This window comes from Bradyrhizobium cedriense (assembly GCF_054602315.1).
Genome location: NZ_JBTSWB010000003.1, coordinates 1 through 115,343 on the forward strand (window position 1 = coordinate 1; position 115,343 = coordinate 115,343).

Annotated in this window: 97 protein-coding genes and 2 tRNA genes (1 of these 99 running past the window's edge); 38 read left to right on the forward strand and 61 right to left on the reverse strand. The window is 64.4% G+C overall.

All coding sequences use genetic code 11. The annotated features are described in order from the left end of the window. The 4 genes from ACYCVF_RS11610 to ACYCVF_RS11625 all read left to right on the forward strand — a co-directional run. On the forward strand, positions 1-808 hold an 808-nt coding region (locus ACYCVF_RS11610; RefSeq protein ID WP_459612930.1), incomplete at its 5' end, for an HlyD family efflux transporter periplasmic adaptor subunit. A gap of 328 nt (positions 809-1,136) precedes the next feature. Continuing rightward, positions 1,137-1,433: a hypothetical protein gene (locus ACYCVF_RS11615; protein WP_459595659.1), complete on the forward strand. Its 297-nt coding sequence runs from the start codon at positions 1,137-1,139 to the stop codon at positions 1,431-1,433. 1,584 nt (positions 1,434-3,017) lie between these two features. After that, positions 3,018-5,051 (forward strand): VTT domain-containing protein, encoded by a 2,034-nt coding sequence (locus ACYCVF_RS11620; RefSeq protein ID WP_459595660.1) that lies wholly within the window; start codon positions 3,018-3,020, stop codon positions 5,049-5,051. Continuing rightward, positions 5,051-5,725: an endonuclease/exonuclease/phosphatase family protein gene (locus ACYCVF_RS11625; RefSeq protein ID WP_459595661.1), complete on the forward strand. Its 675-nt coding sequence runs from the start codon at positions 5,051-5,053 to the stop codon at positions 5,723-5,725. Before ACYCVF_RS11620 ends, ACYCVF_RS11625 begins: the two co-directional genes overlap by 1 nt. 207 nt (positions 5,726-5,932) lie before the next feature. Here ACYCVF_RS11625 and ACYCVF_RS11630 read toward each other — a convergent pair whose 3' ends face one another. Beyond that, positions 5,933-6,541 carry a sll1863 family stress response protein gene (locus tag ACYCVF_RS11630; protein WP_459595662.1) on the reverse strand — a complete coding sequence of 203 codons (609 nt, stop codon included), beginning with the start codon at positions 6,539-6,541 and terminating at the stop codon, positions 5,933-5,935. A gap of 336 nt (positions 6,542-6,877) precedes the next feature. Here ACYCVF_RS11630 and ACYCVF_RS11635 point away from each other — a divergent pair, with 336 nt between their 5' ends. Further along, a complete protein-coding gene (locus tag ACYCVF_RS11635; protein ID WP_459595663.1) occupies positions 6,878-7,069 on the forward strand; it encodes a hypothetical protein in 192 nt (63 codons plus the stop codon). Positions 7,070-7,123: 54 nt separating this feature from the next. On the opposite strand, the gene ACYCVF_RS11640 is transcribed toward ACYCVF_RS11635, so the two are convergent. Then, the gene (locus ACYCVF_RS11640; protein ID WP_459595664.1) at positions 7,124-7,348 is read right to left on the reverse strand and encodes a hypothetical protein; all 225 of its coding nucleotides are present in this window, start codon (positions 7,346-7,348) and stop codon (positions 7,124-7,126) included. 252 nt (positions 7,349-7,600) lie between these two features. Here ACYCVF_RS11640 and ACYCVF_RS11645 point away from each other — a divergent pair, with 252 nt between their 5' ends. Then, positions 7,601-7,921, forward strand: coding sequence for a DUF1476 domain-containing protein (locus tag ACYCVF_RS11645; RefSeq protein WP_459595665.1), 321 nt, complete (start codon positions 7,601-7,603; stop codon positions 7,919-7,921). 43 nt (positions 7,922-7,964) lie between these two features. Beyond that, positions 7,965-8,255: a hypothetical protein gene (locus ACYCVF_RS11650; RefSeq protein ID WP_459595666.1), complete on the forward strand. Its 291-nt coding sequence runs from the start codon at positions 7,965-7,967 to the stop codon at positions 8,253-8,255. Positions 8,256-8,288: 33 nt separating this feature from the next. Here ACYCVF_RS11650 and ACYCVF_RS11655 read toward each other — a convergent pair whose 3' ends face one another. Continuing rightward, positions 8,289-8,417, reverse strand: a complete 129-nt coding sequence (locus tag ACYCVF_RS11655) for a hypothetical protein (protein WP_459595667.1) — start codon at positions 8,415-8,417, stop codon at positions 8,289-8,291. A gap of 789 nt (positions 8,418-9,206) precedes the next feature. On the opposite strand from ACYCVF_RS11655, the gene ACYCVF_RS11660 reads away from it, so the two are divergent. Next, on the forward strand, positions 9,207-10,133 hold the full coding sequence (locus ACYCVF_RS11660; RefSeq protein ID WP_459595668.1) for a septal ring lytic transglycosylase RlpA family protein: 927 nt from the start codon (positions 9,207-9,209) through the stop codon (positions 10,131-10,133). Here ACYCVF_RS11660 and ACYCVF_RS11665 read toward each other — a convergent pair. Next, positions 10,127-11,083: an alpha/beta fold hydrolase gene (locus ACYCVF_RS11665; protein WP_459595669.1), complete on the reverse strand. Its 957-nt coding sequence runs from the start codon at positions 11,081-11,083 to the stop codon at positions 10,127-10,129. The genes ACYCVF_RS11660 and ACYCVF_RS11665 overlap by 7 nt on opposite strands. Before the next feature lie 153 nt (positions 11,084-11,236). On the opposite strand from ACYCVF_RS11665, the gene ACYCVF_RS11670 reads away from it, so the two are divergent. From ACYCVF_RS11670 to ACYCVF_RS11710, 9 genes are all read left to right on the forward strand, one after another. Beyond that, entirely contained in the window at positions 11,237-12,499 is a 1,263-nt protein-coding gene (locus ACYCVF_RS11670; protein WP_459595670.1) for a D-alanyl-D-alanine carboxypeptidase family protein, read from the forward strand. Between the two features lie 2 nt (positions 12,500-12,501). Beyond that, positions 12,502-13,188 carry a dTMP kinase gene (tmk, locus tag ACYCVF_RS11675; protein WP_459595671.1) on the forward strand — a complete coding sequence of 229 codons (687 nt, stop codon included), beginning with the start codon at positions 12,502-12,504 and terminating at the stop codon, positions 13,186-13,188. Continuing rightward, on the forward strand, positions 13,185-14,231 hold the full coding sequence (locus ACYCVF_RS11680; protein ID WP_459595672.1) for a DNA polymerase III subunit delta': 1,047 nt from the start codon (positions 13,185-13,187) through the stop codon (positions 14,229-14,231). The genes tmk and ACYCVF_RS11680 overlap by 4 nt, the downstream gene beginning before the upstream one ends. A gap of 47 nt (positions 14,232-14,278) precedes the next feature. Further along, on the forward strand, positions 14,279-16,255 hold the full coding sequence (gene metG / locus ACYCVF_RS11685; protein ID WP_459595673.1) for a methionine--tRNA ligase: 1,977 nt from the start codon (positions 14,279-14,281) through the stop codon (positions 16,253-16,255). A gap of 13 nt (positions 16,256-16,268) precedes the next feature. Further along, positions 16,269-17,045 carry a TatD family hydrolase gene (locus ACYCVF_RS11690; protein ID WP_459595674.1) on the forward strand — a complete coding sequence of 259 codons (777 nt, stop codon included), beginning with the start codon at positions 16,269-16,271 and terminating at the stop codon, positions 17,043-17,045. Between the two features lie 12 nt (positions 17,046-17,057). Then, positions 17,058-17,855: an MBL fold metallo-hydrolase gene (locus ACYCVF_RS11695; protein WP_459595675.1), complete on the forward strand. Its 798-nt coding sequence runs from the start codon at positions 17,058-17,060 to the stop codon at positions 17,853-17,855. 145 nt (positions 17,856-18,000) lie between these two features. Then, on the forward strand, positions 18,001-18,594 hold the full coding sequence (locus tag ACYCVF_RS11700; RefSeq protein WP_459595676.1) for a TRAP transporter small permease: 594 nt from the start codon (positions 18,001-18,003) through the stop codon (positions 18,592-18,594). A gap of 2 nt (positions 18,595-18,596) precedes the next feature. Then, positions 18,597-19,910 (forward strand): TRAP transporter large permease, encoded by a 1,314-nt coding sequence (locus ACYCVF_RS11705; protein ID WP_459595677.1) that lies wholly within the window; start codon positions 18,597-18,599, stop codon positions 19,908-19,910. Between the two features lie 38 nt (positions 19,911-19,948). Beyond that, on the forward strand, positions 19,949-20,926 hold the full coding sequence (locus tag ACYCVF_RS11710; RefSeq protein ID WP_459595678.1) for a TRAP transporter substrate-binding protein: 978 nt from the start codon (positions 19,949-19,951) through the stop codon (positions 20,924-20,926). Positions 20,927-20,983: 57 nt separating this feature from the next. On the opposite strand, the gene ACYCVF_RS11715 is transcribed toward ACYCVF_RS11710, so the two are convergent. From ACYCVF_RS11715 to ACYCVF_RS11750, 8 genes are all read right to left on the reverse strand, one after another. Further along, positions 20,984-22,633 carry an acyl-CoA synthetase gene (locus ACYCVF_RS11715; RefSeq protein WP_459595679.1) on the reverse strand — a complete coding sequence of 550 codons (1,650 nt, stop codon included), beginning with the start codon at positions 22,631-22,633 and terminating at the stop codon, positions 20,984-20,986. Between the two features lie 22 nt (positions 22,634-22,655). Further along, positions 22,656-24,545 (reverse strand): TRAP transporter large permease, encoded by a 1,890-nt coding sequence (locus ACYCVF_RS11720; RefSeq protein WP_459595680.1) that lies wholly within the window; start codon positions 24,543-24,545, stop codon positions 22,656-22,658. 15 nt (positions 24,546-24,560) lie between these two features. Beyond that, entirely contained in the window at positions 24,561-25,592 is a 1,032-nt protein-coding gene (locus ACYCVF_RS11725; protein WP_459595681.1) for a TRAP transporter substrate-binding protein, read from the reverse strand. A 561-nt stretch (positions 25,593-26,153) separates the two neighbouring features. Next, positions 26,154-26,981 carry a hypothetical protein gene (locus ACYCVF_RS11730; protein ID WP_459595682.1) on the reverse strand — a complete coding sequence of 276 codons (828 nt, stop codon included), beginning with the start codon at positions 26,979-26,981 and terminating at the stop codon, positions 26,154-26,156. 87 nt (positions 26,982-27,068) lie between these two features. Further along, positions 27,069-28,361 carry a siderophore utilization protein FsrB gene (fsrB, locus tag ACYCVF_RS11735; RefSeq protein WP_459606428.1) on the reverse strand — a complete coding sequence of 431 codons (1,293 nt, stop codon included), beginning with the start codon at positions 28,359-28,361 and terminating at the stop codon, positions 27,069-27,071. Between the two features lie 59 nt (positions 28,362-28,420). Next, the gene (locus tag ACYCVF_RS11740; RefSeq protein ID WP_459596451.1) at positions 28,421-30,406 is read right to left on the reverse strand and encodes a TonB-dependent siderophore receptor; all 1,986 of its coding nucleotides are present in this window, start codon (positions 30,404-30,406) and stop codon (positions 28,421-28,423) included. Positions 30,407-30,996: 590 nt separating this feature from the next. Beyond that, a complete protein-coding gene (locus ACYCVF_RS11745) occupies positions 30,997-32,994 on the reverse strand; it encodes a primary-amine oxidase (RefSeq protein WP_459595684.1) in 1,998 nt (665 codons plus the stop codon). 15 nt (positions 32,995-33,009) lie between these two features. Then, entirely contained in the window at positions 33,010-34,206 is a 1,197-nt protein-coding gene (locus ACYCVF_RS11750) for a serine hydrolase domain-containing protein (protein ID WP_459595685.1), read from the reverse strand. Positions 34,207-34,386: 180 nt separating this feature from the next. Between ACYCVF_RS11750 and ACYCVF_RS11755 the strand changes: the two genes are divergently transcribed. Beyond that, positions 34,387-35,376 carry a helix-turn-helix domain-containing protein gene (locus tag ACYCVF_RS11755; protein WP_459595686.1) on the forward strand — a complete coding sequence of 330 codons (990 nt, stop codon included), beginning with the start codon at positions 34,387-34,389 and terminating at the stop codon, positions 35,374-35,376. 6 nt (positions 35,377-35,382) lie between these two features. Here the strand turns inward: ACYCVF_RS11755 and ACYCVF_RS11760 are convergent, their stop codons facing one another. From ACYCVF_RS11760 to ACYCVF_RS11770, 3 genes are all read right to left on the reverse strand, one after another. Beyond that, positions 35,383-36,048, reverse strand: a complete 666-nt coding sequence (locus ACYCVF_RS11760) for a methionine ABC transporter permease (RefSeq protein WP_459595687.1) — start codon at positions 36,046-36,048, stop codon at positions 35,383-35,385. Further along, on the reverse strand, positions 36,038-37,189 hold the full coding sequence (locus ACYCVF_RS11765; protein ID WP_459606427.1) for a methionine ABC transporter ATP-binding protein: 1,152 nt from the start codon (positions 37,187-37,189) through the stop codon (positions 36,038-36,040). Before ACYCVF_RS11765 ends, ACYCVF_RS11760 begins: the two co-directional genes overlap by 11 nt. 224 nt (positions 37,190-37,413) lie before the next feature. Further along, positions 37,414-38,220, reverse strand: coding sequence for an enoyl-CoA hydratase/isomerase family protein (locus ACYCVF_RS11770; protein ID WP_459595689.1), 807 nt, complete (start codon positions 38,218-38,220; stop codon positions 37,414-37,416). 119 nt (positions 38,221-38,339) lie between these two features. On the opposite strand from ACYCVF_RS11770, the gene nthA reads away from it, so the two are divergent. The 6 genes from nthA (at position 38,340) to ACYCVF_RS11800 (ending at position 41,986) form a co-directional block, all read left to right on the forward strand. Then, positions 38,340-38,963 carry a nitrile hydratase subunit alpha gene (gene nthA / locus ACYCVF_RS11775; protein WP_459595690.1) on the forward strand — a complete coding sequence of 208 codons (624 nt, stop codon included), beginning with the start codon at positions 38,340-38,342 and terminating at the stop codon, positions 38,961-38,963. Beyond that, a complete protein-coding gene (nthB, locus tag ACYCVF_RS11780) occupies positions 38,960-39,619 on the forward strand; it encodes a nitrile hydratase subunit beta (RefSeq protein ID WP_459595691.1) in 660 nt (219 codons plus the stop codon). Before nthA ends, nthB begins: the two co-directional genes overlap by 4 nt. Then, positions 39,619-39,996: a nitrile hydratase accessory protein gene (locus tag ACYCVF_RS11785; protein WP_459595692.1), complete on the forward strand. Its 378-nt coding sequence runs from the start codon at positions 39,619-39,621 to the stop codon at positions 39,994-39,996. Before nthB ends, ACYCVF_RS11785 begins: the two co-directional genes overlap by 1 nt. Before the next feature lie 257 nt (positions 39,997-40,253). Continuing rightward, positions 40,254-40,745 (forward strand): hypothetical protein, encoded by a 492-nt coding sequence (locus tag ACYCVF_RS11790; protein WP_459595693.1) that lies wholly within the window; start codon positions 40,254-40,256, stop codon positions 40,743-40,745. A gap of 3 nt (positions 40,746-40,748) precedes the next feature. Beyond that, positions 40,749-41,339, forward strand: coding sequence for a hypothetical protein (locus tag ACYCVF_RS11795; RefSeq protein ID WP_459595694.1), 591 nt, complete (start codon positions 40,749-40,751; stop codon positions 41,337-41,339). Further along, a complete protein-coding gene (locus ACYCVF_RS11800) occupies positions 41,336-41,986 on the forward strand; it encodes a hypothetical protein (RefSeq protein ID WP_459595695.1) in 651 nt (216 codons plus the stop codon). The genes ACYCVF_RS11795 and ACYCVF_RS11800 overlap by 4 nt, the downstream gene beginning before the upstream one ends. Positions 41,987-41,988: 2 nt before the next feature. Here ACYCVF_RS11800 and ACYCVF_RS11805 read toward each other — a convergent pair whose 3' ends face one another. From ACYCVF_RS11805 to ACYCVF_RS11820, 4 genes are all read right to left on the reverse strand, one after another. Next, entirely contained in the window at positions 41,989-42,768 is a 780-nt protein-coding gene (locus ACYCVF_RS11805) for an ABC transporter ATP-binding protein (protein WP_459595696.1), read from the reverse strand. Next, positions 42,765-43,751 carry a FecCD family ABC transporter permease gene (locus ACYCVF_RS11810; protein ID WP_459595697.1) on the reverse strand — a complete coding sequence of 329 codons (987 nt, stop codon included), beginning with the start codon at positions 43,749-43,751 and terminating at the stop codon, positions 42,765-42,767. The genes ACYCVF_RS11805 and ACYCVF_RS11810 overlap by 4 nt, the downstream gene beginning before the upstream one ends. Before the next feature lie 71 nt (positions 43,752-43,822). After that, positions 43,823-44,920 (reverse strand): ABC transporter substrate-binding protein, encoded by a 1,098-nt coding sequence (locus tag ACYCVF_RS11815; protein ID WP_459595698.1) that lies wholly within the window; start codon positions 44,918-44,920, stop codon positions 43,823-43,825. A gap of 146 nt (positions 44,921-45,066) precedes the next feature. Further along, positions 45,067-45,570: a hypothetical protein gene (locus ACYCVF_RS11820; RefSeq protein ID WP_459595699.1), complete on the reverse strand. Its 504-nt coding sequence runs from the start codon at positions 45,568-45,570 to the stop codon at positions 45,067-45,069. Here ACYCVF_RS11820 and ACYCVF_RS11825 point away from each other — a divergent pair. Then, complete coding sequence (locus ACYCVF_RS11825) at positions 45,569-47,620, forward strand: TonB-dependent receptor (protein ID WP_459595700.1); 2,052 nt, start codon at positions 45,569-45,571, stop codon at positions 47,618-47,620. The genes ACYCVF_RS11820 and ACYCVF_RS11825 overlap by 2 nt on opposite strands. 6 nt (positions 47,621-47,626) lie before the next feature. On the opposite strand, the gene queC is transcribed toward ACYCVF_RS11825, so the two are convergent. Beyond that, positions 47,627-48,340 carry a 7-cyano-7-deazaguanine synthase QueC gene (gene queC / locus ACYCVF_RS11830; protein ID WP_459595701.1) on the reverse strand — a complete coding sequence of 238 codons (714 nt, stop codon included), beginning with the start codon at positions 48,338-48,340 and terminating at the stop codon, positions 47,627-47,629. Between the two features lie 126 nt (positions 48,341-48,466). On the opposite strand from queC, the gene mazG reads away from it, so the two are divergent. Next, positions 48,467-49,297 carry a nucleoside triphosphate pyrophosphohydrolase gene (mazG, locus tag ACYCVF_RS11835; RefSeq protein ID WP_459595702.1) on the forward strand — a complete coding sequence of 277 codons (831 nt, stop codon included), beginning with the start codon at positions 48,467-48,469 and terminating at the stop codon, positions 49,295-49,297. 172 nt (positions 49,298-49,469) lie between these two features. On the opposite strand, the gene hflX is transcribed toward mazG, so the two are convergent. The 4 genes from hflX to ACYCVF_RS11855 all read right to left on the reverse strand — a co-directional run bounded on the left by hflX (position 49,470) and on the right by ACYCVF_RS11855 (position 55,154). Continuing rightward, the gene (gene hflX / locus ACYCVF_RS11840; protein ID WP_459595703.1) at positions 49,470-50,849 is read right to left on the reverse strand and encodes a GTPase HflX; all 1,380 of its coding nucleotides are present in this window, start codon (positions 50,847-50,849) and stop codon (positions 49,470-49,472) included. Between the two features lie 11 nt (positions 50,850-50,860). After that, positions 50,861-51,109, reverse strand: a complete 249-nt coding sequence (gene hfq, locus ACYCVF_RS11845; RefSeq protein ID WP_007591126.1) for an RNA chaperone Hfq — start codon at positions 51,107-51,109, stop codon at positions 50,861-50,863. Between the two features lie 248 nt (positions 51,110-51,357). Continuing rightward, positions 51,358-52,728, reverse strand: a complete 1,371-nt coding sequence (ntrX, locus tag ACYCVF_RS11850) for a nitrogen assimilation response regulator NtrX (RefSeq protein WP_459595704.1) — start codon at positions 52,726-52,728, stop codon at positions 51,358-51,360. A 17-nt stretch (positions 52,729-52,745) separates the two neighbouring features. Continuing rightward, positions 52,746-55,154 carry a sensor histidine kinase NtrY-like gene (locus ACYCVF_RS11855; RefSeq protein WP_459595705.1) on the reverse strand — a complete coding sequence of 803 codons (2,409 nt, stop codon included), beginning with the start codon at positions 55,152-55,154 and terminating at the stop codon, positions 52,746-52,748. A gap of 177 nt (positions 55,155-55,331) precedes the next feature. Here ACYCVF_RS11855 and ACYCVF_RS11860 point away from each other — a divergent pair, with 177 nt between their 5' ends. After that, complete coding sequence (locus tag ACYCVF_RS11860; protein ID WP_459595706.1) at positions 55,332-55,478, forward strand: hypothetical protein; 147 nt, start codon at positions 55,332-55,334, stop codon at positions 55,476-55,478. A gap of 167 nt (positions 55,479-55,645) precedes the next feature. On the opposite strand, the gene ntrC is transcribed toward ACYCVF_RS11860, so the two are convergent. Genes ntrC through dusB form a run of 3 tightly spaced genes read right to left on the reverse strand, consistent with a single transcriptional unit; the run spans position 55,646 to position 59,265 of the window. Beyond that, entirely contained in the window at positions 55,646-57,088 is a 1,443-nt protein-coding gene (gene ntrC / locus ACYCVF_RS11865) for a nitrogen regulation protein NR(I) (protein ID WP_061024399.1), read from the reverse strand. A gap of 9 nt (positions 57,089-57,097) precedes the next feature. Beyond that, entirely contained in the window at positions 57,098-58,267 is a 1,170-nt protein-coding gene (locus tag ACYCVF_RS11870; RefSeq protein ID WP_459595707.1) for a two-component system sensor histidine kinase NtrB, read from the reverse strand. After that, positions 58,264-59,265: a tRNA dihydrouridine synthase DusB gene (gene dusB, locus ACYCVF_RS11875; RefSeq protein WP_459596452.1), complete on the reverse strand. Its 1,002-nt coding sequence runs from the start codon at positions 59,263-59,265 to the stop codon at positions 58,264-58,266. The genes ACYCVF_RS11870 and dusB overlap by 4 nt, the downstream gene beginning before the upstream one ends. A 274-nt stretch (positions 59,266-59,539) precedes the next feature. Between dusB and ACYCVF_RS11880 the strand changes: the two genes are divergently transcribed. Then, positions 59,540-60,721 (forward strand): bifunctional 2-C-methyl-D-erythritol 4-phosphate cytidylyltransferase/2-C-methyl-D-erythritol 2,4-cyclodiphosphate synthase, encoded by a 1,182-nt coding sequence (locus tag ACYCVF_RS11880; protein ID WP_459595708.1) that lies wholly within the window; start codon positions 59,540-59,542, stop codon positions 60,719-60,721. 4 nt (positions 60,722-60,725) lie between these two features. Next, positions 60,726-61,331, forward strand: coding sequence for a CinA family protein (locus tag ACYCVF_RS11885; protein WP_459595709.1), 606 nt, complete (start codon positions 60,726-60,728; stop codon positions 61,329-61,331). An 89-nt stretch (positions 61,332-61,420) separates the two neighbouring features. Here the strand turns inward: ACYCVF_RS11885 and ACYCVF_RS11890 are convergent, their stop codons facing one another. Further along, the gene (locus ACYCVF_RS11890; protein WP_459595710.1) at positions 61,421-62,197 is read right to left on the reverse strand and encodes a mechanosensitive ion channel family protein; all 777 of its coding nucleotides are present in this window, start codon (positions 62,195-62,197) and stop codon (positions 61,421-61,423) included. A 974-nt stretch (positions 62,198-63,171) separates the two neighbouring features. Here ACYCVF_RS11890 and ACYCVF_RS11895 point away from each other — a divergent pair. The 6 genes from ACYCVF_RS11895 to ACYCVF_RS11920 are packed head-to-tail and all read left to right on the forward strand — an operon-like array spanning position 63,172 to position 68,327. Then, on the forward strand, positions 63,172-63,879 hold the full coding sequence (locus tag ACYCVF_RS11895; RefSeq protein WP_459595711.1) for a c-type cytochrome: 708 nt from the start codon (positions 63,172-63,174) through the stop codon (positions 63,877-63,879). Between the two features lie 8 nt (positions 63,880-63,887). Then, positions 63,888-65,156: a c-type cytochrome gene (locus ACYCVF_RS11900; protein WP_459595712.1), complete on the forward strand. Its 1,269-nt coding sequence runs from the start codon at positions 63,888-63,890 to the stop codon at positions 65,154-65,156. A gap of 7 nt (positions 65,157-65,163) precedes the next feature. Then, positions 65,164-65,340, forward strand: a complete 177-nt coding sequence (locus ACYCVF_RS11905) for a hypothetical protein (protein WP_459595713.1) — start codon at positions 65,164-65,166, stop codon at positions 65,338-65,340. Continuing rightward, positions 65,337-65,903 (forward strand): cytochrome C oxidase subunit II, encoded by a 567-nt coding sequence (locus tag ACYCVF_RS11910; RefSeq protein WP_459595714.1) that lies wholly within the window; start codon positions 65,337-65,339, stop codon positions 65,901-65,903. Before ACYCVF_RS11905 ends, ACYCVF_RS11910 begins: the two co-directional genes overlap by 4 nt. Then, positions 65,890-67,512, forward strand: a complete 1,623-nt coding sequence (locus ACYCVF_RS11915; RefSeq protein ID WP_459595715.1) for a b(o/a)3-type cytochrome-c oxidase subunit 1 — start codon at positions 65,890-65,892, stop codon at positions 67,510-67,512. The genes ACYCVF_RS11910 and ACYCVF_RS11915 overlap by 14 nt, the downstream gene beginning before the upstream one ends. Next, positions 67,512-68,327: a c-type cytochrome gene (locus tag ACYCVF_RS11920; RefSeq protein ID WP_459595716.1), complete on the forward strand. Its 816-nt coding sequence runs from the start codon at positions 67,512-67,514 to the stop codon at positions 68,325-68,327. Before ACYCVF_RS11915 ends, ACYCVF_RS11920 begins: the two co-directional genes overlap by 1 nt. On the opposite strand, the gene ACYCVF_RS11925 is transcribed toward ACYCVF_RS11920, so the two are convergent. Then, positions 68,328-68,798: a type II toxin-antitoxin system RatA family toxin gene (locus ACYCVF_RS11925; RefSeq protein WP_459595717.1), complete on the reverse strand. Its 471-nt coding sequence runs from the start codon at positions 68,796-68,798 to the stop codon at positions 68,328-68,330. Between the two features lie 6 nt (positions 68,799-68,804). Then, positions 68,805-69,761: a lipoyl synthase gene (gene lipA / locus ACYCVF_RS11930; protein ID WP_459595718.1), complete on the reverse strand. Its 957-nt coding sequence runs from the start codon at positions 69,759-69,761 to the stop codon at positions 68,805-68,807. Between the two features lie 130 nt (positions 69,762-69,891). On the opposite strand from lipA, the gene ACYCVF_RS11935 reads away from it, so the two are divergent. After that, on the forward strand, positions 69,892-70,494 hold the full coding sequence (locus ACYCVF_RS11935) for a DNA-3-methyladenine glycosylase (protein WP_459595719.1): 603 nt from the start codon (positions 69,892-69,894) through the stop codon (positions 70,492-70,494). A 112-nt stretch (positions 70,495-70,606) separates the two neighbouring features. On the opposite strand, the gene ACYCVF_RS11940 is transcribed toward ACYCVF_RS11935, so the two are convergent. The 16 genes from ACYCVF_RS11940 to ACYCVF_RS12015 all read right to left on the reverse strand — a co-directional run bounded on the left by ACYCVF_RS11940 (position 70,607) and on the right by ACYCVF_RS12015 (position 90,340). Continuing rightward, entirely contained in the window at positions 70,607-73,483 is a 2,877-nt protein-coding gene (locus tag ACYCVF_RS11940; RefSeq protein ID WP_459595720.1) for a valine--tRNA ligase, read from the reverse strand. Positions 73,484-73,622: 139 nt separating this feature from the next. After that, positions 73,623-74,399 carry a PopZ family protein gene (locus ACYCVF_RS11945; RefSeq protein ID WP_459595721.1) on the reverse strand — a complete coding sequence of 259 codons (777 nt, stop codon included), beginning with the start codon at positions 74,397-74,399 and terminating at the stop codon, positions 73,623-73,625. 304 nt (positions 74,400-74,703) lie between these two features. Beyond that, positions 74,704-76,089, reverse strand: a complete 1,386-nt coding sequence (locus tag ACYCVF_RS11950; protein ID WP_459596453.1) for a TolC family outer membrane protein — start codon at positions 76,087-76,089, stop codon at positions 74,704-74,706. Between the two features lie 203 nt (positions 76,090-76,292). Then, the gene (locus ACYCVF_RS11955) at positions 76,293-76,955 is read right to left on the reverse strand and encodes a protein-L-isoaspartate O-methyltransferase family protein (protein WP_459595722.1); all 663 of its coding nucleotides are present in this window, start codon (positions 76,953-76,955) and stop codon (positions 76,293-76,295) included. A 135-nt stretch (positions 76,956-77,090) separates the two neighbouring features. Next, a complete protein-coding gene (locus ACYCVF_RS11960) occupies positions 77,091-77,270 on the reverse strand; it encodes a hypothetical protein (protein WP_459595723.1) in 180 nt (59 codons plus the stop codon). 190 nt (positions 77,271-77,460) lie between these two features. Continuing rightward, positions 77,461-77,535, reverse strand: a tRNA-Asn gene (locus ACYCVF_RS11965). Between the two features lie 139 nt (positions 77,536-77,674). Further along, on the reverse strand, positions 77,675-78,043 hold the full coding sequence (locus tag ACYCVF_RS11970) for a hypothetical protein (protein WP_459595724.1): 369 nt from the start codon (positions 78,041-78,043) through the stop codon (positions 77,675-77,677). A 206-nt stretch (positions 78,044-78,249) separates the two neighbouring features. Then, on the reverse strand, positions 78,250-79,950 hold the full coding sequence (locus tag ACYCVF_RS11975; protein WP_459595725.1) for a flotillin family protein: 1,701 nt from the start codon (positions 79,948-79,950) through the stop codon (positions 78,250-78,252). A 23-nt stretch (positions 79,951-79,973) separates the two neighbouring features. Continuing rightward, positions 79,974-80,633: an OB-fold-containig protein gene (locus tag ACYCVF_RS11980; protein WP_459595726.1), complete on the reverse strand. Its 660-nt coding sequence runs from the start codon at positions 80,631-80,633 to the stop codon at positions 79,974-79,976. A gap of 10 nt (positions 80,634-80,643) precedes the next feature. Continuing rightward, positions 80,644-81,807 (reverse strand): PspA/IM30 family protein, encoded by a 1,164-nt coding sequence (locus tag ACYCVF_RS11985; RefSeq protein ID WP_459595727.1) that lies wholly within the window; start codon positions 81,805-81,807, stop codon positions 80,644-80,646. A 966-nt stretch (positions 81,808-82,773) separates the two neighbouring features. Next, positions 82,774-83,157, reverse strand: a complete 384-nt coding sequence (locus ACYCVF_RS11990) for a RidA family protein (protein ID WP_459595728.1) — start codon at positions 83,155-83,157, stop codon at positions 82,774-82,776. Between the two features lie 13 nt (positions 83,158-83,170). Further along, positions 83,171-85,501, reverse strand: coding sequence for an acetamidase/formamidase family protein (locus ACYCVF_RS11995; RefSeq protein ID WP_459595729.1), 2,331 nt, complete (start codon positions 85,499-85,501; stop codon positions 83,171-83,173). Positions 85,502-85,661: 160 nt separating this feature from the next. Further along, positions 85,662-86,903, reverse strand: coding sequence for an acetamidase/formamidase family protein (locus ACYCVF_RS12000; protein ID WP_459595730.1), 1,242 nt, complete (start codon positions 86,901-86,903; stop codon positions 85,662-85,664). A gap of 43 nt (positions 86,904-86,946) precedes the next feature. After that, the gene (locus ACYCVF_RS12005; protein ID WP_459595731.1) at positions 86,947-88,569 is read right to left on the reverse strand and encodes an amino acid ABC transporter permease/ATP-binding protein; all 1,623 of its coding nucleotides are present in this window, start codon (positions 88,567-88,569) and stop codon (positions 86,947-86,949) included. 199 nt (positions 88,570-88,768) lie between these two features. Continuing rightward, the gene (locus tag ACYCVF_RS12010) at positions 88,769-89,689 is read right to left on the reverse strand and encodes an ABC transporter substrate-binding protein (RefSeq protein ID WP_459595732.1); all 921 of its coding nucleotides are present in this window, start codon (positions 89,687-89,689) and stop codon (positions 88,769-88,771) included. A gap of 390 nt (positions 89,690-90,079) precedes the next feature. Continuing rightward, a complete protein-coding gene (locus tag ACYCVF_RS12015) occupies positions 90,080-90,340 on the reverse strand; it encodes a hypothetical protein (protein WP_459595733.1) in 261 nt (86 codons plus the stop codon). Between the two features lie 254 nt (positions 90,341-90,594). Between ACYCVF_RS12015 and ACYCVF_RS12020 the strand changes: the two genes are divergently transcribed. Next, complete coding sequence (locus tag ACYCVF_RS12020; protein WP_459595734.1) at positions 90,595-90,801, forward strand: hypothetical protein; 207 nt, start codon at positions 90,595-90,597, stop codon at positions 90,799-90,801. Between the two features lie 68 nt (positions 90,802-90,869). Here ACYCVF_RS12020 and ACYCVF_RS12025 read toward each other — a convergent pair whose 3' ends face one another. The 7 genes from ACYCVF_RS12025 to ACYCVF_RS12055 form a co-directional block, all read right to left on the reverse strand. Then, positions 90,870-91,016 carry a hypothetical protein gene (locus ACYCVF_RS12025; RefSeq protein WP_459595735.1) on the reverse strand — a complete coding sequence of 49 codons (147 nt, stop codon included), beginning with the start codon at positions 91,014-91,016 and terminating at the stop codon, positions 90,870-90,872. A 190-nt stretch (positions 91,017-91,206) separates the two neighbouring features. Next, positions 91,207-91,280: transfer RNA gene (locus tag ACYCVF_RS12030), tRNA-Cys, on the reverse strand. A 243-nt stretch (positions 91,281-91,523) separates the two neighbouring features. Then, positions 91,524-92,255 carry a tRNA-uridine aminocarboxypropyltransferase gene (locus tag ACYCVF_RS12035; protein WP_459595736.1) on the reverse strand — a complete coding sequence of 244 codons (732 nt, stop codon included), beginning with the start codon at positions 92,253-92,255 and terminating at the stop codon, positions 91,524-91,526. Between the two features lie 36 nt (positions 92,256-92,291). After that, positions 92,292-95,396 (reverse strand): efflux RND transporter permease subunit, encoded by a 3,105-nt coding sequence (locus ACYCVF_RS12040; protein ID WP_459595737.1) that lies wholly within the window; start codon positions 95,394-95,396, stop codon positions 92,292-92,294. After that, positions 95,396-98,545, reverse strand: coding sequence for an efflux RND transporter permease subunit (locus ACYCVF_RS12045; RefSeq protein WP_459595738.1), 3,150 nt, complete (start codon positions 98,543-98,545; stop codon positions 95,396-95,398). Before ACYCVF_RS12045 ends, ACYCVF_RS12040 begins: the two co-directional genes overlap by 1 nt. A gap of 35 nt (positions 98,546-98,580) precedes the next feature. Then, positions 98,581-99,972: an efflux RND transporter periplasmic adaptor subunit gene (locus ACYCVF_RS12050; RefSeq protein ID WP_459595739.1), complete on the reverse strand. Its 1,392-nt coding sequence runs from the start codon at positions 99,970-99,972 to the stop codon at positions 98,581-98,583. Continuing rightward, positions 99,962-101,419, reverse strand: coding sequence for an efflux transporter outer membrane subunit (locus tag ACYCVF_RS12055; RefSeq protein WP_459596454.1), 1,458 nt, complete (start codon positions 101,417-101,419; stop codon positions 99,962-99,964). The genes ACYCVF_RS12050 and ACYCVF_RS12055 overlap by 11 nt, the downstream gene beginning before the upstream one ends. Before the next feature lie 750 nt (positions 101,420-102,169). Here ACYCVF_RS12055 and ACYCVF_RS12060 point away from each other — a divergent pair. Continuing rightward, the gene (locus ACYCVF_RS12060; RefSeq protein ID WP_459595740.1) at positions 102,170-103,204 is read left to right on the forward strand and encodes a cysteine synthase A; all 1,035 of its coding nucleotides are present in this window, start codon (positions 102,170-102,172) and stop codon (positions 103,202-103,204) included. 104 nt (positions 103,205-103,308) lie between these two features. On the opposite strand, the gene ACYCVF_RS12065 is transcribed toward ACYCVF_RS12060, so the two are convergent. The 8 genes from ACYCVF_RS12065 to ACYCVF_RS12100 all read right to left on the reverse strand — a co-directional run. Continuing rightward, entirely contained in the window at positions 103,309-103,737 is a 429-nt protein-coding gene (locus ACYCVF_RS12065) for a DUF805 domain-containing protein (RefSeq protein WP_459595741.1), read from the reverse strand. A gap of 136 nt (positions 103,738-103,873) precedes the next feature. Continuing rightward, entirely contained in the window at positions 103,874-106,117 is a 2,244-nt protein-coding gene (locus tag ACYCVF_RS12070) for an O-linked N-acetylglucosamine transferase, SPINDLY family protein (RefSeq protein WP_459595742.1), read from the reverse strand. A 106-nt stretch (positions 106,118-106,223) separates the two neighbouring features. Continuing rightward, a complete protein-coding gene (locus tag ACYCVF_RS12075) occupies positions 106,224-108,467 on the reverse strand; it encodes an O-linked N-acetylglucosamine transferase, SPINDLY family protein (RefSeq protein WP_459595743.1) in 2,244 nt (747 codons plus the stop codon). 118 nt (positions 108,468-108,585) lie between these two features. Then, a complete protein-coding gene (locus tag ACYCVF_RS12080) occupies positions 108,586-110,820 on the reverse strand; it encodes an O-linked N-acetylglucosamine transferase family protein (protein WP_459595744.1) in 2,235 nt (744 codons plus the stop codon). Positions 110,821-110,920: 100 nt separating this feature from the next. Further along, on the reverse strand, positions 110,921-111,658 hold the full coding sequence (locus ACYCVF_RS12085) for an amino acid ABC transporter ATP-binding protein (RefSeq protein ID WP_459595745.1): 738 nt from the start codon (positions 111,656-111,658) through the stop codon (positions 110,921-110,923). 11 nt (positions 111,659-111,669) lie between these two features. Then, positions 111,670-113,190, reverse strand: a complete 1,521-nt coding sequence (locus ACYCVF_RS12090) for an amino acid ABC transporter permease (RefSeq protein ID WP_459595746.1) — start codon at positions 113,188-113,190, stop codon at positions 111,670-111,672. Further along, entirely contained in the window at positions 113,187-114,392 is a 1,206-nt protein-coding gene (locus ACYCVF_RS12095; protein ID WP_459595747.1) for an amino acid ABC transporter permease, read from the reverse strand. Before ACYCVF_RS12095 ends, ACYCVF_RS12090 begins: the two co-directional genes overlap by 4 nt. A gap of 25 nt (positions 114,393-114,417) precedes the next feature. Next, a protein-coding gene (locus tag ACYCVF_RS12100) for an amino acid ABC transporter substrate-binding protein (protein WP_061027306.1) crosses the window boundary here: on the reverse strand, positions 114,418-115,343 show its 3' portion. The gene runs 91 nt beyond the window's last position; the window shows 926 of its 1,017 coding nt (coding positions 92-1,017); its start codon lies off the right edge, out of view — the gene reads right to left on this strand; the stop codon is at positions 114,418-114,420.

A 115,343-nucleotide genomic window follows, 5' to 3' on the forward strand; every position in this document is an offset into this window, starting at 1 on the left:
TGGTCAAGCCGTGAACGAAACAGATCCTGATCGCCGCTCTCCCGACGCTCCCGTGGCCGCATCGAATCCTCCGCTCGTCACCGCCTGCAGCAGGGAATCACAGCTCGAGATTCGAGGGAATCACAAATATCATTTTGCAAGAAAACCGCCTCCCAAGCACCGCTTGCTGGCAAATCCAATCCCGGAAATTCCGGCATTTTCCTTTACCGCTCAATTGCTTCAGGATTCTTCACGGACGACCGATCAAAACGCCAGCACGGAGGCGCAACGCGACCTGCGGACCGTAGACGCCCGCATCTCCGAGCTAAGCGAACGTAAGTTGGCGATCGAGGATCGTCTGTCGCGCACCGAGATCCGGTCTCCGGTCTCGGGATACGTCAATGAGCTTTTTGTTCATACGGTCGGCGGCGTTATCACGCCAGCCGCGAAGATCGCGACAATCGTCCCCCAGAATGCAGAACTCAAATTCGAGATCAGGATATCACCGGCCGACATTGACCAGGTGAGGGAAGGGCAGTCCGCCCGCATTCGCCTCAGTGCGTTCAACCGCAACACAACGCCGGAGATGAAGGGATCTGTCGTGATGCTTTCTCCCGCCTCGGCGCGCGATCCCACAAATGGGCAGGAATACTACATTGCATTCGTCAATCTGCTCCCCACCGAGGATGCGATTGCCAAACTTCATGGTCTTAAGCTGGTTCCAGGCATGCCGGCAGAGGTGTTTGTTTCGACCCAGGAAAGGACGGCGGCCTCCTATTTGGTGAAGCCCTTCACTGATCAGATGAACCGCGCCTTCCGCGAACGTTGATGTTTGGGCCGGAACAGGAAGCCGCTCGACGGAGCGAACCGCATCCGGAACGCCGTCGAAGCTGAAGGATTGACCCGGCGGGACCTTCACACCGGGCAATTGCATGTTCTTCCTTTTCTCGAACCGCCTGGGGTGCTTCGGCTCGCTGCTGGTCTCCGGGGCGATCACGGTCGCGCTGCTCTTCCTGCTCGGGATAATCCGGTTTTGAAGCCGAGCGCGTGATGCAAACCGATCGCTTCGCCCTTGGATTTGGTTCGCGAAAGCCTTCCAGGAACTTGGCCCTCGCTGGCCTGTTATTCGCACTCTCGTCCACCTAAGGAGTGCGCCCTTGGAAAGCACGATCATCGGACAATTCGACACGCGCCGCGGCGCCGAGCTTGCAGTTGAACACGTCGTGCAGGAATGCGGCGTTCCGCGAAGCGACGTCTTCGTCCAGCCCGCCGGCGGCGCGAACACGGTCGGAACACATACGGCTGGTGCCGATGCCAAGGCTGCGCCCGCGCCGGAGGGACGGCAGAAGCTGGAAGGCCTGATCGAGGTCTCCGTGGATTTCCACGGCGATTCTCCGGAGAAGATTGCCGAGGCTCTGAAAGGCGCGGGTGCAACGACCGTCCGAACCAAATGACGGCGGCGTGGGACTGCGCGGCGTGAGTAGCCACGACGACCGACGAAGCGTTCATGACTCCGCTGTTCGACGGCTGGATTTCCGCCGACATCGAATGGATGCTCGCTAGGCGCGAGATATCGGGCCGCAAGGCTATCGCGAGACGGACAACGTGATTTTTGGCGGGAAGGCGATCGAGCCGGCGGAAGCCGGTCGTTGCTTCGTCTCAACTTTGATTCCGCTGTGAGCGGGAGACAAGGCAACGTGGGGTAGGGCGTGGGTTGAATCGTCGAACATCAAAATTTGCTCGAAGAATCGGCAACCTTTGGCTGATACCCCTCCTGCCCAAAAGAACGGCCATATCAACTGCTTGAGCTGAATGTCTCCGGCCGGAGCACGGCAACGTGTTCAATCGCTTCGGCGCGGCCATGACGGCGGTCGATATTGTCGATGGCTTGGTCGGTGGTGGTGCTTGCAACCTCCTGAATGGCCGACAATCAAGGCCACAAACGAGCAGAACACGAATCTCGAGACGCGCAAGATACCGTTCATCGAGTATTCAGCGCCTCGATCGTACGTTGTGCAGAGGAGACGATTATGATCACTGGCATTGCCGCCGCTGCGCTCGCCATTCACATCGGGACCGTAGCGGTAAAGGACACTCCGCCCCAGGTTCAGGCTGTCCAATACCGTGTCCCGGTCAAACCGCCTCCGTGCGGCCACGGTTGGGATGTGAGTGCCCGTGACGGCATGTGCTATCCAAACGGGTATCTTCTCAGGAACAGGCTGCGCGGCAGTACTATTATCGCGGTGGCGGAGGCTACGGCCGACATCCAGTCCCCTGCGGCCATGGCGCTGACCTCGATATTCGAGACGGTCAATGCTACCCGACCGGTACGGTACCGCCACAGTTTCAGCAGGGCCGACAGGGGTACTACGGCTACGACGAATATGAACGCCGCCCAAGACGCGGTTATTATTGATCAGCCCTCCAGTATGGAATTGGCGGGCCTCAGAGTAGTCCTCACTCCAGCTCTTGAATTGTCGTGACGTCTCCTTCGCCTTCCGCAGGCGATTAGGGCCGAGCGACTTCAGCTCTTGGGATCGGCGCGCTTCAGCGTCCCAGGCGGCCCGGTTGGCTTGATCGAAATCCTTCCGGGATTCGGTCAGCGCGGCGCTCAGGTCCGACCAGGATTCACTGCCGGCCTCGTATGACCGATCGCAAAGACCTTTGGTCGGAAGCGCTGGCGAACGGCGGTGACGCGCCTTATTCCGCCACCCAGGAGGGAAAGCTTGTCGGGAACGCTATCCAATCTGAGAGACTAGCCGGATCGGAAGCTTCACGGCGGCGATGCGTGTTCTTCTCGAACCGAGCTTGGAGCTGCGGATCTGCGGCCTGATCACCACGGCGCTGGTCTTGCTGTTCGGGGATACCGCGGTTTTGATCTTCACGCCGGTACTCTCAGCTCCGAACAGCGATCGTGGGAACCCCTTGAGCACTCAAGGCGTTTAGAAGCAAATGCGAATTGCGAGGTCCACCTGCTTCAGAGCTCATCGACCCTGGTCCCCGGCGACACCGTCTGGCGGCGGTGCGAAGCCCGGCGCGTGGCGGTTCTCAACGATGCCGCCGATTATTTCGCGGCTCTGCGGGAAGCGCTGCTGGAGGCGCAGGAGCTCGTCTACATCATCGGATGGGATATCCATAGCGAGACCCGGCTGGTCGGAGCTTCCGGGCGCGCGGATGACGGCTTGCCTGAACAACTCGGCCCATTTCTGCGCGCGCTGGTCCAACGTCGACCGGCCTTGCGGATCAACATTCTCGTCTGGGACTTCGTCTCGTTCTATGCCTCAGAAAGGGAGTGGAATTCCTCGGCGAAGTTCACGGCCGACACGGATGGCCGCGTCCGATTTCAGCTTGATTCTACCCTTCCGTTTGGCTCGGCCCAACACCAGAAGATCGTCTGTGTCGACGGTTCATTGGCGTTCGTCGGCGGGCTCGATCTGACCATCAGGCGCTGGGACACGAGCGACCATTGTGCCGATCTCGGCTTGCGCCGCGACCCCCAGGGTAAGCCATACCCGCCGTTTCATGATGTTCAATGCCTGGTCGACGGCGATGCCGCGGCACAGCTGTTCGAACTCGTGGAGCAGCGCTGGCGTGCGGCAGGCCAACAGGTCGATGATCGACGCGCGCTGAAGAGCATCCCTTGGCCGGCGAATGTGCCTGTCGAGGCTGAGCACCTGCCGGTGGGGATCGCCAGGACCGAGGTGGTTTGTCCTGCAGGCTCGACAATCAGGGAAGTCGAACGCTCGTTTATCGCAGCGATCCGCTCCGCGACGAGCTTCGTGTATATCGAAAACCAGTTCACCAGCGCGACCAAGATGGCGCGCGAATTGGCGGAGCAGATGCTTCGCGTGCCTTCGCTTCGGGTTCTGATCGTCGCGCCAAAACTGCATTCGTCGTGGTTGGAATCCCAGGCCATGCAGAACGGCCGAGGTGCCTTCATCGACTGCTTCAGCGCGGCGGGGGTCGCCGATCGTATCCGCTTCGTCTACCCGGTCTCACGCTGCGGGGATATCGAAGCTGCCGTCATGGTGCACAGCAAGCTCATGATCGTCGATGACCAGATCTTGAGGATTGGCTCGGCCAACCTGAACAATCGGTCGATGGGCGCCGACAGCGAATGTGACCTGATTTTTGAAGCTGGATCCGAGGAGCATCGGAATTTCATTGCGTCGGTTCGGCGTCGCCTGATAGCCCATTTCTGCGGTCTCGAAGAACGGACGCTCGCGCGAAATGAGGATCGTCTTTTTGCTCTCCTCGACGAGGTCTCGACAGGTGAGGGGATGATGACGCTGCGGAAAGTGGAATCTTCGGGTTTGACCAGTACACTGGCAACAATGGTTCAGCCGGTGGCGGACCCGGAGGGGCCTCTTCATTTGGAGCGGGCGGCATCGCGAATGTGGAGCACGAAGACGATAATCGGGATCGTATCGATCGCCGTGGCGCTTCTTGGGCTGGCGCTGGCCTGGTCGTACTCATCCTTGAGCGGTTTCGCCGACTCAGGTCGCATTTCGACGCTCCTGTCTGTCTATTCGCAATCCGTCTGGGGGCCATTCTTCGCGATCGCAGCTTTCGTCGTCGGCGGGCTGGTCGTGTTTCCGATTCTGGTACTCATTGCCGCAACCGCTGCTGCACTCGGGCCATGGCTGGGCTTCTTCACTTCAATGGCTGGCGCCTTGCTCAGCGCCCTCATCCTTTTTTCAATCGGACGGGTACTCGGTCGGGAACGCCTCCAGCATCTGCTTGGACGACGTGCAGCGCGCATCCAGGAGCGCATTGTGGGCAAAGGCATTCTGGCTGTCGTCGTCATCAGGATGATTCCCGTCGCGCCGTATTCGGTGGTGAATGTCGTGGCCGGTGCAAGCACGCTGCCGCTTCGTGACTTCCTAGTTGGAACGCTGCTGGGTATCACGCCCGGTATTCTCGCCATGGCCGTTCTGGGAGCTCAGATCGCAGATCTGGCCAGGAATGCGTCCTGGAGCAGCTTGGTGCTCCTGGCGCTTGCGTTTCTGGGCTGGCTCGGGATCTGCGCGGGCGCACAATTCCTGGCGACGTGGCTCGCCGGGAGGCGCTGATGGCGTCCATGCGCTTCATGACGTGGAATGTGCATGGCACCTTCAATCTCAATCCGACGTTCGATCTGGAGGGGGTTTGCTCCATCATTCGCAAGTGGACCCCGGACGTCGTCGCGCTTCAGGAGGTGGATTCGCGATCGCGCTCGGACGATCCATTTGCGAAGCTGGCGAGTGTCGTCGGCGATCACCGCGTTCACGCCAAGTCGATTGTCACGAGGGACGGCGACTACGGCCAGATGCTGATGAGCCGTTTTCCGTTCTGCAGCGTGCCCGAGATCGTCGACGTGTCGTATCGGGAGCGGGAGCCGCGCAGGGCGATTGCCACGGGACTGCTGACACCGGCCGGCGACGTTCGCGTGGTGGCCACGCATCTCGGCCTCAGTATCCATGAGCGCTACGCGCAAGCACAAACCCTGGTTAGCCTGGTGAGGCCTGCAAGGACCGTCGTCCTCGGCGATTTCAACGATTGGTTCTGGGTGAAATCGGTGCGACGCGTGCTCGCGCAGGCCTGTCCGAACCGGACGCGTCTGCGGACTTTCCCGGCGCGGCTGCCGATTCTGCGGCTGGATCGGATCTATGCGACGGCCGATAGCCGGATCGGGACAGTATGGACCGACGCGGAGGCGAGGGCTTATTCAGACCATTTGCCCGTGATTGCGGACATCGAGGTTTAGCTGTTCTCCGCCGATGGAGAACGATCCCGGCTCTCTCGACTTGGCCTCGCGAAGCCGCAGCGATCGTGACAACCGCCGGAACGGGACAAGCGCCTTTGTCATGAGCCGGGACACGACCCCTGCGTATATCGAGCCGAGGCACGGAGACGTCTCCACGCGGCGCGCCACATTGGTCTCTTTGGGCTGGAGGCGCCAAATGCAGCGACGTCAGCTCTTGGTATCAGTGCCCTTCAGGGCGTCCCACGCGGCCTTGTTGGCTTGATCGAACGCCTTCCGGGATTCGGCGAGCGCGGCGCTCAGGACCGACCAGGATTCGCTGCCGGCCTGCTTCAGCTTCTGCAGCCGTGCTTCCGCTTCGGACGCATCGGATTTCATCTGCTTGAGCGCGGCATCCACGTCGGCGGTGCGGGCCGTGGCGACTTTGCCGGCGGCTTCGCGGAATTTGTCCGCTGCTTCGCCCCAAGCATTGGCCTGGGCCGCCGCAATGTCCTTGAACGTCGCCTGCTGCTGCTCGAACTCCCGGCCGGCGCTTTCGAAGAAGGTCTTCACCTGGGCTTCGAATCCGGCCCATTGCCTTTCCAGGTCCGTCTTGGCGCTGGCCCAAGCAGTCTCGCCCGCGTCCGCCTTGGTCTTGAGCATGGCCTGAAACTCGTCGCGCCGCTTCTTCAGGTCGGACAGGAATTGATCCGTCTTGACCTTGGACTCAGCCTTGGCCTGGCCGGCCTTGGACTCGAACGAGGCTAGTGCGGCATCCATCTCGTCGATCCGCTCCTTGGCCCAATTGAGATAAAAATGCATGCTGCTCTGCTGTGACATGGCCGCCTCCTTTGACTTGCGGGATTGAAGATCCCAGAGCCTGGGCCTGCTCATATTGACCTGTCTCAATCGTCCTGTGGTCTCATCGATCCCAACGCGTCAAAGCGCTTTCATGATTTCGAAAAGACGTTGTGCCGGCGGAACTTAGCTACTGTGCATGGGGTTGTTTCGCGAGGCTGGCGCGGGCGCCTTCTGATGGCCCGATCAGCGTGCTGGGGCCCTGGCTGGCCGAGCTTTTGCAGGTAAGGACCTGAAGTCGTGGACGTTTCGGTTCGGCTCAGCCACGCGCCGGGTCCGGCCGACGGAACTCTTTGGCCCGCGCCGCGTTGTCTCGCCATGACTGAAGACCTTTCCTTCCGACGCAAACCCTTGACCCCTGAACAGCGCCACGCGCGCGATGCCGCACGCCGGATCGAGGCTGAAAAGGCCATCCGCGATCATGAGGCGGCGCAGAAGGCGTTTTACGCCAACAAGGAACGGCTGAGGGCCGAACGGCTGGCGCGCGAAGCGGCAGCGGAAAAGGGCTGACCCGTTCGCCGGCCGATCTCTGAATCGCTTCCGCTTGGAGGAGTCCGGCCGGCCCTAGTGCCGCCTGGACGTCCTTTTCGCGCCCAAAGCCAGCTTGAGCGCCTGGACCGCCTCTACGAATGCGCCACGGGGCGATTGTGATTCGATCGCTTCGGCCGCCATGCGGCAATCGTCGGCGACCTTCAGCAGCCCGCTTCGGGCGAGGTCCATGGTGGAGAGGGCGGCCTGCTCCAGGCAGACCCGTTCAAGTCTTCGAAACTCCCGCAGCTCTCTGTTCATGCGTCAGCTCTCGATGTCCCCGCGCCATGCGACGCTGAGTCTGCTTAATAAATGGTAAACGCTCCCGACTTAGCCGGAGTGACTGGTGCGGGGCTGGTGCGTCGCGTGCGTCCGCCTTGGGCGCATCGGCAGGCTTGACGGCGTTCGGCTTCCGGGAGGAAGCTTCAACATCATCCTGAACCGACCTGACCCGCGGAGACGTTCACCTCCAGCACATCCCGTCCTCATCAGCGAGCCAGAATGGAGCTGACCATGACCACGTTCGACAAGCGCGAGCAGGGCTTTGAGGCCAAATTCGCCCACGACGAGGAGTTCATGTTCAAGGCCACTGCGCGGTCCAACAAGCTGCTTGGGCTGTGGGCCGCAGGCCAGCTCGGGCTCAGCGGCAATGCCGCGGCAAGCTACGCAACCGCGCTGGTGACGGACCATCTGGAGGGCCGGAGGATCGAGGACGTCGTCAGCAAGGTGTCGGGCGATCTCGCGGATAAAGGCATCGGGGGCGAGCAGGTCGCGCAGAAGCTTCAGGAGTGCCTGCACCAGGCGCTGGCGCAGCTCGAAGCGGACAAGCAATGAGGCCGTCCGCCGTCGCGCGACGGCCGGAAGCAGGAGGTCGGGAGTGTCCGCGAGCGGCTTTGGCAGATGGTCCGGCGCAATGGTATGCGCGGGCACCATCCTGGTTTGTGCGGGCAGCGCCGAGGTCTCGGCAACGTCACTGACGCCTTTTCGCTACGAGGCGCAGGCGCAGCGCTATTGCCCGCGCGACCGGGTCGTCTGGCTGGATTTCAGGAAGGGCATCTACTACGGCAAAGGTCAAAAGCAGTATGGCCAGGGATTCGATGGCAGCTTCGTCTGCCTGCGCGAGGCTCGCGACAGCTTCTATCGCCGTTCTCTGTTGGGTCTGCGCTGAGCGGCACGTGACCCGGGCTTGCGGACGCGCCGGCTATTTCCGCACCGGCGGGTTGATCGGCACGTGCGGAGAGGTGCTGATGACCCGGGGGCTTCCGTCCGGATAGGTGCGGTCGCCGCGGATCAGGGATTCCAAGACCAGGAAGAATTTCTCGGCAAGCATTTGCTTCACCCTCATTGGTGATGGCCTCTCGCAATTGGTCGAGGCGCCGAACGCAGAAATTCAATCAACTGAATGGGAGTGGCACAGCTTCGCCTGCTGCGGCGCGGTGGAGCCGTGTTGGAAAAGAAGGACGTGGCGCTCAGGCAAACGCCAGGGCGACGAGGCTCGAGCAGAGCAATACCAAGCCGCCAGCGGTCAATGCCAGGAAGCCATCGGATACGAGGTCATGGTTACGCATGGGACACCTGCCGCTCTCATCTTCGATGCTCGACCAGATCAATTAAGATCGTCCGAACGCGCTGCCTTGAAAGAGGTGATGCTTGCCGTCCGCGCGAGTGCCTCAGGCCCTCGTGCGGTAACCTTCAAACGCATGGGCCAGGAAGATCCCCGCGCTTACCAGACCCATCAGTGCCGAAACCGTCTCGATCATCGTTAAATTCCAATTCCCGCCCTTGCATCCGAGAGAACGCGTGCAGCCTTGCACAGTCAAAAGAATTTCCGGGAGTGGGGCGACAATGGGGGTGGGGTGAGGATTTGGCGCAACAGAATGTCCAGCCTTGGCACAGAGCAGGGCGCCCGGCCTCCGTGGGTCGCCGGGAAAAGCGAACCTCCCGTTTACCATCCCGGCTTGATGGCTGCGGGCTCCCCATTTCCGCCGTGTTCGGGTTGCGTTATCGTTACCACGTCCGGCGCGGTGGTGGGCCGCCTCGGAATCAGAAGGACCGGACAGCGCTCTCCCGCAGCCAAAGCGGGTTGGGTACGCCTCCGGCGAAGTGGTATTTGGGGCGCATGGAGATCCGACGGTCAGATTCGGTTTTGCGGGCCGCGCGCGGTGTTGCGGCGGTGGCGACTTGCCTCGCGCTCGCCAATTGCGCCTCCTCGAACAAGTTCGCCAGCCGAGTCGATCCGAAATACGGGGTGTCCTCGAGTCCCCGGGTCGTGGCCTTTGGCGATCCGGTCCCGAAGGGCGGCGGCACCTACCGCATCGGCAAGCCCTATGTCGTGGCGGGCAAAACCTACGTGCCTGAGGAGGACGTCAACTACCGCGCCGACGGCATGGCGTCCTGGTACGGCGATGATTTCCACGGCCGCCTGACCGCCAACGGCGAAGTGTTCGACATGACCTCGCTGACCGCGGCGCATCCGACCCTGCCGATGCCGTCCTATGCGCGGGTGACCAATATCTCGAACGGCAAGTCGCTGATCGTCCGTGTCAATGACCGCGGGCCCTATCACGGCAACCGCCTCATCGACGTTTCGAACAAGGCCGCCGAACTCCTTGAATTCAAAGGACATGGTGTTGCCAAGGTGCGCGTCGAATATGTCGGCCGGGCGCCGCTTGAAGGCTCCGACGACCGCCAGCTCCTGGCGACCCTGCGCACCGGCGTTCCGGCACCATCCCCATCGATGGTCCGAGTTGCCTCGGCAAAGCCGTTCGTGCCGGAATTGCCATCCTCGACCCGCGGCGCCATTCGCGGCGAGGTCCCGATGCCGGAAGGGCGTCCCTACAATCTCGGCAGCACCTCGGCCGACGTCGCATCGCTGAACGCAACCTCGGAAATGTCGGCGTCGAGCCGCAGCCGAGGCCGGGCACTCCAGAACGCCCGCGCCGTGTCCTATGACGAGGACGGCCGCTACGCCGCTGAGAGCGCTTCCGCGTCGGCCGATGGCGCCTCCGAGGCTCGTAACATCCTGAGCGGCCGCGGGCTCTACTGAGCCGCGCTCGCCGTCAGGAATTTTACCAGCGCCGCGTTCACCTCGTCGGGCCGCTCCTGCTGCACCCAATGGCCGGCGCCGTCGAGGATCAACTTGCCCTTGAGATTGGGCAGCACCCGCTCCAGTTCGTTGACGCGCTTGGCCCCGATCAGGCCGGTGATCACCGCGTCCTTTGAGCCCGCGATGAAGAGGGAAGCCTGATGAATCTGCGCGTCCTGCCAAGGCGCCGTCAGCTCCCAATTGCGATCGATGTTGCGGTACCAGTTCAGTCCGCCGCGAAAGCCGGACTTGCGGAATCTTTCGATGAAATAGGCCAGATCAGCCTCGCTGAGCCAGGCCGGTAGCGGCTCGTCGGCGGTCGCATGGCTGAGAAAGCCCTTGCCCTCCTGCACGAACATGGCGGCGCTGGGATCGGCCAGGCCGCGTCCTCCAAGCACGACGCGCATGGTGCGGGCGACGTCGCGCTCGAGCTCAGCCTCGGCGACGCCGGGCGTCTGGAAATACTGCCAATAGAAGTTGGTAATGCCGCTCTGGCGCAACAAGTCGAGCGGCCTGCCGCGGCTGCGGAACGGCGGCGGCACGCTCAGGCCTGCGACCGCCGTGAAGATATCGGGGCGGAACAGCGCCGCGTGCCAGGCGACCGGTGCACCCCAATCATGGCCGACCACCATCGCCCTGGTCTCGCCGAGCGCCTGGACGAGGCCGACCACATCTCCGACGGTGTCGAAGATCGAGTAAGCTGCAACCTCGGGCGGCGCTGCGCTTTGGCCATAGCCGCGCATGTCGGGGACGACGACGTGAAACCCGGCGGCGGCGAGCGCCGGAATCTGGTGACGCCAGGAGTACGAGAGTTCCGGCCAGCCATGGCACAGCACCACCAGAGGCCCCTGGCCGGCTTCGCGGACGAAGAGATCAATCCCGTTGGCCTTGATCACGCGGCTTGAGGACATTCGCTTTTCCGCCTTGTTTCAGGGGTTTGTTCGAGAAATATGAGGTGCCACGATAGGGGCGCGACGAGAATCGTGCAATCTCAGGACAAGCGCCCAACCTCTTATTGTTCGCACCGGTTCCAGCTGTTAGAACGCCGCTCTCAGGGCTAGGCCATGGCATTTCGTCTTTCTTTGCATCGTCGCAAGCGGTCCATTGCCGGGGCGCTGGTGCACGGGCTGATTGCTGCGGTTCTGGTCGCGGGCATCGGCTGGGGCGGAATGCTCCACGCTGCCAACCAGAGCATCCAGGGCGCCAAGAAGGCGGAAGATGTAGGCTTCGATGGCGATGCCCCGACCGCAATTTTGATCGAAGCCTCCAGCGGCAGCGTGCTGTTCGAGAAGAACGCCGACGAGCTGCGTGCGCCCTCCAGCATGATGAAGCTCATGACTGCGGAGGTCGTCTTCAATGCGGTCAAGAAGGGCGACATCAAGCTGACCGACGAGTACCGGATCAGCGAGAACGCCTGGCGCCGGGGCGGCGCACCCTCAGGCGGCTCGACCATGTTCGCCGCCATCAACAGCAAGGTCTCGGTCGACGATCTCCTCCACGGGGCGATCATCCAGAGCGGCAACGACGCCTGTATTGCGCTTGCCGAAGCCATGGCGGGCAATGAGCGGATCTTTGCGGCCGATTTCATGACCAAGCGCGCGCGTGAGCTCGGCCTCACCCGATCGACCTTCGCCAATTCGAGCGGCTTGCCCGACCCCGGCAACAAGATGACGGTGCGCGAGCTCGGCATCCTCGCCCGCCACATCATCCTGGACTTCCCCGAGTTCTACAAACTGTTCGGGGAGAAGGAGTTCACCTGGAACAAGATCCGCCAGCCCAACCGCAATCCGCTGCTCAATTCGATGGAAGGCGCTGACGGTCTCAAGACCGGCTACACCAAGGAGGGCGGCTACGGCATGGTGGGCTCGGCCGTGCAGAACGGCACGCGGCTGATCGTCGTCGTCAATGGACTCGATGACCCCGACGATCGGGCCACCGAAGCCAAGAAGATGCTGGAATGGGGGTTTCGCAATTTCGAAACCCGCACCCTGTTCGCGGCCGAGCAGCCGGTCGGCTACGCCAAGGTGTTCGGCGGCGAGAGCCGCTCGGTCAAGCTCGTCGCCAAGACGCCGGTGAAGGTGATGGTGCACAGGAACGGCAGCGACAAGCTGATTGCGCGCATCGTCTATAGCGGCCCGGTGCGCGCGCCGGTCGAGGCCGGCCAGCGGGTCGGCGTCGTCAGGGTCTGGCGCAGCGGCAACATCGCCGTCGAGACGCCGGTCTATGCAGCCGAAGCGATCGGCACCGGCTCAACCATGCGCCGCGCGATCGATGGCGCGAGCGAGCTCGTCATCGGCATGTTCCGCGCAGGCGCCGAGAAGCTCTGATCATGACTGAGAGCGCGGTCCAGCGGACGTCCGGACGCGGACGCTTCATCACCTTTGAAGGCGGGGAGGGCACGGGCAAGTCCACCCAGATCAAGAAGCTCGCTGACCGCCTCAAGGCCGCAAAGCTGCGCATTCGGGTCACTCGCGAGCCGGGCGGCTCGCCGGGCGCCGAGATCATGCGCCATCTGGTGCTGTCCGGCATGGGCAAGCTGCTCGGCCCCGAGGCGGAGACGCTGCTGTTTGCCGCCGCGCGCGATGACCATGTCCGCACCGTGATCCAACCTGCGCTCAACCAGGGCACCTGGGTGCTGTGCGACCGCTTCGCCGACTCGACGCGGGCCTATCAAGGCAGCCTCGGCCGCGTTCCCGAGGGCCTGATCAACGCGATGCAGCGGGTCACGATCGGCAATCTCAAGCCGGACCTCACCATCATCCTCGACCTGCCGGTCGAGATTGGCCTGCAACGTGCCGCCGCGCGTCGCGGCAGCGGCACGCCTGACAGGTTCGAGGCCGAGAAGCTCAGCTTCCACCAGGGCCTGCGCGAAGCCTATCGCAAGATCGCGGCGGAAGATCCGGCGCGGTGCGTGCTGATCGACGCCAACTCCGACCCGGACACGGTCGCCGGGCGCGTTTGGACCGCGCTGCGCGAGCGTCTGCTCCCGACGCCGGCATCGGTGATCTCGGCATGAGCGCGCGTCAGACCGAGCGTGAAAACACGATCCTGCATCCGCGCGAGACATCGCGGCTGTTCGGCCATCGTGAGGCCGAGGCCGCGCTGCTGGCGGCCTATCGCAGCGGGCGCATTCCGCATGCCTGGCTGATCGGCGGGCCGCAAGGGATCGGCAAGGCAACGCTGGCCTATCGCATGGCGCGTTTCGTGCTCGCTCATTCGCAGCCGCTCGCGCCCGCCGTGCAGCGCGCCGAGAACCTTGCGATCGATTCTGACGATGCCGTGGCGCGGCAGGTGGCGGCCGGCTCCCATGGCGGCCTGCTGACGCTGGAGCGCACCGCCAACGACCGCGGCGTGATGCGCACGGTGATCACCGTGGACGAGACGCGCGAGACGATCGCGTTCTTCGGCTCGACCGCGGCGGCCGAAGGCTGGCGGGTCTGCATCGTCGACACCGTCGACGAGCTCAATCCCAATGCGGCCAACGCGCTGCTGAAAATCCTCGAAGAGCCGCCCCAGCAATCGCTGTTCCTTCTGGTGAGCCACGCGCCCGCACGCGTGCTCGCCACGATCCAGTCGCGCTGCCGCAAGCTGCGCCTGCGCCCGCTCGCCACGGATGATGTGATCGCGGCCGCAGCTTCGGCGGCCGGGCTTGATCCGAACGATCCCGCGCTGCGCGAGGCGGCCGAGGCCTCCGAGGGAAGCGTTGCACGGGCCCTGACGCTGCTTGGCGGCGATGCCCTGAAACTTCAGCAGCGCACGGCGGCGCTGCTTGCGCGCCTGCCGCAGGTCGATCCGCGCGAATTGCACACACTCGGCGATTCCCTCGGCACCAGCGACCGCGTCGCGCTTGCCGCCTTCATCGACGGCATCGACCGCTGGATCGCGGAGCGCCTGCATGCCGATGAGGCCAATGCCAACCAGAACCTGCCGCGCCTTGCGCGCCTAGCTGAGGTATGGGAAAAGATCGTCCGCGCCGCGCGCGACACCGAAACCTATAATCTGGAGCGCAAGCCCTTGGTCTTCTCGGTGTTCGGCTGGCTGGCGGACGCAACGCGCTAGGCGCAGAGCCGTTTCCAAATTTCGAGAAGCCGGTAAAGGAATTCGTGGTGGCAACGCGAGCTAAGAAGACCGTTAAGGGCAAGAGCAGCAAGAAGAAGGCTGCCAAGAAGGCCGTGAAGAAAGCCGCCAGGAAGGCTGCAAAGACGCGCGCGACCAAAGCCGTCAAGAAGACCAAGAAGTCTGCCCCCAGGAAGGGCGTGACGAAGAGCGCTGCGAAGACGACAAAGAAGGCCGGCAAGAAGGCTGCGAAGGGGCGCGTCGTCGCCAGGAAGGCTTCGAAGAAGTCGGCTCCCAAGAAGCCGGCCAAGGCTCCGGCGAAGAAGGTGGCCAAAAGGGCGGCTGCGCCTGCCATGACCGCCGCGTCGGCTCCCGTGGCCTCGCCTCCCAAGCCCGCCAAGCCCAAAGTGGCGCAATCCAGGACCACGCCTGCGCCGAAGCCCGTCGCGGCTTCCGAAGCCGCCGCGCCGACGATCGCGCCCGCGCGCGACAACGTCTTCTACGTCACAACCGCGATCGCCTATCCCAACGGCAGCCCGCATATCGGTCACGCCTATGAGGCGATCGCGACCGATGCGCTGGCGCGCTTTGCGCGGCTCGACGGCAAGGACGTGTTCTTCCTGACCGGCACGGACGAGCACGGTCAGAAGATGGTTCAGACCGCGGCCGGTGAAGGCATGTCCGCGGCCGCGCTCGCGACCCGCAACGCCGGCCGCTTCAAGGAAATGGACGAGCGACTGAACGTGTCGTTCGACCGCTTCATCCGTACCACCGAGGAGCAGCATCACCGCTCCAGCCAGGAGATCTGGCGGCGCATGGAGGCGAACGGCGACATCTATGCCGACACCTATTCGGGCTGGTACTCGGTCCGTGACGAGGCCTATTACGCCGAGGACGAGACGCGCGTGAACGACGACGGCGTGCGGCTCGGGCCGCAGGGCACGCCGGTCGAATGGGTGGAGGAGAAGAGCTATTTCTTCCGCCTGTCGGCATACCAGGACAGGCTGCTCAGGCTCTACGCGGATCATCCTGATTTCATCGGTCCGGACTCGCGCAAGAACGAGGTCGTGAGCTTCGTCCGAGGCGGCCTGCGCGATCTCTCGATCTCGCGTACCACGTTCGATTGGGGCGTGAAGGTGCCCGGCGACGAAGAACACGTGATGTATGTCTGGGTCGACGCACTGACCAACTACATCACCGGCGTCGGCTTCCCCGATGAGAGTGACAGGAACTGGCGCTACTGGCCGGCCGACGTGCACGTCATCGGCAAGGACATCATCCGCTTCCATGCGGTGTATTGGCCGGCCTTTCTCCTCTCGGCCGGAATCCCGCTGCCGAAGCGGGTCTATGCCCACGGCTTCCTGTTCAACAGGGGCGAGAAGATGTCGAAGTCGGTCGGCAACGTCGTCGATCCCTTCAACCTTGCTGACCAGTATGGCGTCGACCAGATGCGCTATTTCTTCCTGCGCGAGGTGCCGTTCGGCCAGGACGGCAACTACAATCACGAGGCCATCGTCGCACGCATCAATGCCGATCTCGCCAACGATCTCGGCAATCTCGCGCAGCGCTCGCTCTCGATGATCGCCAAGCAATTCGGCGGCGTGCTGCCCGAGCCCGGCAACTTCAGCGACAACGACAACGCGATGCTGGCGATGGCCGACGGCATGATCGCTGCGTCACGCGAGGCCATGGCGGCGCAGCAGATCCATCAATGGCTCAACTCCGTCTGGGCCGTGGTCGCGGAGGCCAACCGCTATTTCGCGGGCGAGGCGCCGTGGGCGCTCGCGAAGACGGATCCTGCCCGGCAGAAGACGGTGCTCTACGTCACCGCCGAAGTCGTGCGCCAGATCGCAATCCTTGCTCAGCCCGTGATGCCGTCTGCATCAGGCAAGCTGCTCGACGGCCTCGGTATCCCCGAAGCCGAGCGCAACTTCGCCATGCTCGGTGGCGCCAAGCGCATCGCACCCGGCTCGACCTTGCCGGCACCGACGCCGGCGTTCCCGCGCTACGTCGAGCCGGCGGCCTGAAGGCGTTGGCGCGATGCTGGTCGACAGCCACTGCCACCTGGATTTTCCGGACTTCGCGGCAGATCTCGACGGGATCGTGTCGCGGGCGCGAGCGGCCGGCATCGCGCGCATGGTCACGATCTCGACGCGGGTGCGGCGGCTGAAGGACCTGCTCGCGATTGCCGAACGCTATGACGACGTCTATTGCTCGGTCGGCACCCATCCGCACAATGCGGACGAGGAGGACGGCATCGCGCCGGACGAGCTTGTTGCGTTGACGGGGCATCCCAAGGTCGTCGCGCTTGGGGAGGCCGGGCTCGACTATTTCTACGACAACGGCTCGCCGGAGGCACAGGCGAGGGGCTTTCGCGCCCACATCGCCGCCGCCCGCATCAGCGGCCTGCCGTTGGTGATCCACACCCGCGAGGCCGACGAGGACTGCGCGCGCATTCTGGAAGACGAGGCGGCAAAAGGATCGTTTCGCGCCGTGCTGCATTGTTACACGGGCGGGCGCGAGCTGGCGCTGAAGGCCGTGTCGCTCGGTCACTATATCGGCTTCACGGGAATCCTGACCTTCAAGAAATCGGAAGCCCTGCGCGCGCTCGCGGCAGAACTGCCATCCGATCGTATCCTGGTTGAAACGGACTCGCCCTATCTTGCGCCGGGCAAGTTCCGGGGCAAGCGCAACGAGCCCGCCTATGTGGTCGAGGTCGCAAAGGTGCTTGCCGAGACGCGCGGCGTGTCATTTGACGAGATCTCGCGCCAGACCACCGAAAACTTCTTCCGCCTGTTCTCCAAGGTGAAAGCTTAGGACTGAAGCCGCATGACGCTGACGCTGACGATCCTGGGTTGCGGTTCCTCCGCCGGCGTGCCGCGCCCGGCGCTCGGGTGGGGCGCCTGCGATCCCAACAATCCCAAGAACCGCCGGCGCCGCTGCTCGCTACTGGTCGAACGGACCTCGGAGCACGGCACGACACGCATCGTGATCGACACCTCGCCGGATCTGCGCGAGCAATTGCTCTCGACCAATGTCGATCACATCGACGCAGTGTTCCTGACGCATGAGCACGCCGATCAGACCCATGGCATGGATGATCTGCGTTCGGTCGTCATGCACATGCGACGCCGTATCCCGACCTACTTCAACCAGTCGACCGCCAAGGACATCCTGTCGCGCTTCTCCTATTGCTTCATCTCGCCGGAGGGCAGCGACTATCCGCCGATCCTCACCCGACATTCGATCGAGGCGGGAGAAAGCCAGACCGTTCTGGGGAAGGGCGGCGCCGTGACGCTGACGGCCTTTCTGGTGCAGCACGGCAACATTCCTGCTCTCGGCTACCGCATCGGGGATGCCGCCTACACGCCCGACCTCAACGACATCCCGCGCGAGAGCTGGGGCGCGCTGGAACATCTGGATCTCTGGATCGTCGACGGTTTGCGCTACACGAGCCATGTCAGCCATTTCAGCATCAACGATGCGCTGTCCTGGATCGAGCGCTTCAAGCCGAAGCGCGCGGTGATCACCAATATGACCGCCGACGTCGATTACGAGGTCATCCGCCAGTCGCTGCCCGCGGGCGTGGTGCCGGCCTATGACGGGCTGCGGCTGGAGACACACTGAACCTGGGGTAGAAATTCCGGCTCCAGCCGGCATACTCCTTGCTTGCACCGGCCGCATCATGTTGATCTAACGTCTGAAAGACAGGCGTCGGACAGGGCGATATTCAGGCACGACCCACGGGCCGATTGAATCGCCTTGTGTGAGGATGGGGATTGCGTTGGCAGGGGACGATGTAGCGGCTCGGGGACCAGCGCGACGTGCTCTGGACCTCCTTTATCTCGGCGCAGGCTACGCCGCTGGCGTCTTCCTGGTTGCGATCTTCGCAATCATGATGGTCATGTCGGTCGGGCGCCAGTTTGCGATCAACATTCCCGCCGGCGATGATTTTGCGTCCTGGTGCATGGCCGCGATGGCTTTCCTCGGCCTCGCTCATACCTTCAAGCGCGGAGAGATGATCCGCGTTGGTCTGCTGCTGGAGCATCTGCACGGGCGGACCAAGCAGATCGCGGAGATCGTGGCGCTCGGTATTGCGACCGCCTTCATCCTCTATTTCACTCGTTATGCCGTGCAGATGACCTACGACTCCTGGCGGTTCAACGATGTAGCGCAGGGTGTCGTCGCGCTTCCGCTCTGGATTCCGCAACTCGGCTTTGCCGGCGGGCTTGCGATCCTCTCGATCGCGCTCATCGATGAAATGGTCAGTGTCGTCATCGGCAATCGGCCAAGCTACGAGAAGGGCTCGCCGGATGAGACGCCGGACGAATTCATCGAGCGCATCTCGCAGGGCGGCGGAGGTTGACCATGACCAATCTTGGCATGATCGAGCTGTCGTTCATTCTCCTCGGCGTCATGATCCTGCTGCTGGGAAGCGGCGTCTGGATCGCGGTCTCGCTCGGGCTGGTCGGCTTCGTGGCAATGTCGCTGACCACGAGCCTTCCACTCGGGGCCGTGCTCGCCACCACGACCTGGAGCGCCAGCTCCTCGTGGACGCTGGCGGCGCTGCCGCTGTTCATATGGATGGGCGAGATTCTCTTCCGCACCAAATTGTCGGAAGAAATGTTCCGGGGGCTGTCGCCCTGGGTTCAGTGGCTCCCCGGGCGCCTCACTCATGTCAACGTGATCGGCTGCGGCATCTTCGCGGCAGTGTCGGGCTCTTCGGCAGCGACGTGCGCGACGATCGGCAAGATCGCGCTGCCTGAGCTGGACAAGCGCGGCTATGACAAGAGCCTGAGTCTCGGATCGCTCGCAGGCGCGGGCACGCTGGGCCTCCTGATTCCACCATCGATCCCGATGGTGGTCTACGCGGTCACGGCGAACGTCTCCGTGCTGCAGGTGTTCCTCGGCGGATTCCTGCCGGGCGTGCTCGTGATGGTGCTCTATTCGGGCTACATCATCATTTGGTCGCTGCTCAATCCCAAGAAGGTTCCGCCGCGCGATCCGCCGATGCCGTTCCGGCAGAAGCTGCGCGAGTCGGCGAAGCTCGCACCCTGCCTGCTCCTGATCCTGGCCGTGTTTCTTTCGCTCGTGCTGGGCTTTGCGACCGCCACCGAATGCGCGGCATGGGGCGTCACGGGCGCGCTGCTGCTGGCGTGGTGGAGCGGCACGCTCACGCGCAAGAATTTCCTCGAGAGCATCATGAGCGCGACGCGCCTGACCTGCATGATCATGCTGATCCTGGCAGGTGCGGCCTACACCACGGCTGCGATGGCCTATACGGGCATACCGGCCGCGCTCGCCACCTGGGTTCAGGGGCAGGAGCTTACACCCGGCATGCTCGCGCTCTATCTGAGCATCATGTACATCATCCTGGGATGCCTGATCGACGGCATCTCGATGATCGTCCTGACCGCCGTCATCGTGCTGCCGATGGTCAGGCAGGCCGGGCTCGACCTGGTCTGGTTCGGCGTCTATCTCATCATTCATGTGGAAATGGCGCAGATTACGCCGCCGGTTGGATTCAATCTGTTCGTGCTCCAGAACATGAGCGGCCGTGATACGTTCACCGTTGCTCGGGCAGCGTTCCCGTTCTTCGTCCTGCTGCTCGCTTCCGTGTTCATCATCACGGAGTATCCGCAGATCGTGATGTTTCTGCCCAAGCTCGCTTTCCCAGACTGACCGCATCCGGTTTCAAGTTTACTGTGAGGAGAAGTCCAATGTTGTCCCGTTTAATCCGCGCATCCTTGATCGCCGGTGCCGTGCTGGCCGCGACGCCCGCTCTGGCCCAGACCAAATGGAATCTGCCGGCGGCATATCCAGCCGACAATCCGCACTCCGAAAACCTGGTCGCGTTCGCCAAGGATGTCGAAGCCGCCACCTCCGGCAAGCTCCAGATCACGGTTCACCCGGGCGCCTCGCTGTTCAAGGCACCCGACATCAAGCGCGCAGTGGTGACCGGGCAGGCGCAGATGGGTGAGGTGCTGCTGTCGATTCACGAGAACGAGGACCCGCTCTTCGGCATCGACGTCGTGCCGTTCCTGGCGACCAGCTTTCCGGATGCGATGAAGCTGTATCAGGCCTCCAAGCCCGCGATCGTCAAGAAGCTCGACGCTCAGGGTCTCAAACTCCTGTTCGCGGTGCCCTGGGCGCCGCAGGGCGTCTATGTCAACAAGCCGCTCGCGACGATCGAGGACATGAAGGGCCTGAAATGGCGCGCCTACAATGTCGGGACCGCGCGGATCGGCGAGCTGGTCGGCGCCCAGTCGGTCACGATCCAGGCGGCGGAATTGCCGCAGGCGCTGGCGACGGGCGTCGTGAACTCCTTCATGTCGTCTGGCGGCACCGGTTATGATTCGAAGGCCTGGGAGTCGCTCAAGTACTTCTATGACGTGCAGGCCTGGATTCCGAAGGACTACACTTTCGTCAACAAGGCCGCGTTCGAGGCGCTCGACAAGCCGACCCAGGAGGCCATCCTCAAGGCCGCCGCGACGGCGGAAACCCGCGGCTGGAAGGCCTGGCAGGACAAGAGCACCTGGTACATCGATCAGCTCAAGGCGAAAGGCATGACCGTCGAGCCGCCGAGCCCGGCGCTCAAGGCCGGCTTCCAGAAGATCGGCGAGCAGCTCACGGCCGACTGGCTCAAAAAGGCAGGGGCCGACGGTCAGGCGCTGGTTGACGCTTACAAGAAGATGTGAGGACGGAGAGAGCTTCCGCTCGCCATGCGCGCGGGCGGAAGGCTCTCTGTACGCTATTTAGGCCGAGATCGCCTTCACCGATCCGACCTCGTTGCGCAGCAGGAATTTCTGGATCTTGCCGGTCGAGGTCTTCGGAATGGGGCCGAACACGACCGCCTTCGGCGTCTTGAAGCCGCTCATATGCGAACGGCAGAAAGCGATGATGTCGGCTTCGCTGGCGCTGGCGCCGTCCTTCAGTTCGACGAAGGCGCAGGGCACTTCACCCCATTTCGGATCGGGCTTGGCGACCACGGCTGCGAACAGCACGGCCGGATGCTTGTAGAGGATGTCCTCGACCTCGACGGAGGAGATGTTCTCGCCGCCGGAAATGATGATGTCCTTGGAGCGGTCCTTGATGATGACGTAGCCGTGCTCGTCGAGCACGCCCAGATCACCGGTGTGAAACCAGCCGCCTTCGAAGGCTTCCTTGGTTGCCTTCTCGTTCTTGAGATAGCCCTTCATCACGATGTTGCCGCGGAACATGACCTCGCCGATGGTCTCGGCGTCGCGCGGCACCTCCTGCATCGTCTGCGGATTGATCACGGTGACGGCTTCCTCGAGCGGGTAGGGCACACCCTGCCGGCGTTTCATCCGAGCCCGCTCGGCCGCCGGGAGTTCGTCCCAGCCCGGCTGCTCGGCGCAGACGGAGGCGGGGCCGTAGACCTCGGTCAGGCCATACACATGCGTGAGCTTGATGCCGATGCTTTCGGCGCCTTCGAGCACCGCGACCGGCGGTGCGGCACCGGCGATCAGGCCGACGATGCGGCGGGCGGCATTGCCCTTGGGCGCATCGGGTGCATTGATCAGCGTATTGTACACGATCGGCGCGCCGCACATGTGAGTGACGCCGTGCTGCTTGATCAGCTCGAAAATCCTGGTCGGCTCGACCTTGCGCAGGCAGACATTGATGCCGGCCGAGGCCGCAATGGTCCAGGGGAAGCACCAGCCGTTGCAGTGGAACATCGGCAGCGTCCAGAGATAGACCGGATGCTGGCCGAGATTGCCGGCGAGGATGTTGCTGACGGCGTTCAGGTACGCGCCGCGATGATGGGTGACGACGCCCTTGGGATTTCCCGTCGTGCCCGAGGTGTAGCTCAGCGCGATGGCATCCCACTCGTCCTGCGGCAGGACGGCGGTGAATGCGGGGTCGCCTTGCGCGACCGCCGCCTCATATTCGATCTCGCCGATGCGCTTGCCGCCGTTGAACGCGGCGTCGTCGACGTCGATCACCAGCGGCTTGGGACCCGTCATCCGTGCGAGCGCGTCGCTGATGACGCCGGAGAATTCGGGATCGACCAGGATGATTCTGGCGCCGCCATGGTCGAGCTGAAACGCGATCGAGGGAGCATCGAGGCGGATGTTGAGTGCGTTGAGCACGGCGCCGGTCATGGGCACGGCGAAATGCGCCTCGTTCATCGCCGGGATGTTCGGCAGCATCGCCGCGACGGTGTCGCCCACGCCGATGCCTTTGCCCGCGAGATAAGAGGCAAAGCGGCGGCAGCGTTCATAGGTCTGCGCCCAGGTGAAGCTGCGGCCCTCATAAACGGTGCTGCGGTGATCGGGATAGACCGCGGCACTGCGTGCGAGGAAGCTCAACGGGCTCAGGGGCACGTAGTTGGCCGGGGTCTTGTCTAGTCCGATATTGTATGGGTTCTGCCGCTCGCTCATCGACACCCTCCTCAAATGCGTCTCAAAGGAATCCGATCGAGATCCAGGGGAAGATCGCGACGATGATCAATCCCACCAGCAGTGCCAAGAGATAGCCCCAGATCGGCCTGATGCCCTCCGCCGGATCGACGCGTCCGATGGCGCAGGCGGCATAATAGCCGACGCCGAACGGCGGGGCGAATAGCCCGATACCCATGGCAAGAATGATCACCATGGCATAGTGCACCTCGTGGACGCCGACGGCGCGGGCGATCGGGAACAGCAGCGGCCCGAACAGCACGATGGCCGGAATGCCCTCGAGCACGCTGCCGAGAATGGTGAAGGCCAGGATCGAGACGGCGATGAAGGTCGCGGCTCCCCCGGGCAATCCCGTCATGGCAGCGGCCAGCGAGCGCGAGAAGCCTGATTGGGTCAGGCCCCAGGCCATACCGGTTGCGGTGCCGATGATCAGCAGGATCGCGCCCGACAAGGCAGCGGTCTCGACCAGCATCGGAAACAGCCGCCGCCAGTCGAAGCGGCGGTAGACCAGCAGGCCGACCAGGGCGCCATAGACGATGCCGATGGTGGAGACCTCGGTGGCGGTGGCGATGCCCTCGACCACGGCATAACGGATCACGAATGGCAGTGCGAGCGCGGGCAGGGCGACGATGAAGGTCTTGCCGATCTCGAAACCCGTGGCGCGGCGGACATGGCTCATGTCCTCGTGGCGGTAGCGCCACCACACCAGCATGCACAGCGTGATCGCGAGCACGACGCCGGGCAAGAGGCCGCCTGTGAACAGCGCTGCGATTGAGACGCCGGTGACCGAGCCGATCGTGATCAGCACGAGGCTCGGCGGAATGGTTTCAGTCTGGGCACCGGTCGCCGCAAGCAGCGCGACGAGATCGCCGGGCTTGGCGCCGCGCGCCTTCATCTCGGGAAACAGCACGGGTGCAACTGCGGCCATGTCGGCGGCCTTGGCGCCGGAAATGCCGGAGACCAGGTACATCGCGCCGACAAGCACGTAATGCAGGCCGCCCCTGACATGGCCGAGCAGGCTTGCGAGGAACGCCACCATGGCCCGCGCCATGCCGGTCATCTCGATCAGGAGCCCCAGGAACACGAACAGCGGCACCGAGAGCAGGATGAGATGGCTCATGCCCTCGTCCATCCGCCCGACCAGCACCATGACCGGCGTGCGCGTGGCCAGCGCCAGATAGCCGAAGATCGCCAGGCCAAAGCCGAACGCAATGGGAACGCCGGCGAAGACGCAGAAGCCGGCGACGCCGACGAAGAAGATGACGAGATTGATATTGCCGAGCGGCCGCAGGAGCGGCTCAGCCAGCCAGAACAGACCGATTACGGCAGCCACGGTGACGAAGGCAGTTGCGACCATCCGGTAATCGGCCGCGCGCAGCAGGCGCAGCAAGGCAAAGGCCGCCATCAGGCCGATGCCGGCCGGCAACGCGGCAGCGCGCCACATATTGGAAATCTGCAGCGCCGGGGTGGTGATGTAGCTCTCTTCATAGGCATAGTCGCAGGACGGCCAGACGATCAGCGCCAGAAACGCCAGCGCCGCGCAGGTCGCGACCAGATCGAGATAGGCCCGCATCGCAGGCCTGGCGCTTGCGACCACGGCGGTCATGCGCATGTGCTCGGAGCGGCGGAATGCGACGGCGGCGCCGAGCATGGCGAGCCACAGGAACAGGATCGAAGCGAGCTCGTCCGACCAGATCAACGGCCGGTGCAGGCCGTAGCGGGCGACCACGCCGGCAAACAGGATCACGATCTCGGCGACGACGAGAATCGCCGCCGGCACCTCGACGAGGAGACCGAGCACGCGTTCCGTCGAGCCCAGCAACGAAGGTCGGCGAGGGGACTGCACAGCCACCTCGCCCGTTACTTCGGTCACCTCAACCTCGATGTGAGCCATGATGGCCCCGACGCGTCACGACAGCTTGCCCACGGCCTTCTCCAGGAGGTCCCAGGCCTGATCGCCGTATTTGCCTTTCCACTCGGCATAGAATCCGGCGGCGCGCAGCTTGTCCCGGAATGGCGCAACGGTCGGCTGGTTGAAGGTCAGGCCCTTGCCCGCGAGCTCCTGCTGGAGGTTGGCGTTGAGCTTGGCGGTGTCCTCGCGCTCCTTCACAGCCGCGGCGTTGATGTTCTTGGCGACGATGGCGCGCACGTCCTGCGGCAGCTTTTCCCAAGCCCTGCGGTTGGCCAGGAACCAGAAGCCGTCCCACATGTGGTTGGTCAACGAGCAGTATTTCTGCACCTCGTAGAGTTTCGCCGTCGAGATGATCGCGAGCGGGTTTTCCTGGCCCTCGACGATCTTGGTCTGGAGCGCCGAATAGACCTCGCTGAAATTGATCGAGGCGGGCGCCGCATCGAACGCCTTGAACATCGAGGTCCACAGCGGCGACACCGGCACGCGGATCTTGAAGCCCTTGAGGTCGTCCGGCCCGGTGATCGGCCTGGTTGACGAGGTGGTCTGGCGGAAGCCGTTGTCCCAGATCTTGTCCATGACCTCGAGGCCGGCCTTCTTGATCTCGCCGCGGACATGGGCGCCGAGATCGCCGTCCATGGCCTTCCAGACCGTGTCATAGTCCGGGAACGCGAAGCCGATGCCGTTGATGGACGCGGCCGGCACCAGGGTCGACAGGATCAGGCCGGACAGCGTGAAGAACTCGACGCCGCCGGAGCGGATCTGGCTCAGCATGTCGGTGTCGGACCCGAGCTGGTTGTTCGGGAAGATCTGGAGGTCGAACTTGCCGTTGGTCTCGGTCTTGATCGCCGCCGCCATCTCCTTGGCGCGGACGTTCATGGGATGGGTATCAGGCAGGTTATTGGCGTATTTGTAGGTGAACTCGGCGCTCTGGGCACGGGCCACATGGGGCGCACCGATGCCGCCCAGGACCGCGGTCGCGGCGGAGGCCTTGAGAAGCGTGCGGCGGGAAAAGCGCGTCGAAAAGACCATGGGTCTGCTTCCTCGGAAGGTTTGTTGTTGTTCTGAGATGCAAACCTATACGAACGGTCGGTCTCAAGGTCATCTGCGATCTCGCGAGGCCTCGCTTATTGCAGCCGGACAACGTCACGGCAATATCGGCGTGAGGGACATGGGCCGGACAAAAAGTGCGAAAACAACCCCATGCACAGTAGCCGTCAAGAGTTGGGACGACGTTCGAGTCCCGGGCCGAAAACCGCGCTCGACGCGAAGCAGGATATCAGGAGCTTCGTCTAAATATCTGATCTGACTGTATATAAAGATATTCCATAATATACCTTATGCGAATCACGGGCATGGGTGCGGCCCTGCTGGTCTGCTTCGGTATCGAAGGAACCGGCGGCCACTGCTCCTGGCAGAGCCTTGTGCTATCGCAGCGCGTCCGCCGCGGGCGCATTGTCGACGGCGTTCAGCCTCATGCAGGAAGACGAGATTCGATCGCTGCTGCCGCGCGTCGACATCGAGCGCGTGCATCTGATCGACGAGGCCGGCGAGTCGGTCGAGTTGGTCGCCTAGTCTGCCCTGCTCCCGTATCTAGCGCAGCGGCAACCGATCCAGTTGGCTCTGCGCCTTCGAGACGGCCGCCGCGAACCAGCTCTGGCTTGGCGCTTCCTTGGCAAAGCACGTCGTGTAGGCGGTCATCGCATTGTCCTCGCGGGTCATGTCGCCGCGCGGGTCGTTCTTGACGACCGGCTTGGCCATCATCTGCTTCCAGACCTTCTCGCAAGCCGGGATTTCAGCCGTCTTCACGGCGTCCGATGTGGCGATGAAGAAGACCTTGTCATTCTTAATGGCGACGACGTCGATCTCGTCCGGCGGGCCCTTGAGATCACCATTGCCGCGGAGGCCGAGCACGGCGACCGCTGCGCTGGCGGATGCGGGCTTTGTGACCGGCAGCTCGACATATTTGGCGAAGGCGGCGTCCTGGATCGCATGATAGTAAAAGCGGTCCGCCTTGATCGCCGCGCCGGTCTCCTGCGGCATGCCGTCGTCGCGGTGCTCGCGCAGCCAATGCTTGAGCAAGGCCGTGGTCGTCACCACGGCCCGCGTCTTGCCGCCTTCGGACCCGAAAGCGAGCCCGTCGAGATGGCCGAAGCCGATGTCGTCCTTGAAGAGCGTGTCGACATTCGACCTGCCCTCGGCCGGCAGCCCCTTGATCGTGACGGGTCCGACCACGGCTCGCAGCACGCCTGCCAGCTCCTTCAGGGCGGCATCGTGCTGTTTATTGACTTCGTCGCTCTCCTTGGCCTTGGAGAACTTCGCGATGTAGCGGTCCCGCAGATCGAGATAGTTCTGCTCCGGCGCGGCCGCCTGGGCGGGCGCAGCCAGGACGAGCAGGCAGAGCAAGGTGAGCGATCTCATTGCGATGTCCGGAAGGCTGGGAGCGATCTCCAGTCTTTGTGCCGGGGTCGGGTACGAAGGTTCATCCGTGAAGTGCCCCCGCACACCCTACTCCGCCGGCGTGAGTTGCTGCCCATTCAAGCGCATCGCGGCCGTCTCGCGCACGCGGACGCGGGCGCGGCGCTTGCGCCACCAGATCACCACGCCGGTGACCGATAGCGCTGCCACCACCAATCCCATGATCGAGATCAGGATGCGGCCGAACAGCCCGACGATCCGGCCCGAATGCAACGGAAACTGCGCCTGCACGAAGATATCGGCGGCGGTGCCGACCCAGGGCAGCCGCTCGCCAATGGGGCGGCCGTCCTCGCTGTCGTAGTAGAGTTGCGCCGGGCCGACGCCGCCGGCTCCGTGGTCGTCGCCGGGATGGAAGAACGCGGCGGCATAGACGCCATGAGCCGGGCCGTAGCTGATGGCGCCGACCGGCGTCGTCCACCCGCGCGCCTTGCCGTCGGCCGCCGCGCGGGCCGCGATAACGGCGAAGCTGACCTTGGGCTCGATGGGATCGTCGAGACCGCGATAGGGCCGCTGTTCATAGGGCGTCGGCGTGTAGTTCGACACCATCTTCATCAACGGCGAGAACACCTCGAAATACAGGTTCAGCGAGAACGCCGTGAACGCGATGGTGAACAGCACGCCCCAGGTCCACAGGCTGAAGGCGCGGTGGATGTCGAAATTGATCCGGTAGGCGCTGCCCGAGGTCTTGATCGTCCAGGCCGGCGCCCAGCGCGCCCAGAAGCCGCGCTCGAGCTGGCGCGCGACTTCAGGCGCCCGCGCCGCCCTGGCGCGCCGCCGTGAAGGCAGCGTCAGGTAGAATCCGACGAAGCAATCGATGGTCCAGATGATGGCGATCACGCCGAGCACGCGCATGCCCCAGCGGTCGCTGCCCCAGAACTCCGGGATGTGCATCGTATAGTGCAGCTTGTAGAGGAACGAGACGAAGTTCTCTCGCGTCACCGGCCAGACCGCACCCCAATAACGCCGGCCGAGCTCCGCGCCGGTGTTGGGATCGAGGAACACCTGATTGTAGTCGAGCGGGTAGCGCTTGCCGGTCGCCGGGTCGATCCGCGGCATCACGAAGAACCACAGCGAGTGGCCCTCCTCCGGCGTCATGAAGAGATAGACGACGCGCGCGCGGGGATCGCGCTGCTCGATCATCTTGGCGAGATCGATCGAGGGTATGGCCGGGCCCTTGCTGCTGACGTCGAACAGGTGGCTGTTCAGGACGTCGTCGAGCTCGTGATCCCATGAGATGATCGCGCCGGTGATGCCGGAGAAGAAAAGGAACCCGGCCGTGAGCAGTCCCGCCCAGCGATGCAGCCTGCCGAATATCGCCCTCATCGTCTTCCACTCTCATCCAGCGGGTCCGGCCGCAGAGCCGGACCGTCTCCCGTTCGAATTCACCAGCGGTAGGTCAGCTTGCCGATGGCCTTGCGCCCTTCCGCGTAGAAGCAGCCCGACAGACTGTAACACGCAGCGACATAGCGCGTGTCGGCCAGGTTGGTGACGTTCAGCGACAGGCGCCAATTGTCCTTGGTGTAAGCGAGCAGCGCATCCAGCACGGTCGAGGCTCCCACCTTGAACGTGTTGGCATCGTCGCCCCAGGTCGCGCCGACGTAGCGGATGCCGCCGCCGAACTGAAGGCCGGCGAGCCGCCCGCTCTGGAGCGTGTAGTCGCTCCACAGCGAGGCGCGGTTGAGCGGCACGGTCGTCGGTGCCTTGCCGAGATTGACCGGATCCCGCGAGAGCTCGGCATCGACATAGGCATAGGCGGCGCGCAGGTTCCAGCCGTCGGCGAGCGACATGGTGCCTTCGATCTCGATGCCGCGCGATTTCACCTGGCCGATCTGCTCGGCAGTGTATGTCGGCGGCGGATAGATGACGACGTTGTCGCGCGTCAGGTCGAACGCGGCGAAGGTGAACAGCGCATTCCAGCCGAGCGGCTGGTACTTGACGCCGACCTCGTACTGGACGCCCGTCTCCGGATTGAGCAACTGGCCGGAAGCCGTCGCGAGCACCGGCAGGAAGGATTCCGAGTAGCTGAAATAGGGCGCGATGCCGTTGTCGAAATTGTACATCACGGCGGCGCGGCCGGTGAAGGCCGACGCGTCCTTCGAGACCGAGGTATTGGCGAGCCCACTATCGACCTGCGTCGTCACGAAATCCTGGCGGCCGCCGAGCTGGAACGAGAGCCGGCCGAGCTTGATCTGGTCCTGCGCATAGAGGCCGACCTGCGACTGCTTGACGCCGGTATTGTCGCTGATGGCGCCGATGGTCCAGTCGTAGCTGTAGACCGGGTCGAAGACGTTGATCTCGGGGGCTGACGTCGTGACGCCATACGCGGTGTCGCGGAACGTGGTGTTGCGGTAGTCGATCCCGACCAGGGTGGTGTGGCTGAGGAAGCCCGTGGTGAACTTGCCCTGGAGCTGATTGTCCACCGCGAAGGAGTTGATGTAGGAGTTGCTGTAGCTTCCAAAGCGCGCGAGCTGCCCAGCGGCCTCATTCGTATAGCCGCCGCCGTAGAACACCTTCTCCTCGTTGTGCTGATAGGCGTAGCGCAGATTCTGCCGGAACGTGACGTTGTCGGTGAAGTTGTGCGCCAGCTGGTAGCCGACGGTCGCGATCTCGGTGTTGAATGCATCGAAGCCCGGCACGCCCGCGAAGAACGAGACCGGAATGGTGCGGCCATTGTTCGGCCAGACCGTACCGGAGGCCGGCAGGAACTGGAGGCCCCACCCTGCCCGGTCCTTCTGGTAGTTGGCGAGCAAGGTGATGGTGGTGTCGTCGTTCGGCTTGAAGGTGACGGCAGGCGCGATGAAGACGCGGTTGTCCTTGCTGAAGTCGACCTGGGTCTCGCCATCGCGAACCACGCCGGTCAGGCGCCACAGCACGGTGCCTTCCTTGTTGGCCGGGCCGCCCATGTCGAACTGCCCCTGGTAGCGGTTGAAGCTGCCGCCTGAGATCGAGGCCTCGCCGAACTGCTGCGCGGTCGGCAGCTTGGTCACATAATTGAGGATGCCGCCGGTGCCGCTGCCGCCATACATCGCGGAGGACGGTCCCTTCAGCACCTCGATGCGCTGGGCCCCATAGGGATCGAGGCCGTTGAAATGCACGTAGTTGCTGGACGGAATCCGCAAGCCGTCTATGTAGAGGCCCGGCATGGTCATGTCGAAGCCGCGGATCTGGAGGCCGCCGAATCGGGTGTCCGAGCCGCCATTGACGTCGCCGCTCACGCCGGCAGTGTAGCGCAGGGCCTCGCCGATCGAGACTGCGCCCTGGTTCCGGATCTGGTCGGTGGTGATGACGGACACCGACTGCGGCGTCTCGATCAGCGGCGTATCGGTCTTGGTGGCGGTGCCGCTGCGCGTCGCTACGAAACCGCGCACCGGACCATTGGCGCGTTCGCCCGTGGCGCCGTTCGATGATGCCGACTGCGTTGGGGTGGCCTGCTGCGCCGGAGCACGACGATTGGCGCGTGCGATGCGCGTTGCCGCTGCCCTTCGCGACGAAGCAGTCGCCGCGGGACGGCCGCGCTGCGCCGGCGCTTCCACGGTTACAGCGGGAATCTGCGTCTGCGCCTCCACGGAACCGAGGGGAACCACAAGGGAGAATGTGCTGACCATCCCGAGGAAAAGCAGCTGCATCTGTCGACGACGCGTGTCGTCACGCGAAGAAAGTTGGAGGTCGGTCACGTCTTCGAGGCCCCACGCACTGCCGGCTTTGCCGGTATCGTTCTTGATGCCTCGCCTAGCTCAGGCGATCTTGGAGTGCGAGAGATACGAAGTTAGAATTTATCGAGACTGGGGAATAAGCCGTGCGGCAATGGGTCCATGCGCGAGTCAATGTGCACTACTCGACAGAGCCGTCGTGGACTGATCCGTCGGCTACATTCGGAAACCAGTCGTCCTCTCGCAGTCGCGAAATTCTCCGCGACCGGCAATTGCGAGCCGATGTTGTACGGGCCGCCTGTCGAACGCTACGCGTTGTTCCCGTGGCAGCATGAGCGGCTGGCACCCTGCTCGTCGCCCGCGAGCACGCTGCGGCTGTTGCGGTCCGGTGGGATGTCGCCCGCCGCATTCGCCGAAAAGAATCCGGTCGGCTTCAGCACGAAGCCCGCATATTCGACCGGCATGATCGGAAAATCCTCGGGCTTGCAAATATGGGTGTGGCCGAAGGAGTGCCAGACGACGATGTCGGCGTTCTCGATGTTGCGGTGCTGCGCTGCGTAGCGCGGCAGGCCGTCGCCACCGGCATGGACGTTGGGATAGTCGCCGCTGGCGTATTTCTCGGCCGGATCGAACGCCGTGACCCAGACGTGCTTGGTCGCAAAGCCGCCGCGCCTGCGGACGTAGCTGCCCTCTTGCGCGAGCATCAATGGGCTCGGATTGACGACGAGCTTGTAGGCCGGCGCGTTGCCGACCGAGTTGCTCTCGTTGGGATTGCTGATCTTCCAGAACCGGCCGGTCTCGCCGTTGGCGATCGCCGCCGCATCGCGCTCGCGCGATAGCACGCGCGTCGTGGTGTCGAAGGCATTGCCATGGGGATTGTCGTGGCCCCAGGGCCGCGGCACGAAGTCGTGCTCGGTGACGGTGTTGCCGCCGCCGTCGAGATCCATGTGCATGCGCACATTGAAGAAGTGCTGGTGCGTCGGCCCGCCGAGATTGTCGTCGACCATGCCGCCCCATTTGTATTTTTCGCCGGATGGGACGGCGGCGGTCTGGATGATGCCGGTCAGCTTGGCCTCGAGCTGGATCGTGCCGTCCTGGTAGAGGTACCAGTAGAAGCCGTAGTCGTAGTTGCCGACGGTGGCGAAGAACGAAATGACGAGGCGGCGCGAGCGGCGGACCTCGAACAGTCCATTGCGGAATTCGTAGTGTTTCCAGGCAATTCCGTAGTCTTCTTCATGCATGCAGATAGCGTTCTGCATGACGAAGGGCTCGCCCTTGTTGTCGGCCGCCGGCACGTCGAAATAATGGATGTTGCCGAGGCAGTCGCAGCCAAGCTCGAGCGCATTGGCGAGCATGCCGAGACCGTATTCGCCGGCGTCGAACGCCGACTTCCAGAAATGGTTGTCGGTCGGGTCCGCATAGGGCACCACCATCTCAGTGACGCTGGCGCGATGGATCAGAGAGCGCTTGCGCGCGCCGTCCTGATAGCTGAGCTGATGCAGCACCAGGCCTTCGCGCGGCGTGAAGCCGACGCGAAAACTCCATTTCTGCCAGTCGACCTTCCAGCCGTCGACCTTGAAACTCGTGCCTTCGGGCTGCTCGATATGCAGCGGCTTGATGTCAGTGCGCGGGTTGGTGACCTCGTGCGCGCCGTAATTACGCTTCTTGCGCGGGATCGGCACGATCGGATCTGCGTCCGTGAGGTGAATGACCTTGCCGGCGATCAGGTCGACGACGGCGACAACGCCCTCGATCGGGTGCGCATAGCCGTTGTCCTGGAGATGCTCGCGGAAAAAGCTGACGGCGCGGACGATGCGCGCGCCGCGCTCGAACTCCATGTCGAAGAAGCCCGAGGAGAACGGATCGACCTGGACCAGCTCGATGTCCTTCTCGGTGAGCCCGCGCCGAACCATCGCCGCGCGCCAGCCGGGATCGGCCTTGACCACGGCTTCGCACTTGAAAAACTCTTCCAGCATCACCGGCGGCTGCCCGTAGGGCGCTTCGCGGTTCGGAATGACCTTGCGCGTGACGATCTCGTTGCGGCCGAGGTCAACGACATGCTCGACTGCCTCGCCCGTCGTCACGTCGAGCGTGAGCGCGAAAGCACGGCGCCCCACCCCACCCGCCGCCAGCTCCTGCTTGGTCGGCTCCTCAAGCCGCACCGTCGGGAAGCGGCAATGTTCCGGTGAGGTCGCCGCTGCACGTACCAGCGTGCATGCCGCGGCGATTTCCTCGGCAGTCAGGGGATCGAGTGGGTGTGGTGTCGCGGCCTGCGCCTGCGCTGTGTCTTTGACGGTGTCGAGCATGATGATGTCCAGAGGTCAGCGCGGGGCGAGATGCGCGGTGATGGCGCGGAAGGCGGCGAGCCAGCGATGGTCGAGCGGAATGTCCATCGCCTTGGGCTGGGTCGCGAACTTGACGATGACGGTGTCCGTGGCCGCGTCGACATAGAGCCACTGGCCGTGGATGCCGATTGCTGCGAGATCGTTGCGTGCGGGATCGATCGTGTACCACTTGCTGCGGTAGCGGGCGCCCGGGAAGATATCGGCGAGGTCGCCGTCGGTCCAGGCCTGGTGATCGCCGTTCTCGTGGATGTCGTCGATCCACCAGCCCGGCACGACCTGCCGTCCCTCGACCAAGCCGCGATTGCGGATCATCTCGCCGAAGCGCAACAGATCGCGCGCGGTGACCGAGAGACCGCCGGCGATGCGGCCCATGCCGTGGCTGTCGAGCGACATGGAGCCGTCTTCCTCAGCGCCCATCGGCTGCCACAGATATTCGGACAGGATGCGCGCATAGGGTAGTCCGCAGGCCCGCTCGTAGACCCAGCCGAGCACCTCGGTGTTGGTCGAGACGTAGTGAAACACCTTGCCGTGCGGCTTGCCGGTGCCACGCAGTGTGGTGAGATAGGTGCGCTGGTTTCCGGGCTCGATGCCCGGCGGCGGCACATCCCAGCCCGATGAGAAGCGGTAGCGCGCGACGTCGCCGGCGGGGTCCTCGTAGTCCTCCTCGAACTGGATCGCGACGGTCATGTCGAGGACGTTGCGGACGGTGCAACTGCCGTAGACCGAGCTCTCCAGCTCCGGCACGTAGCGGACCACCCTCGCCTCGGGATCGAGCACCCCGCGCGCGGCGAGCACGCCGCCGAGCGTTCCGGCAATCGACTTGCTGATCGAGCAGATCAGATGCGGCGTGATCGCGTTCATGCCGTCGCCGTACCATTCGTGGACCAGCGTGCCCCGATGCATGACCAGCAGCGCATCGCCAAAGGTCTCGCGCAGCGTGGCCTCGATCGTGGTCGGCTTGCCGTCGGGCGCAGTGAAGCCGACCTTTTGAAGTTCGTGCGGCGCGCTTTGTATCGGCGTCGGGTGCGCTGAGCGGCGGACCTCCGCCGTCGGCAGCACCTCGCGGGTGTGGGTAAAGCCCCAGCGGATCGCGGGAAAGCTGCGCCAGTTGGCGCGGGTCACCTGGGCCTCCGGCGCGGGCGGGCTGCCGCGCATGATCTCGGTCGGTCGCATTTCGATCCTCCGCAAAGGCCATCCCGACTCCGGTGTCGGGACGGCCGGGGAGGAAGACTGCACCCGAGCGCTCCCGAGCGTTATCGAGATCCAGCAATATTTTGCTGGACAGGGGCCGTGGCCATGCCAGTCTGGCGTAGTTCTTGCTAGCTGCTGGCTGGTGAATTTCAACGTGCTGTCATGGCCTTAAGCGCAACTCTTCCGATTCAAGACTCGGCTGCCGGCCTGTTTCAGGCCAGCAGCACGGATGTCGACGAGCATTGCGCCGGGCTCGGCCGCTGGCGACTCAGCTACGACCAGATCAGCGCCGGCGCGTTCAGGGGCAGCTTCACGCAGCTTTCGTTGCCTCGGGTCGAGGTGTTCCGCGAGATCACCAGCCAGCAGGTGCGCCAGTATGGCCAGCTCGGCGCCGACAGCTTTGCGATCGGCCTGCCCTGGCACGACGATGCCGAGGTTAGTTGCAATGGGACCAGTGCCAGGGGCGCCCGCGTGCTCGCCAGCATCGATGCCGAGATCGACATGTGCACGCCGAAGGCCTTCGAACTGCGTGGTGTCGTCGCCAGCACGATGCTGATCGCTGAGCTTGCGGCCCGGCTCGACGTCGAATTGCCGCGCGCCGTCTGGCACCAACTGCGGGTGATCGAGACGGCGGAGGCGCCGGTCGCTCGGCTGCGCGCCCATCTTGCCGCCATCCACGACACCGTCACGACCGCCCCTGAACAGTTCAACGATCCGGTCGCCCGGCAGGCGCTGGAAGACGCCCTCCTCGTCGAGATCATGGACATGCTGCCGTCGGCGCGTCCCAGCGATCCCGGCCGCAGCGCGACGGCCCGTCGGCGCACCGTCGATCGCGCCCGCGAGCTGATGCACGACAGCGGCGACCGTGCCCTCTCCCTGCTGGCGGTCTGCAAGAGGGTCGGTGCAAGCCCGCGCAAGCTTGGCTACTGCTTCCAGGAGGTCGTGGGCACCAGCCCGATGCACTATTGGCGCGCGATGCGGCTGAATCGCGTACGACGCGACCTCAAGCGTGCCGGCGGCGCCGCGACCTCCGTCTACGACGTCGCCGTGCAGCACGGCTTCTGGCACTTCAGCCAGTTCTCGCTCGATTACAAGCGCCACTTCTCCGAGCTGCCCTCGGAGACCCTGCGACGCGCCAGGCTGGCTGCCTGACTTGGGTCAGCGATGGCGCAGCCGGCGATTGACCCGGCGCGCCAGATGGTCGCCGGCGCTCTGGACGAGCTGCACGAGCGCGATCAGTACGACGACGACGGCGAGCATCATCTCCGGCATGAAGCGCTGATAGCCGTAGCGGATGCCGAGATCGCCAAGCCCTCCGCCGCCGACCGCGCCCACCATCGCGGAGTAGCCGAGCAGGCTGACCACGGCGAGCGTGAGCGCCAGCAGCAGGCCCGGCAGCGCCTCTGGGATCAGCACCTTGAACACGATCTGAAGCGGCGAAGCGCCGAACGAGGATGCGGTCTCGATCAGGCCGCCGTCGACCTCGCGGATCGCAGCCTCGACCAGGCGCGCGATGAAGGGCGTGGCGGCAATCGTCAGCGGCACGGTCGCGGCGGTCGATCCGATCGAGGTGCCGGCAATGAGGCGGGTGAACGGGATGATGGCGACGACGAGGATGATGAACGGGGTGGACCGCGCTGCGTTGACGACGATTCCGAGCACGCGATTGACGATGGGGGCCGCGAACAACTCGCCCTTGCGGCTGGTCGCGAGGAAGACGCCGAGCGGCAGGCCGAAGGCGGTGCCGAGCAGCGCGGCGATTCCGACCATGTAGAGGCTCTCGCCGGTCGCCTGGATGATGAGCTTGATGAGTTCAGGCGACATAGCCGAGATGCTCCGCCGAGAATTGATGTTGAGACAGGAAGGCCAGCGTCCGGGTCACCGCGTCACCGCCGTCGGAAACACCGAGGGGAATGCCGAGAACGAGCGTGCCCACATGCTGGCCGCCGATCTCGTCGAGGCGCGCCGACAGCAGCGACACGTCGAGGCCGCGCTCGCGTGCGAGCCTTGCGACCAGCGTGTCGCCGGCCCCTGCCCCGCCCACCTGGATTCGGATGACGGCCTGCCCACTGGCAGGCGGCTCCGCCACGATCCGGTTCGCCAGCGACAGCGGCAGGCTGTCGCCGATCACTTCGGCCAGGAAGGACTGCGTGATGGCATGTTTTGGATGGGCGAAGATATCGGCGACATGGCCGCTCTCGACGACCTGGCCGGCGTCGAGCACGACGACCTCCTTGGCGAGTTGGCGCACCACCGACATTTCATGGGTGATCAGCACGATGGTTACGCCGAGTTCGCGGTTGATGTTCGCGAGCAGGTCGAGGATCGCGCGCGTGGTCTGCGGATCGAGCGCCGAGGTCGCCTCGTCCGACAGCAGCACGCTCGGCCGCGTCGCCAGCGCTCGCGCGATTCCGACCCGCTGCTTCTGGCCGCCGGAGAGCTCTGACGGATAGCGATCGTGCTTGTCGGCAATGCCGACCAGCGCCAGCAGCTCGGCGACACGGGCCTTGATGTCGATCCTGGCCCAGCCGGCGATCTCCAGCGGCAGCGCGATGTTGTCCGCGGCCGTGCGCGAGGACAGCAGGTTGAAGTGCTGGAAGATCATGCCGATCGAGCGCTGCGCCAGGCGCAGCTCGCGGCCAGCCAGTGCCGAGATGTTGCGTCCGTCGACGACCACGCGGCCACTGGTCGGCTTCTCCAGCCCATTGATGAGCCGCACCAGGCTTGACTTGCCGGCGCCGGAGCGGCCGATCACGCCGGTGATAGACCCGCGCGGAATTGCGAAGTCGATGTTCTCCAGCGCAATGACGCCGGGCTTGCCGCGATGGGCGGGATATGTCTTCGAGATGCCTTCGAAACGGACCATCGGATCCGGTCCGGTCACGGCAGGTGAAATCGCTTCAAGCTTTTCGATCGGCTGTCCGATCGCGAGCGATTGGTGGGCGTTCATGGAGACGGCCTTCATTCACAATAGTTCGCTTGCCCGCGCCGCTCACGGGAATCAGGTCGCATGGAGCGACGGGGGTGAATCGCGATGCCGGCCGGGTGAAGCGCGCTGCACCGCAGCACGCACCATCGCCGTTTCCAGTCTTCCTTGCAATGTCAGATATTTGCGAAGAATTGGACGAAGTTTTCCTGATCCGTCACGCGCGAAGGAAATTCATCTTCCGACGGGATCATCTTCCTGATCTACCGCCCCCTGAAGCGCGGCTTGCGGCGGGCGAGGAATGCTTCCACGCCCTCCTTGTGATCCTCGCTCAGGCTGGCGAGAGCGAACTGATCGACATCCATGTGGCTCGCGAGATCGTCCAGCGCATGCGCGAGCCGGTTGACGGTCAGCTTGGTCATGGCGACCGAAAGCGGCGGCTGCGCAGCGACCTTCCGGGCCAGCTCCATGGCCGCATCGAACGCATGGCCGGGGTCGGTCACCTGCTCCACCAGGCCCCATTCATAGGCCTCGTCAGCGCTGATGCGCTGGTCGGCCAATATGACCGCCTGCTTGGTGCGGGCGGGTCCCATCAGATGCAGCATGCGCGGGATGCTCTGCCAGCTCATGTTCATGCCGAGCCCGATCTCGGGCACGCGCAAATGCGCGTTGCGGCCCATGATGCGGAAGTCGAGCGCGACGGCGAGGGCCACCCCACCGCCGACGCAAAAACCCTCGATCGCCGCGATCGTGATCTGCTCCATCTCCTGCCAGGCGTGCGTCAGGCGCGGCCCGAGCTTGAGATGCCGCCGCAACGTGCCGAGATCCATCTCCTTGCGCGAACGTCCCTCCGCGTCCTTGAGGTCGAAACCGGCGCTGAACGCGCCCGAGCTGCCGGTCAAGACGACGACCGATGTCGCGGCGTCATCCTCGAAGCTGCGCGCCGCCGCCGTGAGCTGGCGCAGCGCCTCCGGGGAGAGTGCATTGATGCCGTCGCCGCGGTCGAAACGCACCACCGCAATCCGGCCCTCGGGCCCAAGGCCCTTCTCGATCTTCACGTAGTCCGTCACCATCATCTCCAGGCTGTTTTCGGCGATTCTACCGCACAAATGTCGTCACGCATACGTGCCCGGATCGAGCCGCAACGAACCCTCGACAGGCCTGGGCCATTGCGCCTATCTTTGGCGCCATGAGCCACGATCACGACCATCACCACGACCATTCCGAGCTGTCGGAGACCGAGCTGCGCGTGCGCGCGCTCGAGACGATCCTGACCGAAAAAGGCTATGTCGAGCCGGCCGCGCTCGATGCCATCATCCAGGCCTACGAAACCAAGATCGGACCGCATAACGGCGCGCGCGTCGTCGCCAAGGCCTGGACCGATCCGGCGTTCAAGAAGGCGCTGCTGGAGGATGGCTCCAAGGCGATCGGAACGCTCGGACATGTCAGCCGCGTCGGCGACCATCTGGTGGTGGTCGAGAACACGCCGCAGCGCCACAACATGGTCGTGTGCACGCTGTGCTCCTGCTACCCCTGGGAGATGCTGGGGCTGCCGCCGGTCTGGTACAAGGCGGCACCTTACCGTTCGCGCGCGGTGAAGGATCCGCGCGGCGTGCTCGCTGATTTCGCCGTCACGCTGCCGAAGGACATGGAGATCCGGGTCTGGGACTCGACTGCCGAGACGCGCTTCCTGGTGCTCCCGATGCGCCCGGAAGGCACGGAGGGCTGGAACGAGGAGCAGCTCGCCGGGCTCGTCACCCGCGACTCCATGATCGGCACCGGCTTTCCGCGCAAGCCCGGAGCACCGTCGTGAACGGCGTGCACGACATGGGCGGCATGGACGGGTTCGGCAAGGTCGAGCCCGAGCCGAACGAGCCGATGTTTCACGCGGACTGGGAAGCGCGTGTCCTCGCCATGGTGCGCGCGATGGGTGCCGCCGGCGCCTTCAACATCGACACCTCGCGCTTCTACCGCGAGACGCTACCGCCGCACGTCTACCTTTCCAGCTCGTACTATCAGAAGTGGTTCCTCGGGCTCGAGGAAATGCTGATCGAGAAGGGCTATCTCACCCGGGAGGAAGTCGCTGCCGGCCATGCGATGCAGCCCGCAAAAGCGCTCAAGCACGGCAAGTTCGACCTCGCCAATGTCGAGCGCGTGATGGTGCGCGGCAAGTTTGACCGCCCTGCCCCGGCTCCGGCGAAATTCAAGATCGGCGATCGTGTCCGCGCCAAGAATATCCATCCGACCACGCACACGAGGCTGCCGCGTTACGTGCGTGGCCATGTCGGCGTGGTCGAGCTGAACCATGGCTGTCACGTATTTCCGGATTCCGCGGCGATGGAGCGCGGCGAGAACCCGCAATGGCTCTACACCGTGGTCTTCGAGGGCGGCGACCTCTGGGGCCCCGACGCTGATCCGACCACGAAGGTCTCGATCGATGCATTCGAGCCCTATCTGGACCCGGCGTGATGAGCACGACGCTTGCTGCGGCCGCCACGGCGGCCATACCGAGCATTCCCCGCGATGACGACGGCCCGGTCTTCCGCGCACCCTGGGAGGCGCATGCCTTCGCAATGGCGCTGACCTTGCACGAGCGCGGCGTGTTCACCTGGCCCGAATGGGCCGCCGCACTCGCCGACGAGATCAAGCGCGCGCAAGCAGCGGGCGACCCTGACACCGGCGAAACCTACTACCTGCACTGGCTGGCGACGCTGGAAGGCCTCGTGGCGCGCAAGGGCGTCGCATCGGTCGAGACCCTGCACCGCTATCGGGCCGCCTGGGACCACGCCGCCGATCGCACGCCGCACGGCAGGCCGATCGAGCTGCGGCCGGAGGATTTTGGCTAGCTAGCCGTGCTCTCCGGTCGAACTCCTCATTGCCCAATCCATTCGGCGCGATCCTTCGAGCAGCGAGATGCACGACCTCTCTTCCCGTATCCACACGCGCGGACGAGCCTTGCCGCCTGATCATGCTTTGAACTGATCTAAGTTTGGCTTGTTGACCTCGGGCGAAAGCGCGGGATAACGGATGCGAGCCAACATCTGCCTCGTCATGTGAGAACTCTGTGAATACGCCAGCAGGAAAAGAATCTGCGATCACCATCATGGCCGAGGAGGAGCCGGTCGAGGTTGGTTTCCCGATGGTGGCCGCCTACCACGGCCAATCCGCGCTTGCCATGGCCGCGATCGTATTCCAGGCACAGCGGGCTGCGTTCGCCGTGCTGTCGCCTGAGAAAATTCCGGCGCGCCGCGACGTCAGCATCGTGAGCGGACACCCGGGGCCGGGTGTGCGGGACGCGTTCGAATTCGTCACCCGCGCCGTGACCCGCGGCGCCTATACCGTAGACCGCGCGCTGCCCGAAGCGAGATTGGTCCCCGGGCACGACATTTCCTACAGCTTTCGAATTACGCTCGGGGAACGAACCGTCGAGATGGCGCTGCTGCCTGGGGTCTTGCCCCAGCGGTTCTTCGAGCTCGTCTTCGCCAAGGATCGCACCGCAGCACAGGAGCGCGAGCTGAGTGCGTTGAAGCGGTCCATCGCCGAGGACGTTCTGGCGAAGGAACCAGGCGCTCTCTTCACCATGCGTGAGAGTTGATGGATGAAGCCGGGACTTGCGCTCAGCTTCGGTTATGACGACGGGTCGCTGCGCGCCCTGGCGGACGTCAAAGCCGAGCTGCGGGACATTTATTCGCTGCCCGAGATCGATCTGAGCGATTTCAGTGTCCTGTTCGTGAGCATGCACAGCGACCAGCGTTTCCTGGCGGATCGCGCTGACCAGATCGAGCAGTACCTCGTTCGCGGCGGCGTCGTCGTGGCAAACGGTCACCACGCCTACTCCTATCTCCCGCGCATGGAAGGTTTCCACGCCATCGACAATTACAAGCTGAGCGACATCACGGTCTTGCGCCTCGCCGAGCATCCCATCTGGCATGGCATTGAACCGCACGATCTGACCTTCCGCCGCGGCGTCTCCGGTTTCTACGGACGGGTCTGGCACGATGCGCCGCCGGATGCGCTGGTTGTTCACGCCCTCGGCCAGCCGAACCTGCCGCTCGACTTCATCTATCCTGTCGGTCGAGGTCACGTTCTCTTCCACGGCGGAAATGACCTCTGGACGTTCGGTAGCGAGGACCGACAGCTGGCGCCCCGGATCATGCAATGGGTCGCGGAAGGACGAAACGTTCAATGAGCCTGGCGATTCTCGACGGCGGCACGTTTTATCACCACGCGGCCATTCACGGCCGGCGCTATCGAGAGCTGTTCGACAAGATCATCTACGCTCCTGAACTCACAACGGATGCCCTGGCCGGCGTCACTTTCCTGATCGTGCCGGATCGCATCAATCCGAACATTCTTCGCGCCCACCGCGATGTCCTGATCCATTTTGCGAGAGCCGGGCACACGCTGGTTGTGTTCGGCGAGAATCGCGCCGACACGTGGCTGCCGGGCGTGACGTGGGCGGCGCGGCCGACGAACTTCTGGTGGTGGCTCGACAAGACAGCGCATCCACCGAACCGCCTGCTGGCGTCCGACCATGAGCTGTTCCAGGCCGTGCCGTTCGAAAGCACGATATGGCACTTCCACGGCGTATTGACCCCGCCTGCAGGGGCTCGGGCGCTGATCGACGTGCCGGCCGATCCTGAGGGCCGCGACAGCGGCGGAGCGCTGCTTTACGAAGATCGTGTCACGCTGCCCGGCCGGTTGCTCGTCTCGACACTGGATCCATTCTATCATCATGGCAGCAATTTCATGCCCGCCACCACGAAATTCCTCGACGGCTTTCTGCCCTGGGCGAAGCGAAAGGCTGCGCTCGACACCGATCCCGGCGGCCGCTGATCTCAGGGAGCGAGAGGCTGATCCGGAGCTTTGCTCCGCAAGCCGTGCAACGGCACGATCGCGGAGGCCGTCTCCTCGTCCGCGTGAACGTCCACGCGGCGCACCGGCACCCCATACATCCGAGCGAGATTGCTTTCCGTCAGCACCTTCTCGGTCGGACCGGAGACGTGAGTGCCATCCCGCAGCATCAGCAAGGTCGTGTCGGCGATACCGATTGCATGGTCCGGGTGATGGGTCGTGAACAGCACGGTTAGACCAAAGGAGCTTGCGAGGCGCAGGAGCAGTCGAAGAACAATGCCCTGATTGGCCATGTCGAGTGCCGACGCTGGCTCATCCAGCACGAGGACCTTGCAGTCGCTGGCCAGTGCGCGGGCCAGCAGGACGAGCTGCCGCTGTCCGCCGCTCAGTCGGTCGTAACGCTGCTCCGCGAGGGCCACCAGGCCGACTTCCTCGAGAGACTCATATGCACGTTCCCTGTCCTTGCGTCCCGGCGAGCTGAACCTGCCAAGATAACGGCTTCGTCCCATCAGGACCATGTCGACGGCACTGTAGGACTGATCGGCCGTCAATGCCTGCGGAACGAAGCCCACATGGCCGTCGATGTCGATGTTTCCTTCCTTGAGCGTCAATGTTCGGCTGATCGCGCGCAGCAAGGTCGTCTTGCCGCAACCATTGGGCCCGAGGATCGCTGCGATCCGGGCCGAAGGAAAGGTTACCGACAGCTCACGAAAAAGCCAGTGCTGGGATCCGTAGTTGTGGCCTGCATTCTCGATGCGGATCATGCTGCGCCGCTCTTCGTGGTGCGCCGGAGGAGAAGCGCGAAGATCGGAGTGCCGATGAGCGCCGTGATGATCCCGACCGGAATCTCGGCCGGCGTGAGCGACCGCGCAAGCGTGTCCGCGGCAACCAGGAAGATAGCGCCGAGGAATGTCGATACCGGCAGCAGCTGGCGGTTGTCCGCCCCGACGATCATGCGCGCAAGGTTGGGAATGATGAGACCGACCCAGCCGATCGTTCCGCTGACCGCAACCTGGGACGAGATCGCAAGACAGGCCGCGGCCAGCAGGATCAAGCGATCGCGCCCCGGATTGACGCCGAGAGTTCGAGCCTCTTCATCTCCGAGCGAAAGAACGTTGACCCGCCACCTCATCCCGATGAGCACGGCGGCTGCAACCGCGGTGCAGACTGCAATCAGGCCGCAGTGTAGCCAAGTCGATGGCGCAAAGCTGCCCAGCAGCCAGAACACGATGACCTGCAATGTCGTCTCGGGATCGGCCAGATAGGTCACAAGTCCGACCAGCGCGCTGCAGAACGCGCTGACGACCACGCCCGCGAGCACGAGCGTGAGGATCGGCGAGAGATTGTCGCTGCGATGGAGCGCGAGCACGGCGACGAGCGCCAAGGCGGCTCCTCCAAAAGCACCGATCTGGACGAGCGGCCCGAACCCGACCAGGAAGATGACGATGACGCCGCCGAGGGCAGCTCCGGAGGAAGCTCCGATTGTCTGGGGGCCAACCAGCGGATTGCGGAAGATCGCTTGCAGCACTGCGCCGCACAGAGACAGACTCGCGCCTGCGATGGCGGCAGTGAGCACGCGCGGCAGCCTCACCGTTTCGACGACGACCGCTTCCGTGGTCGTCCATGTCGCCTTGACTGCGACCAGGTGCGACAAGATGATCGACAGCACCGTGCCGAACGGGACCTGATACCGTCCCGACGCTATCGACCACAGCAGCACGAGGATCAGGCCCGCGGCGAGCGCCACGTAAAGCAGGACGAAGGATCTCTCATCCCGCGAGGGGAGACTCGTAGCCGATCGGGAGATAGCGCTTCCCATCAATGAGCCCGATAAGCTTCATAGCCGGCAGAGCCGACGTTATCCTTGAGAAACAGGATGCCGTCTATCTCCTCCTCGGTGGGATCGTAATTGTAGAGAAAGCCGAACCAGCTCTTCACCGAGGTACGAATGCTCTCCTGAACACGTTCTGGATGCAGCAGACCGGCCAGCCAGAGCCAACCAAGGGCCGACTCGTGGCTCGGCGGATCCCAGCGATAGCCCCCGAGAGGGACGCGGTACACGCGGCGGGCCTGAACGGCCTCGACGCCCTGCCAGCGCGGATCACGATACAGATCGGACGGCATCGCCGAGTCGAAATTTCCAAGCAGGATGACTTGCGGATTCCACGCGAGGATCTGTTCAATGGTCACGGTGCTGATCGAAGCGGTGTCGCCGACCGCGTTCTGTCCGCCGGCCAGCTGAATGGCGAAATCCTGCGCCGTTCCTTTGCCGCTGACGCGCAGCGTGTTTGTGGCGCGATTGAAGTAGAGCACGCGCGGTCGCTGCATCGACGATAGATCTGCGAACCGCGACGTCAGCGACTGACGAGTCTCTTGCTGCCTTCGGAGCAATTCGCTGGCGCGGTCTTCCCTGCCCGCGATCTTCCCCATCAACTTCACGTACTCGACATAGTTCTCGAACGAGCCCACACGCATGCCGACGACCGGAATCCCGGTCCGGTCCAATGGCCCAATGATCTCGTTGTTGTTGGCCCATTGGAAGATCGCATCGGGCCGCAATGCGAGGATTGCCTCCACGTTCGGGGCGAAGTTCGATGCATCTCCGCCGGTCGTTATCGCCGTCTGGATCTGCCTGAAGCCCGGAAACAGCTTTCCGAAAATGCCCTCCTGCATTGCGCGTGCGGCGTGTTCGTTCATGCCGACGATCTTCCTGTCGCCGCCGTCGATCGCCATGAAAGTCGATGGTGCCGGAATCGGAATGACGACCAGGCGTTCTGGCAGCTGGCTGAATGAGAGCTTGCGGTTGCGCTGGTCGGTCAGATCGATCGCGTTCGCAGAACTGAGCTCCCCGAACACAATCACAAGGATCGTCGCCAAACCCAGTGATGGTCTTACCCATTGCAACAGCGGCAGCATGAAATGCGAGAACCTCGTCGGCGCGGGGAATTATCTACCCGGCGCTGCTGACACGGCTACATAGTCCAATCAAAGGAAGATGCAAAAGCAAAATACTCGTCGTGCGCCGGAGATGCGGCTGTCAGAAATTAGAATTGCTCGAAAGACTAAACGTCATTCGATCGCGACAACGAGTGGCCGAATTTCCGTGCATCTAACGCTTGATCGATAAGCAGAGCATCCAGGAAAATTTGAATCTCTCGAAACTGGACTTCGGAAGATGGCACAAGAGATTGTGGCACGATAAGACGCCCGAGGCTGGCTGAATGCTGAGGGATATCGTCGATGCTTTCGAGAACGATCGTTTTTGACTTTGGGAGGAGTTCACTTTTTTCGTCGACCTGGAGATGGAGTGTAGGGCTTGCTTGTGTGGCGGCCACGGCATCGAGCGTGATCGCGGAAGCCCAGACGGCGAGTAGTTCGTCACAACAATCCGTGCTGCCGGCGGTGACCGTCGAGGCCGGAAAGCCGTCGAAGCCTCGCCGCACGGCACGGCAGAATGCAGCGCGCGCAGCGCGACAATCCCCGTCGCAAGCTGTCCAGCCGGCACGAGGCCCGCAAACCGCGCAAACGGCTCCTGAAGGCACGAACAGCGATTCCCTGAAGCCCATGGGCGGCAGGCTGCCGCAACCTGGAATTCCTCATCTTGCGGAGCAGAGCATCACGGTTGTTGACCGCGCCCAGATCGAGGCAACCTCGCCGACCGGCCTTCTCGATATTCTCGCTTCGGTCCCGGGCGTCTCGATCGCCCGCTCCGGCGGCATCGGTGGTCAGATCTACCTGCGAGGCTTCTCCTCGAACAGCTTCCGCTCGCCGATGTTCATCGACGGCGATCGCTTCCGTGGCCGCAATACGCTGCAGCTCAACTATCTCGCACCTGACGAAGTCGAGCGCGTCGAAGTGATCCGCGGTCCAGGCTCCGTCGTCTATGGCAGCGAGGCGCTGACCGGACTGGTCAACGTCGTGACCCGATCGTACACCGGCGACACGTCGGGACCATTCCGGTTTACGGGCGGCGGCTGGTCGACTGGCTACGGAAGCGTCGCCAATTCGGTCTCCACCTACGACTGGGTCAAGGGCGCCGGACAGGGCTTTGATTTCATCGGCGGCTTCGCCGGACGCTGGGGCGGCGACTATCGAACGCCGCTCGGAACGGTACCGAATAGCGACTATCAGAGCATCGGTGGCAATATCAAGCTGGGCTATACGCCCGATATCGGACACAGGCTGGAGCTCTCCTTGCGCTCCTACAGCGAGGTCGATGGGCGAGCCGGCGGTGTCGGCGGGGCACCAGGTGCGCCGTATCTCCAGGTCCGGCAGGACCCCAATCAGGTGCATTCGGCGCGCATCGCCTATTCGGGCGAACTCGACGGCCTGGTGAAGCACGTCGAGAGCTCCTTCTACGTCAACTATTTCGACACGAGGCTCTCGACCATCAACAACACGATCAACGCCGCTGGCATTACCACCAGAACCGTCAAATCCACCAGCCACGTCATCGGCCCGTTGGTCATCGGGGGACGCTCGCTCGCCGAAATTCCCTGGCTCAGTCCTTGGGGAGCGACCAAGACGACGCTCGGCCTTGACGGTTTCCGGGAAGCACGGCCCGGCAGTGAGGTGACCTCCGAAACCATCACCCGCAACGGGACGACGGGGGCCGTGATAAGCGACGTGTTCTCTCCGTACACCAAGCAAGGTCCGGACACGACGCAGTCCAACATCGGTGCCTTCGCCCTGCACGAATGGAAGCCGATCCAGCCGCTGACGCTTTCGGCGGGCGGCCGTTTCGACTGGTTCAACACGACCACTGAGACCTCACCGCTCGCGTCGAGCATTCCGGCAAACGTCCGGGCAGTCTATGCGAGCAACACCAACGTCGTTCAGACGGCTCCGACGGGGAGTCTTGGCTTTGTCTATGCCATCCTGCCCACGGTCGATCTGCTCGGCAACGTGGCGACCTCGTTCCGCCAGCCGACGAACTCCGAGCTGTTCGCCGTGACGGCCACCCAGCTTCCCAATCCGAGCCTGAAGCCCGAGAGCGGCGTGACTTATGAAGGGGGAGCACGCTTTCACACGGGCAACGCGGAGCTCAAGGTTACGGCGTTCGATACGCACTACGAGAACTTTCTTCAAACGGTCGCAGTGACGCTCAACGGCGTCGGCGGCTATACCCAGTCGCAGAACGTCGGCAAGGCCGAGGTCACCGGCGTGGAGTTGGAGGCACGCTGGCAGATCACGCCGGCCGTCAACGTGTTCACGAATTTGGCCCAGCTGCGGGGCACAAACACGGTGACAGACAAGCCGCTGCCGTTTCTCGCACCCTATCGCGGGCGGATTGGGATTCAGTACGCTGACCCGAATGGCAGCTACTCGATTCTAGGTGTGGTGGATTGGGCCGCCAGCAAAACCCGGATCGACACGGCGCAGGAGTACACGACCTCGGGCTATGCCATTCCCAAGCTTTATGCGACGCTTCAACTCGGGAAACTGGTATCTCCGCAACTCGGCGATACCAAGCTGATCCTCGGCCTGGAAAACATCTTCAACACGGCCTATGTCGACGCCTCGACCTTCGTGAATCGCTCGTATCCACGGAGCTTCACGAACCCTCTGGTGGAGACGGGCCGAAACGTCTCGGTGAAGCTGCAGCACACTTTCTAGCGGTCGCTAGGTTTGCGCCACATACTCCGTCCAGCCCTTCGCCCGCAGGCTGCACGCCGGGCATTCGCCGCAGCCATGGCCCCAATCATGCTGCGCCCCGCGTTCGCCGAGATAGCAGGTGTGCGAGTGCTCGCGGATGAGATCGACGAGCTCCTCGCCGCCGAGTTCATGCGCGAGCTTCCAGGTCGTGGCCTTGTCGATCCACATCAAGGGCGTGTGCAGCTCGAACTTTCTGGCCATGCCGAGCGAGAGCGCGGCCTGCATGGCGCGGATGGTCTCGTCCCGGCAATCGGGATAGCCGGAATAGTCGGTCTCGCACATGCCGCCGACGATGTGGCTGATCCCGCGTCGATAGGCCAGCGCTGCGGCGAAGGTCAGGAAGACGAGGTTGCGACCGGGCACGAACGTATTGGGCAGGCCATCGGCCCCCATCGCGATCGCGACGTCGCGCGTCAGAGCCGTCTCGGACACGGCCGCCAGCGTCGGGATCGATAGCGTGTGGCTCTCGCCGAGCCTTGCGGCCCAATCCGCACGCAGGTTCTTGATGCCGTCGAACAACCGCTCGCGGCAGGCGAGCTCGATGGCGTGGCGCTGGCCGTAGTCGAACCCCAGCGTCTCCACGCGCGCAAAGCGGCTGAGCGCCCAAGCGAGGCAGGTGGTTGAATCCTGGCCGCCGGAGAACAGCACCAATGCGGTCTCGGAGGAAAATGCGTCACTCATGGTGGGCGCTTTAGCATTGCGCGACCTGCTCGCCAATCGGTGGAAATCGGCCTGTTCCGCCGCACCAGGCTGGGAACGCCGGCCCGGTTTTGGCATAAGGTTGCCGACCCAGGAGACTGCCCGGCAATGACCCCTTCCCGCGACATTTTCCGCCTGATCGAGATCATGGCGGCGCTTCGCACGCCGGTCACCGGCTGCCCCTGGGACCTCGAGCAGGATTTTGCGACCATCGCGCCCTACACGATCGAGGAGGCCTACGAGGTCGTGGATGCCATCACCCGCGGCGATCTCGACGATCTCAGAGAGGAGCTCGGCGATCTCCTGCTCCAGGTCGTGTACCACGCCCAGATGGCCTCGGAGCAGAGCGCGTTCGACTTTGGTGACGTCGTCGAAGGCATCACCCGCAAGATGATCCGCCGCCATCCCCATGTCTTCGCCGACAAGGACGGCAATCTCGCCTCCTCCCATGTCAAGGAGGTCTGGGATCGCATCAAGGCCGAGGAAAAGGCCGAGCGCGCCGCGCGCCGGCCGCCGGAGGACACGCCATCGCACAAATCGCTGCTGTCGGGTGTGAAGGCCGGCCAGCCCGCTTTGACCCGCGCCATGGAGCTCCAGCGCAAGGCTTCCACCGTCGGCTTCGACTGGAACGACCCGCGCGCGGTGCTGGCAAAAATCCGCGAGGAAGCCGACGAGATCGAGGCCGCGCTCGACCGCAACGACAAGCGGGAGCTGGCCGAAGAAACCGGCGACCTGATGTTCGCCCTCGTCAACCTCGCCCGCCACGTCGATGCCGATCCGGAAGCCGCACTGCGCGCGACCAACGCGAAGTTCGAGCGTCGCTTCGCCTATATCGAGCGAGCCCTGCAGGCTCAGGGCCGCACGCTGGAGGATGCGTCGCTGGCTGAGATGGATGCGTTGTGGAACGCGGCGAAGGGTGGGGAGACGCCGGCGTCATAGAGAGGCAACGACATGCGCCGCTAACTCCGCTGTCGTCCCGGCTCAACACCGGGCCCCATCGTAACAGGAAGCAATTTGGCGAAGGCGTGGGGTCATATGTGATCGGTACGGATACCGCACAAGCTCGATAGATCACGCGGTATGGTTCCGGCGTTCGCCGGGACGACACCGGTTATGTGGCGTGATGCGGCACCGCGTCGAACCTGTTCACCACGATATCCCGCTTGGTCTCATCCACCCGCACGGTCATGTCGAAGCGGCCGTCATGCAGCTCCTTCGACAGGACCTCGGCGTTGCGGTGAAGCCAGCTGATGCCGGCACCGTCCGAGGCGTCGATGGAGAGATCGAGCGTGGTGCGCTTGGCGGCGAGGCGTTCCTCGATCGCGGCAAGCAGTGCGTCGATGCCCTCCCCTGATGCGGCCGAGACCAGCATCGCCGGATGATCCGCCGGCCTGCGCGCGGCGATATTGAGCAGCTCTTCACGCTGCTCGGCGTCGAAGCGGTCGATCTTGTTCCAGACTTCGATGATGCGGCCGCTATCGTCGGGGTTGATGCCGAGCTGGCGCAGCACCGCGTCGACGTCGCTCTGCTGCGCTTCTGCATCTTCATGGGAGATGTCGCGCACGTGCAGAATGACGTCGGCTTCCAGCACCTCCTCCAGCGTCGCACGGAAGGCGGCGACGAGTTGGGTGGGCAGATTCGAGATGAAGCCGACGGTGTCGGACAGCATCGCCTTGCCGCCATGCGGCAGAGTGAGCGCGCGCAGGGTCGGGTCAAGCGTCGCAAACAGCATGTCGGCGGCCTGCACGTCGGCCCGCGTCAGGCGGTTGAACAGCGTGGACTTGCCGGCATTGGTGTAGCCGACCAATGCGACCACGCGATACGGCACGCGCTGACGACCGGCGCGATGCAGCCGGCGCGTGGCCTGCACTTTCCTCAGCTCACTCTCGAGCTTGGAGATGCGCTCCTGGATGAGCCGGCGGTCCGCTTCGATCTGGGTCTCGCCCGGACCGCCCATGAAGCCGAAGCCGCCGCGCTGGCGCTCCAGATGGGTCCACGAACGCACCAGGCGCGAGCGCTGGTAGTTGAGATGCGCGAGCTCGACCTGGAGCGATCCTTCCCGCGTCTTGGCGCGGCGGCCGAAGATTTCCAGGATCAGCCCGGTGCGGTCGAGCACCTTGGCGTGCAGCTCCTTCTCGAGGTTGCGCTGCTGGATCGGCGCCAGGGCGCAGTCCATCACCACGAGCTCGATGTCGAGGCTTTTGACCAGCGCCGCCATCTCCTCGACCTTGCCCTTGCCGATATAGGTGGCCGGCCTGATCTGGCTGATCGGCGTGATGATGGCGTCCGCAATCACGAGGTCGATCGCGCGCGCGAGGCCGGCGGCTTCGTCGAGCCGGGCCTCGGCGTCGCGCTGGATATGACTCTCCGATTGCGCGTCGGCACCGCCGGCGCGCACCCGCAAATAGGGGCCGATGACCAGCACCCGCCCCGTATGAGCCCCTGCCGACCGCGGACGGTCGGCATCCCCGCCGAAGTTCCGGGGTTCCAATCAGATCACTCTCAAGCCGGCTGATCCTCGCCGCCTTCGAACAGCTGAATCGGAGCGCCCGGCATGATGGTCGAGATCGCATGCTTGTAGACAAGCTGCGAGTGACCGTCGCGCCGAAGCAGCAAACAGAAATTGTCGAACCAGGTCACGATGCCCTGGAGCTTCACTCCGTTGACCAGAAAGATCGTCAGTGGCGTCTTGGTTTTGCGAACGTGATTAAGGAAGGTGTCCTGCAGGTTTTGTGCGCGGTCTGCCGCCATTGTTTTTTTCTCGCTTTGAGTTTCTTTTTATTGCGCCGGTTGCGGCCCTCTTTGTGAATATCGGGGCCTCTCCCGGTTGCCGTCCCTCATGAGATCCCCCTCGGAGGGAACAGCAGTGCAATTAGAGGACAGGTGGACCTTTTAGGCAAGCCGCTTCACGCGGCAGCCCCCGCCGATGGTCCCGAAAAACTACGGAAATCGATGATTCTGCAGGCTGATTCCTGATGTCCGACCGCGCGCGGCCATGTCTAGCCAACGCCAAGCGCCTTCAGCTTCCGATGCAGAGCCGAACGTTCCATGCCAACAAACTCGGCCGTGCGAGAAATATTTCCTGAGAAACGGCTGATCTGCGCAATCAAATAGTCGCGCTCGAAGACCTCGCGTGCTTCGCGCAGCGGCAGGCCCATGATGTGCTCACCGTTGTTGCTGGTCGGCATCGCCGGCACCATGGAGCCGACGTCCTGCGGCAACATGTCGGCCGTGATGATGACCTCGGGCCCGCCGGCCGCCAGAATCATGACCCTCTCGACGTTGTTGCGGAGCTGGCGCACGTTGCCCGGCCAGACATGGGATTGCAGCACGGCCATCGCGTCCTGGCCGATCTGGCGCTTGGGCAGGCCGCTGCCGGTCGAGATCTGCTCCATGAAGTAGTCGATCAGTTCCGGAATGTCTTCGCGACGCTCCGACAGCGCGGGCACCCGGATCGGCACCACCGAGAGCCGGTGATAGAGGTCCTCGCGGAATCGGCCGGCCGCGATTTCCTCTTCGAGATTGCGCGCGGTCGAGGAGATGATGCGCACGTCGACCTGCACCTTGGCGGTGCCGCCGACGCGCTGGAACGACTGCTCGACCAGCACCCGCAGAATCTTGTTCTGGGTTTCGCGCGGCATGTCCGCGATCTCGTCGATGAAGAGCGTGCCGCCATGGGCCTCCTCGAGCGCGCCGGGCTTGCGCGGCTGCTCGCCGTTGGACTGCTCGATACCGAACAGCTCATGCTCCATCCGCTCGGGCGTGATCGCGGCGGCATTGATCACCACGAAGGGACCGTCGGCGCGGCCCGAGGCCGTATGCAGGGTGCGCGCGGTCAATTCCTTGCCGGCGCCGGCGGGGCCGACGATCAGGATGCGGCTGTTGGCCTTGGCCGCGCGCTCGATGGTCTGGCGCAGCTGGTTCATGCTGGGCGAGCGGCCGACGAGCTGACTGGCGCTCGGGGCGAGCTGCTTCAGCTCCTTCACCTCGCGCTTGAGCCGCGAGTTCTCCAGGGCGCGATTCGCAACCAGGATCAGGCGATCGGCCTTGAACGGCTTCTCGATGAAGTCGTAGGCGCCGCGCTTGATCGCCGCGACCGCGGTCTCGATGTTGCCGTGGCCGGAGATCATCACGACCGGCAGATCGGCATTGTCCTTCTTGACCTGCTCCAGCAGCTGCAAGCCGTCGAGCTTGGAGCCCTGCAGCCAGATGTCGAGAAACACCAGATGCGGCCGACGATTGGCGATCTCGGCGAGTGCCGTATCGCTGTCGCGTGCGGTCCGGGTCACGAACCCCTCGTCTTCGAGAATGCCCGCAACGAGATCCCGAATATCGGCCTCATCATCGACGATCAGAATTTCACTTGCCATGGATCGCGCCTGCCTTGTCAGCTGCCTGTTGAGGCTTCGATTTTCGTTGAATCATTAGTCTTTTCAGCCGGCTCTTTGGTTCCGGCGGCCGGCTCTTTTGTTTCCTGGTTCTTGACGGATTCCGCAGCCGTTCGATCGGTTTCGGGCTTGGTTGTTGTCGCGGTCGCCTGCTTGGCCGCCGCCGCCTGCTCGGCCGCCTCAGACTTCGCGGGTTGCCCTGAGACGGCAAAGCGCATCCGCATCCAGGCGCCGCGCTGGCCTTCGCGGAAGTCGGAGGCGTCCTTCAGCTCGATCCGCCCGCCATGGTCTTCCAGCACGCGGCCGACGATGGCCAGCCCCAGCCCGGTGCCCTTGGCGCGCGTGGTGACGTAGGGCTCGAGCAAGCGCGAACGCGCGACCTTGGGCAGTCCGATGCCGTTGTCGACCACGTCGATCAGCACGTCGTCGCCCTCGCGCGACACCACCACGTCGATACGGCCTTTGCCGAGCTCCTCGGGCGGGACCTGCTCGATCGCTTCGGTGGCGTTCTTGACGATGTTGGTGACCGCCTGGGAGATCAGCCGCCGGTCGAACTGCGCGCGGAGCGGATCGTCCTTGAACTCGGCCTCGATGTCGATCTCGGGATGGGCGACCTTCATCAGGAAGACGGCCTGCCGCACCGTGTCCGCGACGTCCTCGCCTTCCATCACCGGCTTCGGCATCCGCGCGAATCGCGAGAACTCGTCGACCATGCGCCTGATGTCGTCGACCTGGCGCACGATGGTATCGGTGCACTGGTCGAAGATCTGCTTGTCCTTGGCCTCGGTGATGGCCTTGCCGAACTTGCGGCGGATGCGCTCGGCGGAAAGCTGAATCGGCGTCAGCGGGTTCTTGATCTCGTGCGCGATTCGGCGGGCCACGTCTCCCCAGGCCGAGGTGCGCTGGGCCGAGACCAGCTCGGTGATGTCGTCGAGCGTGATGATGTAGCTGTCGTGCGGCTGGTTCTTCTCGGCGCTGACCCGGACCGACAGATTGCGCTCGGCGCCGTCCCGGGTGATCGTGATCTGGCCCTGCACCAGACGCTGGGTCCCTTCCCGCGCCGTCTTCATCATCTCGTCGAGCTCGGGCAGCACGTCGGAGAGCGGATGGCCGAGCGTCTCCGCCTCGGAGTGGCCGATCAGCTTCTCGGCGGAGCGGTTGAGGATGCCGACGCTGCCGGACGCGTCGACGCCGATGATGCCGGCGCTCGCCGAGGACAGCACGGCCTCGATGAAGCGGCGGCGGCTATCGATGAGATCGCTGGCGTTGACGAGCTCGTCGCGCTGGCTGCGCAATTCCTGCGTCATCTTGTTGAAGGTCTCACCCAGTTGGGCGAGATCGCCTTCCGACTGGTGCACCGGCACCTGGACATGGAGATCGCCGGTCGAGACCGTCTGCGCCGCGTTCATCAGCCGCCGGATCGGCGAGACCAGCGAATTGGCGAAGTTGAGGCCGATCAGCACCGAGGCCATCAAAATGGTCAGCGCGATCACCGCGAACATCAGCGCGAAGGCGACCTGGATGCCGAGCCGGCGCGACTCGATCTGTGCGTATTCGGCGACGCTGACCTCGGTCTGCTTGAGCTGATTGACGACGTTCGGATCGAGAGGACGGGCGACATAGAGGAAGGTGTCGTTGAAGGCGCGCAGACGGATCACCGCGGCGACGAAGCTCGCATCCGGCAGGACCGCGATCTCGGGCTCGTTCTCGTTGACGTTGCTGAGAAAGTCCGGCGCGGGCGGCGAATAAGCCAGCCGCATCCCGGTGTCGGCGGATTCCAGGATGTTGGTGTTCTTGTCGATGATCATCGCGCCCGGCAAATTGCGGGAGGCGGCGCTCGCCGTCAGCATCTCGCGAAACGAGCGGCGGTCCTGGTCGTAGAGCGGCCGGGCGTGGGCGATGTCGTTGGCCATGCCGATGATGTCGCCACGGATCAGCTGTGCGTGGTCCTGCATATAGGCCCGCGCGATCGTCAGCGAATTCTGGACGACCTCCTTGGTCGTGCCGGAGAACAACCGGTCGAGGCCACGCTCGATGGTGACATTGGCGACGATGGCGACCAGCACCGCCGGCAGCACCGCGACGATCGAGAACAGGCTGACGATCTGGACGTGGAGGCGTGCCGCCGCCCTGCCCCGCCGCCGGGCCAGGATCAGCTGCCAGAGCTCGCGGATGATGATCCCGACCAGGAGCAGGATGGTGCCCGCGTTGATCAGGTAGAACGAGCGGACGACCTCCGGTGTCGGCTCGATCGCGGTGAGGCCGGTCAGGACCAGGAAGGTCAGCAGAGCCGAAAGCAGCGCCAGAGCCACGGCAACAGGCGCCAGCCAGCGCCGCAGCGACCAGCGCTTGGGCTCTTCGGCTAGGGTCGTGTCAAAGTGTGCGGCCGAGGTGTCTGCGCTGGTCATTCCGGCAATCGCGGTGCTGAAAACGGGCCCGCGACGGGCGGGTACTGATGTATTCGTACCACATTGTTGCCGAATTGCGACAATTCCGCGGCGCTTCGGACGCGACTCGCGAACACCATCCACAACCACATGCCTGCTGGACGGGAACGGATTCCCGTCACCCCGGCTTGACCCGGCATGGATAGAGTCTTTCTCGCAACGATGGTCTCGGCCGTCCTTCTGCTGATCGTTGCCGCCGACCTCCTGGTCAACGGCCTTGGTCTGCAGGACCCGCCGGCGAATGTCGCCAGCGTCATGCCGGCACCCGGCCGATTCGTCAGATAGAATCGATGCCGCGTGTTGGGGCCGAATGACCGATTTGATTGTGCGAGTGGAACCTTTCGATCCCATTGGGACTTCTGCTCACCGCGCCAGCCATAACGGCCAGCGCGATCCGGACAGGCTCAGCTCTGCCTTGGTAGGGGGAGCTGAGCCACCGTCGGCTCGAGAGATTAGCCCCCGCTCCGATACACCTGAATGTCGAGGTCCCGGATCTTCTTCCGCAGCGTGTTGCGGTTGAGGCCGAGCAGGTCGGCGGCGCGGATCTGGTTGCCGCGGGTGGCGGCCAGCGCGGCCGTCAGCAGCGGCACCTCGATCTCCTTGAGGATGCGGTGATAGAGGCCGGGCGGCGGCACGCCGTTCGGAAAGCCCTGGAAGTGCGAGGACAGATACGCTTCCACCGCGCCGCCGAGATTGTCGACGCCCTGCTGGACCGCGGCGCCCGGGCTGACCGAGGGCGGCGCGAGCTCGCCGTCGATGACGGACGCCGTGATCACGTCCTGGGGATAGAGCGCGGCAAGGCGCCGGGCGAGATTTTCGAGCTCGCGCACGTTGCCGGGCCAGCGGTGCTGCTTCATCCGTTCCAGCGCCAGCGCATCCAGCTTCTTCGGCGGCAAGCCGTCCTTCTCGGCCAGCGTGAAGAAATGCCGCACGAGATCCGGCAGGTCCTCGATGCGCTCGCGCAGCGGCGGCAGCCGCAGCGGCACGACGTTGAGGCGGAAGAACAGATCCTCCCGGAACAGGCCCTGCTGGATCAGCACGCGCAGGTCCTTGTTGGAGGCCGCGACGATGCGCACATCGGTCTTGATCGGGGTGCGGCCGCCGACGGTGGTGTATTCGCCCTGCTGCAACACGCGCAGCAGACGGGTCTGCGCCTCCATCGGCATGTCGCCGATTTCATCGAGGAACAGCGTGCCGCCCTCGGCCTGCTCGAAGCGGCCGGAGGCGCGGGTGTTGGCGCCGGTGAAGGCGCCGCGCTCGTGGCCGAACAATTCGGACTCGATGAGGTCGCGCGGGATCGCGGCCATGTTGACCGCGACGAACGGGCCGTTCCGGCGCTTGCCGTAGTCGTGCAGCGCCCGCGCCACCAGCTCCTTGCCGGTACCGGACTCGCCCGTGATCATCACGGTGAGGTCGGTCTGCATCAGGCGCGCCAGCACGCGATAGATTTCCTGCATCGCCGGCGAGCGGCCGACCAGCGGGATCGCCTCCATCTCGGCATCTTCGTCCGGCGTCGAGGTCCGCTCCTTCGGCTCGGCGAGCGCGCGGCCGACGATGGCGATCAGCTCCTTGAGGTCGAACGGCTTGGGCAGATATTCGTAAGCCCCGCGCTCGGAGGCGCGGATCGCCGTCATGAACGTGTTCTGCGCGCTCATGACGATGACGGGCAGATTCGGCCGCATCTTCTTGATCCGCGGCAGCAGGTCGAAGGCGTTTTCGTCCGGCATCACCACGTCGGTGATGACGAGGTCGCCCTCGCCCTGGCTGACCCAGCGCCATAGCGTTGCGGCATTGCCGGTCAGCCGCACTTCGTAACCGGCGCGCGACAGGGCCTGATTGAGAACGGTGCGGATGGCGGTATCGTCATCGGCTACGAGAATGCTACCTGCGGGCATCGTTGATCCTCATTTTGCCCCCTGTGACGCAGGCGACGACTTCCCGGCAGAGTCGGCGCGACTGCTTTGATCGGCTAGTTTCACCGATGTGGAATACATCGGCATCAGCACGCGGAAGGTGGTTTTGCGCGGCTGAGATTCGCATTCGATGATGCCCCCGTGATCGCCGACGATCTTGGCGACCAGCGCGAGGCCCAGACCCGAACCCGTCTGCTTGGTGGTCACGAAGGGATCGAACAGGTTGGGCAGAAGATCGTCGGGCACGCCGGGTCCGTTGTCCTTCACGCAGAATTCGAGCGGAAGGGATACCCGGGATTTTTGACCGGGCACTGACAGGCGCACGCCGGGGCGGAACGCGGTGGTGAGCTGGATCTCGCCGTCGGGCACGTCGATCAACGCTTCTGCGGCGTTCTTCACGAGGTTGAGGAACACCTGAATGAGCTGATCCTGGTTCGCCAGCACCGGCGGCAGCGAGGGATCGTAGTCTTCGATGAAGCGGATATTGCGGGCAAAGCCCGACTGCGCCAGCCGCTTCACGTGGTCGAGCACCGAATGGATGTTGACGGGACCGCGCACCACGGGGCGCTCGTCGCCGAACACCTCCATGCGGTCGACCAGCGTCACGATGCGGTCGGCCTCGTCGCAGATCAACCGGGTCAGCATGCGATCCTCGGAGGAGGCCTGCTGCTCCAGGAGCTGCGCGGCACCGCGGATGCCCGAGAGCGGATTCTTGATCTCGTGCGCCAGCATGGCTGCCAGCGCGATCACCGAGCGCGCGGCGCTGCGATGGGTGAGCTGGCGGTCCATCTTGTCGGCGATGGTGCGCTCCTGGAGCATCACCACGATGTGGCCGGGCCGCTCGGTGAGCGGAGCCACGTGCAGATCGACCTGGCGGTCGCCGCCCATGCGCGGCGTACCGAGATCGACCTTGTATTCGTTGACCGGCGAGTTCGACGAGCGCACCTGATCGATCAGCGCCAGCAAGGGGCTGCCGAACGGCACCAGCTCCTTCAGCGATTGCCGCTTCAGAAACTGCGTCGAGATCTCGAAGAATGCCTCGGTCGCGATGTTGGCGGCGACGATCTTGCCGTCCGGCCCGATCATCAGCACGGGATTGGGAAGTGCATCCAGGATTGCGTCGCTGTCGGACGGCCGGCGATGTTCGGCGGCGGAGCTCATGCTGCAGCGCTCCATGCGAAATCGTCGAAGGCGTCCTGCAGCGAACTGTGAACGAGGCGCGGATCTTCCGAGATCAAGATCTTCCGGCGCCATGATTTCAGTTTCTCGGCCGGCGCACGGCTCGCCTGCGCTGCGACGTCGAGCGCCCAGCCCAGATGCTTGCGGGCATGCTTCAATCCGATACGCAGACCGTAGAGCGCGCAAACGCCATCATAGAGGGTGCGGACATAGTGCAGTTGCGTTTCGAGCGAGGGCGTCGCTTCCTCGGCCCCGCCCCGCAGGCGGCGGCCGATCTGACCGGGCAGCCAGGGCTGGCCCTGCGCGCCGCGGCCGATCATCACGGCGTCGGCGCCGGAGGCCTCCAATGCGGCGAGCGCCTTCTCGTAGGATGTGATGTCGCCGTTGACGACGAGCGGGATCGAGATGGCTTCGCGCACGGCGCGGACCGCATCCCAATCGGCCTCGCCTTTGTAGAACTGGGAGCGGGTGCGGCCATGGACGGTGACGAGCTTGACCCCGGCGGACTCCGCGCGCCGCGCCAGCTCCGGCGCGTTGCGTGTACGGTCGTCCCAGCCGAGCCGCATCTTCAGCGTCACCGGAACCTTCACAGCCGCGATCGTCGCATCGATCAGGCTCAGCGCATGGTCGAGGTCGCGCATCAGGGCCGAGCCGGACTGACCGCCCGTGACGTGGCGGGCCGGACAGCCCATGTTGATGTCGATGATATCGGCGCCTTCGGCTTCCGCGATCCGGGCACCTTCAGCCATCCAGTGCGGCTCGCAGCCGGCGAGCTGGACCACATGGGGCCCGATGCCCGTTGCTTCGCAGCGCAACCGGGACATCCGGTGACCATTGACGAGCTCGTCGCTCGCGGTCATTTCGGACACGACGAGACCGGCCCCAAGCTCGGCGGCCAGCCGGCGAACGGGCGAGTCAGTCACACCCGACATTGGCGCCAGGAAGACCGGGGTAGCGACTTCAATATCGCCTATTTTCAACGGCTTAGAGCCGGATACTGCCGAGCCGGTCACAGGAGTCTCGTTGACTAGGCAGGGCCTCATCGCGCCTGCCATGATCTATCTTGCGCACAATTCTTGTGCAGTCAAGCGTCATGCCTACAGTTTAGACAATTCTGCAGATCTTTCAAGTGCAGTGCAGCAAAATGCTGTTTCCCACAATCCGGGGAAACCCCCTTTTTTTGCGGGCCTGCCGTGCTAGAGGCATGCCGGAAATCACCCCCGACTCTTTCACCAAACTGAGTATTTGAGTCCTATGGCGAAATCACAACGCACGGCGGTCGTCCTCGTGGCGGCCGGACGCGGCCTGCGCGCCGGCGCCGGCGGACCTAAACAGTATCGGACGATCGGTGGCGTGCCCGTGATCAATCGCGCCATGGAGGCCTTCAGCCGACATCCGGAGGTATCAGCGGTGCAGCCGGTGGTAAATCCCGACGACAGTGCGATGTTCACGGCCGCGGTTGCAGGGCTCGAGCACGAACCGCCCACCAATGGCGGCGCGACGCGGCAGGCGTCGGTGCTCGCCGGCCTCGAAGCGCTTGCAAGGCACGAGCCCGACATCGTCCTGATTCATGACGCCGCGCGCCCCTTCGTCTCGGCAGGCCTGATCTCCCGCGCGATCGACGCAGCGAACCGCACCGGTGCCGCAATCCCCGTGATCGCCGTCACCGACACGATCAAGCTCACCGGCGAGAACGGCGATGTCGAGGGCACGCCCGACCGGGCGCGCCTCAGAGTCGCGCAGACGCCGCAATCCTTTCGTTTCGACGTCATCCTCGAGGCGCATCGCCGCGCGGCGAAGGAGGGACGCTCGGATTTCACGGACGATGCCGCCATTGCCGAATGGGCAGGATTGACGGTCGCAACCTTTGAAGGCGATGTTGCCAATATGAAGCTCACCACTCCCGAGGATTTCGTGCGCGAGGAAGCGCGCCTCGCCGCCCAGCTCGGCGACGTCAGGACCGGCACGGGCTACGACGTGCACGCCTTCGGCGAAGGCGACCATGTCATGATCTGCGGCGTACGTGTGCCACACACGAAAGGCTTTCTCGCCCATTCCGATGGCGATGTCGGCCTGCATGCGCTGGTGGACGCTATCCTTGGGGCACTGGCCGACGGCGACATCGGCTCGCACTTCCCGCCGAGCGACGCGAAGTGGAAAGGCGCCTCCTCGGACCAGTTCCTGAAATACGCCATCGAGCGCGTCGCCCAGCGCGGCGGCCGCGTCGCCAATCTCGAGGTGACGCTGATCTGCGAGCGCCCGAAGATCGGCCCGTTGCGCGACACCATGCGCGCCCGCATCGCCGAGATCTCCGGCGTCGACATCTCGCGCGTCGCCGTGAAGGCGACGACCAGCGAACGGCTCGGCTTCACCGGCCGCGAGGAAGGCATTGCCGCCACCGCGAGCGCCACCATCCGCCTGCCCTGGAGCGTGTAGGATCATGGCCGGGAGCGACGCACGCGCCCTCTCCCGCTCGCTGCTCGATCTGTGCCGGATGCGCAAGCTGACGATCGCGACCGCTGAATCCTGCACCGGCGGCCTCGTCGCCGGTGCGTTGACCGACATTCCCGGCTCCTCCGACGTGATCGACCGCGGCTTCGTCACCTATTCCAACGACGCCAAGCGCGCGATGTTGGGAGTCGAGGCGAGCACGCTCACCAATTTCGGCGCGGTCAGCAAGGAGACCGCGACCGCGATGGCGATCGGCGCGCTGGAGCGGGCCGATGTCGATCTCGCCGTCGCCATCACCGGCATCGCGGGCCCCGGCGGCGCCACGCCCGGCAAGCCGGTCGGCCTCGTGCACTTCGCCGCCGCGGCGCGCGATGGCCGCATCATCCACCGCGAGCATCGGTTCGGCGCGATCGGCCGCTCCGCCGTGCGTCAGCGCTCCGTCGTCGAGGCGCTGCGCATGCTGATGGATCTCGCCCGTGGCCCGAAAGCCCAGACCAAGCCGCGCGCCGCCGCAACCCGCCTGCGCCCGCGTGTGACCCGCTCGCCGCGCCGGCACGCAGTGAAGCGCAGGCCGCCGCGTTCGCCGCGGATCTGAATCGCCTCGCCGGGGAATTGCGGGCGATCATCCGGATCGTGGCCATTGCAGGCTTGGCTTTCTCCGGCTGGAGCTGCCTTGAAAGCGCCTCAGGCCATCGCGAGCAGCGCGCTTGCATGATCGAGCACCCGCTGCTTGACCGCATCGGCATCGGACGGCTTCACCTTCGCACTCACGGTCAATTCCACGAGGGGCGCGGCGGGGTCGGCGGCGATCACCTTCGATACGTTGACCGTCGGTGCAGCCCGTTCGTCGACGCGCGGATCTTCGCGCAGCTCCTTCAGGATCTGGGCAGCGAGCGCATTGGCCGTGCCGGCCCTGACCGGAAACGTCACCTTGACCTCGCCAGTGCCAGGATAGGCGCTGCGGTTGATGATGGCCGCGCCCCATACCTGTCCGTTGGGCAAGAGGATCTGCGTGTTGTCGGGCGCGACCAGTTCGGTCATGAACAGCGACAGCGATCTCACCTTGCCCGACTTGCCGGCGACCTCGACATCATCGCCGATGTGAAAAGGCCGGAACAACAGCAGCATCACGCCGGCGGCGAGATTGGAGAGCGTGCCCTGAAGCGCAAGGCCAATGGCGAGCGATGTGGCGCCAAGCACGGCGACGAGGCTGGCGGTCTGGATGCCGAACAGCTGGAGCACGGCGATGCCAACGATCGCCAGCACGCCGTAGCGCGTGACGCTGGCGACGAACAAGGTCACCAGCGGATCGACCCGGTGCGCAACGCTCAAGACGCGCGTGACGAAGCGCTGCATCGCGCCGGACAGATACCAGCCGACCGCGAGCAGCAGGATCGCGTAAATCGCGTTCAGCCCGTACAGAACGAGCGATGCTTTCAGCGTGTCGAAATTGATGGTCATGGGGACTCCGGCCCGAAACGATCGGGAGAGAACTCACGGCGGCGCGAATCGATCCCATGCCGAGGTCAACGAGGGAACTCGCACACTCCGGGCGAACGATGTCGCGAAAAGCGTAGTCTGCCACCTCCTCTGCGGCAGGACTGCAGATATGGACCGCTGCAGATATGGACCACGTTCCGGCCATCCCACCTTGCGCCTACGAGCGCTTGTGCTGCCCGGCAGGCGAAACACACAATCGCCGGGTCAATCGCGCCCCATCAAAATATTCGTCTTTACAGAATTTCTGCTTTATCGCATTCTCTCGCCACCTCATCCCGGTCAGAGGGACGTATCGCGATCGTCACGAACGTGGGATGAGTTGTGGTGGACGCAGGCAGCATCGGCGCGAAGGGCTTCGCAGGGCGGCAAAACCGTGAGCGAAAGTGTCGCGCATACGACCGGTGCTATCAGCGTACGGCAAAACCGTGTCGTCCTGACGCCCGGGGCCTGTGCGTCAAGTCTTGCGGTGATGCGGCGGCCCGACCGGGCACGTGCGTCAGCCATCCGCAAGGCGACGGGGGCAATAGTGCATCGCTCCCCGGGGAGAGCTCGGCATAAGCCGTCAAACCACTGCGCAGGGAAGGCCGGATGTTTGGCTTCACCTGTATGCCGCTGTGCAGCTTCTTGTAGCGCAACCTTCGCACAGTGGACCGTGGGTGTCCGGCCGGCACCCGGTCTTCCCTGCGTCCTCTGACATTGGAGGGCGATGACCGCGCGAGAACTCGGGCAGGACCTGTCGCGAGAGCGCAGCGGCATGTCCAGTTTTCAAAAAGGCACGCAAGTTTTGTCGGATTCGATCGGGATCGCATCCGCGAAGGTTGCAACCAAATGCCATCGCGTGAGCCGGACCTTGCGTGGGACCATATTGGCGCAATAATGCCGTTCTACGTTGTGCTCCGGAATCAACCGGACCAACATTGTGGAGGGCGACGAAATTGTTCGCTCGCGCCGTGGCTTCGGCCGTCGTGATCGTCACTATGGCCGCCATTGATGGTGCGGCCGCGCAAACGGCCAGCCAGCCGCCGGACACGATGGCGGCGCGGGTCGAGGCCTGCACGCCCTGCCACGGCAACAAGGGTGAAGGCACCAGCGACGTCTATTTCCCGCGCCTTGCCGGCAAGCCGGCCGGCTATCTCTACAATCAGCTTCTCGCCTTCCGAAGCGGCCGGCGCAAATATCCGCCGATGAACTATCTGCTGGAGTTTTTGCCCGATCCCTATCTGGAGGCGATGGCGGAGTATTTCGCCAGCGAGCACCCGCCACTGCCGCCACCGTCGCCGACGGAGGTCAGCAAGGACGTGCTGGCGCTGGGAGAGACGCTCGCCACCAGCGGCGATGCCGGCCGCAACATTCCGGCCTGCGTGAGCTGCCATGGCCCCGGGCTGACGGGTATGCAGCCCGGCATCCCCGGCCTCTTGGGCTTGCGCGCCGCCTATATCAGCGCCCAACTCGGTGCCTGGCGTTACGGCACGCGTACGGCGAAGTCGCCCGATTGCATGCAGCTGGTTGCGGGTCATCTGACCGAGGCCGATGTCACTGCTGTTTCGGCCTGGCTCGCGACACGTCAGGCACCAGCCGATCCGGCTCCCGTTCCGAAAGGCACCTACGCGCTGCCCTTCGGCTGCGGCAGCCAGCCCAACTGACGAGGCAGATGATGGGCTCGAAACTGTCGATCAAGCGCTTGTCGATCAAATTCCTGGCTCTCGCCGCGCTCACCACGGCTGTGCAGGCGCAGGACAAGACTCAAGACAAGACCAGCGACATCATCATACGCGGCGAATATCTCGCCCGTGCCGGCGATTGCACCGCCTGCCATACCGCGCCGGAAGGTCGCCTGTTCGCCGGCGGCCGCGCTATGCCGACGCCATTCGGCACGCTCTACACCTCCAACATCACGCCGGACCTTGATACAGGCATCGGCAAGTGGAGTGCCGACGATTTCTACAAGACCATGCACAGCGGCCGCTTCCCGGATGGCGGGCTGATCTATCCGGCGATGCCGTTTGCGTCCTACACCAAGGTCACGCGCGCCGACAGCGACGCGATCTACGCGTATTTGCGCTCGATCCCGCCGGTCAGCCAGAAGAACAAGCCGCACGAGTTGCGCTTCCCTTATGACAATCGCCAGCTCATCCTCGGCTGGCGCACGCTTTTCTTCAGTGAGGGTGAGTTCAAGCCGGATCCGACGAAGTCGGTGGAATGGAATCGCGGCGCCTACCTTGTCGAGGGTCTCGGCCATTGCGGCATGTGCCATTCGCCCATCAACGCGCTCGGCGGCACCTCCCAATCGGAAGCCTTCAAGGGCGGACTGATTCCGATGCAGAATTGGTACGCGCCCTCGCTCACGTCAAATCGCGAGGCGGGGCTCGGCGACTGGAGCATCAAGGACATCACGGACCTGCTCCAGACCGGTGTTTCCATGCGCGGCGTCGTCTACGGCCCGATGGCCGAGGTCGTGCACAACAGCCTGCAATATCTCACTGACGAGGACACCAAGGCGATGGCCGTGTACCTCAAAAGCATCTCGGAGCCCTCGCCTCCGGCGCCGGCGAAGACGACGCTGCCGACGACCGAGAGCAGCTTGCTGATCAGCCTCGGCAAGAACGTCTACGACAAGCACTGCGCGAGCTGCCATGGCACGCAAGGCGAAGGCAAGCCGCCGCACTGGCCGCCGCTCGCCAACAACCAGTCGATCGAGATGCAGTCCGCGGTCAATCCGATCCGCATGGTACTCAATGGCGGCTATCCGCCGGGCACCAAGGGCAATCCGATGCCCTACGGCATGCCGCCCTTCGCGGGCCTCCTCTCCGACAACGAAGTCGCCGCCGTCGTCTCCTACATCCGCACCGCCTGGGGCAATCGCGGCACGCCAGTCTCGGCGCGCGAGGCCAACGAGCTGCGCTCCGCACCGCTGAAATGAGGCTGCCATGATCAATTCCGATCCACCGACCAGCCCGGCTACCGCCGACCGGGCGGTCGAAGAGGTCGTCGCGCAGGGGCCGTCCGGCGCGATCGTGCTCGCCGGCATCGCCACGGCCTGTGTGGTCGCGATGTGGCTCGCGTTCTATCTGTTCGTATTCCTGCCACGTGGTCCGCTGCAATGAGCGCAGAGGAAACCCATCACGACAGCGCCGAGGTCGCGGCCCGCGTCGAGCGGCGCTGGGCAACCATTTCCGTGATCATCATCGTCGGCATGGCGCTGCTCGCCGCATTTGCCGGCATCCACCGCGCGACCATGCCGCAGCCGCGCGTCGAGACCACCGATCCATCGCGGCTGCATCTCTCCGGCGAATTCGTCGAAAGCAATCTCGGTAGCGTGCTGGAAACCAATGGCAATGTGACCGTGCGGGCGATCGGCCAGCAATATTCCTTCACGCCGGCCTGCCTCCTGGTGCCCGCGGACACGCCGATCACGCTGCGCGCCACCAGCGCCGACGTCGTGCACGGCATCCTGATCCAGGGCACCAACGTCAACACGATGCTGGTGCCGGGCTACATCTCCGAGCAGCCCATGCGCTTTGCAAAGACTGGCGACTATCTGATGCCTTGCCAGGAGTTTTGCAGTTTCGGCCACGAGGGAATGTGGGGCAAGGTCAAGGTGATCGACAAGACTGCATTCGCCGATCGTGCAAAGGGTGGCGGGAGGTTGAGCTGTGTTGGCCAATAGGAAGCTCATCCTCGCCCATTTCTGGCTGGCCTTTGCCGTGTTCGGCTTCGCGCTCGCGCTCGGCGCCTGGCAGATGTTCATCCGCAGTCCGATCGGCACCTGGCTGTCCAATCCCGAGCTCTATTACCGCTCGCTGACCGCACACGGCACGGTGATGGGCTATGTCTTCCCGACCCTGGTCGCGATGGGTTTCGGCTATGCCATCAGCGAGTCCGCGCTGGAGCAGCGTCTGGTCGGCGTGCGCTGGGCTTGGGCCGGATTCTGGCTGATCGTTGCCGGCAGCATCATGGCGCTGATCCCGATCGCGCTCGGCCGCGCCTCGGTGCTCTACACTTTCTATCCGCCGCTGATCGGCAACGTCTTCTACTATCTCGGCGTGGTGCTGGTCGTGGTGGGCTCCTGGATCTGGGTCGCGCTGATGTCGATCAACCTGCGCGTCTGGCGCAAGGCCCATCCCGGCGCGCCAGTGCCGCTGGCGATGTTCGCCAATGTCGCCGGCTCGTATTTGTGGGCCTGGACCGCGGTCGGTGCCGCGCTCGAGCTGCTGTTGCAGATCATTCCCGTCGCCGCGGGGCTGAAGACCACGATCGATGCCGGGCTCGCCCGCGTGTTCTTCTCCTGGACGCTGCACGCCATCGTCTATTTCTGGCTGATGCCGACCTACATCGCCTATTACACCATCGTGCCGCGCGCGATCGGCGGCCGCGTCTATTCCGACACCATGGCGCGGATATCCTTCATCCTGTTCCTTGTGGTGGCGATGCCGATCGGCATGCACCACACCTTTGCCGATCCGCAAGTCGGCGCCGGCTTCAAGTTCATCCATTCGGCCTTCACGGCGCTGGTGGCGTTGCCGACATTGCTGACGGTGTTCACGATCTGCGCGTCCGTCGAGATCGCCGCACGCCTGCGTGGCGGGCGCGGCCTGTTCGGCTGGATCAGGGCCCTGCCCTGGGATAATCCGATGATGCTTGCCCTGGCCTTCTCCTTCGTCATGCTCGGTTTCGGCGGCGCCGGCGGCCTCATCAACATGAGCTATCAGCTCGATGCGTCCATCCACAACACGCAGTGGATCACCGGACATTTCCACCTGATCTTCGGCGGCGCCATCGTGATCATGTATTTCGCGATCGCCTATGATCTGTGGCCGCATCTGACCGGCCGCGAGCTGACCGATCTCCGGCTGATCCGCACCCAGCTCTGGCTGTGGTTCGTCGGCATGATGGTCACGACCTTCCCTTGGCATTGGGTCGGCATCCTGGGCATGCCGCGCCGCATGGCCTATTTCGACTTCGGCGATCCCGCGATCGCGCCGCAGGCGCTCTCCGTCACCCTTTCGGCGATCGGCGGTTTCATCCTGCTGGCATCGGGCATTCTCTTCCTGGTCATCCTGGCGCGCGGCATGCGCGCACCCCAGGCTGACGCCGGCCCGTATCGCTTTGCGCTGGCCGTGCACCAGCCCGCGACCGTGCCGGTCGCGCTCAACACGCACGCACTGTGGGTGGCGCTGATGATCGCGCTCACCCTCACCAATTACGGCTACCCGATCCTGACGCTGGCGCTGAACGAGGGCACCTCGGTCCCGGCCGTCTATGTGGGAGCGCAGTGATGGACGCGCGCGACCTCTTCACGTTCCGCAACAGCCATTTCAGTGCAGCCGTCGGCATCACCGCCGCGATCCTCATCGTGACGGCGATCGGCGGATTCATCGTACTGCCCTTCGCACAGCCCTGGGTTCAGTTCGCCAATGTCTGGGATGCGATCTGCAGCGCCGCCGGCCTGCCGCAGCGCACGACAGCCGTTGTGGCGCCGGAGCAGACCAATCGCCTGTCCGAGGTCGTGCTCACATCGTCCACGTTGGCGCGCCCGAACCAGGAGGCAATCGGCCGCGGCGCCACGCTGGCGCAGCGCTGCGCCATTTGCCACGGCCCGACCGGCATCAGCCGCGCGGACTCGCCGAACCTCGCGGGTCAGTATGCGGCCGTGATCTACAAGGAGCTGCACGATTTCCGCTCCGGCGCGCGCACCAATGCCGTGATGTCGCCATTTGCGATCAACCTGACCGATCAGGAGATCGCCGATCTTTCGATGTACTACGCCTATCTGCCGCGGCTTCCGGCCTATCACCCGACGCCGCAGCTGCCGAAACCCAACATCGTCATCTACGGCGCGCCGATGCGCGGAATCGCCCCCTGCGGCTCCTGCCATGGCAGCCTAGACAACAAGGTCGGCAGCCCGTGGCTGGAGGGGCAGTCCGAGGCGTACATGAGGGCGCAGCTCCAGGCCTTCGCCTCCGGTGAACGGCGCAACGACATCAGCCAGCAGATGCGCAACATCGCGCGCGCGATGACGCCGCAGGAGATCGAGCAGGCCGCGGCATACTACGCCTCGCAGCCGCCCGATGTGGTGAAGGCGGTGGATTGATCAGGACGATGCCAGCTTCGGCCGGCCGTAGATCGCGTCCGCCCGCTTCTCGAAGGCGGTGGAAAACCGCGCGAACGCGGCGTCGAACATCGAGCCCATCAGCATCGCCAGCATGCGGCTCCTGAACTCGTAGGAGAGGAAGAATCCGACATCGCAGACGCCCTCGCCTTTGGGCTCGAACGTCCAGCGGTTTTCGAGGTTGCTGAAGGGGCCTCGCAGATATTCGACCAGGATCTTCAGATTGGCGCGGTCGAGCGTCACGCGGCTGGTGAAGGATTCCTTGATCAGCTTGAACGACACGGTCATATCGGCGACCAGCACCTCGGTGCCGTCGGGCTTCGCCATGCGCTGGCGCACCTTGAGCGCGCTGCACAGCGGCACGAATTCCGGGTAGCGCTCGACGTCGGCGACCAGATCAAACATTTCGGATGCGCTGTGACTGACACGGCGCTTGCTCGAAAATTGGGGCATGGCGGTTCAGCGGGCGTTCGCTGCCCGCGCGGCCTTCAGTCTCGCAAAGTCCTCGCCAGCATGATGCGACGAGCGGGTCAGCGGGCTCGCCGACACCATGAGGAAGCCTTTGGTGTAGGCAACCTTCTCATAGGAAGCGAACTCGTCGGGCGGCACGTAGCGCATCACGGCATGGTGCTTGCGGGTCGGCTGGAGGTACTGGCCGATGGTCAGGAAGTCGACCTCGGCCGAGCGCAGGTCGTCCATCACCTGGAGCACTTCGTGGCGCTCCTCGCCGAGGCCAACCATGATGCCGGACTTGGTGAAGATGGTGGGATCGAGCTCCCTGACCCGCTGCAACAGCCGGATCGAGTGGAAATAGCGCGCACCGGGCCGCACCGTGAGATAGCGCGACGGCACGGTTTCGAGATTGTGGTTGAACACGTCGGGCTTGGCCGCGACGACGACCTCGAGCGCCCCCTCCTTGCGCAGGAAGTCCGGCGTCAGGATCTCGATCGTGGTCGTGGGGCACGCGGCCCGGATCGCGCGGATGGTCTGGGCAAAGTGCTCGGCGCCGCCGTCTGCGAGGTCATCGCGGTCGACGGAGGTGATGACGACATGGGCAAGGCCGAGCTTGGCGACCGCCTCGGCGACGTTCTGCGGCTCGGCCGCATCCAGCGCATTGGGCAGGCCGGTCTTGACGTTACAGAAGGCGCAGGCCCGGGTGCAGGTGTCACCCATGATCATGAAGGTCGCGTGCTTCTTGTCCCAGCACTCGCCGATGTTCGGGCAGCCTGCCTCCTCGCACACGGTGTGCAGGCCGTTGGACCGCACGATGTTGCGGGTGTCGGCGTAGCCGCGGGTATTCGGCGCGCGCACGCGGATCCAGTCCGGCTTGGGCGGCGAAGCGGAATCAGGCCGGTTCACCTTTTCGGGGTGGCGCGGGCGAAGCGGGTTCGAGATGGTATCGACAATAACGACCATGGGGTGTCCGGTCTGTTCAGGTCCTACCTAGTCGGTCTGGCCAAGCATCGCAACCCGGCTCGCCCCGCTTCAGGGAACATGGCAGATATGGGCAATATCCTGCTCTGTTCTTTGGCGATTCTCACCTCGAATGGCTCCAGTCTCGAAACCCTCCACACCGCGCCTCGGCAAAGCACTGAAGCGCGCCTTCTTCGGACGCAGCGTGCATGAAGTTGCGCCCGACCTGATCGGCGCCACCATGCTGGTCGACGGCATCGGCGGCATCATCGTCGAGGTCGAGGCCTATCATCATACCGACCCGGCCGCGCACTCCTACCGTGGGCCGACGCCGCGGAACCAGGTGATGTTCGGCCCGCCCGGCTTTGCCTATGTCTATCGCTCCTACGGCATACACTGGTGTGTGAACTTCGTCTGCGAGGAGGAAGGCTCGGCCAGCGCCGTGCTGATCCGCGCCTTGGAGCCGACCCATGGCCTGGCTGCGATGCGCCGACGCCGGCATCTCCACGACGTGCATGCGCTGTGCTCGGGTCCGGGAAAGCTGACCGAGGCGCTCGGCATCACCATCGCGCATAATGCCCTGCCGCTGGACCGGCCGCCGATCGCGCTGCATGCGCGGACGGAGGACGTGGAGGTCGCAACGGGCATCCGGATCGGCATCACCAAGGCGGTCGAGCTGCCCTGGCGCTACGGCGTCAGAGGCTCGAAGTTCCTCAGCAAGCCGTTTGCGAAGTGACTGTCATTCCGGGGCGGCTCGCAGAGCCGAACCCAGCCTCTCGAGATTGCCCGGTGCGCAATCGCGCACCTGAGGTCCGGTCCTTGCGGACCATCCCGGAATGACGGTGTGGTCACGATGCCTGCTTCAGCCGCTCCAGCGCTTCGAGCAGCTTCGCCTTGCGCGCCAGCGCGGCCTCACGTTTCTCGCGCTCCTCCTCGACGACTTCCTCGGCCGCGTTGGCGACGAACTTCTCGTTCGCCAGCTTGGACTCCGCGCGCTTGATGTCGGCATCGGCCTTGCCGATCTCCTTGTCGAGGCGCGTGCGCTCGGCGGCGACGTCGATCACGCCCTTCAAGGGCAGCGCGACCACCTCGCCGCGCACCAGGAGCTGCACCGCGCCGTCAGGCGCGCGATCGGCAAAGGAGATGTCCGACAGCCGGGCCATGCGCTTGATGACGTCAGTCCAGCGCGGCGCGCGCTCCCGCGTCTCGGCCGAAGCGCCGGCGAGCACCAGCGCCGTCAGTGTTGCCGGCGGGATGTTCATCTCGGCGCGCACCGAGCGGATCTGGGTGACGAGGTCGATCACCCAACCAATCTCGGCCTCGGCTGCCGGGTCGGTGAAGTCGGCATGATCGAAGATCGGCAACACCCAGGCCGGCGAAACGAGCGCATCGGTCGGTCCTGTCGTCGCCGCCAGCATCGCGAGCTGCTCCGGCGTCGGCTCGGCCGGCTTCAGTGGCCACGGCGCCAACGCGAGCAGGCCCTCGCGCTTCGCCGTCACCTCCCACAGCTCTTCGGTGATGAAGGGCATGAAGGGGTGCAGCAGCTTGAGGATCTCGTCGCGCGCCCAGGCGACCATGGCCCGGGTCTCGTCCTTGGCGGGGCTGTCCGGGCCGAGCAGCACGGGCTTTGCGAGCTCGAGATACCAGTCGCAATAGACGTTCCAGACGAAGCGGTAGATGCTGCCTGCCGCATCGTTGAAACGGTAGGCGTCGATCGCTTCGGTCACTTCACGCGTGGTGTGCGCACTCTCATGCGCGATCCAGCGGTTCAGCGTCTCCTTGGCTTTTGCCGGCTCGAAACCCTCGGGCACGGCGCAGTGGTTCATCTCGGCGAAACGGGACGCATTCCAGAGCTTTGTCGCGAAGTTGCGATAGCCCTCGACACGGCTGGTGGCGAGCTTGATGTCGCGCCCCTGCGCCGCCATCGCCGCCAGCGTGAAGCGCAGCGCGTCGGCGCCGTATTCGTCGATCAGGTTCAGGGGATCGATGACGTTGCCCTTCGACTTCGACATCTTGGCGCCCTTCTCGTCGCGGACGAGGGCGTGGATGTAGATGGTCGAGAACGGCACCTCCTTCATGAAGTGCAGGCCCATCATCATCATGCGGGCGACCCAGAAGAAGATGATGTCGAAGCCGGTCACCAGCGCATTGGTCGGGTAGTAGCGCTGCACTTCGGGCGCGTCATCCGGCCAGCCGAGCGTCGAGAAGGGCCACAGCGCCGAGGAGAACCAGGTGTCGAGCACGTCCTCGTCGCGGGTGATGAAGCCTTCGCGCTTGTTGCGATCGAGCGCCATCTCGCGCCCCTGCTCCGGCGTGATGACTTCCTGCTCGACGTAATAGCCGAGCGCGTGACTGACGGCCTCCTCCTCGGTCTCGGCGACGAACACCCTGCCATCCGGACCGTACCAGGCCGGGATCTGATGGCCCCACCAGAGCTGGCGTGAGATGCACCAGGGCTGGATGTTCTCCATCCACTCGAAATACGTCTTTTCCCAGTTCTTCGGCACGAACGTCGTTTCGCCCGAACGCACCGCCGCAATCGCGGGCCTGGCCAGCGTTTTGGCGTCGACGTACCACTGGTCGGTCAGGTACGGCTCGATCACGCTGTTCGAGCGGTCACCATGCGGCACCATGTGGGTGTGCGGCTCGATCCGCTCGACGAAGCCGAACGATTCCAGCCGCTCGACGATGCGCTTGCGCGCCACGAAGCGATCGATCTTGTGGAACTCCTCGGCGAACTGCGAGGCGCCCTCCGGCAGGTCGCGCAAATAATCCTCGTTGTCGACGAGATCCAGGCACCCTTCCCTGTCGAGCACGCTGATCCGGCGCAGGCCGTGGCGGTTGCCGACCTCGAAGTCGTTGAAGTCGTGCGCCGGCGTGATCTTGACCGCGCCGGAGCCCTTCTCCGGATCGGAGTATTCGTCGGCGACGATCGCAATCTTGCGGCCGACCAGCGGCAGGATCACGTTCTTGCCGATCAGCTCCCGATAGCGCTCGTCCTCGGGATGCACGGCAACGCCGGTATCGCCGAGCATGGTCTCGGGCCGCGTGGTGGCGACGACGATGAAGCTCGAGGGATCGTCGGGGCTGAAGTTCTTGCCCTCGATCGGATAGCGCAGATACCAGAGGTGGCCCTTGACCTCGACCTGCTGCACCTCGAGATCGGAGATCGCGGTCAAGAGCTTGGTGTCCCAGTTCACCAGCCGCTTGTCCTTGTAGATCAGCCCCTCGCGGTGCAGCTCGACGAAAACCTTGACGACGGCCTTCGACAGGCCCTCGTCCATGGTGAAGCGCTCGCGCGACCAGTCGCAGGACGCGCCGAGACGCTTGAGCTGGTTGATGATGGTGTCGCCGCTCTCGGCCTTCCACTGCCAGACGCGCTCGAGAAATTTCTCACGGCCCATCTCGCGACGGCCGGGCTGCTGGCGCTCCATCAGTTGGCGCTCGACCACCATCTGTGTGGCGATGCCGGCGTGGTCGGTGCCGGGCTGCCACAGCACGTCGCGGCCGCGCATGCGCTCGAACCGGCACAGGATGTCCTGGAGCGTGTTGTTGAGCGCGTGGCCCATGTGCAGCGAGCCCGTCACATTCGGCGGCGGGATCACGATGGTAAAGGGCACGGCCTCGCGGCGGTCGGGGCGGCCGGCCTTGAAGGCAAGGCTGTCCTCCCACACCACGGACATGCGGGCTTCGATATCGGCGGGCTGGTAATTTTTCTCGATCATGGGCCTGCTAGAAAGCCGCGCGAAGGGGTCAAGTCAACGAAAAGGTCAGCGCAGACGGGCTTTCACGCCGATCGGCGGACCCAATATGACGTGTATGACGTGCGAGCGGGGCTATATCAGGGCCGCGCGGCCCGCGGCCCTATCGGCCGCCGCGCGAGACCCGCTCGATCTCGGCCTTCACAATGCGTTCAACGAGGCCCGGCAGGTTGTCGTCCAGCCAGGACTTCAGCATCGGTCGCAGCATCTCCTTGACCAGATCCTCCAGCGTCCGCGCGTTGCTGCTGAGCACCGTGTGGGCAAGGGAATTGAAAGCGGATTCGACCGCGGAGACCGTCGATTGCGCGAGGATCGGCTGCTGCGGCGGCAGCGGTGGGGCGTCAAAGTCCACCGGCGCGTAGGACGGTGGCGGCGTGGGCCGCGGCGGCGATTCGGCGAATTCGAGATCGTCGCGCGGGTCGACCTTGCGAAAGCTGGGCGGCGGCGGCGGAGGTGTCGGATCCACCGCCATATCGTCCGTCAATTCGAGCACGTCGGGCTCGGGTTCTAGCTCGGGCTCGGGCTCCGGCTCGGGAGCGCGGACCTCCGGCGCAGGTGTGGCCGCGTCCAGCCCCGCCAGCAGCGCGTCGATATCGTCCTGGTTGTTGGTCGCGTCCGCCGCGGGCGCGGGTGGCGGCGGCGGAGCTGGCTTCGCAACTGGCGGCGCAGGCTTCTCGGCAACAGGTTTTGCGGGCGCGACCTTGGATGGCGGAATATCGTTCATGGCCTGGGGCTTCGGCGGCGCGGCGGGCGCTGCGGCCTTCTCGGGCTTGGCGGCCTCAGCCGGCGGGGGCTTTGCCTCATCGTCGGCAATGATGCGCCGGATCGAGGCCAGAATCTCCTCCATCGAGGGTTCTGTGACCTTTGCAGGCTGCGTCATCTCCGACTCCACATCATCAACGCCCTCGCATGCGCTGTTTTACCACCAAGCACGACAGGATTGGCCGGTTCCGGACGGGAAGCCCGTCATTTTCGTCGCGGCAGCCCGACTTGTCCCCAGATCACGGCTCGACGTGCAGCGGTGCGCCCCAGCCCCAGCACTCGACCCGTTACGCACACGACATCAATGCGGGGCGAATCGACCCGCAACATCTTGGCAAGGCTACGTCAGGGATTTTGGCGATTGCAAGCAAAGCACCGGTCGACCTCGGGCGTTCGCGAGGTCGACCGGATGATTGCGGGGATCAGCGCCCGTCGGGCGTGCGCACGCCGGCCCAGCTGTCGCGGACCTGATGATAGTGAACGCTGGCGTCGTAGGTTGTAGTCGGCAGGCCAAGGACCTGCGGCGATAGACGGCCGACGGCACTCAGCACGGAATAGGACGCAACAACGCGATCGTGCTGTGCGGTGACGAGTGCGACACGCGCATTGACCAGCGCCTGCTGCGCGTTGAGCACGTCCAGCGTGGTGCGCTGGCCAGCCTTGGCCTCTTCACGGACGCCGTTCAACGCGATCTCCGAGGCGGTGACCTGTGCCTGTGCGGACTGCACTTGCGCCTTGCTCGCCTGCAACTGGCCCCAGGCCTGCACGACGGTGGCACGAGCCTGATCGCGCGTCGTCTCCAGGTTCAGGCGCTGTTGCGCAAGGTTCTCCTTGGACTGACGAATCAACGCGTATTCTGCGCCACCCTGATAGAGCGGAGCCGAGAGCTGCGCGATCGCAGAGGCTCCGAACGAGCGGTATTGGATCAGGGACTGCTCGAAGGCCTGGGTGACGGATGCCTGCAGGGTGACCGTGGGCAGCAGCGCGCCTTCGTTGATCTTCACCTGAAGATAATTGACGTCGATACCGTACATGCTCGCCGTGACGTTGGGGTTCTCGACGAGCGCGAGATCAATCGCGGCTGCGAGCGTCGGAGGCAGGAACCGATCGACAGGCGAGCCTGGGGCGAGGTTCGTCGGCTCGTTACCGATGATGCGCCGGAAGTTCGCCCGCGTCGTGGTCAGATTTGCTTCGGCAGTAAGCGCCTGCGTCTTGCCGGCAGCCAGTTGCGCCTCCGATTGCGCGACGTCGGTGCGGGTCACCTCGCCGACGTTGAAGCGGTCACGGGTCTGTTTCAGCGTCTGCTCGAGCACGCGTACGTTGCTCCGCTGGACTTCCAGCGTGGCGGCGTCGCGCAGGTAATCCATGTATGTGGTCGCAGCCTGGAGCAGGACGTTTTGGTCAAGCACGCGCAACCCTTCGCGGGCTCCGGAGACCTGGCTTTCGGCGGCGCGCGTCCGGTTGGCGGTTTGATTGCCATTGTACAATGTCTGGGAAGCAGTCAGTCCTACGCTGCGGGGAATGCCGGTACCGTTAATGGGGTCGCTGTTGCTGGCGCTCTTGAAGTCCGAGTACTGGTAACCAGCGCTCGCCGTCAACGAAACCCTCGGGCGGTAGCCCGACAAGGCCTGAGGCACGTTTTCGTCAGTCGAGCGCACCTGGGCACGCTGTGCGTTGAGCTGCGGATTGTTCTGATAGGCGCGCACCAGCGCGGCATTGATCGTATCCGCCAAGGCAGGCGTCGGCCCGGCAAGCGCCAGCAGCAGGACCGAAACCGCAGCTCCGGTGAAGAGCTTCACCCCATGCATCCCTGAAATTCCGTTCATTCTAACGTCCGGCTCGTGCCCGCGAGCTGGATTACCGTCTACGAGTGGAGTCATTGCCCCGTCGCAACATAGGACGGGGTCAAGCGCGACGGAACTACCTGAGGGCAGTTCTCAGTGGAAACTCTTCACGTGCAGCATCCCGGCCACACTTCTGATTCAGAACGGGATTTTAACGGGCTTTGGGCTCAGAAGACGAAGGCAGCCGCCCGTTCCAGCCCGGGCAGGACCGGGGCGGCGGCGTCGAACAGCGCCCTATGGCCGAATTCGCCATGGGTACGGGTCACGATGGTGGCGCGGGGCGGCCTGGACTCGGCCGAGACCCCCACCAGACGCCCGCCCTCCTTCAGCTGCCCGAGCAGAGCTTCCGGCATCACCTCGGCAGCGCCGTTGAGGGCGATCACGTCGTAGGGTGCGGCAGAAGGGTCCCCGTCGGTGCAGGCGGCCGCCTTGCAGGTGACGTTGGCAAGGCCCAGGGCGGCAAAGGCATCCCTGGCCTTGGCGGCCAAAGCCGAATCGCATTCGGTCGCGGTGACCTGCCGCGCGAGCTTGGCAGTCAGCGCGGCGAGGTAGCCGCTGGCACAGCCGACGACCAGCACATTGTCTTCCTCTCCTATTTCGGCGGCCTGGAGCAGCTTGCCCGTCAGCGCGGGCTTGATCAGAAACCGCTTGGCGCCGCCTTCGCTGACGTCGAGATCGAGGTCGAGGTAAGCAAGTGCCTGCCTGCCGGCCGGCACGAAGGCTTCTCGCGGAACCGTAAGCATGGCATCGAGAACACGACGGTCGGTGACGTCACTGGTACGCACCTGGCCATCGACCATTTTCTGGCGCGCGGTCGAAAAACCGGACATGAGCGGACCCTGCAATGCGGACGATGCCGCGGAGGAAATTCGCGGCATCTTTGGAACATGCTCGGTCAAAACGCAACATGGCCGTTGGCCATGATCAGGCTTCCGCAACTCCTCCAATCGACCGGCCGGCCAGTCTCATTCGATCGCCACTGCAAGGCGGCCGATCAGAGCGGCGACCTCGTCCAGCCGCGCCGAATCCTGCGTCTCGACCGCGCGCGCCAGATAGGCGAGGCATTCGTCGTCGCTGAGTTCGGGAACACCAGCGGGTAGAATCGAGGGAGCCATGTGCGAGCGGTCGACCTGGATATCTGGCATCGGAATCAGCTCCATAAATGTCCGGCCGGCCAATGGTCGATGTGAATTGGGTCGATTTGGCGCCGCACGTATGGCATGCGCGCGCCCGCGCACACTTGTGATCAGAGGCGCCAACGTTCAAGGAATGGAACAATTAGATCGGACGCCGCATGAGAATACGAGCGCAAGACATTGAATTGTCAGTAAGATTTGGCTCCCCGGGCTGGATTCGAACCAGCGACCATCCGATTAACAGTCGGATGCTCTACCGCTGAGCTACCGAGGAAAAGGCGAACCGTTCGTTCGCGCGCGGCTGCGTATAACAAAGCCGCTTGCGCTTGCAAAGGACGAATTCGTCATCATCCGCAACGCGCCAAAAGGAGGGGCCTGGAATGCCCCCTCCTCCGATCATGTCGGCCAAAACACTACTCCGCGAGGAACGAGGTGGTCTTGGTGCCTGAGTCGTAGCGCAAGCGGAGCGCAGTGAGCTTGCAGAGGTTGACGTTCTTCCACAGCACGGCGTCGTCATAGTTCTGCCAGTCGACGCGGATGTTCCAGACACAGCCTTCGTCATCATCGTCGAACTCGACATAGGTGCTGGCCTGGTTCTGCAACACCTTGTCGAGCTCGTTGTCCCATTCGTCCAGGCCATCGTCCGGCCCATTGAAGCCCAGGAACTTGATGGCATAGCCGGTCTCGTTGACGACCGTGACGTTGCGGGCATCGGCCGCAAGAGACGGCGCGGCGGCGATCGAAAGGCCGATGGCGATGAGCGCGGCGGGAAAATGCTTCATGTGAAATTGCTCCGATCGAAACAGGTCCCGGCATCTGACGTGATCGACGCAGGCGCCGCGGCGAACAAGGCGTTTGCCTCAAGACTGGTCCGGAGCGAGATCGAACGGCTCAGCACGCGATCGATCTGCGCTCCGGAACGTCGCGCGACGCGAGACGCGCCCAGCCTGTCTATCGATTCGAATTCTCCGCAGCAATGAACGGGCGTTCATAGATCGGCGGCGCTTGCTTTCTCCGGCACTGGCGCCGGCACGGCCGCGCCGTTGCTCTTGCCCGTCACGGCGCCAACCAGCGCCTTGACGGGATCGTCATCCGGCGCAAAGCCGCTCTGGCGCAGGATCTCGTCGATCATCGGGCGCAACGCGTGCACCTTCAGAAGCTCACCCGCGAGCCCTTCGCCGAAGCCGACATTGCCGGCGCCGGCACCATTGCCGTTGCCGCCGAACGCGCCGCCGGTGTGCAGGATGCGGACATCCTTCAGGTTCGCGATCGGCTTCACCATCTCGGCGAGTGCCGAGGGCATGGTCTCGATCCGCTTCTTGGCGATCTCGAAATCGATCACGTTGCTGCCGAGCTTGTTCTGAGCCTCGTTCTTCATCGTGATTACGGCGGCCTCGGCCTCACCGATGTTACGGACACCGACGGCCTTGATCTTGTTGGACTCGGCTTCGGCCGTGGCCAATGTCGTGATGGCTTCGGCGCGGTCGAGTGCCGCCTTCTTCTCGGCTTCGGCAGCGACGACCACCTCGGTCGATTTGCGCTCGGCTTCGGTACGCGCGGCGAGCACCTGGGTGAGACGGGCGCGATCGGCGACCTCGACGGCGCGCGCGGTGACGACCTTTTCCTCAGCGGAGACGGCGAGCGCTTCGGCGGTCTTGGCTTCGGCGACGGCTTCCGAGGTCTCCTTGCTCTTGGAAGCGATCTGGATCTCGTTCTCCTGGGTCGCGATCTGGATCTCGCGCTGAGCGTCGGTTCTGCGCTTGTTGATCGCCAGATCCGACTCGATGACAGCGGTCTCCTTGACCTGCTTGGCACCCGCCTCCTTCTCGGCAACCGCACGATCGGTGTCGATGCGCGCGTTCTCCTCGGTCAGGCGCGCGGTTTGCGTTGCGGTTGCGACCTCGGCGCGGGTGCTTGCGGTCTTGTTGGCGATGTCGCGCTCCTGCGAGAGCTCGGCCTCTTTCTTGGTGCGTTCGATCGTCAGCGTCTGCTGGCGCGCCTCGAGGTCCTTCTGCGCGATTGCCACCTCGTTGTCGCGCACGATGGCGTTGCGGTCGCGGCGGCGGGTTTCGGTGACGGTCTTGAGCTGGGTGAGGCCTTCGGCGTCGAAGAAGTTTTCCGGGTTGAAGAACTTGACGTCAGTCTGGTCGAGTTTCGTCAGGGACACCGATTCCAGCTCGAGGCCGTTCGACTTGACGTCGGACTCGACCGTGGACTGCACGTGCTTGACGAAATCCGAGCGCTTCTCCTGGAGCTCCAGGATGGTCATGGTCGCCGCGACGGATCGCAGGCCATCGACGAATTTCGCCTCGACCTGATTGCGCAGCGCCTCTGCGTCGTTCGTCAATGCGCCGAGCGTCTGGCTCGCGAGCGCGATGCTCTCCTCGTCGGGACGGACGCGCACATAGAACTCGGCGACGATATCGACGCGCAAGCGGTCCTTGGTAATGAGGGATTCCCGCTCCTTGCGCTCGACGGTGAGACGTAGCGTCTTCAGGTTGACGCTTGCATAGGAGTGGAAGATCGGCAGGATCATGGCGCCGCCGTCGAGCACAACCTTCTTGCCGCCGAGCCCGGTGCGTACGAACGCCTCGTCGCGGGTGGCGCGCTTGTAGAGAATGGTGAAGACGATCCCCAGAACGACGATCAGCGCGACGCCGATCATGGCCGGGACTGCGATGTCGAACATGACTTTCTCCGATAATGGACGTGCTAGCTGCTTAGACTGGGCTTGGAAGGTTTGAGTTCATCGTCGGCCTTCACCGCCACGAAGCGGGTGCCGTCGCGATCGACCAGGAGAACCATGGTTCCCTGCGACAGCGGCGATGATGAAGGTGCGGCGACCGCCGACACGAAGTGACGGTTGCCGTGGACGTCGGCAACGCTGACGCGGCCGGGCGGCCCCTGGTCGAGCGGACCGACGACGACCTCACCGACCCGGCCGACGAGATCGCCGAGGCCGACGGCGTAGCTCTCGTCCTTGGGAATGACCCGCGCGATGGTCCGGCTGGCAGCGCGGACCAGCGGAACCGATGCGGCGACCGCCCCGATCGAGGCGACCGTCGCCGGCAAGGGACCGGCCACCATCCGCGCGATGTCCTGGATCAGGAAGCCTGTGATCGAGAACGCGCCCAACAGCAGCAGCAGGAAGATCAGCAGCGGTACGCCGCCGACATTGATCCACGAGATCGCGTTGATCACGCCGTTGTCGCTGGGGTGACCGAAGTCGATGTTGGTGCCGAGCATTTCGCTGAGCGAAGCCCCCACCAGCATCGAGACCACCTCGATCGAGCCGACGATGACGATCATGGCCGCCGCGATCGCAAACGGCCTGACCTCCGGAGACATGACGTGTTCGAGCAGCGCGCTCATGACACGGTACTCAGGAGCCCGACTTCAACCGGGCCAGCCTCGCTGCAATTTCCTTGTCGCGATGCAACGTGCTGAGCTCGTCGATGTCGCTCGAATAAGGGATGCCCGGCGGCACGCCGGTGGCCCGTGCCACCGCCTTGCCGGCGCGCAGCGCCTTGGCGGCCGCAGAAGCGCCGCCTGGCTTCCGGGGCGATGTCGAGGCCTGCTGGCTTGCGATGGCCTCGCTCTTTTCGAGATCGGCGCGACGCTGCTCGGCATCCTGGAGGGCCGACAGCACGGCGCGCAGCGACGTCACGGATTGATCGATCTTCTCGTTGTTCTCGTCGATCGCGCGCGAGAGCACCTCGAACTGCGCCTCCAGATCCATCTGCCGCGCGATACCGGCACGGGCGAGATCGTCGCGCCCGTCTGCAATCGCGCCCTCGATCTTGGCGGCGAGATCAGTCATCGCGCGCTCGATCTCGCTGCGGCGCGCGTTGAGGCGGTATTCCTCGGCCCGCGCGGCCGCGAGTGCATCGCGCGCTTCGCTCTCGGCGCGTTCGATCTCGCGGATGGCCTGTGCGACCACCTTGAGCTTGTTCTTGCCTTCCGCCTGCTCGATCGCGTCATAGGCGATCCCGGCGATCAGGCGTCCGACCCGGGACAGGAAATTGTCGGGGGTGGCAGCGATGGTATCCATAGCGTTCTCCTCCTCTGGCAGAGTGTTCGGCGTGACGCCGTAGTGAACTTCGAAGCCGTCATCGGTACGGATGAGGTGCGCGGGCGCGCTCTGTCCCCAGCCCTCGGCATAGCCCGCGTAGTCGAAGGGCACGTTGAAGCGGCCCTGCACCGTCGCGATCGAGATGGTGGCAGGCCCCTTGATCTTGGCGAGCTTGTCGTCGAGCGGCAGGCGGCGACCCTGCGCTGCGCGATAGTCCGCACGGTCGCGCAGACCCAGTGTCACCAGACGGGAGGGCAGCGCGGTCTGCTTGCGGATCGGGTCGTAGGCATGGGCGTGGAGCAGGACCACGTTGGAACCCACATTGTGGCTCCGCGCGATCTCGTCGAGAATCTCCATCATGCGGTCATAGGCCTCGAACGTCGCCTCCAGCGCAGCCTTGGCGGCCGGGTCAGGGGCGAGCCGGTAACGCAGCGCGGACGGAGTGTTTCGGGGCGACTGGCTCATGAAAAGCACTAAAGCACCATTTTGGTGCTTTAGGAAGAGAAGGCCGCGATCACGTTCCACTGATCCTACTGCACTCTGCGGTTAGTCGCCGTGGTCCGGGTCCGCGTTCAAGCCAGGCGATCACCTCTAAATCACGACCGATCAAGACTTCATGCACGCGTGAGTTGCAATTTTATGGAATAGCCGGATTGCCTGGAACTCGACGTTCGGGATCGCGGGCGCTCCGCTCGCACTGACAGAGAGTCGCAAGCAAACCCTTCCTCCACGACGCAAATCTCCATCGCAGGCGCACGTACGCGTCTCGCGGCTTGCTTCGCCCGAGCTTTGCTTTGTCTCGTCACCCTCCGATGTCGGAGGGCGCAGGGAAGACCAGGTGCCGGCCGGGCACCCACGGTCCACTGTGCGAAGGTTGCGCTACAAGAGGCTGCACAGCGGCATACAGGTGAAGCCGAACACACGGCCTTCCCTGCGCAGTGGTTTGACGGCTTATGCCGAGTTCTCCCCGGGGAGCGATGCACTATTGCCCCCGTCGCCTTGCAGATGACTGATGCACGTACCCGGTCGGGCAACACACATCACTACAAGACTTGGCGCGCAGGCCCCGGGCGCCAGGACGACACGGTTTTGCCGTACGCTGATAGCACCGGTCGTGTGCGCGACACTTTCGCTCACGGTTTTGCCGCCCTGCGAAGCCCTTCGCGCCGATGCTGCCCGCGTCCACCGCAGCTCACCCCGCGTGTCGTGACGATCGCGATACGCCCCTCTGACCGGGGTGAGGTGCGGCATGAATACGCCGAAGCCGAATTTCGGTAAAGTGGAATATTTTCGCGGAGAAGGATTGACCCGTTGTTTGTGTGTTCCGCCTGTCGAGCAACACAAGGGCTTGTAGCCCGGATGAGCGCAGCGACATCCGGGATTCTCAGCGAACGGCGGTCCCGGATATCGCTGCGCTCATCCGGGCTACGAAAGCTGAATTCACGGCCGCCGGCACACCAAGTCGATCTCGATCAGCGCGTCGTAGGCGAGCCCGGTGACGCCGACGCAGGTGCGGGCTGGCAACCGATCCGGCGCGAAGAACGCGCGGTAGGTCTCGTTCATCGCGGCATAGTCTTCTTTGAACCGCGTCAGATACACGCGCGTCATCACGACATGCTCGAGGCCGAGATCGAGGCCGGCGAGCACCACTTTCAAATTCTCCATCACCGCGCGGGTCTGCGCGACGATCCCCTCGGGCAGCACGCCCGGCGCCTGCGGCGTATCCGGCATCTGGCCGGTGACGAAGACGAAGCCGTCGGTTTCGACCGCGTGGCTGAAGGGCGCGACCGGCTTAGGTCCGCCGCTGATCATGTGGAACTTCACCTGGGTGTCCTTGTTAAGATGCGTCCTGAAACAGGCGCTTGCTGAGGATGGCGTGCACGCCCCAATTGCCGTCGACCACCTGCGTCACGCCGAAATCGACGGCGGCCGACATCAGCGCAATCGCCTCGTCCTCGCTGAGGCCTTTGACGTTCATCAGGAAGCGCCGCATCTTGCGGAAGGCGTCCTTCATGGCGAGGTCGAGCGAGGATTTGGCATAGACCTCGCTCTGGCCCTGCGCGCCGAACTCCGCGAGATAGTTCGGGTGGCTGAAGCCGGTCAGCACCCAATCGGTCCCGGTCTCGATCAGGGGGTAAGAGAGATCGGCGAAGGGCTGACCGGCGAGATCGGCCTTCTTGTGCAGGATCACCTCGAAGGTGCCGGTCATCGAGCATTCGATTGCGGTGCCGCTCAGTTCGCCGTCGCCCTGCGCGGCATGGGGATCGCCGACCGACAGCAGGGCGCCGGGAACCGAGACCGGAAGATAGACGGCCGCCCCCTTCCCCAGCCGCCAATTGTCGAGATTGCCCCCGAAATAGGATGGCGGCACGGAATCGACGAAATCGACTTCGCGCGGCGCCACCGCGATCACGCCGAAATGCGGCCGCAGGGGAATCCTGATGCCGTCGAGTACGGCATGGCGACGCTTGATCGTGGCGGGTGCGACGGGAACGCCGGGGTAATCGTAGGTGGTGTGCACGACGCCGAAGGGATCGGTCTGCGGCTCCCAGCGGTAGGAATAGAGCGCGCGGGCGTGCGGCACCTCGGCGTCGTCGAATATCTCATAGATGGTGACGGCCTCGCGCGGCGTGGGACCGCCGAGAAACTCGTTGTAGTGATAGCCCCACCAGGCCGCGACCGAGGAGCCGAACACACGGCCCGCATGGTTCGGATTGCGGCTCGCCCGCGGTACGATGTCGAGGATGCGCACCTCCAGCACGTCACCTGGCTGGGCGTCCTTTACGGCGACCGGTCCGGTGCAGATGTGCACGCCAAATCCCTCGCCGGCACCGCGGCCGAACACGCTCGCATCCATGGGCCCCGCGCCGCGGCGGTCGACGTTCTTCTTGTCCCGTGTCCAGCCGAACACGCTTTCGGCGGCGACATCGCCGGCGATCATCAGCTCGGGATCGTCCGAGGCGTGCTGAGTCAGCGTCTCGATGGTGATGGTGTCGCCCGAGGCGATCTCGATCTGCGGCGGCAGCGAGCGGCTGAAATAGCCCCAATGGACGCGGCTGGCCTCGACCGGGAGATGGTGATGACGGCGTTCGGCGGTCGTCCGCTCCTCGGCGTCGGCACAGGCGACACTGCTGCGCGTCTCCACGCTCTGATGGGCGCGAAGCTGGGCCAGCGCCTCCTGCGGCCAGCCGCGCTGGCCGGCGACGCCGTGCTGTGCAGTCGCGCGCTCCGCCTCCTGCTGGCGAAACTCGCGCGGTGGCAGGCCGAAGCGATGTCGGAAGGCGCGGCTGAAATGCGCGGAGTCGCCAAAGCCGTAGGCGTAGGCGATCTCCGAGATCGAGCGATGTGCCTCGGTTGGGTTGGATAGGTCGGCCCAGGCGCGCTGGAGGCGGCGCTCGCGAACGTAGTGGGTGAAATTATCCCCGACCGTCTCGAACAGCTTTTGCAGGTAGCGTTCGGAAATTCCCTCGGCCTGCGCGACGCGCGCCGGCACCAGATCGGGATCGTCGAGGCGACGCTCGATGGTCTGGCAGATCCGGTGCAGCAGCGCGGCCTGCGTCGCGCTCGATCCGGCATCGGAGGCCGAGGACGCCAGCTGATGCACGAGCGTCAGCAGCAGATCGACGAAGGATTGCGCAACCGAATTCCATTCGGGATCGCTCAATGTGTCGAAGGTCCGTGCAGTGGCATCGAGCAGACGGGAGAATACATCGGCAAAGCCGCTGGGCGGAACGACGCGGGGCTCGCCGAGCCGCGGCTTGCCCGAGAGGCGCCCGTGCAGCGCCTCCGACGTCACCGACAACACGACGGCGCGCATGTCTCGCTGGAATACGATGCTCCAATCGCCGCTGCGCGGCAGCAGCACGAGATGACCGACGGGAACGATACGATGACCGCCGGCGCTCTTCAGCACCATGCCGTCCTCGACCGGCATCAGCGCGATGGGAAGGTCTTCGCTTGCTCGCGAGAGCGGACCGACGCTCTGCGCGCCCGCAGCCATGCGCGTCAGCGCAACGCCCGCGGCGTACCGGTGCGATGCGGTCGCGTGTCCGTCGAAGATGCTGTGACCACCCGCCGGTTGCAGGCCGACCGCAGCCAGCACGTCCCGCCAGGCGTCGGGGCGGTCGTCTTGCGCGTAGGACTCGCTCGTGAACGGGCGGAAGCTCATCGGATCGACCCAGGTTGCAGTCGATCGAAGCAACCTCTGTGCCAGACGCACGCTATCGTCCGTCGCCGCGACGGACCTAAGATGAGGTTCGTGGGTCACCATCCCATCCTGAAAAATGGGCTGCTCTTCAAAGCGTTAGGGCATGACGACGTGGAGAGATTCAGTCGCACCGGAAGATGTTCTTGCGGATCGTGCCGTGGACGCCCCAATTGGCGTCAACGACCTGGGTGACGCCGAAATCGGCCCCGACCGACATCAGCGAGATCGCCTCGTCCTCGCTGAGGCCGTGCACGGTCATCAGGAAACGGCGGAGCTTTCTGAACGCATCGCGCATCGCACGGTCGAGACTGGAGTGGTTGGCAATCTCGGTTTGCGCATCGGCGCCGAGCGCGGCGAGATAGTTCGGATAGGTGAAGCCGTAGAACGACCAGGCGTGGTCGGTCTCGAGCATGGGATGGTCGAGGCCTTCCAGATTGGTGCCGGCAAGGTCGGCCTTCTTGTGCAGGATGAACTCGAAATCGCCGGTCAGCGAGGTCTCGATCGCGGTGCCGCCGAGCTCGCTGTCGCCCTGCGCGGCGTGGGGATCGCCGACCGAGAAATAGGCGCCGGGGACCGCGACCGGATAGAACATCCGCGCGCCCTTGCCGATGCGCCAGTCGTCGATGTTGCCGCCGGTGTAACTCGGCGGAATCGAGCTGACGAAATCGGCTTCCGACGGTGCGAGGCCCATCGTGCCGAAATGCAGCCGCGCCGGGACCTTGACGCTTGCGAGGATGTTCTCGCGCTTCCTGATGGTGGCGTGGTCGACGCGGACGCCCGGATAGTCGATGGTCGGATGCACGATGCCGTCAGGGTCGGTCTGCGGTGTCCAGACATAATTGTAGACCGCCTTCGCATAGGGCTCGCCGGAGGTGTCCAGCTCGAAGATGGTGACGACCTCGCGCGGCTTCGGCTCCTCGATCAGGTCGTGATAGTGAAGGCCCCAGTTCGCCGCGACGTTGGAGCCGAAGCAGCGGCCGGCATGGCAGGCGCTGCAGCTCGGCCGTGGCCGGACGTCGAGGATACGCACTTCCAGAATGTCGCCGGGCTCGGCACCTTCGATCGCGACCGGTCCGGTGAGAAGATGCACGCCGATCCCCTCGCCTGCGCCGCGGATGAAGGGACCTTCCGTCGGGCCGGAGCCGCGGCGCGCCACGGCCTTGTGCTCACGAGTCCACTGGAACACGCTCTCGGCGCCGGGGTCGCCCTGGATCATCCGCTCGTAATCGTCATTGGCGTGATGGGTCAGCGTCTCGATGGTGGCGCGATCCCCGGAGCGGAGCGTCAGGGCGGGCGCGACTGTCTTGGAGAAATAGCCCCAATGGACGGTTTTCGGCGAAACCGGCAGCGTGACATGCTTCATGAGGTGGCCTCTTCGGGAGTCTTGAACCTTTCGGATGCGCCGCTCATCGCACCGCCTCCGGAGTCTTGTCGGCTTCCATCACACTGAGGAATCGCGCCGTCAGCGGATTGCGGGGATTGGAGAGCACCTCGTGCGCCGGCCCCTCCTCTATGATCGCGCCGCCGCTCAGGAAGGCGACGCGGTCGGCGACCTCGTCGGCAAAGCGGATCTGGTGTGTCGAGATGATCATGGTGAGGCCGTCGTCGATGGCGAGGCGGCGGATCACCTCCAGCACCTCGTTGACCAGCTCCGGATCGAGCGCCGAGGTCGGCTCGTCCAGCAGCAGCACACTTGGATTGGGCGCCAGCGCGCGGGCGATGGCGACGCGCTGCTGCTGGCCGCCGGAGAGATGCCGCGGCAGCGCATCGGCGCGATGCGAGAGCCCGACACGGTCGAGCAGCTCGGCGGCGCGGCGGTCGGCGTCGATGCGGGTCATGCCGTGAACCCAGCGCAGGGGGCCGGCGATGTTCTCCCTGGCCGAGAGATGCGCGAACAGATTGAATTGCTGGAACACCATGCCGACGCCGACGCTGGCGCGCTCATTGGCGATCGCCCGCGGTGACAACAGCTTGCCGTTCTCGCCAAAGCCGAGGCGCCGGCCGCCGACGCGCACGGTGCCGGCGTCCCAGCTTTCGAGGTGGTTGATGCAGCGAAGCAGCGTGCTTTTGCCGGAGCCGCTGGGTCCGAGCAGCGCGACCACTTCGCCAACGCGCACCGTGAGGTCCAGGCCGTCGAGCACCTTCTGCGGGCCGTAGTTCTTGGTGAGGTCCTTGACTTCGACCGCGATGTTGTTGCGCGCGATCGTCGCGGCGCGGCGGGCGCGCTCCTCGCGCGTCAGGGCCAGCGGCGGGGTGGCCGCGAGTTCTGCTGGTGCGGGCTCGGGATCGCCGACGGTCGCATCGGCGAGCTCGAGCTTGGTGACGAGATCGACGCGGCGCCAGGGCAGGTAGTCGGCGAGCTTGCGCTCGCGGCGCGTCGTGCGGTCGAGATCGAGCCACCATTCGACGAACAGCTGGATGACGCTGATGGTGGCGGTCAGTACGAGGTAGAGCAGACCCGAGGCGAAGAAGATCGAGAAGAAGTCGAAGGTCGAGGACGCAAGCTGCGTAGAGCGCAGGGTCAGCTCCTGCACCGCGACCACCGAGGCGAGCGAGGAATTCTTCAGCGCGCTCACCGCCTCGTTGCCGAAGGCCGGGATCATGGTGCGGATCGCCTGCGGCGCGATGATCCTGCGCATCAGCACCGACGGCGTCATGCCGAGCGCCTGCCCGGCCGTCAGCTGCCCGCGGTCCACGCCGAGCACGCCGGCGCGCAGCATCTCCGCGATGAACGGCGCCTCGTTGCAGGCGAGCGCGAGGCCGGCGGCCAGCACCGCCGGCAGCTTGATGCCGATATGCGGCAACGCGTCGTAGGCGAACACCATCTGCAGGATCAGCGGGGTGCCGCGGAAGATCACGGTATAGGCCCTGGCGATCGCCGCCAGGGGCCAGAAGCGGGAGAGCTGCATGCCGGCGAGGATCAATCCGAGGATCAATCCGCCGCCGAGCCCGAGGGCTGTCACCTCGAGGGTGAGTTCGATGCCCGCGAGCAGATACGGCATGCTCAGATAGTGGAGGAACAGCGACATCAGTCGGCAGTCATCAGCGGAATGAGGTTGGCAGAAAGCGAGTGAGCCTGGCTCGGTCCACCTCTTCCATAAGGAGAGGTCGGATCGCATCGTCGGATGCGAGCCGGGTGAGGGATTACGCTGCACCGCATTTGCCGCGCCGCCCCCTCACCCGGCGCTTCGCGCCGGCCTCTCCCCGTCGGGGAGAGGTAAACCGCGCTCAGTCGGCCGTGAGAATTCCCGGCTCCATGAAGTTGTTCACATCGAGCCCATGCTTCTTCAGAAGCGCCATGTGCGTGCCGGCCTTCTGCACCTCGATCAGCGCGGCGAGCACGGCATCGCGGAATTTCGGCTTGTTCTTGGGCACGGCGATGCCGACGGAATACGGGATCGTCACCGCAATCGCCTTCTCCAGCTTGTCCGGATAGGCCTTTACGGCGCTGTCGACGGTGTTGACGTCGTTGATGTAAGTGTCGGCGCGGCCGGCGAGGATCGCCTGAATGCAGTTGGCGTTGTTGTCGTAGAGCTGGATGGTCGGTTCGGGCTTGCCGGCCTTCTTGCACTCCGGGATCAACGCCTGGATCAGGGGCACCTCGACGTAGCCGGTGTTTTCGGCGGCAGCGGCGCCGCACAGCGACAAGTTGATGCCGTTGATCCCCTTCGGATTGCCCTTGGCGACCAGAACGCCGTCGAACACCTTCGAGTAGGTGATGAAGTCGGCAGCCTTGGCGCGCTCCTTGGTGGCGTAGATGTCGGAGATCACGATGTCGGCTTGTCCCGCGGCGAGCGTGGTCAGGAGCGCCGCGAACGTCACCGCCTTGTAGGTCAGCTTGAAGCCGAGACATTCGCCGATGGCTTCGCCGAGATCGATATCGAAGCCGATGTACTTGCTGGGATCCTTGGGATCGATGGTCTCATAGCCCGGCGTGTGCGGGTTGATGGCGTTGACGAGCGTCTTGCCCTTCCAGTCCGGGTATTTCTCCTGAAGCGTGGCGCAGGCGGCGGGCGCTGCGGCCTGCGCGCTCAGCGGTGCGGCGACCACGATTCCGAAAGCGATGGCGGCGCCAAGGATGAGCTTGCGCCGTGGCGATGATGCGCGCGCCAATCCCCGTTGCGCCTGGGGCCAAACCGTCTTTTCCATCTCGCCAGTTCCTCCGAAATGTCATGGCGCCTGCCATGGTCAATGATCAGGAGGAAGCGTGCGGGAGTGCACCGCGAAAAGCTTGTCCGCGGGCGTACAAAAAATTGGATGGAGTGCGCCCGGCATTTGGGCATACCGCTGCACAAAAACTACTCGCAGACCGCTGGACCGGCGCAGATGCGGGGATTCCGAACGCGGGATTTCGGCCGAAGCAGCGATCCGTCAGATCAGGGATCATCGGTGAACGTCGGAAGAGGCATCTGCGGCCGGCATCCGCGGCAGATCAACCGCCCTCCACAGCCTGTCCGCAGCATATCCACAGGCCAGGCATGGCGGATTCGCGAGCCCTTGCGAGGTACTTGCTGCGCACAAATCCACAGGGCGGGCAAATCAGCCGCCGGCTTGGTCGAACACGGAACGGCAAGCCTCGCTGAGGCTCGACCGGTTGCGCCGCAGGCACGCGGTGATGGCACGAACGTTGGGAATCTCGCCGGCGCACAGCCGGTAGACGTCAGGGGTGCACGCACGGCGCTGTTCGGCTGTCCCCTGCGCCTCGGCGACGGAGGCAAACAGCGTCAGGAATAGTCCGACCGTCGAGGCGCCGCGCGCCCGGCTTTTCACGCCCGCAAACCGCAAGAACCTCGCCTTCATGACCAAGTCTCCCGTCCTGCCCTGCCCCGGCCTGCATCGGCCGGTGCGCGCAGGGGTAGGAGAAACAGGCCGCTGCGACCGTGATCTCTTTCACACCCGCCCCGCCGTCGCGGCACGCAGGACCTCGCTCGACTTTCAGGAATCGTTAACCAATCCGGTCCCAATCGCCGGATCGCTAAAATGCGAACGATCGGGTCAATCCGGAAACAAGCGGCCTTTGCGACATTGCGCCATCCGCGTTCTGCGAGGGTGTGATGAGCGAAGTCGAATTCAACTTGCTGCTGGATACGGTCCGAAACGCCATGATCGTTGAAGACTTCGCGTCGGTGGCGGAGGAGAAGTTCGTGTCCCGCTCGTGGAGTTTCGAGGCGGCGCCCAAGGCAACGCCGACGGCTGCGAACGACAACGAGGGCGCCTGGCCCCTACTGCCCTTTCCCGACGATTGGTACGCGGCCTGCTGAGGCGGGCTGCACCGTGAACGGATGCGCCCGCGTCGGATCGCCAGGCACCGCGGCCGGGCGCACAACGATCAATTCTTGACGCGGTCCTCGCCATCCTGCGGCGCCCGCTCGGGCGCAGCCGGCGGAAAGATGCTGTCATAGATCGCGCGCGCCTCACGTATGAGACGAGCCCGGTCCAGCTCGGATTTCGGGACAAATCGGACGATTTCGCCCACGTCTGCTCCAGCGCTCGGTTGACGGGAATGCACCGCTTCGCAGATGCGAAGACCATGCCATCGAGCCTGAATCGCTGGGCTCCGCCAAGCCCCGGGTGAACCCGGTGGGCGCGGTCCGACACGCTTCCGCCACGCGTTCCGCAGAACCCCGGCGAATTTGCATTTTTGATGAAAAATCAGATACTTGGAATGGAGGCCACGACCAGAATTGAACTGGTGTACACGGTTTTGCAGACCGTTGCGTAACCACTCCGCCACGTGGCCCCGTAAGGGCGGAGCAATATAGGGGATGAAGGATTTAGGCAACCCCGACGGGCCGCCTATCCCTTTGCGCCGCCGAGGTTACGGGCCAGAATCTCCCCTGCCGTTCCCGCCGCGGCGATTTCCTTGAACGGTTGCCGCACAGACCGTGCCTACCCTTGCGGTCGTTGCGGCCAGCGTCAACGTGATCCAGAGCGGGCCGATCCATCGCTAGTTTATCGACCAGACGGATGAAGTGGGCCGGTGTCAGGCGCGCTTACGACGCCGGAAGTCGCGCCGGCCCTTTGGGGTAGGCTTGGGAGCCAGTTCCGGCGTCTCCGCCTGAACCTCCCGATAGCGCGTCAGTAGCCGTTCAAAACTGGCGTTCAGCGTCTCGGCGATATCGGGGCGTCGCTCGAGCCCGGCGAGAATCGTCGCCGCGGCCTCGATGGTGGAGAGCCCGTCCTTGCGCGGCTCCTTGCGCAGACGCCCGTAGCGCGAGGGGTGCGCGGGGTTGAGGATCACGCGCTGGCATTTCAGCATCCAGGGATTGCGCCACCACAGCGCCTTGGCCTGGCTCCAGGTCCCGTCGAGCAGCACCACGCCTTCGAGCTTGCCGAGGATCGCGCGCTGGTTCTCCGCGACCTCACCCTTGCGGTTGAGCGCGACGATCTCGCCTTCGGCCTCGAGATCGGCTGCGCGCGCCGAGCCGAGGTAGAGCACGGCCCAGTGCGAGGCGTTCTCGACCGGCCGCCCCAGCGCCTTGGACAGGCTCGGCCAGGACAGACCGACCCGCACTGTGGCATCGGCGAAATGCCTCGCAAGCAGCCGCGCGGTGCCGAGCGCCCTGTCCTGCTCCTGCGGATGCTGGAGGATCAGGAGCGACAGCCGGTTTTCGATCGGCGTGACGCTGTCGCAGATGCAGAGCGGCATCGGCTTCTGGCAGTGCGGGCATTCGGGGATGGGATCGGCCGCGGCCGTACCTGTTGGGCTCGTCATGGGCGCGCTATACGCTTCGCGCGGCGCTTCAACAACCTATTCCGCCGGTGCCGCCAGCGGACGCGGCTCGGACCGCCGCCGCAGGCGGTCGATCAAGAGGTAGATCACGGGCGTGGTGTAGAGCGTCAGGATCTGCGAGACGAACAGGCCGCCGATGATAGTGATGCCGAGCGGGCGGCGCAGCTCCGTGCCGGGGCCGGTCGCGACCACAAGCGGAATGCCGGCGAACAGCGCCGCCAAGGTCGTCATCAGGATCGGACGGAAGCGCGCCTGGCAGGCCTCGAAGATCGCTTCTGCCGAGGACAGGCCGCGCTGGCGTTCGGCGTCGAGGGCGAAATCCACCATCATGATGCCGTTCTTCTTGACGATGCCGATCAACAGGATGATTCCGACGAAGGCGATCACCGTCAGCGGCGTGTTGGTGAGCTGCAAGGCGAGCAGCGCGCCGAGCCCGGCCGAGGGCAGCGTCGAGATGATGGTGAGTGGATGGGCAAGGCTCTCGTAGAGCACCCCCAGCACGATATACATCGCGACCAGCGCGCCTAGGATCAGGAGCGGCTGGCGGCCGCTGGTCCTGGCGAAGTCGCCGGCATTGCCCTCGAAGCTGCCGCGGATGCCCTCGGGCATGTGCAACTCCTCGACCGCGCGCTGGATGTTCTGCGTCGCGGCCTGCAGCGCTACGTCGGGCAACAGGTTGAAGGACACGGTCGTCGAGGGGAACGACTGCGAGTGATAGACCGCCAGCGCGGCGAGCCCGCGCGTCGCGTGCACCACTGCCGACAGCGGCACCTGGGCGTCGCCTGCGCCGGCGACAAAGATGCGGTCGAGGTTGGAGGGATCGACCTGGAATTTCGGGTCGATCTCCAGGACCACCATGTACTGGTTGCGCTGGGTATAGATGATCGAGATCTGCCGCTGCGCGAATGCATTGTTGAGCGCGTTGTCGATGTCCTGAACCCTGACCCCGAGCGCCGAGGCTTTCTGACGGTCGATGGAAAGCGTGAGCTGAAGCCCGCCGGGGTCGCGATCGCTGGAAATGTCGGTAATGCCCTCCACGCTCTCCATGCGTTTGGCCACGATCGGAGCCCACTTCTGCAGCAGGCCGAGATCGGTGCTGGAGAGCGTGTACTGGTAGTCGGAATCGCTCTGCCGTCCCCCGGCCCGCACGTCCTGCGCGGCGAACATGAACAGGCGAATGCCGGGGACGGGATACAACGCGCGCCTGAGGCGGTCGATCACCACCTGCGTCGAGACGTGGTCGCGCTCCTCCGGCGGCTTCAGGCTGATGAACATGGTGCCGCGATTCGATGTCGCCGCCCCCGGCCCGCCTCCGCTGCCGACGGTCGATCCGATCCCGGCAACGGCGGGATCCTGCATCACGATGTCGGCGAGCCGCTGTTGGAGGCTGAGCATCGACTGGAACGAGATGTCGGCCGAGGCGCGCGTCGCGCCGATGATGAAACCGGAATCGTCGGTCGGGAAATAGCCTTTGGGAACCTTGATGTAGAGCGTCACCGTGAGCGCGATCGTGGCAAAAAACACCAGCAGCGTCAGCAGCGGAAATTCCAGCACCGTACGCAAGGTGCGGGCGTAGAAGGCGACGAGGCGCGTCAGCGAGCCTTCGACGATGCGGTCGAACAGGGTCGCGGTGCCCGACGTGGTCTGCCGGATGTAGTGAGCGCAGATCATCGGCGTCACCGTCAGCGACACCAGCGTCGAGACCAGGATGGCGAAGGTCAGCGTCAGCGAGAATTCGCGCAGCAGACGGCCGACGATGCCGTCCATGAAGATCAGCGGGGTGAAGGCGGCGATCAGCGACAGGCTGATCGAAACCACCGTGAAGCCGATCTGCTTCGCGCCTTCCTGCGCCGCCCGGAACGGCCGCATGCCGTGCTCGAGGTTGCGATACATGTTCTCGATCATGACGATGGCGTCGTCGACCACGAAGCCGACGGAGATCGCCAGCGCCATCAGCGACAGATTGTCGATCGAGAAGCCCGCGACCCACATGCCGGCGCAGGTACCGGCCAGCGCCAGTGGCACCGAGATGCCGGCCGCGATCGTCGGGGTCAGCCGCCGCAGAAACAAGAACACCACGGCCATCACCAGGAACGCGGTCGCCAGCAGGGTCCACTGCATGTCCAGCACGCTGGCGCGGATCGTGCCGGTGCGATCGACCAGGGTGGATATCTCGACTCCGGCCGGGATCCACTGCTTCAGCGCGGGGATCAGCGCCTTGACCCTGTCGACGGTGTCGATGACGTTCGCATCACCCTGCTTGGTGATCTGGATCAGCACCGCCGGCTGCTTGTTGAACCAGGCGATCGAGCGCGTGTTGCGGACGGAATCCTCGATGTCGGCGACGTCGGAGAGCCGCACGAAATTCCCATTGGAGCTCTTGATGACGATGTCGCGGAACTCTTTCGCCGTGCGCATCTGCCGATTGAGCGCCAGCGTCTCGCCCTGACGCTCGCCTTCGAAAATGCCGACGGGACCGAGCGGGTTGGCGTTGATGATGGCGGTCCGAACGTCGTCGGTGGCGATACCGGCATTCGACAGCGCGACGGGGTTGAGCTGCACCCGCACGGCCGGCTGGTCGGCGCCGGACACGGTGACGTCACCGACCCCAGGAACCTGCGAGATGCGCTGCGCCAGCACGGTGTCGGCGACGTCGTAGATCGCGCTTGCCGACAGCGTCTTCGAGGTCAGCGCCAGCACGAAAACGGGCGCGCCGGCCGTATTCGCCTTCCGGAAGCGCGGCAGCGTCGGCAGGTCGCTCGGCAAGTCGACCATCGCGGCGTTGATCGCCGCCTGCACGTCGCGCGCGGCCTTGTCGATGTTGCGGCCGATGTCGAACTGGAGCTGGATGCTGGTCGTACCGAGGGTCGAGGTCGAGGTGATCTGGTTGATGCCGGCGATCTCACCCAACCGCCGCTCCAGTGGCGAGGCCACCGTGGCCGCCATCACGGACGGATCGGCGCCGGGCCGGCTGGCGGAGACGAAGATGGCGGGGAAATCGACGTTCGGGACCGAGGCGACGGGAAGGAAATGGTAGGCGACGACACCCAGCAGGAACAACCCGATCGACAGCAGCGTGGTCGCAACCGGCCGGCGGATGAAGGGCTCCGAGATCGATGGCATCACTGCATGCCCTCGGTCGCGCCGGCGACCGGCGGCCCGCCGGACTCGGCCGGCGGCAGCGCCTGCTCGAAGCGGCGGTTGATGCGGTCAAGCGCGAGGTAGATCACGGGCGTGGTGTAGAGCGTCAGCAACTGGCTCAGCAGCAGGCCGCCGATGATCGAGATGCCGAGCGGAAAGCGCAGCTCGGCGCCGGTGCCGCTCTCGATCGCAAGCGGCAGCGCGCCGAACAACGCCGCCAGCGTCGTCATCATGATGGGCCGGAAGCGCAACAGGCATGCCTGCACGATCGCCTCGTTCGGCGACATCCCCCGCCCGCGCTCGGCGTCCAGCGCGAAGTCGATCATCATGATCGCGTTCTTCTTGACGATGCCCATCAGCAGGATGATGCCGATCAGTCCAATCACCGAGAGATCCTGACCGCACAGCATCAGCGCCAGGATCGCCCCGACGCCGGCCGAGGGCAGCGTCGAGAGGATCGTGATCGGATGGATATAGCTCTCATAGAGCACACCCAGCACGATGTAGATCGTGATGACGGCGGCGAGCAGCAACCATGGCTGACCGGCGAGCGCCTTGGCGAATTCTGCGGCATCGCCGGCGTAGACGCCGACGATGCTGTTGGGCATGCCAATGCGGGTCTCGATGGTCTTGACCGCCTCGACGGCATCGCCGAGTGCCGCGCCCGGCGCGAGGTTGAAGCTGAGCGAGACGGACGGGAACTGCGCCTGGTGCGAGATCGCGAGCGGCGCCGTGGTCCGCTTCAGCGTCGCGACGGCCGACAGCGGCACCTGGGCGTTGGGCGCGCCGACGGTGGTGCTGGCGGCGCCGGGCAGATAGAGCTTTGACAGGATCGATGGATCGCGCTGGTACATCGGCAGCGCCTCCAGCACCACGCGGTACTGGTTGGCCTGCCCGTAAATGGTCGAGATCTGTCGCTGGGCGAAAGCGTCGTTCAGCGTATCGGTGATGGCCTGGAGGCTGACGCCGAGCTGGCCGGCGCGGGTGCGGTCGACATCGAGCTGCGCGCGCAGGCCGCCCTCCTGCGCCTCGGAGGAGACGTCCCGGAACAAGGGGTCGCGCCGCATCTCCGCGACCAGCTTGCGCGCCCATTCCGAGACCAGCGTCGCATCGGTGCCGGTCAGCGTGTACTGGTATTGCGAGCGGCTCGACTGGGTCGATATCTGCACGTCCTGCACCGGCTGGAAATAGACGGTCATGCCGGGGATGCCTGATACCCGCTCCTTCAGCCGGGCCACGACGCCCGTGATATCGTCACGCCGCTCGCCGCGCGGCTTCAAGCTCATGACGAGCCGGCCGACATTGGTGGTCGGATTGACCGAGCCCGCACCGATCACCGAGACCACCCCGACGACATCGGGGTCGGCCCTGATGGCGTCGGCCGCCTCGGCCTGTCGTCTCTTCATTTCCGTAAACGACACGTCGGGACCGGCCTCCGTCACCGCCGTGATCGAGGCGGTGTCCTGCAGCGGCAGGAAGCCCTTCGGTGCGACGACATAGAGGACCAGGGTCGCAACCAGCGTGGCGAAGGTCACGACCAGTGTGGCGCGCTGGCGTTCCAGGACCCACAAAAGCGATCTGTGATAGGCCTCGACCGTGCGATCGATGAAGCGGCTGATCGCGGCCAATCCCGGCACTGCCAGCTCCTCATGGGCGTGCTTGAGCAGGCGCGAGCACATCATCGGCGTCAGCGTCAGCGAGACCACCGCCGACGTCACGACCGCGATCGTCAAGGTCAGCGCGAATTCGCGGAACATGCGCCCGACGAGGCCCGACATGAACAAGAGCGGAATGAACACCGCGATCAGCGACACCGTCAGCGAGATCACGGTGAAGCCGATCTCGCTGGCGCCCTTCAGCGATGCGTCCATCGCGCTGTCGCCGTTCTCCATGTGGCGGACGATGTTCTCGATCATGACGATGGCGTCGTCGACGACGAAGCCGGTGCCGATCGTGAGCGCCATCAGCGAGAGATTGTCGAGGCTGAACCCGGCGAAATACATGATGCCGAAGCTCGTGATCAGCGAGAGCGGCAGCGCAACGCCGGCAATCAGCGTGGCGCGCAGCGAGCGCAGGAACAGCAGCACCACCAGCGTCACCAGCACGACGGCAAGCACCAGCGTGAACTGCACGTCGCGCACCGATGCGCGGATGGTGACGGTGCGGTCGGAGACGATGGTGAGGTTCACGCCGGCCGGGATCGCGCGCTGCACCTTGGGGATTTCGGCGCGGATCTGGCTGACAACGTCGATGACGTTGGCGCCGGGCTGGCGCTGGATGTCGATGATGACGGCCGGCGTGCCCTGGTACCAGCCGCCGGTGCGGTCGTTCTCGAGGCCGTCGACGATCTGGGCCACGTCGCCGATGGTGACGGGCGAGCCGTTACGATAGGCGATGATGACGGGCTTGTAGGCGTCGGCGGCGGCGATCTGGTCGTTGGCGGCGATGACGTAGGATTGCTGCGCGCCGTCGAGCGAGCCCTTCGGCCCCGAGACATTCGCGTTGGCAATCGCGGTGCGCAAATCCTCCATGGCGATGCCGTAGGCCGCAAGGCGCGCCAGATCGGCCTGGATGCGCACGGCGGGCTTTAGTCCGCCCAACACCGAGACGCGTCCGACGCCGGAAATCTGGCTCAAGCGTTGCGCCAGAATGGTGTCGGCGATGTCGCTCATGACCCGCAGCGAGATCGTGTCGGAGCGCAGCGCCAGCGTCATGACCGGCGCATCCGCCGGGTTCACCTTGGCGTAGATCGGAGGGTAAGGCAGCGTCTTGGGCAGCACGCCGGCCGCGGCATTGATCGCGGCCTGTACGTCCTGGGTCGCACCGTCGATATCGCGGTTGAGATCGAACTGGAGCGAGATCTGGCTGACACCGAACGAGCTGGTCGAGTTCATCGCCGACAGCGACGGGATCTGGCCGAGCTGCCGCTCCAGCGGCGCGGTGATCAGCGAGGCGATGACGTCGGGGCTGGCGCCCGGAAGCTGCGTCGTCACCTGCACGGTCGGGAAATCGACCTGCGGCAGCGCCGAGACCGGCAGCGCGAAATAGCCGAGCAGGCCGCCGATCAGCAGCGCGATGCCGAGCAGCGAGGTCGCGATGGGCCGGCGGATGAACGGTTCGGAGACACCCATGGGTTTGCCTGCCGCTCAGGCGGCTGTTGTCGGAATCATGGCTGCTTGGCTCCAGGTCCCGGTGCTCCAGGTCCCGGTGCCGGCCCGGTCTGTCCCTTCTGGTCGCCCTCGCTGCTCTTCCGCTTGGCGCGGAACTCGCCGTCCTTGCCTTGTCCGTCCTTTTGGCCGTCTTTGGCGCCATCCTTCTTCTGAGCGTCCGGCCCGCGCGAGCGTTTGCGCGGGGCGAGATCGGCCGACGGGGCCTGGTCGTCGCGGCCGACGATCACCTTGGAGCCGTCGGACAGGTTGGCAAAGCCAGTGGTGACGACCTTGTCGCTCGCCGACAGGCCGCTGGCGATCACTGCGTCATGCTCGTTCTGCTGGGTCACCGTCACGGGCTTGGCCGAGACGGTGTTGTCCTCGCCGATGACGTAGCTGAAGGTCCCGAGCGGGCCGCGCTGCACCGCCGAAGTCGGCACCACCAGCGCTTGCGTCAAGGTCTCGACCCTGAGGCGGACGTTGACGAACTGACCTGGCCAGAGCTGGTAATTGGCGTTCGGGAATTCTGCCTTGAGCTTGAGCGTGCCGGTGGTCTGGTCGACCTGGTTGTCGATGCCGGTGAGCTTGCCGGTGTCGATCACGGTGATGCCGTCATTGCCGAACACGTCGACCGCAAGCGGACCCTTCGCGGCCGCCGCGTTGACACGCATGATCTGCTGCTGCGGCAGGCTGAACCACACCGCGATCGGCTGCAATTGCGTGATCACCACGAGACCCGTGGTGTCGGAAGCGTGGATGATGTTGCCCTGGTCGACCTGGCGCAGGCCGGCGCGGCCCGAGATCGGCGCCACGATCTTGGTGTAGCTCAGCGTTGCCGCCGCGTTGTCGATCGCGGCCTGGTCGGCTTTCACCAGCGCTTCGGTCTGCGCCACCAGCGCGCGCTGGGTGTCGGCCTGCTGCTTGGAGCCGGCATTGGATGCGGCGAGCTGCTCATAACGGGCGAGATCGATGCGCTGGTTTGCAAGCTGGGCCTGGTCCTGCGCCTTCTTGGCCACGGCCTGGTCGTACTGCGCTTGGTAGATCGCCGGATCGATCTCGCCGAGCACATCGCCCTTCTTGACGTCCTGGCCCTCGGTGAAATTGACGGCGATCAGCTTGCCGTCGACCTGCGAGCGCACGGTCACGGTGTTGAGCGCGCGGATCGCCCCAACGCCGTCGAGATAAACCGGCACGTCCTGGATGCGCGGGCTCGCCGCCAGGACGGGCACCGGCAGGTCCGGCCGCTGGTTGCGGTTGTTGGCCTGTTGCTGATGGGTGGCAGTCCAGCCGAGATAACCCAGCCCGCCGAGAATGGCGAGCGTGACCAAGGTCATGACGAAGCCGCCGCCGCGCGATTTTTTCGCCGTCCCCTCCTCTACGCCCTGCTTCGTATCCGGCTTAAAGAGCATTGACCGGTTTCTCCATCCTCGGCTCCCAGCCGCCGCCTAGCGCCTGGTACAGGCTGACGATGGCGAGAAGCCGCGCGAGTTGGGCCTGCCACAGCGCGTCTTCCGCCTGGAACAGGGTCAGTTGGGTGTTGAGCACGGTCACGATGTCGGCGGTGCCGGCCCGCAATTGCTGCTCCGACAGATCGAAGGCGCGGCGCGAGGCGGCAACGACGTCGCGCTGCAATTGCAGCCTGATCGTGGTCTGCTTGATCGAGAACAGCGCATTGTCGACGTCGGCAAAGGCCTGGACGATCGTCTTGCGGTAGGTTTGCAGCAGCTCGTCCTGCCGCGCCTTGGCGAACTCGAAATTGCCGAGAATCCTGCCCCCGTCGAAGATCGGCTGCGTGGCGCTGCCGACGAGCTGGAAGAAGGCCGCGTGCGGCTGGAACAGCGAGACCAGTGCCGAGCTCTGATAACCGCCATTGCCGGTGAGCTGGATCGTCGGAAAGAACTGCGCGCGGGCATTGCCGATGTTCGCGGTGGCGGAGGCGAGCTGCGCCTCCTGGCGGCGGATGTCCGGTCGCTGCGTCAGCAGCTCCGATGGCAGACCGGGCGTCACGCGCGGGCTCGCGATCCGGTCCAGCGAGCCGCCGAGCACCCGCACGCTCTCAGGCGGCCGCGACACCAGCACGGCGAGCGCGTTGACGTTCTGGTCGAGCGTCTGGCGCAGCGGCGGCACCAGGGCCTTCTGGTTCGCAAGCACGCTCTCCTGCTGGGCGACATCGAGATCGGTGCCGGTGCCGGCCCTGCGGCGCTCCCTGACCGCATCGAGAATGCGCTGCGCGCTCGCGATGTTGCGCTGTGAGGTCCTGATGCGGTCCTGCGAAGCCAGCACCTGGAAATAGGCGTTGGCGACGGCCGCGAGCGTCGTCAGCGCGACCGTATCGCGATCGAAACGATTGGCGTTCGCGGTTTCCTCCGCCGTCTGCAGCGCGTCGCGGTTCTGGCCCCAGAAGTCGAGCTGATAGCTCGCACTCAGCGAGGCCGAATAGTTGACCACCTCGCGACCGCCGATGGACAGGCCCGAGGCGCTCGAGCCGGAGGTCCGCGAATAGGTTTCCGATCCCGCAGTCGACACGCTCGGCAGCAGCGCCGCGCCCGCCTGGCGCGCCTGGGCGTCGGCCTGGACGATGCGCGCGACAGCGGCGGCGATGTCGAGGTTGACGGTCTGCGCCTCCTCCATCAGCTGCGTCAGCTCCGCCGAGCGGAAGCCGCGCCACCAATCCAGCGACGGCGGCGCATCGCCCTTGCCCGCATACTTGTACTGCGTGGGAACGTCGAGCGCGGGATCGGGAAGGTCCTGGGTCAGCACGCAGGCACCCGAACCGGCGGCGAGGCACAACACCGCAATCCATCGCGTCGCACGCAACGCCTGGGATGCAGGACCGACAGACCGCCGCGCGGCGATCGAAGGAACTTCCTGTGTCACATCAGCCCCCGCCGGGGATCGAGCCGCCGCACAGCCGGATTAACCCATTCGCGGCGGGACGTTCGGGAGGCTTTGGACGACACGTTCACGGCGGTGGTGCTTTCTGCGGAACCTTAAGACTCATACTAGCCCGGCGCGGAACGGCGGGACAGTGCCGCAGTTGCGAGATACCTTTGCCGACAAGCCGGCAGCGAATTGACGGGAATGTAAAATGTGCCTGTCTCGCAGAGAGTTCTTGCATTACGAAACATCTCGAAATGCGATCAAGCTTACCAAGATTTCATGTGATATTGCTGCCACACCGGCTGTTGAACCCTTCAATCCGAGCGCAGTCTGCGGCTTCAGCACAGTCGCGCCCTCTAGCCATCTCACAACGCCGTCATTTGCCGACAATGAGGTCGTCCCATCCTGTCGATATGTCGTCGGCGTTCTACACGCCGTCCACGCTGCTCGATCTCGCCCCGTCCGGCCGGTAGCAAAAATCGATCGCAAGACCGCTGATCACCAGCGTTATCGTTTCGTGCCCTGACGGAGTTCGGTCGTTTTCTCCTACCGATGTCCCGCCTCGAGGCCAGGCGCATTATCGCCGGTCTCGCGTACCCCGCATATCACTGTTTGGTCGGGTGTTTCGGTCCGGCTCGCCGCGGCGCAAAAGCCTTCCCCTTTGGCTTCCCAAGCACTAGGTTCTGGCCAAACCTGATCAACCCCTTTGTAGTGATTTCCCCCGACATGACCATTCGAATCGACGTTGTCGAAGCCATCGGCAAAACCCCGCTGATCCAGCTGAAGCGCGCCTCGGAGCTGACCGGATGCACCATTCTCGGCAAGGCCGAGTTCATGAATCCGGGGCAGTCGGTCAAGGACCGCGCCGGCAAATGGATGATCCTCGAGGCGGAGAAGCGCGGCGAGCTCAAGCCTGGCGGTCTCGTGGTGGAGGCGACCGCCGGCAATACCGGCATCGGGCTTGCGGTGGTGGCGAGCGCACGCGGCTATCGTACCCTGATCGTGATCCCGGAAACGCAGAGCCAGGAAAAGAAGGACTTCCTGAAGCTGTGCGGCGCCGAGCTGATCGAGGTGCCGGCCCTGCCCTATGCCAATCCCAACAACTACCAGCATGTCGGCCGCCGGCTCGCCGACGAGCTGCGCAAGACCGAGCCCAATGGCGTGCTGTTCGCCGACCAGTGGAACAACCTCGACAACGCCAAGGCGCACTACGAATCCACCGGGCCCGAGATCTGGGAGCAGACTGGCGGCAAGGTCGACGGCTTCGTCTGCTCGGTCGGCAGCGGCGGCACGCTGGCCGGCGTCAGCCGTTACCTGAAGGAGAAGAACAGCAACGTTCGTATCGCTTGCGCCGATCCGCATGGCGCCGGCATGTACGAATATTTCAGGACCGGTGAAGCCAAGGCGACGCCGGGCGGCTCGATCACCGAGGGCATCGGCCTCAACCGGGCGACTGCGATCGTCGAGACAGCCAAGGTCGACGACGCATTTCTCATTCCCGACGTCGAAGCCGTCAGCGCGATCTACGAGCTGCTCCAGCACGAGGGCCTGTGCCTGGGCGGCTCGACCGGCGTCAATGTCGTCGGCGCCATGCGTCTTGCCAAGCAGCTCGGGCCCGGAAAGACGATCGTCACCGTGCTCTGCGATTCCGGCAGCCGCTATCAGTCGAAGCTGTTCAACGCGGACTTCATGCGCGCCAAGAATCTTCCTGTGCCGGAATGGCTGGAGAAGCGCAGCAACATCAAGCCGCCGTTCGTTTAGCTTGCAACGGCAGCTCTAAAGCATGATCCGGAAAAGTGCACAGCCTCTTTCCGAGATGATCAAACAACAACCCGAAGCGCGATGACGATCCATCGCATCGCGCTTTAGGCGTGGCGGTCGCCGCTCGGCCAGAACAACAGCGCCAGCGTCAGCACGAGATTGGCGATCCCGCCGAGGATCGTGCCGGTATGGTCCTGGCCGATCGCGTAGGCGGGAAACCTGGTCGCGGCGGCGTAGTCGACGATCATGAGTGCGATCCAGGCCGGGACCACGCAAACCGGGTCCCACCCGATGTCCCGAAAGCGCATCGAGTAGAGCGTGACGGTCGCCAGCGCGAAGAACACGATTGCTGCGATCATCCCCCAGCTCTTCAGGAGATCCGCTGGACGAACCTTGGCCGCCCCGACGTCATGCAGCACGGACATCGCGACCCCGAAGCAGATCGCGGTCATCACCACGGCAAGCACGATGCTGGCGAGGAAGAACTGCAAGCGTCCCAGGCGGGTATTGAGACCGAACACGAGGTCGAGCATTGGGCACCTTTTTGGTGCCATCTGCGCAGAGACAGCTTTCGAAGCCGTGAAGCTGGCCGTCGCGCGCCAACCCATGGTTTCCGGAGGGCTAAGCGGGTCCCGGCAATTCGCAGCTTTTGTCCCCCGGCGGGCAGGATCACGCGCCCTCGCTCTCCTTCGAAGCCGCGGCACAATGGTCGCGCCAGAACTGGCGATACGCCTCCTCGACCCTGCGCGCGTAGATCTCGACATTGCCCGCAGGCGAAGCTGCGATCCGAGCCGGCAGTTCCGCGCGCAGCTTCGCCATATGGGCGGGCTGCGCCGCAAATTTGCACGCGATCGCGGCATAGCCTTCGTCATCCTCGGCGACCCAGTCCTCGAGACCGACGGCAGCCATGATCGAGCCGCCGGCGCGCGACGAGGCGCCGTTGCCGAGCTTGGCGACGACGGGAACGCCGGCATAGAGCGATTCCCAGGTGCTGACGCCGCCGTTTTGCGGGAACGTATCGAGCGACACGTCGACATTCGCGAAGGCGCGCAGATGCTCCTGGCGCGGAGTCGAGCCCATGCAGGCGACGTTTTCCTCGGCGATCCCCTGTGCCACGAACCGCGCGACCAGGCTGTCGCGCAGCAAGGGGTCGTCAAGCAGAGTATGCTTGATGATGATCTTCGATCCGGGCACCGCGCGCATCACCTTCGACCACACCCGGATGGCCTCGTCCGAGATCTTGTAGATGCGGTTGAACACGCCGAAGGTCACGTAGCCGTTGCGGAGCATGGGAAGCTCCGAAGGCGGGATGTCCATGATGGGATCGATCGTGATCAGGCATGGTAGGTCATAGACCTTCTCGGCCAGCAAATGGCGCGCCGATTGCGGAATGAAGACCGGATCCGCGAGCACGTAATCCATGGTCTGAAGGCCGGTCCCCGTGGCGTGCCCGAAACCCGTGACCTGAATGGGCGCCGGCTTGCGGGCGAAGACAGGTAGCCTGTTGCCGGACGAATGCCCTGATACGTCGATCAGGATGTCGACCTTGTCGGCCTGGATACGGTCGGCCAGTTCATCGTCCGAAAGCTGCCAGGCATCGACCCAGACATCCGCATAGGAGTTGAATTCGGCGGTCATCTCATCTCGTCGCGGCGAGCACGAATAGCAGATGATCTCGAATTTGGCGTGATCGTGATGGCGCAGCACCGGTAACAGGGCGAACGCCGCCGAGTGGTACCAGAACTCGGCCGCGACATATCCGACCACGATCCGCCTGTCAGGATCGAACTGCCGGGGCACCTGCGTCCGTCGCGGCAACTTGGCGCCGATCGCGTCCCACCATGATTTTCGCGCGGCCTGCTGGACCGCGAAATCGGCGTCGGAGAGAAAGTCCAGGAAGAAAATCTTGCGCGCGATCAGGTCCGCATTGTCCGGCGCGATCGCCAGCGCGGCATCGAGATGCTCGATGGTGGATGCGATCTCGCCCTGGTTTGCGAAACAGGCGCTCAGCAGCGTCATCGCGATCGGGGAGCGTGGATTTTCGGCTAGCAGGATCTTGACGGCCGCAATCGCCTCGGCCGTGTTCCCCAACTGGATGCTGACCTGCGCCTTGCCCTGCAACGCAACCTCGAGCCTGGGCGAAAGCGCGAGCGCTGCATCGAAGTCCCCAGCCGCCTGCTCCAGTCGCGACAGCTCGAAATGCAGCCGGCCGCGGTGCGCCAGGGTCTTCGCCGAGCCCGGCCGGATCGCGAGCGCCGCTGCGAGCGCGGCTTCCGCCTCATCGTACTGCTTGAGGTCGATACAGACCACGCCTTTGCCGACGAGCGCTTCCGCGTGACGCGGCTGAAACACGAGCGCGCGCTCGAAACTTTGTTTGGCGCGATCAAACTGTCGCAGCGCCAACTCCGCCAGGCCGCGATTGCAGAGCGCATCGGCCAAGTCCGGCTTCAGCTTGATCGCCCGCTCGTACTGTTGGATCGCCTGCTCTGGGAGATCCAAGTGAAGCAGCGTATTGCCGAGATTGGTTAGCGCGAGGGGAGAATTCGGCTTCAGCGCGATGGCCTTCTCGTGGCACCGACGCGCATCCTCGAGGTTCCTGAGATCGAAATGCACGGCTCCGAGATGGCTATAGGCCTCGTGCGAACGAGGATCGAGCGCAATCGCGCGTTCGAGCAGCCGCAGGGCCTCCTCGAGGCGACGGCCGTTTTGCGCGCACAAGCCGAGCAGGTGCGTCGCATCGAAATGATCGGGAATGGCCTGCAGGATCTGACGGCAGAGCGCATCGGTCTCCGCATATCGGCCCTGGCCATAGGCATTCGCAGCAGCGGAGATGACCGCGTCCGCCTGCTTCTTCAATTTCTTCTGCAATCGCGCGTACTGAAATGCGCGCGCGCCGGCGCCGCTGCTCTGCAAAGGATTTTCTCCGGAGTATCGCCTGGAGAGAGTCTAGCTGATTCGCAGGCCGGGCCGGCCGGTCACCGGACCGGCATCGCCCCCGGGGCTTTCCGGTCCTGGGCGCCTACGCCACGTCGCCGCGTTCCGCGGCCGCGGCACAATAGTCGCGCCAGAAATGGCGATACCCCGCCTCGACCCTGCGCGTGTAAATCTCCACATTGCCTGCAGGCGAGGCTGCGATCCGAGCCGGCAGCTCCGCGCGCAGCTTCGCCAGATGGTCGGGCTGCGCCGCATATTTGCACGCGATCCCGACATAGCCCTCGTCGTCCTCCGCGACCCAGTCCTCAAGCCCTACCGCAGCCACGATCGAGCCGCCGGCGCGCGACGAGGCCCCATTGCCGAGCTTGGCGACGACGGGGACGCCGGCATAGAGCGATTCCCAGGTGCTGACGCCGCCATTCTGCGGAAACGTATCGAGCGAGATATCGACCTTCGCAAACGCGAGCAGATGTTCGTGGCGCGAGGTCGAGCCCATGCAGGTGATATTCTCTGCGGCGATGCCATGCGCCACGAACCGGGCGACCAGGCTGTCACGCAGCAACGGATCGTCAAGCAGTCCGTGCTTGATGATGATCTTCGATCCGGCCACCTCGCGCATCACGCTCGACCACACCCGGATGGCCTCGTCCGAGATCTTGTAGATGCGGTTGAACACGCCGAAGGTCACATGGCCATTGCGGACCATGGGCAGCTCTGACGGTGGGATATCCAGCACGGGCTCAATCGTGATCAGGCACGGCAGATCATGGACCTTCTCGGCCAGCAGATGGCGCGCCGATCGCGGAATGAAGACCGGGTCCGCGAGCACGTAGTCCATGGTCCGCAGGCCGGTCCCCGTGGCGTGTCCGAAACCCGTGACCTGGATGGGCGCGGGCTTCCTGGCGAAAACATGCAGCCTGTTGCCGGTCGTGTGCCCGGACACATCGATCAGGACGTCGACCTTGTCGGCCAGGATGCGGTCGGCCAGCTCGTCGTCCGAGAGCTGCCCCGCGTCGACCCAGACATCCGCCAAGGGCTTGAACTTGGCCGTCATCTCATCCGGCAAGGGCCAGCAGGAATAGCAGATGATCTCGAACCTGGCGTGATCATGATGGCGAAGTACCGGCAACAGCGTGAGCGCGGCCGAATGGTTCCTGAATTCGGACGCGACGTAGCCGACCACGATCCGCCTGTCGGGATCGAGCTCCCTGGGTGCCAAGGTTCTTTGCGGCAGCGTGGCGCCGATCGCGTCCCACCATGATTTTCGCGCGGCCTGCTGGACCGCGAAATCGGCCTCGGAAAGATAATCGAGCAGGAATATCTTCCGCTCGATCGCATCCGCATAGTCCGGCCTGAGCTTCAGCGCCGCGTCGAGATGCTCGAGCGCCGTCGTGATGTCGCCCTGGCTCGCATAGCACGAGGCCAGCAGCGCCATCCCGATTTCGGAACGCGGATTTTCCTCGAGCAAGGTCTTCACGGCCGCAATCGCCTGCGCCGTGTTCCCCAGGAGAATGTTGACTTGTGCCTTCCCGCGCAGCGCCAGCTCGAGCGTAGGCGATTGCGCCAGCGCTGCATCGAAATCCGCGGCGGCCCGCGGCAGCCGCGAGAGATCGAAGTTCAGCCGTCCGCGCTGGGCCAGCATCCTCGCCGAATTGGGTTTGATCGCCAGTCCCGCCGCGAGCGCGGCTTCGGCTTCGTCAAAGTGCCGGAGCTCGACGCTCACCATCCCCTTGCCGGCGATCGCTTCGGCGTGACGCGGCTGAAACAACAGGGCGCGATCGAAGCTCTCCTTGGCGCGATCGAACTGGCCCATCATCAGTTCGGCCATGCCGCGATTGCAGAACGCATCGGCATAGTCGGGCTTGAGCTTGATGGCGCGATCGTGCAGTTCGATTGCCTGCTCGGCGAGCTTCATGTGCAGCAAGGTATTGCCGAGATTGGTCAGCGCAAGCGGGAAATTCGGCTTCAGCGCGATGGCCCTCTCCTGGCACCTGCGGGCATCCGCGAATTTTTTCAGGTCGAAGTACACGGTCGCGAGGTTGCTGTGGGCTTCGTGCGAACGTGGATCGAGCGCAATCGCGTGCTCGAGCAGCTGTTGCGCCTCCGTCAGGCGGTGGCCGTCATGCGCGCACAGGCCCAGCAAATGCGTGGCATCGAAATGGTCCGGGAGCGCCTTCAGGATCTCGCGGCAAAGCGCCTCCGTCTCCGCATGTCTGCCCTGGCCATAGGCGGCGGCCGCGGCGGACATGATGGCGTCCGCTTGCTTCATCAGTTTCTTCTGCAATCGCGCGTTCTGGAACGCGCGCGCGCCGGCGCCGCTGCTCTGCAAGGTTGCTCTCCGAAGGATGGCCGCACGGAGAGTCTAGCTGATTCGTCGCCAAGACCGCTCCAGCGGCAAGGCTCCGTGATTTCCCGGTGCTCAGGGCAAGATCTGGCATCAGGCTACGCTACGTCCCCGCCTTCCGGGCGGCAGCACAATAGTCCCGCCAGAACTGGCGATACCCCGCCTCGACCTCGCGCGTGTAGCTCTCGACATTGCCGGCAGGCGAGGCTGCGATCTGGGCCGCCAGTTCTGCACGCAGCTTGGCCAGATGGACCGGCTGCGCCGCATATTTGCACGCGATCGCGGCGTAGCCGTCATCGTCCTCGGCCACCCAGTCTTCCAGACCGACGGCTGAAAGGATCGATCCTCCGGCGCGCGATGAGGCACCGTTGCCGAGCTTGGCCACGACGGGCACGCCGGCATAGAGCGATTCCCAGGTGCTGATGCCGCCGTTTTGCGGGAAGGTATCCAGCGAAATATCGACCTTCGCAAAGGCCCGCAGATGCTCATGGCGCGGGGTCGAGCCCATGCAGACGACGTTGTCTTCAGCGATACCATGTTCCACGAACCTCGCAATCAGGAGATCGCGCAGCATGGGATCGTCCAGCAATCCGTTCTTGATGATGATCTTCGATCCTGTCACCGCGCGCATCACCTTCGACCACACCCGGATGGCCTCGTCCGAGATCTTGAAGATGCGGTTGAACACGCCGAAAGTCACATAGCCGTTGCGGAGCATGGGAAGCTCCGAAGCTGGCACATCGAGGATGGGATCGATCGTGATCAGGCATGGCAGATCATAGACCTTCTCGGCCAGCAAATGGCGCGCCGCTTGCGGAATGAAGATGGGATCCGCGAGCACGTAGTCCATGGTCCGCAGGCCGGTCCCCGTGGCATGCCCGAACCCGGTGACCTGGATGGGCGCCGGCTTGCGGGCAAAGACATGAAGCCTGCTGCCGGTCGTATGCCCGGACACATCGATCAGGATATCGATCTCATCGGCCTGAACTCGGTCGGCCAGTTCGTCGTCCGAAAGCTGCGCGGCATCGACCCAGACGTCCGCGAGAGGCTTGAATCTCTCGGTCGTCTCGTCCTGCAACGGCCAGCAGGAATAGCAGACGATCTTGAACCTGGCGTGATCATGATGGCGCAGCACCGGCAACAGCGAATACGCTGCCGAGTGGCGCCTGAATTCGGACGCGACATAGCCGATGACGATCTGCCTGTCCGGATCGAGCTTGCGCGGTGGCAGTGTCCTTCGCGAAAGCTTGGCGCCGATCGCATCCCACCAGTATTTTCGTGCCGCCTGCTGCGCCACGAAATCGGCCTCAGGCAGATAATCCAGCACGAAAATCCTGTATCCGATCGCCTCCGGAAAGTCCGGCGCGATCTCCAGTGCCGCGTCGAGATGCGCCAGCGCCGTCGCGATGTCTCCCTGGTTCACATGGCAAGCAGCCAGAAGCGCCAATCCCATCTCCGATCGTGGATTGAGCTCGAGCAGCGTCTTGACGCCCGCCATCGCTTGCGCCGTATTCCCCACGAGAATGTCGATCTGCGCCCGCCAGCACAGCGCGAGCTCGAGCCGAGGCGATTGCGCCAGCACTGCATCGAGGTCCGCCGCCGCCTGCTCCAGCCGGGACCGACTCAGATTGAGCCGCGCGCGCTGCAGTAGAATCCGCGGCGAACCCGGCTTGATGGCGAGCGCTGCGTCGAAGGCGACCGCCGCCTCCTCGAAATGCCGCAGCTCGAGGCTCATCATACCCTTGCCGGCAATCGCTTCCGCGTGACACGGCTGCAATGTCAGGGCGCGATCGAAGCTCTCTTTGGCGCGCTCGAACTGGCTGGTCGTCAATTCCGCCATGCCGCGGTTGCAAAATGCGTCGGCATAGTCCGGCCGCAGCCTGATTGCGCGCTCATGCAACCTGATCGCCTCTTCGCCCAGACCGATATGCAGCAACGTATTGCCGAGATTTGTCAGGGTGATCGGACAATCCGGCTTCAGCGCAATGGCCTTCTCCTGGCATGCGCGGGCGTTCTTGAACTTCTCGAGCGCGAAATATACAGCCCCGAGATTGCCATGCGCATCGGGGGAACGCGGATCGAGCGCGGCCGCCCGCTCAAGCAGGAATTCCGCTTCATCGAGCCGCCCGCCATCCAACGCGCGCAGACCGAGCAGGTGCGTGGCGTGGAAATGATCCGGGACCTCCTTCAAGATCTCGCGGCAGATTGTCTCTGCCTCGGCAAGTCTGCCCTGCCAGAGGGCCTCGATCGCGAAGGCCATGACGGCGTCCGCCTGCTTCTTCAGCTTCTTTTCCAGTCGGGCGTTCTGGTATGCGCGCGCGCCGGCACTGCTCTGCAAGATCTCTCTCCGGAGGATGGTCCGAAGGAGACGAGCCGATTCGGATGGTGCCAGGCTTGCGTGTCGGTCGGACCGGCGCGACCACCGGATTGCGGGGGGCTCAGCGCAGAATCTGGCTCAGGAACAGCTTCGTACGGGCATGCCGGGGACTGGCGAAGAACTCGTTCGGAGTGTTGGCCTCGATGATCTGGCCCGCGTCCATGAACACGACGCGGTTGGCGACCTCGCGGGCAAAGCCCATCTCATGGGTCACGACCAACATGGTCATGCCCTCCTCGGCGAGATCGACCATGGTGTCGAGAACCTCCTTGACCATCTCGGGGTCGAGCGCCGAGGTCGGCTCATCAAACAGCATTACCTTCGGATTCATCGTCAGGGCGCGGGCGATCGCAACGCGTTGCTGCTGGCCGCCGGACATTTGCCCCGGAAACTTGTTGGCCTGGTGCGGGATCTTGACCCGCTCCAGGAATTTCATCGCGGTCGCCTCGGCATCCTTCTTGGGGATGTTGCGGACCCAGATCGGCGCCAGCGTGCAATTGTCGAGCACGGTCAGGTGCGGGAACAGATTGAAGCTCTGGAACACCATGCCGACCTCGCGCCGCACGGCATCGACGTGCCTGAGATTGGGACCGAGCTCGATGCCGTCGACGACGATCTCGCCCTCCTGGAATTCCTCCAGCGCATTGATGCAGCGGATCAAGGTCGACTTTCCCGAGCCCGACGGCCCGCAGATCACGATGCGCTCTCCCTTCTCGACCGCCAGGTCGATGTCACGCAGGACGTGGAACTCGCCGTACCATTTGTTCAGGCCGGAAATCTTGACGATGGGATCGGACATGATGGGCTCGATCAGCTGCGGCGGTGGGCGTTGAGGCGGCGCTCGACGAACAGCGAGTAGCGCGACATTCCAAAGCAGAAGATGAAGTAGATGATCCCGGCGAAGGCGAACCCGGTGAAAGCGGTCGATGGCGTCGACCATTTCGGATCCGAGAACGAGGCGCGAAGCGAGCCCAGGAGGTCGAACAGCGCCACGATCGAGACCAGCGAGGTGTCCTTGAACAGCGAGATGAAGCTGTTGACGAGGTTCGGAATGACGTGACGCAGCGCCTGCGGCAGCACGATCAGGGAGGTCGTCTTCCACCACGACAGTCCGAGGGCGGCCGCCGCCTCGTTCTGCCCGCGCGGGATCGCAGCTAGCCCGCCGCGGACGTTCTCGGCCTGGTAGGCGCCGGTGAACAACGCGATGCCGATCAGCGCGCGCACCAGACCGTCGACGGTGAAATTTCCGGGCAGGAACAAGGGCAGCATGTAGGTGGCGAAGAACAGCACGGTAATCAGCGGCACGCCGCGCCAGAACTCGATGAAGGCGATCGAGAAGATCCGGATCAGCGGAATGGTGGAGCGGCGGCCGAGCGCCAGCGCGATGCCGATCGGCAGCGAGGTGACGATGCCCGTGACCGAGACCACCAGCGTCACCAGGAGGCCACCCCATAGATTGGTCGACACAACCGGCAATCCCCCACGGTCGAGCCCCATCAGCTTGATCACGATCGCGATGGCCATGAAGGTGGCGATACTGGACGCCAGAGCCCGCCCGCCGGTTCGAATACCGCCACCGAGCATGAGGGCGCTCAGGCTGACGATCGCGGCCGTGATGCCTAAATCAGCCCAGACCGGCTGCCCCATCACCTGGACATAATCGCGCAGCCAGGTCAGCGGAAAGATCAGCCAGGAGATCGCCGTGCCGACCAGCACGATGAGGGTTCCGAGGCCCCACAGCAGCGGGGCCATGGTGGACGTCTTGCTCAGGGCGAGCAGCGCCTGCCCGGCACCAATGATGCTCTCGTCGAACAGCTGCAACAGGCCGGCCGTCCAGCTCAGGCCAAAGCCCTTGATGCCGCCGCCGTGCAGCAGGAAGAATGCGACCACCGGAAACGCGACGAAGAACAGGCCGGCATTCAGGCTCTTCGCCGGCAGCCGCGGAACGAGCAGCGGCAGCAGCAGCACGACCGCGAGCAACATCGTGAGGTCGACCCGCCAGCGCTCCGCCTCGGGATAAAAGCCGTAGATCAACTGCGGAAGTTTCGCCTGGATGTAGGGCCAGCAGGCGCCGACCGCAAAGCCGGCATTCTCGGCAAGGCAGGCAGTGCGGTCCTTACCGCTCCAGACCGCATCGACCATCAGGAACTTGACGGAGGGAACGATGGTGAACCAGAGCAGCAAGGCGCCCAGGATCGTCAGCAGGATGTTGGTCGGCGAGTTGAACAGGCGCGTGCGCAAGAGGCCGAAGAAGCCCGTGGTCTTGACCGGCGCGGGACGCTCGGCGAGCAGGTCCCGGCGGACGAAGCTGCTCGAGGTGACGTCGGTCATGCGCCGAGGCTCCGGCTGACCCGCCAACCATAGACGCTCATGACGGCGCTGGTGAGCAGCGAGATCAGGAGGTAGATGCCCATCGTCATGGCGATGATCTCGATCGCCTGCCCGGTCTGGCTCAGCGACGTGCCAGCAAACACCGACACAAGGTCAGGATAGCCGATCGCGACCGCCAGCGACGAGTTCTTGGTGAGGTTGAGATATTGGTTGGTCAGCGGCGGCACGATGACGCGCATGGCCTGCGGTATGACGATCAAGCGGAGCGTGGCGCCGCGGCTGAGCCCCAGTGAGGATCCCGCCTCCATCTGCCCCTTGTGAACCGAAAGGATGCCGGCGCGCACGATCTCGGCGATGAAGGCGGCGGTGTAGGTCGACAGCGCCAAGGTCAGCGCGACGAACTCCGGGATGAGGCGCGAGCCGCCTGCGAAGTTGAAGCCCTTGAGCTGCGGCAGCTCGAAGGTGAAGGGCAACCCGAACACCAGCATGGTGACAACTGGCAGCCCGACCAGTAGGCCCAGCACATAGGGCCAGATCCGGATCACGCGCCCTTCCTGGAATAGCGCGCGCCGCGCATGGAACCGCAGGGCCAGAGACGCCACGATGCCGAGCGCCAGCATCGCCAGGAATGCCTCGAGGCCGCGCTCGCCGACCGGGCTGGGAACGACGAGGCCGCGATTACTGATGAAGGCGATGCCGAGCACGGAAATGCTCTGCCGCGGATTGGGCAAGGCCGCGAGCACCGCGAGGTACCAGAACAGGATCTGGAACAGGAGCGGCAGGTTGCGGATCACCTCGACATAGATCTCGCCGACACGCGACAACAGCCAGTTGGGTGACAGCCGGCACAGCGCTACGACAAAACCGATCACGGTGGCGAAGACGATGCCCACCACCGAAACCACGAGCGTGTTCAGAAGCCCGACGACGAACACGCGCAGGAACGTGTCCGAGCCGGTATAAGGGATCAGGGTCTGGTTGACGTCGAACCCGGCATTGTTCCGGAGGAAGCCGAAGCCGGCCGCGATGTGCTGGTTTTCCAGGTTGGCCCGAGCATTGGAGACGATCTCATAGCCGATCCAGCCCAGGATCGCCGCGAAGGCAAACTGGACGGCAACGCCGTTCCAGCCTGCCTTTCCGCCCAGAATGCGCCGGAGCTTCAGCGCAATCTGGAGCGGCGGTTTTCGGGCCTCGGTGCTCATGCCGCCGCCAGCCGATCAGGGAGGATCAGCGGATCGGAGGCGCGTACTGCAGACCGCCCTTGTTCCAGAGATTGTTGATACCGCGATTGATGGCGAGCGGCGAGCCCGCGCCGACGTTGCGATCGAACACTTCGCCGTAATTGCCGACCGTCTTCACGATCCGCACCACCCAATCCTTGGTCAGGCCGAGCTGTTCGCCGAAATTGCCGTCGCTGCCGAGCACGCGCTTGAGCTCCGGGTTTTCCAGTTTCGCCTTCTCGTCGACGTTCTTCGAGGTTACGCCGAGCTCTTCGGCGGTGATCATCGCAAACAACGTCCATTTCACGATGTCGAACCACTGGTCGTCGCCGTGACGCACCATAGGGCCGAGCGGTTCCTTGGAGATGATCTCGGGGAGCACCATGTGGTCGTTGGGATTGGCGAGCTTCAGGCGATTTGCGTACAGGCCCGATTGGTCGGTGGTAAAGACGTCGCAGCGACCGGCTTCGTAGGCCTTGACGGTTTCGTCGTTGGTGGCGAACGCGATCACCTCGTACTTCATGTTGTTGGCCTTGAAGTAGTCGGCGAGATTCTGCTCGGTGGTGGTGCCGGTCTGCACGCAGACCGAGGCGCTGTTGAGCTCGAGCGCCGAATTCACCTTGAGCGACTTCTTCACCATGAAGCCCTGCCCGTCATAATAGGTCACGCCGGTGAAGTTGGCGCCGAGCGAGGTATCCCGCGAGATGGTCCAGGTGGTGTTGCGCGAGAGCACGTCGATCTCGCCGGATTGCAGTGCGGTGAAGCGGTCTTTGGCCGACAGCGGCACGTACTTGACCTTGGTCGGATCGTTGAAGATCGCCCCCGCAATGGCGCGGCAGACATCGACGTCGATGCCGGTCCAGTTGCCCTTGTCGTCCGGCGAGGAGAAGCCAGGCAAGCCCTGGCTGACGCCGCAGGACAGCATGCCCCGGT

Excerpts from the sequence above, each read along its gene's own strand:
- ACYCVF_RS11625 (WP_459595661.1), top strand. The coding sequence starts at position 5,051 with ATGGCGTCCATGCGCTTCATGACGTGGAATGTGCATGGCACCTTCAAT.
- ACYCVF_RS11630 (WP_459595662.1), bottom strand. The coding sequence starts at position 6,541 with ATGTCACAGCAGAGCAGCATGCATTTTTATCTCAATTGGGCCAAGGAG.
- ACYCVF_RS11635 (WP_459595663.1), top strand. The coding sequence starts at position 6,878 with ATGACTGAAGACCTTTCCTTCCGACGCAAACCCTTGACCCCTGAACAG.
- ACYCVF_RS11640 (WP_459595664.1), bottom strand. The coding sequence starts at position 7,348 with ATGAACAGAGAGCTGCGGGAGTTTCGAAGACTTGAACGGGTCTGCCTG.
- ACYCVF_RS11645 (WP_459595665.1), top strand. The coding sequence starts at position 7,601 with ATGACCACGTTCGACAAGCGCGAGCAGGGCTTTGAGGCCAAATTCGCC.
- ACYCVF_RS11655 (WP_459595667.1), bottom strand. The coding sequence starts at position 8,417 with ATGCTTGCCGAGAAATTCTTCCTGGTCTTGGAATCCCTGATCCGCGGC.
- ACYCVF_RS11660 (WP_459595668.1), top strand. The coding sequence starts at position 9,207 with ATGGAGATCCGACGGTCAGATTCGGTTTTGCGGGCCGCGCGCGGTGTT.
- ACYCVF_RS11665 (WP_459595669.1), bottom strand. The coding sequence starts at position 11,083 with ATGTCCTCAAGCCGCGTGATCAAGGCCAACGGGATTGATCTCTTCGTC.
- ACYCVF_RS11670 (WP_459595670.1), top strand. The coding sequence starts at position 11,237 with ATGGCATTTCGTCTTTCTTTGCATCGTCGCAAGCGGTCCATTGCCGGG.
- tmk (WP_459595671.1), top strand. The coding sequence starts at position 12,502 with ATGACTGAGAGCGCGGTCCAGCGGACGTCCGGACGCGGACGCTTCATC.
- ACYCVF_RS11680 (WP_459595672.1), top strand. The coding sequence starts at position 13,185 with ATGAGCGCGCGTCAGACCGAGCGTGAAAACACGATCCTGCATCCGCGC.
- ACYCVF_RS11690 (WP_459595674.1), top strand. The coding sequence starts at position 16,269 with ATGCTGGTCGACAGCCACTGCCACCTGGATTTTCCGGACTTCGCGGCA.
- ACYCVF_RS11695 (WP_459595675.1), top strand. The coding sequence starts at position 17,058 with ATGACGCTGACGCTGACGATCCTGGGTTGCGGTTCCTCCGCCGGCGTG.
- ACYCVF_RS11700 (WP_459595676.1), top strand. The coding sequence starts at position 18,001 with ATGGGGATTGCGTTGGCAGGGGACGATGTAGCGGCTCGGGGACCAGCG.
- ACYCVF_RS11705 (WP_459595677.1), top strand. The coding sequence starts at position 18,597 with ATGACCAATCTTGGCATGATCGAGCTGTCGTTCATTCTCCTCGGCGTC.
- ACYCVF_RS11710 (WP_459595678.1), top strand. The coding sequence starts at position 19,949 with ATGTTGTCCCGTTTAATCCGCGCATCCTTGATCGCCGGTGCCGTGCTG.
- ACYCVF_RS11715 (WP_459595679.1), bottom strand. The coding sequence starts at position 22,633 with ATGAGCGAGCGGCAGAACCCATACAATATCGGACTAGACAAGACCCCG.
- ACYCVF_RS11720 (WP_459595680.1), bottom strand. The coding sequence starts at position 24,545 with ATGGCTCACATCGAGGTTGAGGTGACCGAAGTAACGGGCGAGGTGGCT.
- ACYCVF_RS11725 (WP_459595681.1), bottom strand. The coding sequence starts at position 25,592 with ATGGTCTTTTCGACGCGCTTTTCCCGCCGCACGCTTCTCAAGGCCTCC.
- ACYCVF_RS11730 (WP_459595682.1), bottom strand. The coding sequence starts at position 26,981 with ATGAGATCGCTCACCTTGCTCTGCCTGCTCGTCCTGGCTGCGCCCGCC.
- fsrB (WP_459606428.1), bottom strand. The coding sequence starts at position 28,361 with ATGAGGGCGATATTCGGCAGGCTGCATCGCTGGGCGGGACTGCTCACG.
- ACYCVF_RS11745 (WP_459595684.1), bottom strand. The coding sequence starts at position 32,994 with ATGCTCGACACCGTCAAAGACACAGCGCAGGCGCAGGCCGCGACACCA.
- ACYCVF_RS11750 (WP_459595685.1), bottom strand. The coding sequence starts at position 34,206 with ATGCGACCGACCGAGATCATGCGCGGCAGCCCGCCCGCGCCGGAGGCC.
- ACYCVF_RS11755 (WP_459595686.1), top strand. The coding sequence starts at position 34,387 with ATGGCCTTAAGCGCAACTCTTCCGATTCAAGACTCGGCTGCCGGCCTG.
- ACYCVF_RS11760 (WP_459595687.1), bottom strand. The coding sequence starts at position 36,048 with ATGTCGCCTGAACTCATCAAGCTCATCATCCAGGCGACCGGCGAGAGC.
- ACYCVF_RS11765 (WP_459606427.1), bottom strand. The coding sequence starts at position 37,189 with ATGAAGGCCGTCTCCATGAACGCCCACCAATCGCTCGCGATCGGACAG.
- nthA (WP_459595690.1), top strand. The coding sequence starts at position 38,340 with ATGAGCCACGATCACGACCATCACCACGACCATTCCGAGCTGTCGGAG.
- ACYCVF_RS11785 (WP_459595692.1), top strand. The coding sequence starts at position 39,619 with ATGAGCACGACGCTTGCTGCGGCCGCCACGGCGGCCATACCGAGCATT.
- ACYCVF_RS11790 (WP_459595693.1), top strand. The coding sequence starts at position 40,254 with ATGGCCGAGGAGGAGCCGGTCGAGGTTGGTTTCCCGATGGTGGCCGCC.
- ACYCVF_RS11795 (WP_459595694.1), top strand. The coding sequence starts at position 40,749 with ATGAAGCCGGGACTTGCGCTCAGCTTCGGTTATGACGACGGGTCGCTG.
- ACYCVF_RS11800 (WP_459595695.1), top strand. The coding sequence starts at position 41,336 with ATGAGCCTGGCGATTCTCGACGGCGGCACGTTTTATCACCACGCGGCC.
- ACYCVF_RS11805 (WP_459595696.1), bottom strand. The coding sequence starts at position 42,768 with ATGATCCGCATCGAGAATGCAGGCCACAACTACGGATCCCAGCACTGG.
- ACYCVF_RS11815 (WP_459595698.1), bottom strand. The coding sequence starts at position 44,920 with ATGCTGCCGCTGTTGCAATGGGTAAGACCATCACTGGGTTTGGCGACG.
- ACYCVF_RS11825 (WP_459595700.1), top strand. The coding sequence starts at position 45,569 with ATGGGCGGCAGGCTGCCGCAACCTGGAATTCCTCATCTTGCGGAGCAG.
- ACYCVF_RS11820 (WP_459595699.1), bottom strand. The coding sequence starts at position 45,570 with ATGGGCTTCAGGGAATCGCTGTTCGTGCCTTCAGGAGCCGTTTGCGCG.
- queC (WP_459595701.1), bottom strand. The coding sequence starts at position 48,340 with ATGAGTGACGCATTTTCCTCCGAGACCGCATTGGTGCTGTTCTCCGGC.
- mazG (WP_459595702.1), top strand. The coding sequence starts at position 48,467 with ATGACCCCTTCCCGCGACATTTTCCGCCTGATCGAGATCATGGCGGCG.
- hfq (WP_007591126.1), bottom strand. The coding sequence starts at position 51,109 with ATGGCGGCAGACCGCGCACAAAACCTGCAGGACACCTTCCTTAATCAC.
- ntrX (WP_459595704.1), bottom strand. The coding sequence starts at position 52,728 with ATGGCAAGTGAAATTCTGATCGTCGATGATGAGGCCGATATTCGGGAT.
- ACYCVF_RS11855 (WP_459595705.1), bottom strand. The coding sequence starts at position 55,154 with ATGACCAGCGCAGACACCTCGGCCGCACACTTTGACACGACCCTAGCC.
- ACYCVF_RS11860 (WP_459595706.1), top strand. The coding sequence starts at position 55,332 with ATGGATAGAGTCTTTCTCGCAACGATGGTCTCGGCCGTCCTTCTGCTG.
- ntrC (WP_061024399.1), bottom strand. The coding sequence starts at position 57,088 with ATGCCCGCAGGTAGCATTCTCGTAGCCGATGACGATACCGCCATCCGC.
- ACYCVF_RS11870 (WP_459595707.1), bottom strand. The coding sequence starts at position 58,267 with ATGAGCTCCGCCGCCGAACATCGCCGGCCGTCCGACAGCGACGCAATC.
- ACYCVF_RS11880 (WP_459595708.1), top strand. The coding sequence starts at position 59,540 with ATGGCGAAATCACAACGCACGGCGGTCGTCCTCGTGGCGGCCGGACGC.
- ACYCVF_RS11885 (WP_459595709.1), top strand. The coding sequence starts at position 60,726 with ATGGCCGGGAGCGACGCACGCGCCCTCTCCCGCTCGCTGCTCGATCTG.
- ACYCVF_RS11890 (WP_459595710.1), bottom strand. The coding sequence starts at position 62,197 with ATGACCATCAATTTCGACACGCTGAAAGCATCGCTCGTTCTGTACGGG.
- ACYCVF_RS11900 (WP_459595712.1), top strand. The coding sequence starts at position 63,888 with ATGATGGGCTCGAAACTGTCGATCAAGCGCTTGTCGATCAAATTCCTG.
- ACYCVF_RS11905 (WP_459595713.1), top strand. The coding sequence starts at position 65,164 with ATGATCAATTCCGATCCACCGACCAGCCCGGCTACCGCCGACCGGGCG.
- ACYCVF_RS11910 (WP_459595714.1), top strand. The coding sequence starts at position 65,337 with ATGAGCGCAGAGGAAACCCATCACGACAGCGCCGAGGTCGCGGCCCGC.
- ACYCVF_RS11920 (WP_459595716.1), top strand. The coding sequence starts at position 67,512 with ATGGACGCGCGCGACCTCTTCACGTTCCGCAACAGCCATTTCAGTGCA.
- ACYCVF_RS11925 (WP_459595717.1), bottom strand. The coding sequence starts at position 68,798 with ATGCCCCAATTTTCGAGCAAGCGCCGTGTCAGTCACAGCGCATCCGAA.
- lipA (WP_459595718.1), bottom strand. The coding sequence starts at position 69,761 with ATGGTCGTTATTGTCGATACCATCTCGAACCCGCTTCGCCCGCGCCAC.
- ACYCVF_RS11935 (WP_459595719.1), top strand. The coding sequence starts at position 69,892 with ATGGCTCCAGTCTCGAAACCCTCCACACCGCGCCTCGGCAAAGCACTG.
- ACYCVF_RS11940 (WP_459595720.1), bottom strand. The coding sequence starts at position 73,483 with ATGATCGAGAAAAATTACCAGCCCGCCGATATCGAAGCCCGCATGTCC.
- ACYCVF_RS11945 (WP_459595721.1), bottom strand. The coding sequence starts at position 74,399 with ATGACGCAGCCTGCAAAGGTCACAGAACCCTCGATGGAGGAGATTCTG.
- ACYCVF_RS11950 (WP_459596453.1), bottom strand. The coding sequence starts at position 76,089 with ATGCATGGGGTGAAGCTCTTCACCGGAGCTGCGGTTTCGGTCCTGCTG.
- ACYCVF_RS11955 (WP_459595722.1), bottom strand. The coding sequence starts at position 76,955 with ATGTCCGGTTTTTCGACCGCGCGCCAGAAAATGGTCGATGGCCAGGTG.
- ACYCVF_RS11960 (WP_459595723.1), bottom strand. The coding sequence starts at position 77,270 with ATGCCAGATATCCAGGTCGACCGCTCGCACATGGCTCCCTCGATTCTA.
- ACYCVF_RS11970 (WP_459595724.1), bottom strand. The coding sequence starts at position 78,043 with ATGAAGCATTTTCCCGCCGCGCTCATCGCCATCGGCCTTTCGATCGCC.
- ACYCVF_RS11975 (WP_459595725.1), bottom strand. The coding sequence starts at position 79,950 with ATGTTCGACATCGCAGTCCCGGCCATGATCGGCGTCGCGCTGATCGTC.
- ACYCVF_RS11980 (WP_459595726.1), bottom strand. The coding sequence starts at position 80,633 with ATGAGCGCGCTGCTCGAACACGTCATGTCTCCGGAGGTCAGGCCGTTT.
- ACYCVF_RS11995 (WP_459595729.1), bottom strand. The coding sequence starts at position 85,501 with ATGAGCTTCCGCCCGTTCACGAGCGAGTCCTACGCGCAAGACGACCGC.
- ACYCVF_RS12000 (WP_459595730.1), bottom strand. The coding sequence starts at position 86,903 with ATGAAGCATGTCACGCTGCCGGTTTCGCCGAAAACCGTCCATTGGGGC.
- ACYCVF_RS12005 (WP_459595731.1), bottom strand. The coding sequence starts at position 88,569 with ATGTCGCTGTTCCTCCACTATCTGAGCATGCCGTATCTGCTCGCGGGC.
- ACYCVF_RS12010 (WP_459595732.1), bottom strand. The coding sequence starts at position 89,689 with ATGGAAAAGACGGTTTGGCCCCAGGCGCAACGGGGATTGGCGCGCGCA.
- ACYCVF_RS12015 (WP_459595733.1), bottom strand. The coding sequence starts at position 90,340 with ATGAAGGCGAGGTTCTTGCGGTTTGCGGGCGTGAAAAGCCGGGCGCGC.
- ACYCVF_RS12020 (WP_459595734.1), top strand. The coding sequence starts at position 90,595 with ATGAGCGAAGTCGAATTCAACTTGCTGCTGGATACGGTCCGAAACGCC.
- ACYCVF_RS12035 (WP_459595736.1), bottom strand. The coding sequence starts at position 92,255 with ATGACGAGCCCAACAGGTACGGCCGCGGCCGATCCCATCCCCGAATGC.
- ACYCVF_RS12040 (WP_459595737.1), bottom strand. The coding sequence starts at position 95,396 with ATGCCATCGATCTCGGAGCCCTTCATCCGCCGGCCGGTTGCGACCACG.
- ACYCVF_RS12045 (WP_459595738.1), bottom strand. The coding sequence starts at position 98,545 with ATGGGTGTCTCCGAACCGTTCATCCGCCGGCCCATCGCGACCTCGCTG.
- ACYCVF_RS12050 (WP_459595739.1), bottom strand. The coding sequence starts at position 99,972 with ATGCTCTTTAAGCCGGATACGAAGCAGGGCGTAGAGGAGGGGACGGCG.
- ACYCVF_RS12060 (WP_459595740.1), top strand. The coding sequence starts at position 102,170 with ATGACCATTCGAATCGACGTTGTCGAAGCCATCGGCAAAACCCCGCTG.
- ACYCVF_RS12065 (WP_459595741.1), bottom strand. The coding sequence starts at position 103,737 with ATGCTCGACCTCGTGTTCGGTCTCAATACCCGCCTGGGACGCTTGCAG.
- ACYCVF_RS12085 (WP_459595745.1), bottom strand. The coding sequence starts at position 111,658 with ATGTCCGATCCCATCGTCAAGATTTCCGGCCTGAACAAATGGTACGGC.
- ACYCVF_RS12090 (WP_459595746.1), bottom strand. The coding sequence starts at position 113,190 with ATGACCGACGTCACCTCGAGCAGCTTCGTCCGCCGGGACCTGCTCGCC.
- ACYCVF_RS12095 (WP_459595747.1), bottom strand. The coding sequence starts at position 114,392 with ATGAGCACCGAGGCCCGAAAACCGCCGCTCCAGATTGCGCTGAAGCTC.